This window comes from Nostoc sp. DedQUE07 (genome assembly GCF_034530975.2).
GTDB lineage: Bacteria > Cyanobacteriota > Cyanobacteriia > Cyanobacteriales > Nostocaceae > Nostoc.
This window is the reverse complement of sequence record NZ_JAVRCC020000009.1, coordinates 115,343-221,781: the sequence shown is the minus strand read 5'-3', so window position 1 is coordinate 221,781 and position 106,439 is coordinate 115,343. Positions and strand designations below refer to the sequence as shown.

Annotated in this window: 74 protein-coding genes, 1 tRNA gene and 2 pseudogenes (1 of these 77 cut by a window edge); 31 read left to right on the top strand and 46 right to left on the bottom strand. The window is 40.9% G+C overall.

The genetic code is table 11. The annotated features are described in order from the left end of the window. The first annotated feature begins 306 nt into the window (after positions 1–306). The 4 genes from RMZ95_RS10655 (at position 307) to RMZ95_RS10640 (ending at position 3,032) form a co-directional block, all read left to right on the top strand. Positions 307–1,164 carry a nitrate ABC transporter ATP-binding protein gene (locus RMZ95_RS10655; RefSeq protein WP_322675473.1) on the top strand — a complete coding sequence of 286 codons (858 nt, stop codon included), beginning with the start codon at positions 307–309 and terminating at the stop codon, positions 1,162–1,164. Positions 1,165–1,509: 345 nt separating this feature from the next. Then, positions 1,510–1,992, top strand: a complete 483-nt coding sequence (locus RMZ95_RS10650) for a YbjN domain-containing protein (protein ID WP_322675472.1) — start codon at positions 1,510–1,512, stop codon at positions 1,990–1,992. A gap of 206 nt (positions 1,993–2,198) precedes the next feature. After that, positions 2,199–2,429, top strand: a complete 231-nt coding sequence (locus RMZ95_RS10645; RefSeq protein ID WP_322685995.1) for a hypothetical protein — start codon at positions 2,199–2,201, stop codon at positions 2,427–2,429. 252 nt (positions 2,430–2,681) lie between these two features. Then, entirely contained in the window at positions 2,682–3,032 is a 351-nt protein-coding gene (locus RMZ95_RS10640; RefSeq protein WP_322675471.1) for a hypothetical protein, read from the top strand. Positions 3,033–3,097: 65 nt separating this feature from the next. Here RMZ95_RS10640 and RMZ95_RS10635 read toward each other — a convergent pair whose 3' ends face one another. Next, on the bottom strand, positions 3,098–4,108 hold the full coding sequence (locus RMZ95_RS10635) for a cyanophycin synthetase (RefSeq protein ID WP_322675470.1): 1,011 nt from the start codon (positions 4,106–4,108) through the stop codon (positions 3,098–3,100). A gap of 618 nt (positions 4,109–4,726) precedes the next feature. Between RMZ95_RS10635 and RMZ95_RS10630 the strand changes: the two genes are divergently transcribed. From RMZ95_RS10630 to RMZ95_RS10620, 3 genes are all read left to right on the top strand, one after another. After that, the gene (locus tag RMZ95_RS10630; protein WP_322675469.1) at positions 4,727–4,963 is read left to right on the top strand and encodes a hypothetical protein; all 237 of its coding nucleotides are present in this window, start codon (positions 4,727–4,729) and stop codon (positions 4,961–4,963) included. Between the two features lie 606 nt (positions 4,964–5,569). Then, on the top strand, positions 5,570–9,787 hold the full coding sequence (locus tag RMZ95_RS10625; RefSeq protein ID WP_322685996.1) for a PAS domain S-box protein: 4,218 nt from the start codon (positions 5,570–5,572) through the stop codon (positions 9,785–9,787). Next, positions 9,784–10,752 (top strand): PleD family two-component system response regulator, encoded by a 969-nt coding sequence (locus RMZ95_RS10620; RefSeq protein ID WP_322685997.1) that lies wholly within the window; start codon positions 9,784–9,786, stop codon positions 10,750–10,752. Before RMZ95_RS10625 ends, RMZ95_RS10620 begins: the two co-directional genes overlap by 4 nt. 63 nt (positions 10,753–10,815) lie before the next feature. Here the strand turns inward: RMZ95_RS10620 and RMZ95_RS10615 are convergent, their stop codons facing one another. Further along, the gene (locus tag RMZ95_RS10615) at positions 10,816–11,952 is read right to left on the bottom strand and encodes a cob(I)yrinic acid a,c-diamide adenosyltransferase (protein ID WP_322675466.1); all 1,137 of its coding nucleotides are present in this window, start codon (positions 11,950–11,952) and stop codon (positions 10,816–10,818) included. 366 nt (positions 11,953–12,318) lie between these two features. Here RMZ95_RS10615 and fraC point away from each other — a divergent pair, with 366 nt between their 5' ends. From fraC to RMZ95_RS10600, 3 genes are all read left to right on the top strand, one after another. Then, positions 12,319–12,858, top strand: a complete 540-nt coding sequence (gene fraC / locus RMZ95_RS10610) for a filament integrity protein FraC (protein WP_322675465.1) — start codon at positions 12,319–12,321, stop codon at positions 12,856–12,858. 60 nt (positions 12,859–12,918) lie between these two features. Next, positions 12,919–13,926 (top strand): septal junction protein FraD, encoded by a 1,008-nt coding sequence (gene fraD, locus RMZ95_RS10605; protein ID WP_322675464.1) that lies wholly within the window; start codon positions 12,919–12,921, stop codon positions 13,924–13,926. 179 nt (positions 13,927–14,105) lie between these two features. Then, positions 14,106–14,885 (top strand): ABC transporter permease, encoded by a 780-nt coding sequence (locus RMZ95_RS10600; RefSeq protein ID WP_322675463.1) that lies wholly within the window; start codon positions 14,106–14,108, stop codon positions 14,883–14,885. Positions 14,886–15,290: 405 nt separating this feature from the next. Here RMZ95_RS10600 and RMZ95_RS10595 read toward each other — a convergent pair whose 3' ends face one another. From RMZ95_RS10595 to RMZ95_RS10565, 7 genes and pseudogenes are all read right to left on the bottom strand, one after another. Beyond that, a complete protein-coding gene (locus RMZ95_RS10595) occupies positions 15,291–17,906 on the bottom strand; it encodes a hypothetical protein (protein ID WP_409882369.1) in 2,616 nt (871 codons plus the stop codon). A gap of 43 nt (positions 17,907–17,949) precedes the next feature. Next, positions 17,950–18,192, bottom strand: a complete 243-nt coding sequence (locus tag RMZ95_RS10590; protein WP_409882367.1) for a hypothetical protein — start codon at positions 18,190–18,192, stop codon at positions 17,950–17,952. Between the two features lie 627 nt (positions 18,193–18,819). Then, positions 18,820–19,476 carry a pentapeptide repeat-containing protein gene (locus tag RMZ95_RS10585; RefSeq protein ID WP_322686734.1) on the bottom strand — a complete coding sequence of 219 codons (657 nt, stop codon included), beginning with the start codon at positions 19,474–19,476 and terminating at the stop codon, positions 18,820–18,822. 638 nt (positions 19,477–20,114) lie between these two features. Continuing rightward, complete coding sequence (locus RMZ95_RS10580; RefSeq protein ID WP_322686735.1) at positions 20,115–21,893, bottom strand: asparagine synthetase B family protein; 1,779 nt, start codon at positions 21,891–21,893, stop codon at positions 20,115–20,117. 200 nt (positions 21,894–22,093) lie between these two features. Continuing rightward, the gene (locus RMZ95_RS10575) at positions 22,094–22,402 is read right to left on the bottom strand and encodes a HigA family addiction module antitoxin (protein ID WP_322686736.1); all 309 of its coding nucleotides are present in this window, start codon (positions 22,400–22,402) and stop codon (positions 22,094–22,096) included. A 15-nt stretch (positions 22,403–22,417) separates the two neighbouring features. Next, positions 22,418–22,702: pseudogene (locus tag RMZ95_RS10570) on the bottom strand (type II toxin-antitoxin system RelE/ParE family toxin). A 147-nt stretch (positions 22,703–22,849) separates the two neighbouring features. Continuing rightward, positions 22,850–23,731, bottom strand: coding sequence for a 4-hydroxybenzoate solanesyltransferase (locus tag RMZ95_RS10565; RefSeq protein ID WP_322686918.1), 882 nt, complete (start codon positions 23,729–23,731; stop codon positions 22,850–22,852). A gap of 490 nt (positions 23,732–24,221) precedes the next feature. On the opposite strand from RMZ95_RS10565, the gene RMZ95_RS10560 reads away from it, so the two are divergent. The 3 genes from RMZ95_RS10560 to RMZ95_RS10550 all read left to right on the top strand — a co-directional run bounded on the left by RMZ95_RS10560 (position 24,222) and on the right by RMZ95_RS10550 (position 33,557). After that, entirely contained in the window at positions 24,222–25,871 is a 1,650-nt protein-coding gene (locus RMZ95_RS10560; protein WP_322686737.1) for a Ppx/GppA phosphatase family protein, read from the top strand. 1,100 nt (positions 25,872–26,971) lie between these two features. Further along, positions 26,972–27,526, top strand: coding sequence for a RidA family protein (locus tag RMZ95_RS10555; RefSeq protein WP_322686738.1), 555 nt, complete (start codon positions 26,972–26,974; stop codon positions 27,524–27,526). Positions 27,527–28,139: 613 nt separating this feature from the next. Then, complete coding sequence (locus RMZ95_RS10550) at positions 28,140–33,557, top strand: AAA family ATPase (protein WP_322686739.1); 5,418 nt, start codon at positions 28,140–28,142, stop codon at positions 33,555–33,557. Positions 33,558–33,732: 175 nt separating this feature from the next. Here the strand turns inward: RMZ95_RS10550 and RMZ95_RS10545 are convergent, their stop codons facing one another. From RMZ95_RS10545 to RMZ95_RS10525, 5 genes and pseudogenes are all read right to left on the bottom strand, one after another. Then, the gene (locus RMZ95_RS10545) at positions 33,733–34,746 is read right to left on the bottom strand and encodes an alpha/beta hydrolase (RefSeq protein ID WP_322686740.1); all 1,014 of its coding nucleotides are present in this window, start codon (positions 34,744–34,746) and stop codon (positions 33,733–33,735) included. Positions 34,747–34,980: 234 nt separating this feature from the next. Beyond that, on the bottom strand, positions 34,981–35,319 hold the full coding sequence (locus tag RMZ95_RS10540; RefSeq protein ID WP_322660052.1) for a hypothetical protein: 339 nt from the start codon (positions 35,317–35,319) through the stop codon (positions 34,981–34,983). Positions 35,320–35,506: 187 nt separating this feature from the next. Beyond that, positions 35,507–37,213, bottom strand: a complete 1,707-nt coding sequence (ilvD, locus tag RMZ95_RS10535) for a dihydroxy-acid dehydratase (RefSeq protein ID WP_322686741.1) — start codon at positions 37,211–37,213, stop codon at positions 35,507–35,509. 226 nt (positions 37,214–37,439) lie between these two features. Further along, entirely contained in the window at positions 37,440–37,700 is a 261-nt protein-coding gene (locus RMZ95_RS10530; protein WP_322686742.1) for a hypothetical protein, read from the bottom strand. Between the two features lie 194 nt (positions 37,701–37,894). Further along, a pseudogene (locus RMZ95_RS10525) lies at positions 37,895–38,220 on the bottom strand (IS1 family transposase); the annotation flags it as partial. A 66-nt stretch (positions 38,221–38,286) separates the two neighbouring features. Between RMZ95_RS10525 and RMZ95_RS10520 the strand changes: the two are divergent. The 4 genes from RMZ95_RS10520 (at position 38,287) to RMZ95_RS10505 (ending at position 42,448) form a co-directional block, all read left to right on the top strand. Next, positions 38,287–39,732 (top strand): PQQ-dependent sugar dehydrogenase, encoded by a 1,446-nt coding sequence (locus RMZ95_RS10520; RefSeq protein WP_322686743.1) that lies wholly within the window; start codon positions 38,287–38,289, stop codon positions 39,730–39,732. A 190-nt stretch (positions 39,733–39,922) separates the two neighbouring features. Next, complete coding sequence (locus RMZ95_RS10515) at positions 39,923–40,258, top strand: STAS domain-containing protein (RefSeq protein ID WP_322672413.1); 336 nt, start codon at positions 39,923–39,925, stop codon at positions 40,256–40,258. Positions 40,259–40,825: 567 nt separating this feature from the next. After that, positions 40,826–40,910: transfer RNA gene (locus RMZ95_RS10510), tRNA-Ser, on the top strand. 356 nt (positions 40,911–41,266) lie between these two features. Beyond that, a complete protein-coding gene (locus RMZ95_RS10505) occupies positions 41,267–42,448 on the top strand; it encodes a CapA family protein (RefSeq protein WP_322686744.1) in 1,182 nt (393 codons plus the stop codon). A 221-nt stretch (positions 42,449–42,669) separates the two neighbouring features. Here RMZ95_RS10505 and RMZ95_RS10500 read toward each other — a convergent pair whose 3' ends face one another. Together RMZ95_RS10500 and rpiA are read right to left on the bottom strand one after the other, a co-directional pair. Then, entirely contained in the window at positions 42,670–44,298 is a 1,629-nt protein-coding gene (locus RMZ95_RS10500; protein WP_322686745.1) for a serine/threonine protein kinase, read from the bottom strand. A gap of 419 nt (positions 44,299–44,717) precedes the next feature. Further along, complete coding sequence (rpiA, locus tag RMZ95_RS10495) at positions 44,718–45,425, bottom strand: ribose-5-phosphate isomerase RpiA (protein WP_322686746.1); 708 nt, start codon at positions 45,423–45,425, stop codon at positions 44,718–44,720. Between the two features lie 244 nt (positions 45,426–45,669). Here rpiA and RMZ95_RS10490 point away from each other — a divergent pair, with 244 nt between their 5' ends. After that, the gene (locus RMZ95_RS10490; RefSeq protein ID WP_322672417.1) at positions 45,670–46,347 is read left to right on the top strand and encodes an S-layer homology domain-containing protein; all 678 of its coding nucleotides are present in this window, start codon (positions 45,670–45,672) and stop codon (positions 46,345–46,347) included. Between the two features lie 30 nt (positions 46,348–46,377). Here the strand turns inward: RMZ95_RS10490 and RMZ95_RS10485 are convergent, their stop codons facing one another. After that, positions 46,378–47,661 carry a hypothetical protein gene (locus RMZ95_RS10485; protein WP_322686747.1) on the bottom strand — a complete coding sequence of 428 codons (1,284 nt, stop codon included), beginning with the start codon at positions 47,659–47,661 and terminating at the stop codon, positions 46,378–46,380. Between the two features lie 210 nt (positions 47,662–47,871). On the opposite strand from RMZ95_RS10485, the gene RMZ95_RS10480 reads away from it, so the two are divergent. The 5 genes from RMZ95_RS10480 (at position 47,872) to RMZ95_RS10460 (ending at position 54,851) form a co-directional block, all read left to right on the top strand. Then, on the top strand, positions 47,872–48,063 hold the full coding sequence (locus RMZ95_RS10480; protein ID WP_322686748.1) for a hypothetical protein: 192 nt from the start codon (positions 47,872–47,874) through the stop codon (positions 48,061–48,063). Positions 48,064–48,325: 262 nt separating this feature from the next. Then, entirely contained in the window at positions 48,326–51,169 is a 2,844-nt protein-coding gene (locus tag RMZ95_RS10475) for a DUF3131 domain-containing protein (protein WP_322686749.1), read from the top strand. Between the two features lie 398 nt (positions 51,170–51,567). Then, positions 51,568–53,562: a glycosyltransferase gene (locus RMZ95_RS10470; RefSeq protein ID WP_322686750.1), complete on the top strand. Its 1,995-nt coding sequence runs from the start codon at positions 51,568–51,570 to the stop codon at positions 53,560–53,562. A gap of 175 nt (positions 53,563–53,737) precedes the next feature. Further along, the gene (locus tag RMZ95_RS10465; RefSeq protein WP_322672422.1) at positions 53,738–54,451 is read left to right on the top strand and encodes a PIG-L deacetylase family protein; all 714 of its coding nucleotides are present in this window, start codon (positions 53,738–53,740) and stop codon (positions 54,449–54,451) included. A 73-nt stretch (positions 54,452–54,524) separates the two neighbouring features. Beyond that, on the top strand, positions 54,525–54,851 hold the full coding sequence (locus RMZ95_RS10460) for an STAS domain-containing protein (RefSeq protein ID WP_322686751.1): 327 nt from the start codon (positions 54,525–54,527) through the stop codon (positions 54,849–54,851). A 42-nt stretch (positions 54,852–54,893) separates the two neighbouring features. Here RMZ95_RS10460 and RMZ95_RS10455 read toward each other — a convergent pair whose 3' ends face one another. Continuing rightward, on the bottom strand, positions 54,894–56,081 hold the full coding sequence (locus tag RMZ95_RS10455; protein ID WP_322672424.1) for a SpoIIE family protein phosphatase: 1,188 nt from the start codon (positions 56,079–56,081) through the stop codon (positions 54,894–54,896). A gap of 150 nt (positions 56,082–56,231) precedes the next feature. Between RMZ95_RS10455 and RMZ95_RS10450 the strand changes: the two genes are divergently transcribed. Further along, positions 56,232–56,660 carry an anti-sigma regulatory factor gene (locus RMZ95_RS10450; protein WP_322686752.1) on the top strand — a complete coding sequence of 143 codons (429 nt, stop codon included), beginning with the start codon at positions 56,232–56,234 and terminating at the stop codon, positions 56,658–56,660. A gap of 20 nt (positions 56,661–56,680) precedes the next feature. Here RMZ95_RS10450 and RMZ95_RS10445 read toward each other — a convergent pair whose 3' ends face one another. From RMZ95_RS10445 to RMZ95_RS10370, 16 genes are all read right to left on the bottom strand, one after another. Beyond that, positions 56,681–59,134 carry an ATP-binding protein gene (locus tag RMZ95_RS10445; RefSeq protein WP_322686753.1) on the bottom strand — a complete coding sequence of 818 codons (2,454 nt, stop codon included), beginning with the start codon at positions 59,132–59,134 and terminating at the stop codon, positions 56,681–56,683. Between the two features lie 5 nt (positions 59,135–59,139). Next, complete coding sequence (locus RMZ95_RS10440; RefSeq protein ID WP_322686754.1) at positions 59,140–59,664, bottom strand: Rab family GTPase; 525 nt, start codon at positions 59,662–59,664, stop codon at positions 59,140–59,142. 50 nt (positions 59,665–59,714) lie between these two features. Further along, entirely contained in the window at positions 59,715–61,895 is a 2,181-nt protein-coding gene (locus RMZ95_RS10435) for an OmpA family protein (protein ID WP_322686755.1), read from the bottom strand. 125 nt (positions 61,896–62,020) lie between these two features. After that, a complete protein-coding gene (locus RMZ95_RS10430; RefSeq protein WP_322672429.1) occupies positions 62,021–62,656 on the bottom strand; it encodes a hypothetical protein in 636 nt (211 codons plus the stop codon). A gap of 227 nt (positions 62,657–62,883) precedes the next feature. Next, on the bottom strand, positions 62,884–67,596 hold the full coding sequence (locus tag RMZ95_RS10425) for a response regulator (protein ID WP_322686756.1): 4,713 nt from the start codon (positions 67,594–67,596) through the stop codon (positions 62,884–62,886). Positions 67,597–67,824: 228 nt separating this feature from the next. Continuing rightward, positions 67,825–69,174: a hypothetical protein gene (locus RMZ95_RS10420; RefSeq protein ID WP_322672431.1), complete on the bottom strand. Its 1,350-nt coding sequence runs from the start codon at positions 69,172–69,174 to the stop codon at positions 67,825–67,827. Positions 69,175–69,766: 592 nt separating this feature from the next. Beyond that, positions 69,767–69,979, bottom strand: a complete 213-nt coding sequence (locus RMZ95_RS10415; RefSeq protein WP_094351406.1) for a CopG family transcriptional regulator — start codon at positions 69,977–69,979, stop codon at positions 69,767–69,769. A 56-nt stretch (positions 69,980–70,035) separates the two neighbouring features. Next, positions 70,036–70,710, bottom strand: coding sequence for a response regulator transcription factor (locus tag RMZ95_RS10410; RefSeq protein ID WP_322686757.1), 675 nt, complete (start codon positions 70,708–70,710; stop codon positions 70,036–70,038). Continuing rightward, positions 70,707–72,131 carry a HAMP domain-containing sensor histidine kinase gene (locus RMZ95_RS10405; RefSeq protein ID WP_322686758.1) on the bottom strand — a complete coding sequence of 475 codons (1,425 nt, stop codon included), beginning with the start codon at positions 72,129–72,131 and terminating at the stop codon, positions 70,707–70,709. The genes RMZ95_RS10410 and RMZ95_RS10405 overlap by 4 nt, the downstream gene beginning before the upstream one ends. 405 nt (positions 72,132–72,536) lie before the next feature. After that, a complete protein-coding gene (locus RMZ95_RS10400) occupies positions 72,537–75,233 on the bottom strand; it encodes an MGH1-like glycoside hydrolase domain-containing protein (protein WP_322686759.1) in 2,697 nt (898 codons plus the stop codon). Positions 75,234–75,454: 221 nt separating this feature from the next. Then, entirely contained in the window at positions 75,455–75,910 is a 456-nt protein-coding gene (locus tag RMZ95_RS10395) for a VOC family protein (RefSeq protein ID WP_322686760.1), read from the bottom strand. A gap of 34 nt (positions 75,911–75,944) precedes the next feature. Continuing rightward, positions 75,945–76,946, bottom strand: coding sequence for a glutathione S-transferase family protein (locus RMZ95_RS10390; RefSeq protein WP_322686761.1), 1,002 nt, complete (start codon positions 76,944–76,946; stop codon positions 75,945–75,947). Between the two features lie 139 nt (positions 76,947–77,085). Continuing rightward, entirely contained in the window at positions 77,086–79,137 is a 2,052-nt protein-coding gene (locus RMZ95_RS10385; protein ID WP_322686762.1) for an amylo-alpha-1,6-glucosidase, read from the bottom strand. Positions 79,138–79,321: 184 nt separating this feature from the next. Further along, positions 79,322–79,963, bottom strand: a complete 642-nt coding sequence (locus RMZ95_RS10380) for a GNAT family N-acetyltransferase (RefSeq protein ID WP_322672438.1) — start codon at positions 79,961–79,963, stop codon at positions 79,322–79,324. A gap of 200 nt (positions 79,964–80,163) precedes the next feature. Then, positions 80,164–80,982, bottom strand: a complete 819-nt coding sequence (locus tag RMZ95_RS10375) for a PD-(D/E)XK nuclease family protein (protein ID WP_322686763.1) — start codon at positions 80,980–80,982, stop codon at positions 80,164–80,166. 90 nt (positions 80,983–81,072) lie between these two features. Then, positions 81,073–81,300 (bottom strand): hypothetical protein, encoded by a 228-nt coding sequence (locus RMZ95_RS10370; protein WP_322686764.1) that lies wholly within the window; start codon positions 81,298–81,300, stop codon positions 81,073–81,075. Between the two features lie 1,122 nt (positions 81,301–82,422). Between RMZ95_RS10370 and RMZ95_RS10365 the strand changes: the two genes are divergently transcribed. From RMZ95_RS10365 to RMZ95_RS10350, 4 genes are all read left to right on the top strand, one after another. After that, positions 82,423–82,974: a PadR family transcriptional regulator gene (locus RMZ95_RS10365; RefSeq protein WP_322686765.1), complete on the top strand. Its 552-nt coding sequence runs from the start codon at positions 82,423–82,425 to the stop codon at positions 82,972–82,974. Positions 82,975–83,098: 124 nt separating this feature from the next. Next, complete coding sequence (locus RMZ95_RS10360) at positions 83,099–86,563, top strand: efflux RND transporter permease subunit (RefSeq protein WP_409882349.1); 3,465 nt, start codon at positions 83,099–83,101, stop codon at positions 86,561–86,563. A 531-nt stretch (positions 86,564–87,094) separates the two neighbouring features. Next, positions 87,095–88,441 carry an efflux RND transporter periplasmic adaptor subunit gene (locus RMZ95_RS10355; protein ID WP_322686767.1) on the top strand — a complete coding sequence of 449 codons (1,347 nt, stop codon included), beginning with the start codon at positions 87,095–87,097 and terminating at the stop codon, positions 88,439–88,441. A gap of 315 nt (positions 88,442–88,756) precedes the next feature. Continuing rightward, positions 88,757–92,284 (top strand): NB-ARC domain-containing protein, encoded by a 3,528-nt coding sequence (locus RMZ95_RS10350; RefSeq protein ID WP_322686768.1) that lies wholly within the window; start codon positions 88,757–88,759, stop codon positions 92,282–92,284. A 63-nt stretch (positions 92,285–92,347) separates the two neighbouring features. On the opposite strand, the gene RMZ95_RS10345 is transcribed toward RMZ95_RS10350, so the two are convergent. The 3 genes from RMZ95_RS10345 to RMZ95_RS10335 all read right to left on the bottom strand — a co-directional run bounded on the left by RMZ95_RS10345 (position 92,348) and on the right by RMZ95_RS10335 (position 94,039). After that, complete coding sequence (locus RMZ95_RS10345; RefSeq protein WP_322686769.1) at positions 92,348–92,551, bottom strand: hypothetical protein; 204 nt, start codon at positions 92,549–92,551, stop codon at positions 92,348–92,350. Between the two features lie 10 nt (positions 92,552–92,561). Continuing rightward, on the bottom strand, positions 92,562–93,125 hold the full coding sequence (gene def, locus RMZ95_RS10340; protein ID WP_322686770.1) for a peptide deformylase: 564 nt from the start codon (positions 93,123–93,125) through the stop codon (positions 92,562–92,564). Between the two features lie 626 nt (positions 93,126–93,751). Beyond that, the gene (locus tag RMZ95_RS10335; protein WP_322672449.1) at positions 93,752–94,039 is read right to left on the bottom strand and encodes a Mo-dependent nitrogenase C-terminal domain-containing protein; all 288 of its coding nucleotides are present in this window, start codon (positions 94,037–94,039) and stop codon (positions 93,752–93,754) included. A 383-nt stretch (positions 94,040–94,422) separates the two neighbouring features. On the opposite strand from RMZ95_RS10335, the gene RMZ95_RS10330 reads away from it, so the two are divergent. After that, positions 94,423–95,325 carry an ABC transporter permease gene (locus RMZ95_RS10330; RefSeq protein WP_322686771.1) on the top strand — a complete coding sequence of 301 codons (903 nt, stop codon included), beginning with the start codon at positions 94,423–94,425 and terminating at the stop codon, positions 95,323–95,325. 42 nt (positions 95,326–95,367) lie between these two features. Here the strand turns inward: RMZ95_RS10330 and RMZ95_RS10325 are convergent, their stop codons facing one another. After that, positions 95,368–95,607, bottom strand: coding sequence for a hypothetical protein (locus RMZ95_RS10325; RefSeq protein ID WP_322686772.1), 240 nt, complete (start codon positions 95,605–95,607; stop codon positions 95,368–95,370). 149 nt (positions 95,608–95,756) lie between these two features. Between RMZ95_RS10325 and RMZ95_RS10320 the strand changes: the two genes are divergently transcribed. Together RMZ95_RS10320 and RMZ95_RS10315 are read left to right on the top strand one after the other, a co-directional pair. Further along, positions 95,757–96,566 carry a DUF3598 family protein gene (locus tag RMZ95_RS10320; RefSeq protein ID WP_322686773.1) on the top strand — a complete coding sequence of 270 codons (810 nt, stop codon included), beginning with the start codon at positions 95,757–95,759 and terminating at the stop codon, positions 96,564–96,566. Between the two features lie 72 nt (positions 96,567–96,638). Beyond that, positions 96,639–98,156, top strand: coding sequence for a BamA/TamA family outer membrane protein (locus RMZ95_RS10315; protein ID WP_322686774.1), 1,518 nt, complete (start codon positions 96,639–96,641; stop codon positions 98,154–98,156). A 105-nt stretch (positions 98,157–98,261) separates the two neighbouring features. On the opposite strand, the gene RMZ95_RS10310 is transcribed toward RMZ95_RS10315, so the two are convergent. The 8 genes from RMZ95_RS10310 to RMZ95_RS10275 form a co-directional block, all read right to left on the bottom strand. Further along, complete coding sequence (locus RMZ95_RS10310) at positions 98,262–98,942, bottom strand: hypothetical protein (RefSeq protein WP_322686775.1); 681 nt, start codon at positions 98,940–98,942, stop codon at positions 98,262–98,264. A gap of 263 nt (positions 98,943–99,205) precedes the next feature. Next, on the bottom strand, positions 99,206–99,511 hold the full coding sequence (locus RMZ95_RS10305) for a site-specific integrase (protein WP_322686776.1): 306 nt from the start codon (positions 99,509–99,511) through the stop codon (positions 99,206–99,208). A 196-nt stretch (positions 99,512–99,707) separates the two neighbouring features. After that, complete coding sequence (locus tag RMZ95_RS10300) at positions 99,708–100,385, bottom strand: hypothetical protein (protein WP_322672455.1); 678 nt, start codon at positions 100,383–100,385, stop codon at positions 99,708–99,710. 750 nt (positions 100,386–101,135) lie between these two features. After that, the gene (locus RMZ95_RS10295; RefSeq protein WP_322686777.1) at positions 101,136–102,314 is read right to left on the bottom strand and encodes an ABC transporter permease; all 1,179 of its coding nucleotides are present in this window, start codon (positions 102,312–102,314) and stop codon (positions 101,136–101,138) included. 80 nt (positions 102,315–102,394) lie between these two features. Continuing rightward, positions 102,395–103,666, bottom strand: coding sequence for an efflux RND transporter periplasmic adaptor subunit (locus RMZ95_RS10290; protein WP_322686778.1), 1,272 nt, complete (start codon positions 103,664–103,666; stop codon positions 102,395–102,397). Between the two features lie 75 nt (positions 103,667–103,741). Further along, positions 103,742–104,953 (bottom strand): glycosyltransferase family 2 protein, encoded by a 1,212-nt coding sequence (locus tag RMZ95_RS10285; RefSeq protein WP_322686779.1) that lies wholly within the window; start codon positions 104,951–104,953, stop codon positions 103,742–103,744. 141 nt (positions 104,954–105,094) lie between these two features. Beyond that, a complete protein-coding gene (locus RMZ95_RS10280; RefSeq protein ID WP_322686780.1) occupies positions 105,095–106,225 on the bottom strand; it encodes a glycosyltransferase family 2 protein in 1,131 nt (376 codons plus the stop codon). Further along, positions 106,222–106,439, bottom strand: the 3' portion of a protein-coding gene (locus RMZ95_RS10275) for a glycosyltransferase family 2 protein (RefSeq protein WP_322686781.1). 955 nt of this gene lie beyond the right edge of the window; the window shows 218 of its 1,173 coding nt (coding positions 956–1,173); its start codon lies off the right edge, out of view; it ends in the stop codon at positions 106,222–106,224. The genes RMZ95_RS10280 and RMZ95_RS10275 overlap by 4 nt, the downstream gene beginning before the upstream one ends.

The window sequence follows — 106,439 nt, the reverse complement described above, 5'->3', positions numbered from 1 at the left end:
ATTTGAACTGGATGAATCCACCTTTTTACTCCGTTAACGAGTATTTGAACTGGATGAATCCACCTTTTTACTCCGTTAACGAGTATTTGAACCGGATGAATCCACCTTTTATCTCCGTTAACGATCTGACTTTTTACATCATCTGAAAAAACCAGCAAAAGACCTAACCCCTTACCCCCTTCCCTACAAGGGAAGGGGAAAAATTCAAAGTCTCTCTCCTTTGAAGAGAGAGATTTAGAGAGAGGTCAGAATATTCATTTGCACATCGCCTACATTAAGCTTTTTAATCTCCAAATACCAAATACCATGCAAAACCGCAACTCAACAGCTACAAACACACTAGAAAAACCATTCGCCACTACAAGCACCAGTCGCAGACCTTTCCTAGAAATTAAAGACGTTACCAAAGTTTATCCGACAAAGAAAGGCCCCTTCACTGTACTCGACGGCGTTAACCTCAACGTCGAACAGGGGGAGTTTATTTGCGTCATCGGCCACTCTGGCTGTGGCAAATCGACGCTGTTAAATATGGTATCCGGTTTTAACTTTCCCACCTCCGGGCAAGTGTTACTCGAAGGAGAACCCATTACCAAACCAGGCCCAGACAGGATGGTTGTCTTCCAAAACTACGCCTTGCTACCGTGGCGGACTGCTTTTGAAAACATCTACTTAGCTGTTAACGCCGTTTATCCCAATAAACCACAAGCTGAAAAAAGAGCGATCGTCCGCGATCATTTGGCAATGGTGGGACTGGCTGATGCAATGGAAAAGAAACCAATGCAAATGTCCGGCGGGATGAGACAAAGAGTTTCTATCGCCCGTGCTTTGGCAATTCGTCCAAAAGTCTTAATTTTAGATGAACCTTTTGGGGCGCTGGATGCGATTACCAAAGAAGAATTACAAGAAGAATTGCTCAAAATTTGGGGCGATAACCGTTGTACAGTGCTGATGATTACCCACGACATCGACGAGGCACTATTTTTAGCAGACAAATTGGTAATGATGACCAATGGCCCCCACGCGAAAATTGGTGAAGTTATGGAAATTCCTTTTTCTCGTCCGCGCGATCGCAGCCGCATCATGGAAGATCCCCAATATTACCAACTGCGTAACTATGCCCTAGACTTCCTCTTTAACCGCTTTGCCCATGATGATGTAGGTTAAGCGCGATCGTCATTAGACCTGCCTTAAAAATAGGGACTGGGGACTGTGGGAAGAGATATTTTTATTGTTCCTTGTGAGTTCCACTCATGAAGTCTCTTGCAAAAATATATTTTTGCACTCTTAGGGAAAAAGAAAAAGGTTAAAGGGAAAGGATTTTGAGTTTCTTTTCCCTTTCCCCTTTGCCCCGACAAATGCCAGGAAGTCTATTCTCATTTTTGCAAAATAGTACCAGATGGTAGCGGGAAGAACCATGCAATCAGTAGGGGCAATTCATGGATTGCCCTTACAACTACCTCTACAAGTTATAAAGTATGTGTAGAGCGAGTATGTTGAGAAAAAATCTGTATGACCAGCTACCCAGAAACCCTAACTAGTAATAACGAATCCGTTAATGCTTTAATCGGCGAGACGACGAGCATTAACCATCTTGAGGTAATTGAAAATGTCATCGACTCTTTGGAACAAGATGATAGTGCGATGGTTAGCCACACTCCAGAGGGTGGTTATCTCTGGAAGTTTAAGTATGGAAGCGTGGAAGTATTTGTCCAACTCAACGGCACAACCGATGAAGACACAATAACGGTTTGGTCTGCGGTGCTAAATTTACCTGCCAAAGATGAACCTAAGTTGATGCGGTATCTTTTGGAGTTGAACTGCTCTAGTACTTTTGAAGCGCGTTTCGGTATTATTGAAAACCGAGTGGTTGTAATATCGACACGCACCTTAGCAGAGTTATCTCCTGGCGAAGTGTCTCGGCTAATTACCATTGTGGCAACGATCGCTGATAATAACGATGAAGCCTTACAATCTGAATTTGGTGCGGCTTAAGGAATTTTAGATTTTGATTGGGCTATTGCTACATCCGATGTATAGCAATCCGGTTTGGGGAAATCTGCAAAGACTTTTTTCTGTGTACCAATTAAAAAGCGCCTGGGAGTGTTGCCGTGTTTCCACCCCAGGCGCTTTTTATTTTTAACTTGCTCCTCACACAATTAGATAGTATCACTGCTTCAATCAAAAGGCCAGTCTAGTAAGTGACACTTTTAGAACTGACTGCCAATTTAATTTGGGTTTATATTTCTTTGACTCGATCCTATCTGCATTTTGGGTGCGATCGCTCCAGAAAGGCGGTTTGCTTGACAGACGCGATCGCATCCACGTTATGTGTTGGCTTACTGATTTCATTACACAGCCGCTTTATTGGTAATCACCAGCCCTCAAAAGGTGAGTTAGGGAGGATCGAGGCTTTACAAGTCGTAACATAACTAATTAAATAATTATTAAAAATATATGCATCCTTTAATTAATGCCTGAAACTTTTTAGTAATCAATCAAACTCTCAAATAAATATTAGCACTCAATGCTTGTAAGTGCTAATTTATAGTTGAAGTTTAACGCCTATGATATAGACCAAAACTACACTTTTTGTAGATGCTTTAGTTCCTTTCCAGATATTATTTTAGAAATAGAAAAAACTAAATATTTCCTGTCAGTAATATAAAATTGGGAGTAGTGGCATGAAATACACTTTTGATATTGTAGGAATATCTCCACTTTTGCAGTTTTTTAATCAGCAACAGCAAAACGAGCAAAAACCACCCCACCAAGGTGTGGAATACTTGGGAATGCATACGTGTACGCTAGATACATTTTTAGAATCGGTAGAATCAGTTCCAGCAAAGTGGGATTGGAATTTGGATCAAGTGGTAGATACCGTGATTCAGTTTTGGTTGAATAACTCAGACAGTATTCGTTATTGGAAAGTGCGTTTAAATGATGCTGGTAAGGATAATTTACTAGTCACAAGGTTGGCGGATATAACCGCCTTACAAGCTGAATTTGAATCCCTGCTAAATAAGGAGTGGTGAAGAAATCGTTAGAATTGAAAAATAATTCAGGAGGGGAGCAACCTCTGCTTTGCCTCCAGTCAAAATCAATTATTTACTCTGTTATTCTCGTTCTCAAGTATTTTGAGAACTTGGAGATATAAATTTTCGACTCTTTTTGTCTGAACTTCACCAAATGACGCATAGTGAGTTAAGCTAGGAGCGCCATTTACTTCAATAATTGTATAATCTTCCATTGGTGAGGTTATATCACTAGCAAGAATATCCACACCTGATAATCTCAACTCCATATCTTTTGTAATATTTACTGCTAATTTTTTAAAATCAGGATGGATATTATCAGTGAAATCTATTGCCTCACCTCCAGTTGATAAATTTGCATTATCTAAAAGATAAACTATATTATTCTTAGGTATAACATTACTAAAATTTAGCTTCTGTCTTCGCAAGTTTTTTTGGATTCTGTAATCTTCAAAATCTATAATTTCTTGTCTACCATTTTTGATAAAAGTTTCCTGCTTCTGTTGCATAAGTTGCAAAACAGTAGATTGACCATCTCCGACGATCGATAAAGGAATTCTTTGATATGCCGAAATTACTTCATCATCAAGTACTACGATTCTATAATCATTGCCACTATAGAATCGCTCAACAATAAATCCTGAGATTTTTTGCAAGATTTTTTTAGCTACTTGGTAATATTCTTGTTTATTGTAAACCTTGGTAACAAACATTCCTTGGCTAAGATTGATCGGCTTGACAATTACAGGAAATCCCAACTCCTGAGCATAATAAAATCCTGCATCTATATTTCTAGAATTAGCTATCTCTTCGCATAATTCGTCACTAAAAAACGTTTTTCCTTCAGTAACCTTATAGCCAAATTTATTCAAAAAAAAGTTTGAAACTGCTTTGTCTTTAGCAATTGCCACTGAGCCAAAAGAATTAATACTAAACCTGGTATTACGAAAAAAGGTTTTATTGCCGTTTTTAAATGTAATCAATCCCATAAAAGTGCATTCTGGGTCTATTAAAACTACTGCTTCTATTTCCTCTGCTATTTTTTGAATTATTGATGTTAAAAATGGTGTTTTCATTATCGATAACCATAATTTCGTCGAAAAGATTTTAACTATTTTGTGACAATTAGTCAAGAATTGTCAATTTCAACAATTGCACTATGCTTTGTCCCTAAAACTCTAGTCAAAAGCTGAAGGAAAATTCATTTTTGAATATTTCAATAAACTCTGAAAATTTAATTATTCTCAACTAACTATAAAAAATGTAAATGCCTGCAATGTAGCTTTACTAATCACACTATGGAAAAATTAAGAGTGTGTACGTGCTGATTAATTCTATGTATATTATTCATTTTCTCTTCAGCTTTTAAATAGTATTTTTTCAGACATTAATGTTTGTTTTAGCACTGATGCGGACTTTACTTATGTGTATACATACAAATAATGCAAACCTAATAATTCTCAAACTTTCTGCTAGAACATTGTTGTGTCCTGGAAACAATTGCAACTTAAGGCTTTGAGAGTCATTGCCACCTGAAAATTTGAACTTGATTGGTCTAAAATATAGGCTTCAGTGTTGACAATTTATTAATAATCGAATAACAAGGTGGCAGCAGCATTAAAAAAAGCGTTGGTGCATTCCTACCTAGAAACTAATTAACGCCCTTCATTAAACTTCATACGGTTAACATAATTATGCCAGAAAATACGGATAACAAAACTTCCCAATCAGACAATCAAACTCTTGCGTATAAAGAACGCCTCAATTCTTGGGCGATCGCTCGTCAACTTCCTAATACGCAACGGGAGATTGTTGCTCGCTTCCGCAGCCGTTCTGATGCCGATGGCTATATGCGACACCTTCCTCAAGAAATACCAGATGCTTCCTACATGGTTGTTTTTGATTGTCAACGCCAAGAAGCTGCAATTTAAAGTACAAGCGAATGGCATTAACCCTTGTTTTTAGTCCAATATGCTTGGCTTAAGGGTTATTGGTCTTTCAAGACACGATAAATCAAGACGCGATAAATCGCGTCTCTACAATCTGGTTTTGAATTTTCATTACCCTTTTGTTGCGATCGCAGGCGTAGTCTACTTAAAATTTGCGCGAACCACTATATTTAATTTGCTTTCCAGCAAGAGGCTTAGATCCCCGACTTACTTCAAGAAGTTGGGGATCTTTTGGTTTCTAGTACCTTCTACCATCTCAATTAACGTCAGGCTGTACTACTGAAAATTAGCAGTTCTCATACTAATTTTCGGTGAAGCTGCACATTGTTTTGGCCCCTGCCAACCTTACCAAGGAGATGTGCCGCAGGTGGTGGGATTTTTTACTATGCGTATTCATAAATAAAATAATTGGTATCAAAACAAGTGTAATTATAATTAGAAATGATTAAACTTTTCGTAAAATACATAAACATATTGATATATTAACTAAAAATAAATTCCGTAAATCCCCCCTTGCTACTGATATTTTAGATTACTTAAAAGTAAAAGTTAGTGCAATAAGCCCTGAAAATTCTAGAGAGTTAATAAGTGGAAAAACAGCACCTATATAACTGGTTCAAAGCTGTGAGATTTTTTCGTCAACAAGAATTACTTGCCCTGTTGCTGGGGATTTTCTTCTCAATCTCTGTATTCCTACTCTGGCAGAGACTTTTAATCCAAAATCCGGGATTATCAACACAAGTAGAATTGATTGCAGGGTTATTAGTTATTGTCACGCTAACATTATCAATTTATTTTGCCTTGGCAATGAAAGTAAGAAATCAACAAATAACAGCAATCAATCAGGAGTTAACTCACAGGATTTTTGAACAGAAACAGGTAGAAATTGCCCTGATCGCCAGTGAAAATCGTTTGCGACAGTTGGTGGAAACTGTCAAAGTCATCCCTTGGGAATTGGACTTGAAAACTTGGCGATTTATTTATGTTGGGCCACAAGCGGTAGACTTGCTAAATTATCCGATCGCAGAGTGGTACGAGGAAAATTTTTGGGTTAATCATCTGCATCCAGATGACAAGGAAAAGTCTGTTCGTTTTTGTCAAGAAGCAGCTGCTAGGTGCGAAAATCACGAATTGGAATATCGGATGTTAGCTGCTGATGGGCGAGTTGTTTGGCTGCGAGACATTGTTAGTGTCGTTGAGGAAGCCGGAACTGCAATCGGGCTGAGGGGATTTATGTTTGACATTACTGATTTAAAGCTGGTTGAAGAAACCTTGAGGCTGAGGGAGAGGGCACTTGCCGCTACCAGTAATGGAATTATGATTGCCGATGCCAAAATCGCCTACAATCCCATTATTTACGTTAACCCTGCCTTTGAGCAAATAACAGGCTACAGTGTTACTGATGTAATTGGGCAAAACTGTCGATTTTTGCAACGCACAGATACCCAGCAACCAGCACTTAATGAATTGCGCTCATCTATTCAAGCTGGAAGAAGTTGCAAAGTTGTTCTCCGCAACTATCGCAAAGATGATACTTTGTTTTGGAATGAATTGAGTATTTCTCCGATTCATGATGACAATGGTGAGTTAAGCCACTTCATTGGCATTCAGAGAGATATTAGCGATGTCTACAAAGAGCTTTGCTTACGCAAGCAAGCCGAAGCCAATCTACGTCGGCAAGCTCTCACCTTTGAAAATATGCATGATGGCGTAATTATCACAGATTTAACCGGAAGTATTATTGACTGGAATCCTGCTGCTGAAGGTATGTTTGGCTATACCAAAGCCGAGATTTTAGCTCAACATCCCAGTATTTTGCATCAGCCGGAAGTAGCCGCAACATTAAGCGCCGAAATTTTGTCAACAGTCAACCAGCAAGGACGCTGGTCAGGGGAAATACACTTTATTCGCAAAGATGGCAGTGAGGGAATTTGCGAAACAACCGTAGTCGCTTTACAGGATGAACAGGGGGAAACTGTTGCCACTGTTGGCATCAATCATGACATTACTGAAAACAAACGAGCTAAAGAGGCACTGCAAAGGCAATTACATCGCACCTTACTACTTGAAAAAATTACTCAGGAAATTCGTCAAAGTCTTGATACCAAAAAAATTTTTGAGACAGCTGCTACCCAAATTGGACAAACATTTGCTGCCGATCGCTGTCTGATCCACTCTTACATTTGTAACCCCACACCGCAAATTCCCCTAGTAGCAGAATATAATACACTCCCTGGTTACTGCTCCATATTGAAATTGGAAGTTCCTATGACTAACAATCCCCATGTCGAGCAGATGATGACCCAAGAAAGTGCGATCGCTTCTCCAAATGTCTACGTTGAGCCTTTACTGGAAATGGTTCAGCCTATCTGTCGAGAAATTGGGCTGAAGTCTATGCTGTCAATCCGCACTTCCTATCAAGGAGAACCCAATGGAGCGATCGGTTTACATCAGTGCAGCTATTTTCGCCAATGGACACAAGACGAAATCGAATTACTAGAAGCTGTGGCGGCTCAACTAGGTATTGCTCTAGCACAAGCTCACTTACTGGAACAAGAAACACGCCAACGTGAAGAACTTACCTTGAAAAACTTTGCCTTGGAGCAGGCAAAACGTCAAGCAGAAGCTGCAAATCGGGCCAAAAGTGAGTTTTTGGCAATGATGAGCCATGAAATTCGGACTCCAATGAATGCTGTTATTGCCATGACAGGCCTATTGCTGGATACTCACCTTACACCTCAACAGCAAGACTTTCTGGAAATAGTTCACAGTAGCGGAGATACTTTACTCACCATCATCAACGATATACTAGATTTCTCCAAAATTGAATCGGGCAAACTGGAATTAGAAGAACAGCCTTTTAATTTGAGAGCTTGTGTGGAGGAGGCTATTTCCTTTTTAGCTCCGAAAGCTGCCCAAAAGGATATCGAACTAGTTTATCTGATCCAGCCCCAAGTTCCCATTGAGATCGTCGGTGATTTGACTCGTCTGCGCCAAGTGTTGATGAATCTTCTCAATAATGCGATCAAGTTTACCGAAATCGGAGAAGTATTACTCTCTGTTGAGCTGGGGATTGGGGACTGGCGAGCAGGGGAGCAGAAAAGAAGAAGTACCAGTAAGTCTTTCCCTTCTGCCCCTATGCCCCTCTGCCCCTCTGCCTCTTATGCCCAATCCCCAATACCTGTTGAAAAAGAGCAACTTCTCTACGAAATTCAATTTGCAATCAAAGATACAGGTATTGGTATCGCACCAGAGAAAATAGAGCGATTATTTCAACCTTTCACTCAGGCTGATGTCTCCATGACTCGACGATACGGTGGCACAGGGCTAGGATTGGCGATTAGTAAGCGGCTCAGTAAGATGATGGGCGGCACTCTTTGGGTAGAAAGCCAGGGGTTTGTTGGTGGTAATTCTAGCCCTAGATGGGATAAGAGAAAATTATTATCATTTCCTGACTCTTCACCAGGTTCAACATTTTACTTCACCATTATTACCAAAGTGGCTGCTCAATCAGAACAAGCTGAATTAAGCACTTCAACCCTGCTTGCATCCAAGCGACTATTGATTGTGGATGATAATTTAACCAATCGCCAAATTCTTAGCTTGCAAGCTGAGTCTTGGAAGATGGAAACTTATGCTGCCAAATCTGGAAAAGAAGCTTTAGTTAAACTTGCTCAGGGAACACAGTTTGATATAGCTATTTTAGATATGCAGATGCCGGAAATGGATGGCATAACTCTAGCTCGTCAAATCCGCAAGCAATCTGGTTGTCAAAATCTGCCTTTGGTAATTATGACCTGTTTAGCGAAAGTAGAAACTTTTTCTGATTTTAATGATGTCCAGTTTGCTGCTGCTTTGAGTAAACCCATCAAACACTCTCAACTCTACGATGTTATGACTCGTGTTTTGGGAAATCAGCCGAGGATCGGCAGTATTTCTCATTTTCCCTTGGTAGATCGGCATTTGGGTCATCGACTGCCACTGCGAATTCTTCTGGCAGAGGACACGGTTATTAATCAGAAAGTTGCTCTATTGATGCTACAGAAAATAGGTTATGGCGCTGAGGTCGTCAGCAATGGGCTAGAAGCGATCGCAACTCTGCAAAAACAGCGATTTGACGTAGTGTTGATGGATGTTCATATGCCCAAAATGGATGGGTTAGAAGCAACTCGAAAAATCTGTCAAGAATGGGAGGTGGGTTTTCGTCCTTATATCATCGCCATAACTGCCAATGCCATGCGGGGCGATCGCCAACTTTGTCTTGCTGCTGGTATGGATGACTACATTAGCAAACCCATTCAACTACAAGAGTTAGCTCAGGCACTCAGCAAATGTTCACCCCAAAGAAATTTTGAATTCACTTCCATCGAACAACAAGGGGAAGTAATGGGTCTAGAATTGCAACCTTCGTCAAATATCTTACAGTCAGGGCAAAACCAAATATTAAAAAGTACCAAAATTGATGCCAAAATCCTGCAATCCTTGCAGCTTATGCTTAGAGGAGATCGTGTGGCATTTGCTGAACTAATTGAGTGTTATCTTACAGAGACAGCCAGACTAGTGCAACATATCAGCACAGCGATCGCAACTCAGGATATCCAGACTATATGGCAGACAGCACACAAACTCAAGTCCAGCAGTGCTTCTATTGGAGCGATCGCTTTGGCACACCTTTGCAAGGTGTTAGAAGTACAAGCACGCAGCAGTAACTTAGAAAACAATTTAGAATTACTTTCACTACTGTATCAGGAATATGAACAAGTTAAAACTGCCTTAGAAAAAGAACTCGCGAAGGAAGCACCATGAAAGCCACTACTCAAGAAAGCCAATCTTTAGTTTTAATTGTTGATGATGAACCTTTTATTCGCATGATACTGCGGCATTTCTTAGAGCGGGAAGGCTATCAAATAGTGGAAGCTCAAAATGGCATAGAGGCAATAAATCTTTTTAACCAATTGCACCCTGATATAGTACTCCTTGATGCCATAATGCCGGATATGGATGGATTCGAGTGTTGCACTCAGTTGGAACTTCTGGATTGTAACAAGCATACTCCAGTTTTAATGATTACAGGACTGGAAGATCAAGAGTCAGTTGACCGTGCATTTGCAGTGGGAGCAATGGATTTTGTTACCAAACCGATTCACTGGCCAGTTTTGCGACAACGGGTAAAACGCTTGATTCAGCAATCTCAGTTACAGCAAAAACTAGAAACCATGAATCTGGAATTGCAGCGATTAGTTACTATCGATGGATTAACTCAAGTAGCCAATCGCCGACGGTTTGAAGAGTATTTTTCCCAAGAGTGGCAGCGTCTAAAACGCGAGCAACGTCCGCTTTCTCTGATTCTTTGCGATGTTGATTTTTTCAAATTATATAATGATACCTATGGTCATCGGGTAGGCGATCGCTGTCTTCAAAAAATTGCTCAAGCCATCAAAGATATTATTAAACGTCCCGGAGATTTAGTTGCCCGTTATGGTGGGGAAGAATTTGCTGTGATTTTACCGAACACAGACACTAAGGGGGCGATTCATGTTGCCGACCAAATTTGTCATGCTGTCCGAGCGCTAGCAATTCCCCATCAAAATTCCCAAGTTAGTTCTCATGTAACTATTAGTGTTGGGTTTACGACAGAAATTCCTCAGCCAGATTCTGACTTAGAAGAAATGATTGCCGCAGCGGATCGGGCGTTGTATGAAGCAAAGGCAGCAGGACGCGATCGCTTTGTGCAAAATGTTCTACTACCCGAAAGTACAAATTCCCGCTAATCTGCCAACATTCAGTTATCTGCCCAATGCCCCATGCCCAATGCCCAATGCCCCATGCCCCATTTAAAAATCTACCCCTCGTTTAAGTTCTACGCCTTGATTAGCATAGTGTTTGTGGCAATAAACCTCTGAGTGGACGCTAGCCAAGTCGAAATATGCGGGTGGATTTTGGCAACGGCCAGTGATAATAATTTCGGTATCGCGGGGTTTGCGGAGTAAAGCTTGGACAATGGGTTCAACGGGGAGTAATTCTAAGTCAACGGTGGGATTGAGTTCATCGAGAATAATAGTTTTATACAATCCAGAGGCGATCGCAACTTTTGCAATTTCCCAACCTCGTTCGGCTTCTACATAATCTAATTCTTGTCGGGAATTTCGCCAGACGATCGCATCTCCACCGCAACGCTGATGATCCACTACTTCTGGATATGACTGCTGCAAAGCGGCGATCGCGGCGTCTTCTGTATAGCCGCTACCACCTTTAAGCCACTGCATAATCAATACACGGGTAGACCCTGGATGATTAATTCCTCTACCAATTGCCTGCAAAGCTTTGCCCAAAGCACTAGTAGACTTACCTTTACCAGCACCAGTATAAATTTCAATCCCTTCCAGGAAGAGAGCTTTGGCTGTTGGGTGGTGATGAGGTTTCATTTCTGAGTGCAAATCTGCAATATCGAGCAATTTTTGCGGTGCGGCGCGTCCAGTGGCGATGATTTCCAACTCTTGGGGTTTGGATTTTAATGTCTTTACCACTTCATCCACTGGTAGCAAACCCAAATCCAGAACTGGGTTAATTTCATCTAAGACGACAACTGAATATAAACCACTAGCGATCGCACCTTTGGCGACATCCCAACCTCGCATTGCTTCATCTCGGTCAAAAGTGGTAATTTCCTCATGTCCAAAAAATTCCGCTCTCCCAGTGCGAACCTGGTCAATTAAATGGGGAAACCCGCGTTGTAAAGCTGCGATCGCGCCATCTTCGTCATAATCACGTTCTGGCCCTTTTAAAAACCGCAGCAGTAGAACACGATTAGAATTGCTAGGCGTATTTATTCCCAAGCCAATGGAGCGCAAAACCACTCCCAAAGCCGCTTGAGATTTACCTTTACCCAGACCATCGTAAACGTGAATTTGACCAATAAGCCGTTCTTGACGCACTTGCGCCGTCCGAATCCCAATACCGTTCCTTGTCATCTCTGGAAAAGCTATAACTATGGCAGTCTTTAATCTTACCTAACCTCTTGTACTCTCAGGTAGAGAAACTGCCCCTCTAACGCCTTTGTACAAGGGTTAGTTCGCTCTATTAACAATATCAATAGACCGGAAAGCAAAAGTTACTTTTGCTTTCCGGTTGGGGAAAGGTTAAAGGGGAAGGAATAATTCCATACCTTTACCCTTTACCCCTTACCCCTTACCCTTTTCCCCACTTCTGGAAGAAGTCTAATAGAGGAATACTGGCACACTCGCATAGTAAAGGACAAGAACAATGGGATAATTTCCCCCATCACCCTTACTATCCCAGTTATACTCACTACAGTTAACCCTTACCCCTAAACATTTATGCTTGACAATTGGATGCTTCCCAGGGTTTTTCCCATTGGTGGATTTCTGTTTGACTTTTTATTTGTACTGATTGCTATCCCCATCGAAGCTTATGTTTTGCATTCTCGACTAAAATTTGACAAAAAAACCAGTACTTTTTATGCAATTTCTATCAATCTGTTTTCTAGCGTAATTGGTTGGTTCATATTTTTTGTATCAGAACCAATGTTGCCAATACAAATAAAATCAGAATTAATTAACTATATGTTTTTTAATAATTTTAAATCACCGAACACACAGCCTTTAATTATTTTAACTGCTTGTATAATTTTTTTTACTACGTTTTTGATGAAGTTTTTCATTTTAAGGGTCTTGTTATTCTCATTAAATGAATCATTTGCTCCCAATGAAGAGGAACCTAAAACATCCCAACGCTTGCAACGGCGTCGTTTTACCACCCTGAATTTCCAAAATACTAATTTAGTTACAACTATACTAATAGCAAACTCTCTAAGCTATACTGCAATAACTATTATTTTATTATTTCGTTCAAAATAGCAAGAAATTACTTGTTTAATTCAGAGAAAAAATATTGATTAATCAGGTGTAAGGAGGAATATGAATACGCTACTAAAAGATGCCTTTGGGGCTTTTAAATTTGTTGAAGGGCTTTATGCGGGAATTAGAAAAATATTAATTCCACCTAAAGCTTATTCTTGGCAGACATTTATTTATTTGAGTATTTTTTCTTGGATACTTTCATATTGTGCCACAGGTTATATCAAAGATGTAATTGCCTTTTTCGGTTGGTTATTTTTAATTGCCGGCACAGCTTGGTATACAACTGAAGATCCTTTGAGGGTTCCTGGTACTTTTATGCCAGTCGGGGCAGTAATCACTGGATTCTTAGTGAGTGTTTTTGCATTTGGAGATCAACGAGATATAATTACACCCAGAACAATCGTTTTTTGGCCGACAATTTCAGCACTAATTACGGCAATACCAGAGTTTATCGAAGGAAATGATACCGATGCAAAAGCTCGCATTCCTAAACCACAAGATCGCCAAAGAATCATAATTTTAGTTGCTAGTAGTATGTTGCTAAGTTGCTGGATTCAGTTTCACTTTGTGACGGATAATTGGTTACGACAATATCCCAGTTTGCAGGCAGATACTTTTAAACATAGTACCTTTGTTCCTAGAACAGAAGAATTAGTAAAAATTCCCAAGAACGGCGTTATCATTCTCCAGAAACTTCAACCAATAGTAGTAGAGCAAATAGCCCAAAGACCTTGGTCAGAAGTAGAAAAATGGTTGCTAGATGCAAAACAGCGGGTAGGAAATCTGGGCAGGGAAATTATTAAAAAGAACCTGAGTAAATATGAAGAGAAGGAACTATGGCGCGTTGAACCACGTGTAGCTAATACTAAGTCTGGATATATATTAGATTTATTAAGTATTTGGATAGGCCCGAGTTCTAACCCACGGGGCTATTACTTAAAAAAATCTTGTCGCATTGAACCAGTTGCAGCAACCAATAATTCCGAGAATAAGATTACAGTTGCAGAAATCGAATGCGATCGCGCCAGTAAATTAATTTCTGGTTCACCACCTCCGCAGCAGTGACGAGTGGGGCAGAGGGGCAAGGGAGGCAGGGGAGGCAGAGGAGCAGGGGAAGCAGAGGAGCAGGGGAGGCAGGGGAGGCAGAGGAGCAGGGGAAGCAGAGGGGAGAATAATAATTTCTGACAAATGACAAATGACCAATGACCAATGACCAATGACAAATGACCAATGACAAATGACAAATGACTATTAACAGAATTTTTGTATTGGCAAAGAATGTGTTTCAGGAAGTGGTACGCGATCGCATCTTATATATTATTGGTTTTTATGCGCTAGTACTTGCCACTGCCTTCCGCGTCCTTCCTGAATTTGCAGCTACGGCTGAAGATAAAATGTTTTTAGACTTTGGGATGGCAGCGATGAATGCCATCGGGTTAATTATTACGATATTTATTGGTACGGGACTAATTAATAAAGAAATTGAAAAACGCACTATTTTAGTATTAATTGCCAAACCCGTTAGTCGCAGCGAAATTATCGTCGGCAAATACTTGGGTTTATCCGCAGTTCTAGCTGTACTTGTTGCCACGATGACAGTAATTTATCTGGTATTTCTGCAAATTGGTAATATTCCTCATCCTACGGCAAGCATTCTAATTGCTGGAATTTTCTTATTTTTGCAGTTGTCATTAATTACTGCCGTGGCTATTACCTTTGGTGTTTTTACTGCTTCTCTGCTAGCGACTGTTTTAACCTTTGCGGTATATTTAATCGGAAATATTACTCAAGATTTAGTACAACTTGGTCGTCTGAGCCGTAACCCTGGTATGGAACGTCTAACTCAAGCTTTGTTTCTTTTCTTACCAGATTTATCTCGATTAGATTTGAAAAATGATGCCGTTTATGGTCTGCAAGCACTACCTGACACTACTGCACTGATTATGAATGCTGGTTATGGCTTACTTTATAGTGCCATGTTGTTAGCGATCGCTATTTTGATCTTTTCACAACGCGAATTTTAGACATTGGGCATTGGGCATTGGGCACAAGAGGCAGAGGGGCAGAGGGGCAGAGGAGCACAGGGGAAAGACTTAGTGCAACTTCTCCCCTGCTCCCCTGCTCCTGGCTATCCAAACTGTATTGTTTACACATCTACAAGGGTTGAGTGCCTTGGCTAGATGCTTTTTGTGCAATAGTTTTCAAGCGAGTTGCTCTGCTTTTACGGATACGTTCACTTTTGCGAACTCCACCAGCCATCTCATATTCGCGGCTATCTTTGCCATATTTAAAGCAATACGCTTGGCTTAAGGCTGAAATCCTTTGTCAAAGTCAATTTTTTTAACAAACCGCCATCTCCCACGGAAAAAGGGAGGAGAGGTCAAAAAAGGGCTTGTTGAACTCACGTTATGTTTACCTGAAAATAGCATTTAAACTTGCACAACAAAATTTGATGCACTCAGAGTTGGCGCACCAATCAGATTTGCAAATAGACCATCACTACCAAAACCAGCCGCACTGCCATTTTGGTTGTAAAATAACTGTCCATTCACAGCGTCGTAGATAATTTTCGCTGTGCTAGTTTCCCCATTAGAAATGATTTGAAAATCACTCTTGTTACTAAAACCTGTTCCAGCATCATAATTATAACTTTCAGGGTAGAACTTTCGTGACCCAATAATCAGGTCGTCAATGCCATCGTTGTTGATGTCCCCTGCATTGCTAACTGAGTAGCCTAAGTGGCCATCTTCTACAACACCGTTAATCGCGAAGCTGTTAGTGCCATTTAGGGAAGAGACGTTGAGGGTACCGCCACTGCCCAGATTCGTTCCCCCAAACACTACATAGCTTTGCCCAGCTTCATATTTGCCGTTGGGTGAGGTACCAATTGCTCCAATAATCAGGTCGTCAATGCCATCGTTGTTGATGTCCCCCGCATTGCTTACTGACTCGCCTGAGAAGTCAGCTCCTGTAATGCCGTTAATGAAAAAGCCATTAGTACCATCCAGAGAAGAGAGGTTGAGGCTGCCGTTACTGCCCAGATTCGTCCCCCCAAACACCACATAGGTTTGCCCAAGATAAGATTTGCCATCCGAATTGGCACTTGGTCCCCAAATAATCAGGTCGTCGATGCCATCGTTGTTGATATCCCCCGCATTGCTGACTGAGCCGTTTAAGAATACACCTTCTTCTACGCCGTTAATCAAAAAGCCATTAGTGCCATTCAAATCAGAGAGGTTGAAGGTGCCGCCACTAGCCAGATTTGTCCCCCCAAACACTACATAGCTTTGCCAAACAGAATCTTTGTCGTAGGGGGAGACACTAGGTGCCCCAATAATCAGGTCGTCAATGCCATCGTTGTTGATGTCCCCTGCATTGCTGACTAAATAGCCTGAAGAGTCACGTGCCGCAATGCCGTTAATTATAAAGCCATTCGTGCCATTCAAGTCAGAGAGGTTGAAGAAAGGGTCAGCACCCGCACTACCGACAAGGGTATCATTGCCTGCACCACCGACAAGGGTATCATTGCCCGCACCACCTCTGAGTATGTCATTGCCATTTTTACCGTCGATGATGTCGTCACCCCCCTGACCATTAACCACATCAGCAGAGTTGTCAAAACCTGTGATGTTATTGTTAAGGTCATTGAGGAAAGTCACCGTGTTCTTGTTGAATAGCGAAGTTTGAGTGGAGTTAGCATCGAACACATCAAAGCTGTCGGCGATGTTGGTTTGCCCATCAAATAGGATATTGCCAAGTGCAGGTTGTGAACCGCTTTCTGGGAGATTATCCAGGTTTTCTAGTTTAAAGTTTTGCAAAGTGACTTTGGTAAAAGCCACTTTTTCAAAAGTCACTTCTAAATTGTTACCATTTTGAGTTAATTGCAGATTTTGGGCAGTTAAACCCGAACCTTTAAATTGTAAGGTGTCAACATTGGCGATCGCCGCCGATGTTGGGGTTGTGTTTTTACCAATGCCACCAAAATCGGCGATAGTGTCATCGCCATCGCCAAGGCGAAACAAAAATTTATCTTCACCGCCATTGCCTTTTATGGTGTCGTCACCAGTTAACCCATTAATGATGTTGTTGCTAGGTGTGCCAAATAAGTTATCTGCATCGGCAGTTCCAGTCAGGTTGGGAGAAGTGTTGCTAGTCGCAATATTTGTCCCCCCAAACACCACATAGCTTTGCCCAGCATTACGGATGCCGTTGGGATTGGCATAAGGTGCCCCAATAATCAGGTCGTCAATGCCATCGTTGTTGATGTCCCCCGCATTGCTGACTGACTTGCCTGAAAAGTCATTTGCTGCAATGCCGTTAATTATAAAGCCATTATTGCCATTTAAGAAGGCGAGGTTGAAGATACCACCACTGCCCAGATTCCTTTCCCCAAACACCACATAGCTTTGCCCAGCATTACGGATGCCGTTGGGTTTGGCAGCCGGTGCGCCAATAATCAGGTCGTCAATGCCATCGTTGTTGATGTCCCCTGCATTCCTGATTGAGATGCCCTCCGAGTTGTCACCTACTGCAATGCCGTTAATCAAAAAGCCATTAGTGCCATCCAGAGAAGAGAGATTGAGGCTGCCGCCACTGCCCAGATTCGTCCTTCCAAACACCACATAGCTTTGCCCAGTATAAGAGTTGCCGTTAGGGTCGGTATATCCCGCGCCAATAATCAGGTCGTCAATGCCATCGTTGTTGATGTCCCCCGCATTGCTGACTGAATAGCTTGATTGGTCAGATTGTGCAATGCCCTTAATCAAAAAGCCATTAGTGCCATTCAAATCAGAGAGGTTGAGGCTACCGCCACTGCCCAGATTCGTCCTTCCAAACACCACATAGCTTTGCCCAATACGATTGTTGCCGTTGGGTCTGGAAGCCGATGCGCCAATAATCAGGTCGTCAATGCCATCGTTGTTGATGTCTCCCGCATTGCTGACTGAAAAGCCTAACTGGTCATATTCTGCAATGCCGTTAATTATAAAGCCATTAGTGCCATTCAAAGAAGCGAGGTTCAGCAGGTTGAATAATGAATTAGCCATGATTTTCTCCTGTGTTTATTTCTTGTTAGTCAGCGAGTGAACTTTAAGGTTCTACGCTTGAACAACAAATTTGGGCTTTATCATTCTTAAATTGACACCAATGGGCAGTGCCGTGCCCTACACCCCTCGGTATAATGTGTACCGCATTAGAATGGGAACAGCTATATCTAATTTTAATTACAATTTGAGCATTGCTAACTACAGAAGAAGCTGTGTTAACTACAGCTTGAGCATTGCTAACTACAGAAGAAGCTGTGTTAACTACAGCTTGAGCATTCATAATCACAAAAGAAGTCGTATTAACTACAGCTTAAGGATTACTTATCATATGAGGAATATTTATAATGAATCCTTAAACTGTATTAACTAAGGCTTCAAGACTTCTCGCTTTGTGCATTTTTAATTCAGAATTGGGTTTTGGGAAAAGGGTAAAGGTTATAAGGTTTTTTCTTTCCCTTTCCTCTTCCCCTTATAGCGGTTCTCAATAGCATGGAATACAGACCTAACAAGAACAGCCCCTTCCCTTCTAGCGTTGGGGAGTAAGATTCAAAGCCTCTCTCCTTTTAGGAGCTACGGTGTACACACAAGTCCTCCTCACCTCCTCTAACTCCCCCGATGCATTGGGGGAGAACCGGATATTTCCCCCCTTGACAAGGGGGGACTAAGGGGGGTAAATCCAGGGTTTGGGCTTCATTACCAAGATGTGTGTACACGGTAGCCTTTTAGGAGAGAGGAATGGAAGTGAGGTCAAAACTGTACTGCATCCAAGCGAGAACTTCTATAACCGAGAAGTACTGGGTTTCAAGTTTACTTATTCTGACTTTTGAATTCTGAATTATGCTGCATCTCGTTTCCATACTCTGCATGGAAACAAAATCACAAGATTATTTCACTTTGGCAGAGCTACTTCTAGCTAAGAAATAACTATCTGAGGTTGCTCAATTGTACCATCAGGCATAATAGTATCTCGTAACTTCGCATAAATCAAATTTGTCTTCCAAAGGTTTGCATTGCTCAAGTTTGCTTTAGTTAAATTTGCCCATGTCAAGTCTGCACTAGTTAAGTTAGCCTCAGTCAAATTAGCTTCTAGTAATTTTGCTCCACATAGCTTGGCTCGTGTGAGATTTGCAAAACTTAAGTTAGCTTCAATCAGCGATGCTTCAATTAATTTGGCTTCACTTAAGTCTGCTTCTCTCAAATCTACATCACATAAAGAAGCACCCCAAAGATTACTACCTATGAATTTTACTCGCCATAAGAATGTTCCGCACAAATTTGCTCGTGTTAAATCAGCATTAGTCAAATTGGCTTCACATAAAGACGCTTCATACAAATTAGCTTCGCGTAAGCTAGCTTGGATCAAATTTGCGCCACTTAAATTAGCACGAGTCAGAACACAGCCAGACAAATTTGCATCACGCAAATCAGCTCCAATTAAATTAATACCACTTAAATCAATTCCTTTCAGGTCGATTCCCCTCAAGTCACATCCACTGAAATCTCGGCGCTGAAAATATTTATTTGTAATTTGACTTAAAATAAATTCCTGTTGTTGAGGATAATTGTTCATGCTATTCACCTCTGGGTGTAATCGATCTCAAAGGTTGAGTGTGTTAGTTACCGCAATACTTCTCAGTTTGTGCATTTTTAATTCGGAATCGGGCTTTGGCAAAAGGTTACTGGGTTTGGATTAAAGGTTTTTTCTTTCCCCTTTCCCCTTTCTTTTTTCCCCTTAACCGAGAAGTATTGGTAGTTACCGTATATTGAGAGTACACCGCAAACGGAGATTAGCTCAGTAAATAATCAAAAATAAATTAAAAGAAAATCGGCAATCACTTGAAAATGCGTTTTTTCAGTGGTTTTTAAAACAAAAAATGCTGACATAAGTCAGGAAATATTCATATAACAAGAGTCGTTTGTCTTTGGTCATTTGTCATTGATACTAATAGACCTCTTGCAAAAATATATTTTTGCACTCTTAGGGAAAAGGTTAAAGGGAAAGGATTTTGAGTTTTTTTCCCCTTTAACCCCGACTTTTGCAATAAGTCTAATGACTTCGATTTCCCTACAGCTTTTTATGAAAAGCCAGGGGATGAGTTAAGATTTCAAATTTCCATCAGTGTTGAGTATTTCTTTTCACTTATTACCCAGCACTGATAGCGAAGGCATAACTCTATTGAGTTATGACGTATCTTTTTGTTGCTTTCACTACTGCGCTTTTTGATTTACTTGTAACCAAATTTCTAGACTAGCAAGCAACCACAGCTTTACTCCATATCGGCTCCAAGTATCTCCTTGATAGTTTAACCAATTACGAATTGGCATCTGGTTTAAGTAAGGAGTGATAGCTGCATTTCGATTGAGCAATAAATCTCTGGCTTCTTGCTGCCAATATTTCCGAAATCCTAGCTGCACTGGTACCATCATCCCACTTTTGGGACGATGAATAATTGTGTCTGGTAAGATATCTGCGATCGCCAAAGACGCACCGTAGGTAATCGCTTGCTTTAAAACTGCTTTTTCTTCCACTCCCGAAAGCTTATACTCTGGAGGTATCTCCATGCTTAACTCTACTATTCGTTGGTCAAACAGAGGAGAACGACCTTGCAAAAGAGCAGCTTGAGTCAAGTTACTGACTTTCGTCAAAATTTGGTCAGCGCCTTTAAATTTAATATTCATTGCCATCAACCGATTCAGATAGCTAGCTTGGGAATATAAATCTTCTGCAAAAACCCAAGGCGCTGTTTGTACTGCTGTCCAAACTTCTGGTTTTAAAAGTTGCGGTAAGTCAACAGCACACTTTTGAAAGGAAATTAAATAAGCTTGCAATGCATCTTGATTGGTGACGGAGCCATATAAACTATTAATTAGCATCGGCTGATTTTTTGGGCCGCCAAAACAAGGGTCGCCACCTTCACCATTTAAAACTACTTCTACGCTTTCTCTCGCCAGTCGTCCCAGCAACAAGTTGGGAACAGTTAATGGGTCGCCAATGGGGTCATCTAAATAAGCCATTGTTTCCGGCAAACGCGACCACATATCCTTAAAAGTAATTTCTAAAATGTGGTGCTGTGTCTGACAATGGGATGCAACGAGACTGGAAAATTCTAACTCATTGGGACATTCCGAACCAAAATGAATCGAGAAGGTGTGGACTGGTGCTTTGTGGAATTTTGCTACTAAAGCAGTGATACTGCTAGAATCCAAACCACCAGAAAGAAAAACGCCAACGGGTTCATTAGCTGGTGGTAAATATTCTTGAACAACTTGCTCTAGAAGTTCTCGCAAGCGATCGCCATGCCATGCTAAGGGTCGATCGCTTGCTATAATCTGTTCTTGAAGCTGCCAATAAGCTGTAACTTTGTAGTCAGGAAATTCTAAAACGGTTCCAGGTCGCAGTTCTCGCACCTGTTCCCAAAGGGTTCTTTCGCCAGGAACAAAAGCACAACAAAGATAATCGCGCAATGCCACCAAATCTAAATCGGATGAACGATGAGGTGCTAAAGTTCTCAGTTGAGGCGCAATCCAACGAACTGAACCAGTAGTAGTGTAATAGAGAGTACGCACACCGATACGATCGCGAACCAATCTCAACACCTGTTTCTCTCTATCCCAAACCACCAACGCAAACATCCCCACAAGTTGGCTAAGACTTTCATTACCCCATCGTTCCCAAAGATTGGCTACCAGTTGCAGAGAACTTCCTTGAAAGCTATCCGGTTCAATTCCCAACTTTTGCAGCAATTGCACTCGGTTAGTTAACCAAACATCACCAACAGCAACAAATCGTCCTCTAGAACTGATTGCTAATTTTTCTGTCGGCAATTCCGAAGTTGTGCGTGGTAAAATTACAGAAATTTTTTCATCTCGCCAAGCTATATCTTCATAATTTGGATCAACTTTTCCCCACGCTACGCGCCAGCTTGGCTTAGTTTTGCTGAATTCGATTTTAGGAGATTTACGATTTTTAAACGCATCAAATAGCATGGGAAATTTTCAACGCATAATCAGTAAGAATCCCACCTCCAACGCACTCGTTGCAAGCGAGGAGGGGGCTATAATGTAACTTATATTTTCTAGTGTATAATTTTAAAAATCCAAGCAAAATACAAGTTTTATAACCATAAAATTTTCCATTCTCCCTCAAATGACGCACCCTAGAAGATTTAAAATTTTGCTTGACAAACTCAGGCTACATCATTAAACGGAAGTTTAGGTATTTGATTGTAAACTTCTGCATTTTCTTCAAGAGCTTGACGTATATCGTATTGCGTTTGTAAATTCAACCAAAACTGAGCGCTACTACCAAAATAGCGAGATAAACACAACGCTGTATCTGCTGTAATACTGCGTTTTCCAGATAAAATTTCACTAATTCGTGTCTGAGCTACACCTATATCTTTGCTTAATCGATGAGGGGTAATATTTAGTGGCTCTAAAAATTCTAGTTGTAGGATTTCCCCAGGGTGAATATTTGGCAGACGGGTGTTATTCATAATTATTGATTTGCATTAGTGGTAATCTACTATTTCAACTTCCAAAGCATTATTCTCATCCGTCCAAACAAAGCAAATTCGCCATTGATCGTTAATACGAATGCTGTACTGCCCTTTCCTGTCGCCAACTAACTTTTCTAAACGATTACCAGGTGGAGAGCACAAATCGCTAATTGACGTTGCAGCCTCAAGGATGAGCAGTTTTCGGAAAGCAGTTTTTTAGATATTGGGCGGATACTGAGAAGATGTAAAGCCGTCAAAGATAAGCTTTGTCTCTTCAGATTTAAAACTAACAATCACAATACTATCGCTTTGCGTTACTATCGTAAAGCGTTAGTATACACTTCAAGGCAACTCGCATTAACTTAATTTGTGTGATGCCAAGTGTGATTCCTGCGAAAAGCTATCTAGCTTTAGAAAAATTACTTCAAAATGCCTCCTGAATTCTTATAAAGATCCAGCAATCATCCCAGCAAGTAAAATAAAACCAATCCACACATTTTGCCGGAACATTTCACCATAAGCAGAATTAGGTAAGTATCGCTCTCTTAATCGCAGAGACTGCCAAACCCATCCGATAGTAGCAACTGCAAGGCTAATCCAGAAAGCTAAGTGCAGATGTATAACTACGCCTAACCAAGACAACAACAAGATTGTGCCAGCAAAGAAAATTCCAATAGCGAGAGGGGCATAATTACCAAAAAAAAGGGCGCTAGAATTAACACCAATGCGGCGATCGTCTTCCTTGTCGCTCATGGCGTAAACTGTATCAAATCCCAATGTCCACAATACAGTTGCGCCCCAAAGCAACCAAGTTGGTTGAGAAATGCTTTGCGTTACCGCACTCCAACTAATCAAAACCCCAAAACCCCAAGCGATGGAAAGCACCAGTTGCGGTACGGGAAACACCCGCTTTGCACCTGGATAAAGCAAAATTACAGGCACTGCTGCCACGCATAACCAGAAACTCAAGGGGTTAAGATAAAAGGCCAAGACTGCTGCACATGCTAGCGAGACGATCGCAACTATAATTCCAACTTTCACAGATAAGGCGCGAGAAGCAAGGGGGCGATCGCGTGTTCTCTCCACTTCTGGATCGATATTCCGATCCCACAAATCGTTGACAACACACCCAGCCGCACTCGTGGCCAGAGTACCCAATATAATCACACCAACCAGAGGTAAAGGCGGTTTTCCTGAAGCTGCCAAAAACACAGCCCAAAGGGCAGGAATCATTAAAATTAACCGCCCTTCTGGTTTATGCCAGCGTAAAAGCCGGATAATTACAAGCCAAATTGGTGACTGGGGGCGTTCTGGTGTCGTTAGCATAGGATTGATTGATGGGGCATTGGGCATTGGGCATTGGGCATTGGGCATTGGGCATTGGGCATTGGGGATTAGTTATTTCTCCCCTTGCTTTTTTACTCCTATTCCTTATTCCCTATTCCCTATGCCCTATTCCCTATGCCCCATTCCCTATTCCCTATGCCCTATTTTTTAATTCACACTTCTTTACATCTATAGAATAACGTTATTTGTTATTTGTAAAAACATAACCCAAAGTGGCAACTTTAAATATCTTTAAATAGTCACTGCGGTTATAAATAGTAGGGTGAATATACATAGCTCAGTTACCCTCGATCGATCTGAGTTGGGAATGCTGAGTATTTTTTAATTTACTCAATATTCAGCACTGGCTCAACGCCCTGCTACCGCTAACAGCACTCAGTCTGAGCAAGTGTGTTGTCATAAATATCAGTGCTAGCTACCCCGACGTATCACCGTTTGACATCATTTCTTAATAAAGAGAGAAAACTAGATGCTGAATTTAGTTTCTAGCTGGGAGAGTATTCCAACTCAACCATCTAAGCAACATCGGATTATTGCTGCCATTGACCTGGGAACAAATTCTCTACACATGGTAGTAGTCAAGATTGACCCTACACTACCAGCTTTCAGCATTATTGCTAAAGAAAAGGAAACCGTAAGGCTTGGCGATCGCAATCTTACCACTGGAGAACTCAAGCCAGAGATAATTGAAAAGGCGATCGCTGCTTTAGGACGCTTTCAAGAAGTTGCCAAAACTATCAACGCTGAAACAATCATCGCTGTGGCAACTAGTGCTGTGCGAGAAGCCCCCAATGGTAAAGCTTTTTTGCACACAATAGAAACGGAGTTGGGTTTAAGCGTTAACTTGATTTCTGGTCAAGAAGAAGCGCGGCGAATTTATCTTGGCGTGCTGTCGGGGATGGAATTTAACAACCAGCCCCACATGATTATTGATATTGGCGGTGGTTCCACAGAATTAATTTTAGGCGATAGTCACCAAGCCCGCATTCTCACCAGTACTAAAGTTGGTGCAGTGCGACTCACTAGCGAGTTAATCACTACTGACCCCATCAGCACCACTGAGTTCCAATATCTGCAAGCTTATGCACGCGGAATGTTGGAACGTTCTGTAGAAGAAATCTTAGCAAACCTAGAGTCTGGGGAATCTCCGCGTTTGGTGGGTACGGCGGGCACAATTGAAACCCTGGCGATGATTCATGCACGGGAAAAGTCGGGTGTTATTCCTTCCACTCTCAATGGCTACCAATTTAGTCTTCAAGACTTGCAAGAGTTGGTAAATCGCTTGCGCAAACTGAGTAATTCCGAAAGGGCTGAAATTCCTGGTATGCCAGAGAAGCGCCCTGAAGTTATCCTCGCTGGTGCAGTCATATTACAGGAAGCAATGACCCTTTTGGGTAGTGAATCGGTAACAGTTTGTGAGCGTTCTCTGAGGGAAGGCGTAATTGTAGACTGGATGTTAACCCACGGTTTAATTGAAGATAAGCTGCGCTATCAAAGTTCAATTCGGGAACGGAATATCCTCAAACTCGCAGATAAATACCATATCAATTTAGAATACAGCGATCGCGTGGCAAAATTTGCCGAGAGTTTATTTGACCAAACTCAAGGTACTCTACATCATTGGGGAACTGATGAACGACAAATGCTGTGGGCAGCTGCAATATTACACAATTGCGGTCATTATATCAGCCATTCGTCTCACCACAAGCACTCTTACTATTTAATTCGCAATGGTGAATTACTTGGTTATACAGAAACCGAGATTGAAATTATTGCCAATTTAGCGCGTTATCATCGCAAATCGCCGCCCAAGAAAAAACATGAAAACTACCAAAATTTGCTGACCAAACAACAACGACAAATTGTTAGTCAATTAAGTGCGATTTTAAGATTGGCAGTAGCATTAGATAGACGACAAATTGGTGCAGTTGCTCAAGTGCAATGTGAGTATTATCCACAACTGAAGCAGGTCAATCTGCTAATTTTTCCATCTCAATCAGATGATGATTGTGCTTTAGAACTTTGGAGCTTAGATTATAAAAAAGGAGTGTTTGAAGAAGAATTTGGAGTGAGATTAGTAGCAAGTTTAGAAAAGTCTAATATTACTAACTTCTCTTAAAAATTAGGGTGCGTTACACTGTGTTAACGCACCTACACATAGCTGATATTTATGGTTGCGATCGCTAATCAGCTTGAGAAGTTAGTTCCAATATAAAAGCTTCAGATAAAAATCAGAAAATTTATCTAATAACTATTAGCATTATATTATACAACAAAAATCTTAATTAAATTTGCCAAGTGTATGAGAATAAAATATATATCTAACTTTGACATCCAACTTAAGGATGAATTTATAACTATCCCAAGAACCATTTAAAAACAAAAAATAGTAGTTAGAATAGACTTAACAATCTATTAAATTTAGGTTATGTTGCTAGTGGATATCTAAGCCGGGAAACTTAGATATCCTTATATAAAATTTCAATAGTTTAATAAGTAATCAAGCAGACATAATATTGACTGGAGTTTAGACTAATTTTACCCATCAAACCGCTAAACCCTTATCCAGACAAGCTTTGATAATTTCTAGGCTTGATATAATTCCGAAGTCTAAAATGCTTACCACACACGGGTTGTAGCCTGAGAAAAAGAATTTAGTCTAAACTCCAGTATTGAGGGCTGCAAAAGAAACTTGCGCAGATTACCGCTAGTAGTCTGCCAACCTAAAAATGCGCTTATGAGGTCTGTGAGAAAGGGGAAAGGGACTCATAGTAAGGGATTTAAAACATGATATCATGTCCGCCTAATTAGTTATAATTCCCGCATCTGTGCAAAAACCAGGAAACCCTCTTTCCCCCTGCCCCCAGCAAGAACTGCTCCCCTGCCGTCTTAATGATAAGTCTTTAACCGGACATGATATGAGTCCCTTTCCCCCTTTTCCCGACAAATGCCAAGAAGTTTACTAACCGACACAACCTGTTTACGAAAAATAACACGCGCTGCGATCGCCTAATACACTTTTTGGGGGTTAATAACCTGATTTGGTATAAGTATTAACTGCATCCATATCGAAAGCTAAACGACCTGAAAGCCATTAGGAGCTATTAATTACGTGATTGCACGGCATTATATTTCATTAGTAGTGCTTTTTAGCATAATTGGATAGATAATAGAACTAAGTATGAGCAAAAATAGAGAACTCACATTTAAGGAGCTTTAATGACTAAACGTATTACCAGTGCTGTAAATTCGCTAGTAGCAAACTTCTCGCGACGAAATGCACTTTTGTGGCTTGGAGGTAGTGGAATAACTACCGCTTTGATGGTGGGAACACAAACGGAAGTAAGCGCTAAAGACAACAAAGAGTTGAAATTGGTGAACCCACCAACATTATATAATCCAACCCAAAATGGCTATAGCCATATAGCTGTGACACCATCAAGGGCGAGAACCGTCTATATTTCTGGTCAATTTGGTTCCGATTTACAAGGGAATCTTGTCTCCAATGAATTTGAAAAGCAGTTAATACAGGCTTTTAAAAACCTCCGTTATGCCTTAGCAGCCGTTGGGGCACAACCACAAGATGTCGCAAAAATTACTGTTCTTATAGTGGATCACAACCAAAATAAATTGATCCCGTTAGGACGTGAAATTATAAATTTATGGGGGAATAAACCACCGGCAAACACTCTTATTCCCGTTCCTAGACTTGCACTTGACGGTATGTTATTTGAAATTGATGCTTATGCGGTAATTCCAGATAACCATAGTTGAGGACTAGTTATAACATAACCCTATCTAATAACAGTCGGCAAAGTAATAAACTTCCCCTACTGTCAATCAATAATAGTCTCTTCTATTTGAGTAGGGAATTGCCTTTAGTCAGACTACGAAACTTAACTAAAAATCCCAGCAGGTACTAGTAGTTTGCTGTTGTTAACTTGGTTCTTTAAAGTTTAAAGGGAAAAGGTGAAAGGTTTTTAATACCATTTTGAAAAATGATTACGACAGATGGATTCACACCAAGCCAGACGCACCAAGGCAATTCCCAATCCAAAATCTAAAATCCAAAATCTAAAATGGTATAACCTCTTCCCTTTTAATCTTTCCCCAGCCCTTACAAGCATATTTTTGAGTTAAAAAATTCCTACTTTACGCTTTGCAGGTTCCTAATTTACTATTGATAACCTTGACACCTTGTGTGAGATATTCTATCTCTGCATTGGATGCTTTAAAGATAAATTAGCGTGTAATGTACCATACAATTTAAAGTTTATCTTCATAAATAGTCTCGAAAGTAAAGCCATAGTAATCTTTATTAATTAACATTAAATTGCCGTTATTAATTTGGGAATAATCAAGTTATAAATGACTCGGATTTAACGGTATGTTTAGCACTCATGTTAATATTTCTGGATACCAAATCATTGAAGAAATCTACAATGGTTCGAGAACTGTAGTTTACCGAGGGTATCGAGAAAGTGACTCATTACCTGTAGCGATCAAACTGCTGAAAAATCCATATCCATCCTTCAACGAACTGGTGCAGTTTCGCAATCAGTACACCATTGCCAAAAATCTAAACTCATCTTTAATCGTTCAAACCTACAGCCTAGAGGCGTATCAAAATGCCTATGCCTTGGTGATGGAAGATTTTGGCGGCATTTCTCTAAAAGATTATTTTGCTCGCGATCAAACGCGAGATATCAGGTTTTTACAAGAGTTTTTACAAATAGCGATCGCACTTTGTAATACCTTAGAGATACTCTATAGTCAGCGGATCATTCATAAAGATATCAAACCGAGCAATATTTTAATTAATCCAGAAACCAAACAAGTTAAATTAATCGACTTTAGTATTGCCTCTCTATTACCAAGAGAAACGCATACGCTAATCAATCCCAATGTGTTAGAAGGAACACTAGCTTATATTTCTCCAGAACAAACAGGGAGAATGAATCGGGGAATTGACTACCGGACGGATTTTTATTCGCTTGGTGTAACTTTCTACGAATTACTCACAGGTGAGTTACCTTTTCAATCAAACGATCCAATGGAATTGGTGCATTCCCATATTGCTAAGGTAGCCTCATCAATAGATGTAATTAACTTACAAATTCCGGCGGTAATTTCGGATATCGTTAGCAAATTAATGTCAAAAAAGGCTGAAGACCGCTATCAGAGTGTATTAGGATTGAAGTATGATTTAGAAAATTGTTTAGTTCAACTGAAAACAACTGGCAAAATTGAAAGTTTCCCAATTGCCCAAAGGGATGTGTGCGACAGATTTATTATCCCTGATAAACTCTATGGACGAGAAGCAGAAGTAGAAACTCTGCTAGAAGCATTTGAAAATGCCAGCCTGGGAGCAACAGAAATAATCCTGGTAGCTGGGTTTTCGGGAATTGGTAAAACTGCCGTTGTTAACGAAGTGCATAAACCTATTGTTCGTCAACACGGTTATTTTATCAAAGGCAAATTTGACCAATTTAATCGAAATATTCCTTTTTCTGCATTTGTCCAAGCTTTCCGTAACTTCATGGAGCAATTACAAGCAGAAAGTGAGATACAAATAAACAAATGGCAAAATCAAATTATTCAAGCATTAGGTGAAGACGGACAGGTAATTATTGAAGTTATTCCCGAATTAGAAAAAATTATTGGCAGACAACCACCTGCACCAGAATTATCAGGTAACGCAGCACAAAACCGATTTAATTTATTATTTCAGAAATTTCTCCAAGTATTTACAACTAAAGAACATCCTTTAGTTATATTTTTAGATGACTTGCAGTGGGTAGATTCAGCTTCATTAAAACTGATGCAATTATTAATGAATGAAGCTAATCAGGGATATTTATTGTTAATTGGTGCATATCGAGACAATGAAGTATTTCCAGCACATCCGTTGATGGTGATGTTGGATGAAATTCGCAAAACAGGTGTCAAGGTGAATAGTCTTAACCTGAAACCACTAAACCAATTACAATTGAACAAACTTGTAGCCGATACCTTAAATTGTGCAGAAAATGTGGCATTATCTCTTTCACAATTGATTTATCGTAAAGCTGAAGGGAATCCATTTTTTGCGACTCAAATCCTGAAATCATTACATCAAGATCGACTAATTCAATTCAATTTTGCCGAAGGGTGTTGGCAATGTGACATTTCTCACATAAATCAGCAAACTCTAGCAGACAATGTTGTTGATTTTATGGTTTTCCAATTACGAAGATTACCAGAATCAACTCAACAACAATTGAAACTAGCCGCTTGTATTGGCAATCAATTCGATTTAAAAACATTAGCGATTGTTTCTAAACAATCAGAGATAGAAACCGCAGATTGTTTATGGAAGGCTTTGCAAGAAGGGTTGATTTTGCCCCAAAGTGAGATTTATAAGTTTTTTGTTGGTTCCGAAAATCAAGCAACTACTCAAGAACAGTCTGAGATGGTTGTATATAAATTTTTACACGATCGCGTCCAGCAAGCAGCCTATTCACTCATTCCAGAAGCACAAAAACAGTCAACACACTTGCAAATTGGGCAACTGTTGTTGCAGAATACACCTAAAGAGCAGCAATCAGGAATTTTTGCGATCGTTAACCAATTCAATTACGGACTGGAATTATTAGAGGAAGCTGACGAACGAGAACATTTATCCCGGTTAAATTTGATAGCGGGTTGTAAAGCCAAAAACTCGACAGCTTATGCAACAGCAGTTGAGTATTTAAAAGTGGCAATGCTTCTATTACCGATAAATGCTTGGCAAAGCAGCTACGATTTAGCCCTTGCTGTTTACGAATCTGCGGCTGAGGCAGAATATCTGAATACAAACTTTGAGTCATCAAAATCATTAGTAGAGATTATCCTCAAAAACGCTAAATCTCCATTGGAAAAAGTTCGTACCTATGAGATTCAAATCCAATCTTATACGGCGCAAAATAAATTCATTGAAGCAATAGCCACAGGTAGAGAAGCACTGCAATTACTAGATTTGACGTTACCTGAAGACAGTAACACTCAAATAATTTTTGATGAATATAACCAGTTACAACAAATGTTGGTTCATCAATCGATTGCAGCATTGGCAGATATGCCAGAAATCATTGATCCCCAAAAATTAGTTGCGCTCCGTATATTATCGGGTTTGTTTGCTCCAGTCTATATAGCCAAACCGATGTTATTGCCGCTCAAAATTTTTACAATGATCGAAATTTGTATCCAGCATGGCAACTCACCACAGGCAGCTGTTGCTTACAGTCTCTATGGATTATTTTTGTGCAGTATTGGTGCAATTGAAGATGGGTATCAATTTGGTAAACTAGCAGTACAACTTTTAGAAAAATTTCAAACTAAAGAACTTAAAAGTAGAGTTTATCTAACCTTTAGCCTGTTTATTAAACATTGGAAAGATTCAATTAAATCCACATTGAATCTATTTTTGGAGGGATTGCAGAGTGGATTAGAAACCGGAAATTTAGAATATGTAGGCTATTGTGCCAATTGCTATTGTCAATTTCTCTTTTGGAGCGGAGAAAACCTAGAAAATGCTGTGCTGGAGGCAGATAAATATTGCGATCTCATGCAGCAAATAAAACAAGAGGTATCTCTAGTTTGGGGAAATATCTGGCGGCAGACGGTGCTAAATTTACAAGGAGAAGCGGCTAACCCCTGTTGTTTAATTGGTAAGCACTTTCACGAAGTTGAAATGTTACCAACTTTAATTGAAACAAACAATATTAATGGTATTTGTTATGTCTATCTAGCAAAAACGCTACTGGCTTATCTTTTTGGTGAATATGAATCGGCTTGGGAATATTCCCAAAAATTTGAGCAGTATGAGCAGGGAGCAGCAGGTTTATTAATTGTTCCTTTGCGGAATTTCTACCAATCTTTGAGTTTGTTAGCTCTTTGTTCTCAGGTAAATGAAGCACAGCAACAGCTTTATCTCCAGAAAGTAGCAGAAAACCAGTCAAAAATGCAACAATGGGCGACTCATGCACCCGTAAATTATCAGCACAAGTACAATTTAATTTTAGCTGAACAAGCTCGTGTAACTAGCGATCGCCTACAAGCCGCAGATTATTATGAAATAGCAATCCAAGAAGCGATCGCTAATGACTATGTTCAAGAAGCCGCGATCGCTAACGAACTTGCTGCCAAATTTTACCTAGAATGGGGTAAAGAAAAAGCCGCAGAAGGATATCTGCAACAAGCATATTACAGTTATGCTCGTTGGGGAGCAAAAGCCAAAACTGATGACTTGGAAAAACGCTATCCCAAATTACTCAAACCCATTTTCCAACAGCAAGAATTCAACTTAAATCCCTTAGAAACCATAGCCAGCATTGCTCGTACATCTACTTCTTACACTACCAGCAGCACTAATATTTCTGATGCTCTAGATTTAACCTGCATTCTCAAAGCAGCTCAAACTATCTCCAGTTGTATCGAATTAGACGCACTTATCAGCAGTCTCACTCGCATTATCTTAGAAAATTCTGGTGCGAAAACATCTGTATTAATTCTTCCTCAAGAGGATACTTGGCAAGTGCGGGCAATTACTTTTATCGATCAACAGTTAAATTCCCAGACTGATGTCAAAACTATTCTTGATTCACAACCAATAGGTGCTTGTCAATATATTCCGCGAAAGCTAATAAATTACGTTAAAAATACTCAAGAAACCGTCATTATAGACAATTGTGAAACGAGTATTCCTGGCGTAATTGGAGAATATCTGCTCCTACATCAACCTCAAAGCGTATTATGCACGCCCATTATTAACCAAGGTCATTTGGTGGGGATTCTCTACCTAGAAAATCAATTGAATCAAGGAGTATTTACTAGTAACCGCTTACAGGTGATTAACCTACTTTCCTCCCAAGCAGCAATTGCTTTAGAAAACGCTCGGCTTTATCAGCAAGCTGGGCAAGCTTTACAAGATTTGCAACAAGCTCAATTACAAATCGTCCAAAGTGAAAAGATGTCTGCATTGGGGAACTTAGTTGCTGGCGTCGCTCATGAAATGAATAATCCTCTTGGTTTTATTGCTGCCAGTCTCCAACAAGCTAAACCAACATTTATTGATGTTATCGAACACTTGAAATTATATGAACAAAAGTTTCCTACTCCCGGAGAGGAAATTTTAATTCATGCTGAAGAAATCGATTTGGAATATACCTTAGAAGATTTGCTCAAGATGATTGATTCGATGACAATGGCGTGTGACAGGCTTAAAAACATTAGCACCAGTCTACGTACTTTTTCCCGTGCCGATAGAGATTACAAAGTACCGTTTAACATTCATGAAGGTATTGATAGTACGATTTTAATCCTTAAACATCGTCTGAAAGCAAACGAAGAACGTCCAGCTATTGAAGTAATTAATGAGTACGGAAATTTACCCCAAATTGAATGCTTTCCTGGTCAATTAAACCAAGTATTTATGAACATCTTAGCAAATGCTATTGATGCCTTGGATGAATCAAATACAGGTCGGAGTTTTGGAGAAATTCAAGCCAATCCCAATCGAATTAAAATTACTACCTCTCTAATAAATAAACAAATTGAAGTGAGCATTGCTGATAATGGTCAAGGCATGAGTGAATTAGTCAAGCAAAAAGTCTTTGACCACTTGTTTACTACAAAAGGTGTTGGTAAAGGAACGGGATTAGGATTAGCGATCGCTCAGTCTATTGTTGTAGAAAAACATGGCGGTTCACTGGTTGTGAATTCTACCCTGGGCGTTGGAACAGAATTTGTAATTACCTTACCGATTCTGGCTCAGGCTCAAAATTAATACCAATTTAAAGAATGCGACAAATAGACCATTTGTAGAGACGCGATGAATCGCGTCTTTAAAAACCAATTATCTATAATAATAGCTGTTAACTGAACCTCTCAATACTTGAACTAGATTTGGAAATGCCAAATACTTTTTAACCTCTCCGTTTTTTGCAAAATTGAAATACTCATTAGAAATCTGGGTTAATACATTTAAGATGCTCACAGCCAAAACCTTGAGTCATCATTGCAGATAGCTGTGGAAAAACTTGTTCGTCAAAGTTGAGTTCTCGGATGATTTGGTCATAAGCTTGTCCCTGCGCTATCCGCTTTGCCATTTCCTGAAACTCTACCCAAGTTAAATTACTCTCAACAAATGCTTTAGCAAGGACAATTACCAGTTCTTCATAATCATTGTCTTCCAATTTTGTCATCATTCGGTGTTCAATGTGAAGCGAATCATCGAAGCAGTAATACCAGGATTTCGGTTGCTGCCTAAGTATTCTTCGGAAGAAATCTTGCTGTTTTGAGCGACTAACAGCACTATCTGCCTCACTACATACCATTAAGATTGGGGCAGAAACACAGCTTTGAGCCTTGTCTAAAACCTGATGTCCCAATTCCAGAAATATCCGTAAGGCCTTCAGACGAAAACCTTTATAACCAAAATTCCCAGGTGCATCTTTGTTGAACCATTCAAAGTAAATTGGCAGAATTTTGATGAGTTGATCGAATAGTAAATAGCGGCTACCTAAAAAAGGCGTAAACAATAAAGTGCGGTCAATCTCTTGAGGATGCTCTAAAGCTAACCAAGCAGCTAAAGTTCCACCTGTTGATAATCCACCAATTACAACTTGTTGCCCTAGCGTTTTGGCAATCTGCAACCATTTGATGACAAATTGTTGATAAATATCAATATCTGTTGGCAGGGGTGGAGGATTTTGAGACTTCCAGTCACCTGAGCGTCCATGACCGGGTTGTAAAGGAATCAGAACATTATATCCCTGGTTAAAGAAAGCTTTACCAAGCGGCTCGAATTGGTAAGGGCCTGCTGTAAAACCATGCAAAAACAAAAAAACTTTTGACGTGAAGTCAGAATGAATCAAAAACTTAGAACGGCAGGCTTCATTTTTAAGACCTAGTGTGGACTCTAATTGGTGAACTTGCTCTAAAATTTCTACTGTATTTTGAATGCCAACTTTCATTTATGTAATTATTATGTTCATATACATATAGTAATCCTACTTGAATCGCGATCGCATCCTGAAAAGGAAATCTTTGTCTGGCAAGCTTTTAAGCAGCTTAGTTATTTAAAAATCCAATATAATTATAGATATATGTTACTTTAGTAATTAAGTAGTTACTTCGAGTCTAGCAGAGGACATATTGTTGAGTTGCTCTGTCAGAAGTGAAAAACCTTTTTAAAGTCGGATGAGTATTCACTCCAAACTAATTTTCCACAACCCGTCTAGCGGATTGGACAGTTGGAATTGACTATCATTGCTACCGAGCCAATTATTGTCATACACCAACCCCACACTGAATATTCTATTTAGAGGATATTGTCCTAGTTTTCCAAAACCTTCAATATTCTTTGAGTCAGCGATCGCTTGCTGGTTCAGCTGTATAGTTGTTTGGTTGCCGTCATCAAAGTAAATTGTGGCTCGTTTGTTGTGAAAGCGCACCTGAACTTTGTAGACCCCACCAGTTGCATAATAATAAGCTGTAGCAGGTAGCTTTTGGCCGTCAATATTTTGTCCCTTAAGCTCAACTGCCATAGCAGGACTGCATAACAACAACAGGATTGGCAAGACTGACCCTAAAACTTTCATTGGTAGTAACAAACACTTTCACTCAACTATTTTCTACTTTAAAACATAAGTAAGTTTCACAGCCAATAGCAGAAAATTGTTTTTCCATACTCTTGTAGAGAGACGCGATATCTCGCGTCTCTAACCTTACTCCCTACTCATGAAATAAATCCAAGTCTGTGACAGCACCAACACTACTAGAGGAAACTAACTTGGCATATTTTGCTAAGATGCCTTTTGTATAACGGGGTGGACGGGGTTGCCATTTGGCGCGGCGACGGGCTAATTCTGCATCAGAAATGTTGATTTGTAACAAGCGAGAATTAGCATCAATAGTGATGCTATCACCTTCTTCGACCAGAGCGATCGCACCACCAACGGCGGCTTCGGGAGCAACGTGTCCAACTACCATCCCGTAAGTACCACCTGAAAAGCGTCCATCAGTAATTAACGCCACTGCATCGCCTAAACCCGCACCAATAATTGCTGAGGTGGGTGCTAACATTTCCCGCATCCCAGGGCCACCAATAGGGCCTTCGTAGCGGACGATAATTACATCACCGGCTTTAATCTTACTTGCAAGGATGGCATCTAAGCATTCTTCCTCGGAATCAAAAACCCGTGCAGAACCGGTAATGCTGGGATTTTTTATCCCGGTAATTTTTGCTACTGCTCCCTCTGTAGCAAGATTCCCTTTCAAGATAGCTAAGTGACCTTGGGCATACATCGGGTTATTCCAAGGACGAATCACATCTTGATTGTTTGGTGGTTCGTCGGGGACATCTGCTAAAATTTCGGCAATGGTTTTACCTGTGATGGTGATACAGTCGCCGTGAAGTAATCCATGTACCAAGAGCATTTTCATCACTTGAGGAATACCACCAGCTTGATGTAAGTCTGTGGCAACATATCTACCACTGGGTTTTAAATCGCATAAAACCGGGACACGATCGCGGATAATTTCAAAATCATCTAGATTAAGTTCTACACCAGCCGCATGAGCGATCGCCAGAAAATGTAACACGGCGTTAGTTGAACCACCCACAGCCATAATTACAGAAATAGCATTTTCTATAGATTTGCGCGTGATAATGTGCCGGGGTAACAGTTGATTGCGAATTGCTTCTACTAATACCTTGGCTGATTCTTCGGTGCTATCGGCTTTTTCGTCATCTGACGCCGCCATTGTGGAAGAATAAGGTAAACTCATACCCATCGCTTCAAAAGCCGAGGACATAGTATTGGCTGTGAACATCCCACCGCAAGAACCAGCACCAGGACAAGCGCGGCGTTCTACTTCCATCAGTTCGGTGTCGTCAATTTTACCAGCACTGTATTCACCCACAGCCTCAAAGGAACTCACAACAGTCAAATCGCGGCCGTTGTAGTGTCCGGGTTTAATTGTCCCACCGTAAACAAAGATAGCTGGGATATTCATCCGTGCCATTGCAATCATTGCCCCTGGCATATTTTTATCACAGCCACCGATAGCCAGCACACCATCCATACTTTGACCATTACAGACGGTTTCAATGGAGTCAGCAATCACTTCTCGTGACACAAGGGAATATTTCATTCCCTCAGTTCCCATCGAAATCCCATCACTAATAGTAATTGTGCCGAATATTTGCGGCATTGCCCCGGCTAGTTTAATTCCAGCTTCAGCTATGAGTGCTAGTTGATTAATCCCCATGTTACAGGGAGTGATGGTGCTGTAGGCATTAGCCACACCGACAATTGCTTTCTTAAAGTCTTCGTCTTGAAAACCTACTGCACGCAGCATAGCGCGATTTGGCGATCGCTGTACTCCTTGTGTAACAGCTTTACTTCTGAAATTCTCTAACGTTGTTTTTTCACTCATTGCTCTGGCCTCAATCAAATCTCTGTACGAGTATGATATGGAGCCTTTTTTGAAATGTCCAATATATATATATTTAAAATTGATATTTATAAAGTATCAAAAATATGAGACTACGAAATCTGCGCTACTTTATTGCTGTAGCTGAGAAATTACATTTCAGCAGAACTTACACAAACGTATAATTTTATTCAGCCATGAATCGAATGGCTCTCTGCGTTCATATTACTCACCCACAGAAATTATCAACCCTCAACTCGCGCCACACATCAGACGGTTGCCAGCCAGAGTTACCAACGGAGCGCAAAGGGCGATAGTGTTCCCAGATGTAGTCCGATTCGGATGCTTCAATGTACACAGGTAGATTTGGTTCAACCACCGATTCAGGAATATCTTGACTCTCAGGCATCTCAATGGATTCAGTCGATGGTGGAGTTACGTCTGTTATCTTGCGAATTGGGTTAGAAGTTTTTTTGATAAGTCGTTGCATATTCATAGTCATTATTTGGCTTTCCACAAGGTAGGATATCCCAGAATACAGTAAGTTATCAGACAATCCGAAATATTTTGTTGGAAAGTTTTTCCAGGTGCGGATTGCTTTTCGCTTTTAAAAGATGGGAGCGTAGTATGATTGCACTGATAGGCATTACATAAATGCAGGATGAATTAGCTAAATATGGGTATTTATCTATACTTCAAAGAGCTAAGTAACATTTGAATTGAATATTTAAGCATATCTACTAATTTGGAATAGCATAACTTTTTTCGATAGCGAAGCAGTAGTGACATTAGGAGTGTCTGTAGGTGTATAAGATAATGACGCAAACGTGTATTTTCACATTCTACTGTGGTCATATATGTTTTACTGACGATACGATCTTCTAGGTTAATAAGACTGAGGTAAACTTTCCATCCATCACATAAAAATAGCGCTGCCAACTGCAAAAAATGTCCCATAAAGGTTTAAATGTTTCAGCACGATGATTTCCTAAAATCCAAGCTAAAATTCCAAAATTTTTCCACTCATCAATAAGAATTTAGCAACAAAATTAAATAACCAATTTATCAAGAAAATCATGAATAACATGAAATCATCTAACCAAGTTAAACGCAGATTTTTCAATCAGATTGCTGTTCAAACGCTGTTATTTACAATAACACTATTATTTACAATAGTTTTATTAAATCATAGCACTATTGGAATAAATGCTATTCCTCAAAGCTTGCGTCCTGATATTAAGGTTCGCAATATTATTAATACATTATCAGTATCTCCTTCTGTGCGGATTGTAAAAGATCCACGAAACAATACTCTCTATTACCTCAAACGAAATGGTGAGATTTATCAAGTCAATTTAGCCTCCTCTACTAAAACTCTTGTTTACAACTCTAGTAATCATAATTTAAGTGAAACTCAAGGTATGGCCATTGGCCCTAACGGCACAATTTATTTAGTTGGCAATGCAGACTTTGTGAATAACCAAACTCAAGCAATTATTGTTAAAGGTGTAATTAATTCGAGTACAAAACAGCGTATCTGGTCTATCTTAGCTAAGAGTGAAGCCTATCCCAAAAGCAAAACAGCTTATGACCATCGGTTCAACGGCGTAGTTGTTAGCCTGGATGGTAACTTTATCTATGTGAATAGCGGTTCTCGTACCGATCATGGTGAGATTCAGTCTGTTGATGGCCTATATCCCAATACTCGCGAAGTCGGATTAACTGCCTGTATACTTCGTCTTCCTAGTAATGGTAACAATCTCTTTCTGGCAAACAATCGAGCAACTTTAAAGACAGCTGGTTATATTTTTGCAGAAGGAATACGTAATACTTTCGATATGGCTTTTGCGCCCAATGGGGATTTATTTGGCACAGAAAATGGCCCAGATCGCGATATGTCAGAAGAATTAAATTGGCTACGTTTAGGTGGTAATTACGGCTTTCCTTGGCGTATTGGTGGGACAGATAATCCACAACAATTTCCCAATTATAATCCTGCCACTGACCGATTGTTAAGCCCTCAATTTAACGCCATCCAAAAAGGCTACTATCGTAACGATCCAACCTTTCCTAATCGACCTACTGGAAAACTGATTGAACCAATTCCTAATCTTGGCCCGGACGCAGATAATTACCGCGATCCTGTAGATGGAAAAATCAAAGATGCCAGTGTTATTGGGCAAAGTTTGAGCACTTTTACAACACACCGTTCTCCTTTAGGCTTAGTTTTTGATACGCAAGGAGTAATGAGTCCAGAATTCAATAGAGATGGATTTATGTTGAGTTGGACAGCAGGCGATCCCACTGGCGAAACACTAATAGGCCCTTTTAAAGATGCCAGCCAAGACCTACTGCATTTAAAGTTAACTAAAGTAGGAAATACCAACTATAAACTTAACGCTACACGCCTTGTCAAAGGTTTTAGTAATCCCATTGATGCTGAGATTATTAGCAATAAGATTTATGTTCTAGAATATGGCGTAAATCAAGGAATTTGGGAAGTCTCTATGCCTACCAAGTAAAGTAAATTCGACATTCCCCCAACAAGTGACAGCATCGACAACGCCAAACGAAAATAGATTGCGAGAATCTAACTTTTCTAAACTTATTTATCTTTTTTCCTTAAGTGTCTTATCTGTCTTAACTGTCCTTGTAACGATTTTTCGGGCGTGATAAGTTCTTGTAAAACAACACTATTAACGAAGCATAACTATGTCAATAGAAACAAGAACTGTGAAAGACGTGACTATTTTAGATGTAAAAGGCAAAGTGACAATTGGCGAAGGTGATGTAACCCTTCGCGAATCTATCAGAAGCGCACTTGCAGATGGTGCTAAAAAGATTTTGCTCGATTTAAGCGGAGTGACTACAATAGACTCTTCTGGAATAGGTGAACTAGTATCAAGTTATACTGCAACAACTAACCAGGGTGGGAAACTTAAATTAACAAATCTTCCCCCGAAAGTTCACGATATTCTGATGATAACCCAACTCATAACGGTTTTTGAGACTTATGACAGTGAAACAGAAGCACTTCAATCATTCTAATTAGTGTGATTTTTGCTGTCTGTACTGGTACTGAAAAAATAAGGTAATAAATATCTAAGTACAGTAGAGATTTAAGATTTTTGCTCTGCCTGTCCCTGTAACCAATTCAATACTTAACTCATCCCACCTTTTGATTGGTGGGATTTTTAGTTTCGGGATCTATGCATTAGTCACATCTTTCTTAACAAAAGAGTTAAAGTGTAGAAAGCAGATACAGCAGTAGTTTAAGCGATAGAAGGCAAGGATTAACGAGAGTGCGATGTCTGACGACAAGCCTTACGGCTACGCTTTTATTGGAGTAGTTGAGATCAGAGGATGCTGATTAAAAAATATTTCACAGAATAATACGAGGACTGTTATTTTTAAGCCATGCTAATCTAAGTAACATGAATCTCGTGATGTCTTTTTCGATGTCTACAGACCTTAATTTGCCGTTGGTGTTCTTGGAGGATTGCATTACGCAAAAAAAGCGATAATGCTATAGTACTATAGGGAATGCAGCAAAATTTCCCTAAATTTACAGCATTTGAATGTACAATAGATACTCAAATGTCTGAATAAATAGTTGGAGAGGTGTCCGAGCGGTTCATGGTGACGCACTCGAAATGCGTTTTGGGGAAACCCAACGGGGGTTCGAATCCCCCCCTCTCCGTTCTAAAATATTACTGAAAATCTACTACAATGTGGCTGAAATTTGCCTATCTTTAGCAAGGGTCTTGAACAACTTGTCTATTGATTTGCAAGTTAGATAAAATTATCGCTTAACTCATATCTTGCACCAGGCGACTGGAAGTCACGGCTACACAGGCCAAACCCTTATTTTCCCGTGAGTCCGCCTCCGCGGACTTAGTTTGTATAACCGCGATTTCTAATCGCCAGGGTTTGATACAAGATGTCAGTTAATCTTTACGTAGTCACATCTTTGCCAAAAACACTAAAATATACACCGCTAACACAGATTTTACAGATTTTTGGGATAAACTAATGCCATCGTGTGAGGAGTGAACGATGGTAAATCGCAGCTTGGGGCGAGTATTCTCATTTAGTCTGATCGGCATTTCTTTATATCTGGGTATTAGTATAGGAATCATTATCAGGCTTGGCCAATCACAGCAATTAAACGCTGCTACTATACCTACTAAGCCTGTGCAATTTCCATTAGCTATTCCTGAACTTACACCATCAAAAACACAACAACAAACCTTTCCAAATACTATTACTATCAAAGCCGTTGGAGATATTATTCCCGGCACTAATTTCCCTAACTATAGATTACCCCGCTTTCGAGATCGATTATTACCAAAGTCTGTGAGAACTCACTTGCAAGGATCTGATATCTTGTTTGGGAATTTTGAAAGTAGCCTAACTAATTATCCTTATACTGCCAAAGATATTAGTCGAGGACAAGTCTTTGCCTTTCGTTCTCCACCTGCATACGCCCAACTTTTTGCTGAGGCTGGTTTTAATGTGTTCAATATGGCAAATAACCATGCAATGGACTTTGGCCCGGTAGGCTTCAAAGATACAATGAAAAATCTTCAGGCTGTAGGCATTGCAACATTAGGTCATAAAAATCAAATTCTTTATTTGGAAGCTAACAATATCCCTGTGGCAATGATCGGATTTTCTCCTTATGAAATGTATAACTCCATCCATAATTTAAAAGCAGCTAAAGCACTCGTGGCAGAAGCCAAAAATAAAGCCAATATTGTAGTAGTATCGATGCACGCTGGAGCGGAAGGAACGGGGGCACTACACGTTAAGAATCAAACAGAGTTTTTTTATGGAGAAAACCGAGGTAATGCGATCGCCTTTGCTCGAAACATGATTGATGCCGGAGCAGACTTAGTACTAGGACATGGCCCTCACGTTCCCAGAGCGATGGAAATTTATCAGGGAAAAATCATTGCCTATTCTTTAGGAAACTTTTTGGGATATCGGACTTTATCTACAAATGCCCAAACAGGTGACTCCATGATTTTAGAAGTCAAACTCAACTCAGTAGGAAATTTGGTATCAAGTAAAATTATTCCCGTTCGGATGGATCGGCAGGGAATCCCTCATATCGATCGGAGTTTTCAAACTGTAAAACTTATGCGTTATTTGAATAATCAAGCTTTTCCCAAGAATCCGGTGAAGATTAATAAGAAGGGGGAAGTTGTTGTACAGAATAAACTTAACCCTTCCTAAAATAATTCGTAATTCGTAATTCGTAATTCGTAATTCGTAATTTGTAATTAGTTAATAGGAGTCAGCGCAATACTGCTCGGTTAAAGGGAAAAGGATTGGAAGGCTTGATATATAAGGTTTTTACCCTTTAACATGAGTCCCTTTCCCCCAAAACCCTACAAGTACTGGGAGCCAGGGTGGTTGTGAACTTACCACGCTGCTTTACCAGAATCCAAAATTGATTAGTTATTGTCATCTTGTGGCTTTTCCTCAAACTTCTGAATATTCTGGGGTTGGCTATTAGTCGGTGAATTTTGCTTTTCTAGTGTTGGTACTACCACAGCAGAAGGATCTGATTGTTTGGATTCTGTTGGTGCTGTTGGTGGTATCAGTAGAGGTTTTGATGGACTTACGGGTTGAGGGGAAGCAGGATTTTGACTAGAAGCGGGTAAGTTCTTTTGTGGGAATGGCAATGGTGCGGGGGTGGGGGAAGCTTTTCGAGATGAGCGGATTGCCCGTAGTTTCTCCACTAAAGAGGGTGTGGGGGAAACGCTAGGTGAAGGTGTGGATTGTTCGGAATCACCGCGTTGCGGTTCTCTTGCAGGGCTGCTGGTAGATTCTTCTTGGGAAGAACGACGATTGCGGCGACGCTGTTTGGAATTAGAGACGGGTGCTTTTTCGCTTCTTGAAGTAGTGTTAGTCTCTTCACCTCTGGGTGAAGATGTACTATCAAAATTAGGTGCTTTCGCACCTGATTCTTGAGTTGGCTTTTCAACAACTGGCTTGGCAGTCGGTTGCTGAAATTTGGGTAATATGCTTGTGATTCCAAAACCTGCTGTAGCAGCAACTAAGGCTACACCTATACCAATAAGTACCTGAGATGATCCCAGCTTTTTAGCCAGTAGAGTTCCCTTAGGCATACCTGGGTTGGGTTGCGCCAGCACAGATGGTCTATGAATAGAATTTTGGGCACTTTTCCCAATTAAAGTTACTGCTTGCTGCGCAGATAAATTGACAGTTGGCACTGCGTAAGTGGGTAAAACTTGCGGTGTTCCATTCACCCCATTTCCAGGTAGCAATTGCAGCCACTCAGCAACTGTCGCTGGCCGAAAACGAGACTCTACCGCCATACCCCGCATTACCGCTTGGTTGACAGCAGCACTCAAATGTGGTTGCAGTTCGCGGGGGGAAGGCATTTGTTCGCGATCGCGCAATAATGCTGGCATGGGAACTTGGGCTGTCAGCAGTGCATACAAGGTTGCTGCTAAACCATAAACATCCGTGGCGGGTGTGCGCGCCGCTTGCGTCATATACTGCTCAATCGGAGAATAACCCTCAGAAACCAAACCTGTGTGAGTCTGCCTGACACCGCCATTAAATTCCCTGGCAATGCCAAAATCAATTAGTATTACTTCCTGCGTTCCTTGACGAAGAATAATATTATCTGGTTTGACATCGCGGTGTAACAAGCCGTTGTTGTGTACTACCTGCAACGCTGCCCCAATTTGCCGGATGTAATGAATTGCTGTGGCTTCAGGCAAAGTTATTCCTGGTAATACAAATGCGTCTCCCAAGGTTTCACCAGGAATGTATTCCATCACCATGTAAGGCAGTCCAGCTTCTACAAAAAAGTCACTAACTCGGACTATATTTGGGTGGATACACGTAGCTAATCGTCTGGCTTCATCTTGGAATTGGCGCTCGAATTTGGCAAAATCAGGATGTTGTCGCAGCCGTTCATTGATGGTTTTCATCACCACCTCCTGACGCAAGTAGTGATGCGTAGCTTTAAAGGTAATGCCAAAGCCACCCCGCCCTATTTCTTGAATTAGGGTATATTTTCCATCCTGCAAAATTGTGCCTGCTAACATAAAGAGTCCTGAGTCCTGAGTGAGCAGATAAGTACCGAGTCCTGAGTTTTGAGGGATTTCCCAAAAATTTTCCCATATTTTTATCGGGCAGGGTTCTTGCCTGTCTATTTTACGGGATGTAGTTGTTGGAATTCCTGAAGTGAGAAAGACCTCCCCACGATCGCAACAGTTTTATCTTTCTCAGATGATAGCGCGGGAGTGCGGCAAGCTTAAAGCGGAAGACGGGCTAAGGCTATTTTTGAGGTTTTATAGAAAATTAGGCTAAAGTTTAGTGTCAAAACAGAATTCAGAAGTCAGAATTCAGAATGAATGATGTACAACTGGCGAATTTGGTGAAATTTCTGTTTAAACTCACTAGAATCTTGCTTAATTTTGGATTTTAGATATCTCTAAAATCTAAAATCCAAAATCTAAAATTTTTACAGTTGCCGCACTAATGGCTGACCATCTTTGACTTCGCCAATTAAAACTAAATCGACACAGTTAACGAAGATACCATTTTCCAGAACGCCGGGAATGTTATTCAATGTCTTTTCTAGGCTGACTGGATCTTCAATAGAGTCGAATCTGACATCTAAGACAAAGTTTCCTTGGTCAGTGATTACTGGCCCAGCTTTTTTTACACCCATGCGGAGTTCTGGTTTACCACCGAGTTTTTTAATGGCATTGGTTACAGGAGTAATTGCCATTGGAATCACTTCCACAGGCACAGCAAAACTAGAACCTAAGCGGTCTACTAACTTGCCACTGTCTACCACGACGATGAACTGTTCTGCTAGGTAGTCTACGACTTTTTCGCGGGTATGTGCTGCACCACCGCCTTTAATCAAATTCTTCTGCGGATCGACTTCATCTGCACCATCAATGGCAATATCGATGCGGTCAATAGCATCCAAGGTGGCGAGAGGGACACCGTACTGCTTCGCCAGCACTTCTGACTGAAACGAGGTAGGTATACCAATGATATCTTTGAGTTCGCCCGACTTGAGGCGATCGCCTAAAAACTGAATCGTATATGCTGTAGTTGACCCCGTACCTAACCCGACAATGGAACCCGATTTGACTAGGGCGGCGGCGGCTTTGCCAACTTCTTGCTTCATTAACTTGACGGGATCTGTTGTTGTCATTCCCAAAACTCCTGAAAAACTGACTATAGTCCATAGTAGTGGGCGGATAACGCCAAAACATCAAAGGTAAAAAACAAGTTTTTGCTGATTTCCACTCCCCTGACGATCAAAACCAGCTGGCGTATTACGTAGCTATGCAACATCGCCTAGCCGAAATTCGTCATTAATTAACTGAGATTAAGTTTTGCGTTCACCTCAGTAACGTATTTTTTTCAATTCACGTTTGCAGCTACAAGTGGTTATTATGATCCGTCAGCTTTCAATTACTCTCTCTTTAATGGCACTCCTACAAAGCTTGCCAGCAATTGCTCAAGTACCAGAATCTACTTCTGAAATACCAGCTGATTCCATTCAACAGGTAACTGCTGTTAAATGGATGACAAATTTTCCCGATGGCAAATTTTATCCCGAAAGGTTAGTGAGTCGGGCAGAATTAGCCTCGATTATGGTAAAAGCCTTTCGCCTAGATAAAAGAGAAGCTGTTACCAAAGAAAATTTAACTATTCCAGATGTTCCTCGTTCTTATTGGGCATTTAATGATATACAGACAGTCTTAAAAACTGACATCATGAAAGGCTATCGGGGCAATGAATTCTTTCCTAACCAAAAGGTGACAAGGGCAGAAGCTCTGGCTATTTTCGCCCAGGCTTATGGTGTATTTCAATTTCCTGATGCCGCTGTAAATGAGATTCTGGCTTCACATCCAGATGAAAAGTCTATCCCAACTTGGGCTAGAAAAGCGATCGCGACAGTAGCTACTGAGGGATTTCTGAATACAGATGCTCAAGGTAATATTTCTCCATTAAAACCCGTAACCCGTGGGGATATGGCTTATGTATTGAGTAAATATTTGCAACGACAACAGCAACAACCCGAAACACCAGAAGTTCCGATGATTCCAAATAGCCCACAATCACCCTAGCTAGACTTTTTCTAGCCGACGTACTTAAAATCAGTTTTGACCCGGATTTTTATACTTGTCTCGAAGTTGGCGAAGAAGATATACGGAATTAGACTGTGTTGGTTGCTGCAACACATTATTCCCATAATTAGTTTGTGGTATTTGGGTCGGTTGTTGCAAGCCATAATTCCCATAATTAGACTGTGGTAGTTGAGTTGGTTGTTGCAACACATTATTCCCATAATTAGTTTGTGGTATTTGGGTCGGTTGCTGCAAGCCATAATTCCCATAACCTACAGAGTTTGTGGGTGGGACAACACTTTGACTCGGACTTTGGCTAGAGTAAGGTACAGTATTACTTGGTGCTACATTAGGGACTACTTGACCGTTATTTAAATTAGTGTAGGTATTGTAGGGATTTTGCGGTAAGTTCGTACCCGTACTTAACCCATTATTAGGGACTACTTGACCGTTATTTAAATTAGTGTAGGTATTGTAGGGATTTTGTGGTAAGTTCGTACCCGTTGATGTGTTACCTGTCCCAGTAGTTAACCCAGTGTTTGGTAGAGAATTCTGACTGGTTAAGCTATTGCTGGGTGGCATTAAGGTTGTTCCTGGAGCGGAAACTTGCCCTACAGCATTTGTCTGAGTTGCAGTGGTACCACTGAAGCTAGACAATTTCTGGTTTGTCGATTGATTAAGCGCTGCTTGCAGAGGGTCGATAGAGAGAGAATTTTGATTCTTATTGGTTTGATTAGTGAATCCAACACCCAGGTTAGAAGATGTTTGGTCTCCCCCTGTTGGTTCAGACGCCGTATTAAAAGTTTTAAGACCTAGAAACGGGTTATTACTATCAACTGTTCCAGTACGCAATAAATTGTCTGTTTGTTGGACAAAGGGATTTTTCGCGGCTGGGGAGGTGTCGCCGTTAACACTTAAACCAGGATTTAATTTGGTATTATTAGCAGACTTTTGTTTGTTGATGACATCATCTAATAAGCCTTTGCTCTTTTTTGCCTCAGTTTGTTGTTCAGGCGCATTTGCCGTTGATGAAAGAGTTCCTTGCTCAAAGTCATTAAATAAAGCTGGCAGGTTATCAATATCTGCTGCAATAGCTTTGTTTTCTTCTGACAGGGAGGAATCAGCAGACTTTTGTAAAACGACTGGTTTTTTTTGCTTATAAGCGAAAATATCTGGGTTTGACCAGTATTCCCAGGTTGCTAGCCCAACTACAGATAAAAAAATCGCAGTTCCCCAAAAACCAGGCCGCCCTAGATTCCATAACCTGGCTTTGAGATAGCGTAAGTAGGCGGGAGGATAATGACGATGTGGCATGGGATTTGCTAAGTGAGATTTACTATAAATTGGTAAAATTCAACGGAAGAGGCATTGCTGTTTGATGCTTTTATTGCCTGGGAAGGAAATATCTCAACTAAAGTTCGATTGTGATTTCATCGTAACTTCTCAAGAAATTATTAGTTACAAGTAAGTCAAAAATTTACCAATCACTATTTTAAACTAAACTGTTTAGTCTAAAAATTAATTTTGAGTATCTTAGCTGCGATCGCCCCAACTTCCATTTTCGCTATCTTGATTTTCTACAGGACTAGGACTAATAACTCATCGATGGTGCTTACCGAAGAATGGATAGCTACTGCGATATCTACAATATTCACCTTGGGCAGCAGAGGTGGCATCTCTGCGGTAGAAATATTTAAAATAGTTAATTACAAATAATTACAGTTAGTAATTATTTGTATATATAGAAATAAATTTTCTCTATAAAATCTCTTTTTCGGCAAAATACAAACTTCTTCCGTATATAGTCCCCATTTAAGGAAACAGTATAGAAAATTTCCGTATAATTCACCCTGATTTCCAGAATTTTTCCGAATATCATTTACTAGCGCTACTTGACTCATTCAATACATCTCTATTTATGAATATAGCTGTACAGATGTGCAATGACGTTGCTAAGTCCTAACTCTTTCTTTGCATTATGATATACAAACCCCCTCAACAAAAGCTGTTGAGATGGATTGCATTGTTCCTAATTGGAACATTTCTGCAATTTTTGTTTTACATCCCGACACCAGTCTTATCTCAAAATTCCAATAGCTGTAGCAATATTACAACCCCCCTGACATCTGAAGAACAAACTTATGCTCGTGCGGCTTGGCAGTATTTTGTCAAAAATTATCAGCCAGCAACGGGATTTACCAATTCTACTGGCGGTTATCCTTCAGGTACACTCTGGGATATGGGTAACTACCTGATGGCATTGAATGCTGCACGATGGTTGAATCTTACCGATCAAGCAGACTTTGATTCTCGCCTCAATAAGTTTTTGACGACTCTTAGCAGTCTAAAGTTATTTGAAGATGCTTTGCCCAATAAAGTCTATAACGCAGCTACTGCACAGATGGTTGATTATGGTAACAATCCGCTGGAGCGTGGTCTTGGCTGGTCTGCTTTGGATGTTGGGCGAATATTGGCTGCGTTTGATGTCATCCGTACCTGTCATCCTCAATATAATGACTGGCTCAAAGGAATTATAGCGAAGTGGCAGGTGGCGCGATCGCTCAAAGATGGACAACTTTTCGGCGCTACTGTTCTCCCTGACAACAAAACCTTACTAGTGCAAGAGGGACGACTCGGCTACGAAGAATACGGTGCTAGGGGTTATCAACTTTGGGGTTTCTCTGCACCCAAAGCTATTGCTTTAGAACCATTTAAGTTAGTTGAAATTAATGGTGTGCAAATCCCTGTTGATAGCCGTGACTTTCAAAGCACCAATGCTAATAATTACGTTGTGAGTGAGTCTTATATCCTTGATGGGATTGAATTTGGCTTGCAAGGTGAATTAGCTGATTTTGCTGCCAGGGTTTTAGATGTGCAAAAACGGCGTTTTGATACCACAGGTCAGTTAACTGCGGTAACAGAAGATAATATCGACCAAGCACCTTATTTTCTCTACAACACCGTTTACGCCAACGGTACAAACTGGGCAACTATTACCGATACCAATCAACCTTACCCACAGTTTCGCAGCCTCAGTACAAAAGCTGCTTTTGGCTGGCGCTATCTATTTCCAGATAATGCTTATGCCCAAAAAGTTTTTGATGCAGTCAAGGATCTTCGCAGTCCTGATGATAGCGGTTACTATGCTGGCATCTATGAAGAATCAAAACAACCCAACAAAGCTTTAACAGGTAATACGAATGGGTTAATTTTGGAGATTTTATACTACAAGGCTAAGGGAAATCACCCTTTAATTGCTTCGGCTTCTACGAGTGTGTCTACTAGCAAGCCTAGTGAAAATGCTTCTTCAGCAACACCTGTAAATCAACCGAATTCTACTGACAAACCTAGTGAAAATGCTTCTTCAGCAACACCTGTAAATCAAGCGAATTCTACTGTTACGATTCCGATCGCAACTTCTAAACCTACAGAAGTAGCTGTTGCACCTATTCCACCAGTGGATAGTCCCCAGTCATCATCTAACCTGAAACTAGAGCGATCGCTAACGCCTGTTGAACGGCGCTATGCAGAAGCGGCTTGGCGATACTTTCAAGCGAATTATCACGCTAAGAGTGGGCTGATAGACGATCGCAGTGATTTTAAAGGTGCAACCCTCTGGGGATTGGGAGATTATCTGGCAGCACTCCATGCAGCGCGATCGCTCGATACAATTACCCCTAAAGAATTTGACCAGCGCACCCGCCATCTCTTAGGAGCTTTGACAAAGTTACCGTTATTTGCTGGGGAATTGCCAAGTCGGAGTTATGATACGCGATCGCTCCAACCAATCGATTATGGTGGTAATCCAGTTCCCGAAGGAAACGGTTGGTCAGCTTTAGATTTGGGTAGAATGCTGGCAGCGCTTTACAACTTAAAAAGCTGTCATCCAGAATACACGGCTGCCGTAGATAAAATTGTCCTGGATTGGTCATACTTGCGTGTGGTACGCGAAGGTATTCTCTCCAGTGCCACCGTTACCAAAGAAGAAGATGGGCGATATCTCACCCGCGTTAACCCCGAAATCCGCTTGGGTTATGAGGAATATGCCGCTCGTGCTTTTCAATTATGGGGGTTCAATCTCGATCGTTCTGCTATTGGAGGCGAATATCAAACTGCCTCAGTGGAAGGATTGAAAGTCCCAATTCAACGCCATCGCACAGATACTAATTCTAAAGTTAACCAATATACAGTTAGCAATCCTTTTGTACTCTATGGATTGGAGTTTGGATTAGATCCAAAAATGCGATCGCTCTTTGAACCAATTTTTCAAGCACAAGCTGAACGTTACCGCCGCACGGGCACGCTCACAGCCTCAGCCACCACCTTAATCGATCGTAAACCTTACACTGTCCACAGTACAATTACTGGACAAGGAGAGTCTTGGGTGGCTTTAGGAGATGATGGTCAACCAGTACCAAAGGGGCGATTGGTAAGTACAGCAGTAGCTTTTGCCTATAATGCCCTGCTTCCAGACAATAAGTATAGTCAACAGTTACAGGAAGGAACGACTGACTTATATAATCCATTAGTTGGATTTTATGAGGGCTTCTACGAAACCACCGGCAAAACGGCAGTTGGTTTTACCAGCAGCACCAACAGTATGATTTTGCAATCCTTACTATACAATGTGACAAATCGACAACCCTTAATTCGTCCGATTACTACTATGAACTCCCTTTGGTGGCAGACAGTTACTAAGGGAAATTCTGGGCGAGGTCTACCAAATAGCGCCACACAACAAACCAAGTTAACTTCTGATAGTTCTGGAAGTTACTGGGTTTCAGATAGTGAAAAGACTCATCTAGTAACTGGCACAAAATAACACAACCAAAACCCTGATTTTCAGGTAAGAGCAATTCATAAAATTGCTCCTACAGTCTGTAGTTTTGTATAGGACTCATATTTGATTTTTGAAAAAAACTCAGTACAGCTTTATTCCTTCTTCCCAGTCCCCATTACCCCTTATCCCCAGAGGGGGCCCCACCATCCCCAGTCCCTAGTCCCTACGATTAATTCAGAAATCAAATCAGATTGCTATATAAGTCCTAGTAATCCAAAATCCTTGTAGAGATGTAGCAATGCTACGTCTTTACATCTAGATTTGTAGCTCAATTCAGCAACGCTAATTTTGGATCGAGCGAGAAAATTTGTTAGTCGCAAATTTAACTAGGGAATACTTATGTTGATGAGGATGCAGATACATTAACTATTGGTACTAAGATGGCTTCAGTTTCTCTAACAAACTTTCCTGGTAACAGCCGCTCATTACTCAAAAAAAGAACGCTGTTATTTCGTTATTTAGCAGAAATCAATTTAATTTTTGGTATCTGGTATTTGCAATGGCGCGTCACCCATTCGATTAATTTTGATGCCCTCTGGATTTCTATTCCTTTGCTGATAGCCGAGATTTACAGTTATTTCGGTGGCGTCATGTTTGTAATTGGGTTGTGGCGACCTTTAGTCAGACAAATTAAGTCTCTCGACCAGATGACCCCACCTATACCCAGAGCCGACTGGCCAACAGTGGATGTATTTGTAACCTGCTACAATGAGCCGCCGGAAATTGTCGAAAAAACTGCCAAAGCTGCCTTAGCAATCGATTATCCGCCCATCAAGTTACGCGTTTATGTGCTGGATGATGGGAACTCGGCTGAGATGCGAGCGATGACAGAAAGATTGTGTATTGAAGATTTGCAGTCCCCACAATTACAGCTAGAAGCGGAACGGATTGATGCAGAACATGCTGGATTGTTAGAGCGTTTGAAGCAACTGGAAAATCTGACACCTAATACTCAAGCTGCCGAACAATGGCTGCAAACATCATCAGAATCAGTGGTGAACCAGCCTGCGGTTGGATTTGTGCAAAGTTTGCGATCGCTGATTCTTTGGCTACCTCCGGCTCACCCCAATATTAGCGATTCTCTGACAAAGACGCTACGCGATCGCCTCATTATAGAACGGAAAGCTTTAGAAGAAGCTATTTATAAAAAAGAACTAGAACTAGTTGATCTGGCTCGTTTTCGTTACATTGCTCGTCCGAAGACGCCTGGTGTTGCACATCATGCCAAAGCTGGCAACATCAATTATGCAATTTTTTCTGGAGAAACGTCAGGAAATTTTATTGTTACTCTAGATGCTGACCACATTCCCAAGCGAAATTTTCTCAAGCGAGTTCTGCCTTATTTCTACACCTATAATCTTTTAAACGGAAAATACGACCAGAATCAAATTGCTTTTGTACAGACCCGCCAGGATTTTTACAATATTCCTCCAGGCGATCCTTTTGGACATCGAGCAAATTTATTTTATGGGCCACTTCAACAAGGCAAAGATGGCATGAATGCTGCGTTTTATACAGGTACAAATGCGATTCTCAGACGTGAGGCATTAGTTAGTGTAGGACTGCAAAATTTTGCTGATGATTTTGCTAAAGATGAAAAACGTTTAGATGAATTTGATTTAGTTGGTGGGGTATCCAGTAATAGCATTACGGAAGATATGAATACAGCCATGCGTCTGCATAGTGCTGGCTGGAAATCTATTTATCACAATGAACTTTTGGCAGAAGGTTTAGCACCAGACGATCTCAGTTCTACTCTTAAACAGCGGTTACGCTGGGCACAAGGAACTATCCAAGTGCTAGTGAGGGAAAATCCTCTAACCAAATCAGGGCTAACGTTTTGGCAAAGGTTGCAATATTTCAAGACGATGTATAGTTATTTCTCTGGTTTTGCTACTCTGGTTTTTATTTCTTGTCCAATTATCTATTTTTTTACGGACATTGTTCCAGTTAGAAGCTACGGGTCTGACTTTGCCATACATTTTTTTCCAGCTTTTATTATTAACCGTCTGACTTTCCTTACAGCTACTTGGGGCATTCCAGCTAGAGAAGTATGGCGTTCTGAACAATATGCGATCGCTTTATTCCCCTTATTAATCCAAGCTGTATGGAGTGTGTTCACAGGACAAAAACTCAATTTTCAAGTCACACCTAAGCAGCGACAATCCGGGATTTATCTCCGGCTTGTTTGGCCGCAGTTGGTTGTTTTTATCCTTACCATTTTGGGGATGTTATGGAGCCTTTACCAATTCGCTATTGGCCATTTAAATAATCCTGATGTTCACCTGCTCAATAGTGCATGGGCTATTTATAATTTATTACTTTTGTGGGCGATCGTCCGCGCATCTGTTTGGCAGCCTCCAAAAGAGGTTTAAAAGTTAAGTAATACCATTTTGGATTTTAGATTTTAGATTTTGGATTGTGAAATCTCCATTGGATAAGTGTTTCAGTTTTCCATCTGTCGCAATCATTTTTAAAATTGGTATAAGAGGAGTGAGCAGAAGGAAGATGACTACTGACTTATAAATCCAGCCTAGAAAAAAAACAGCTATGAACACTGATTCAGACTCAAAAAATTTTGGTCAGCGAACTGTCTTAACAATTTATGCTCATGCTGATGATGAAGTTCTACCTGCTGCTGGTACTCTCAGTCTGATGTCCAAAGCAGGATGGAATGTTCGTTGCTTAATTTTGACTGATGGTGGTCTTTCTAGTTCGCCTGTTAAGGGTACACGTCATCAAGAAGCAGATGCAGCTGGCAAAATCATCGGTGCAACTTACGAGTTTCATGCACTTGAGGAGTGCAATTTCTCCACACAAGTAGTGATTAAAGTTACTGAAGAAGCTCTTGGGCGTTGGCAACCGGATCTGATTATTACTCACGCACCACAACCTGAAAAATATGGGCATAGAGATCATGAAGTGTGTGCGATCGCAGTTTCTAATGTTGCTACCCGCAAAAATATACCCTTGTGGTATTCAGCACCACCTGTTTTTTTGCGAGGTTTTGAACCCAACTTTTTTGTGGATATCACCTCTGTAATTGAGGAAAAAGTTGCAGCGATCGGTTGTTATGAATCAGAGTTAAATAAAGCATTTATGCAACTTGATGCCATACTTGTTCTGTCTCGCTTCTGGGCACGTGAGTTAGGTCAAAAAGACGGCTATTTTGAAGCTTTTGAAATTTCTCGGCAATGGGTTGATGCTAGCTTTTTTATGGCAATCGCAAATAATAGTCATCAAAAAGTATTAAAACAAAACTAATTGTAGATTTTCTCTATTGCAGTTTGCCTTAATTCAATGCCAAAATATAACTACATAATAAGGTAACCAAACCATGAATTTGAGTGTGAAAGTCCTAGAAATATCGGGAATTTTAGATGGTATTAGAGGTAACGAACTACGTCGCGAAGTTAGCGGTATGCTGGCAAATGGCGCTGATATTTTGTTAATCGATATGAAAGAAGTAAAGTTTATTGATAGCTCTGGTTTAGGTGCTTTAGTATCAGCAATGCAAATGGCACGAGCTGCTAAAGCTAAACTGTTTGTTTGTTCGATCAGCGATCAAGTCAGGATGTTATTTGAACTGACGAAAATGGATAGAATTTTTCAAACTTTTGCTGATAAAGATGACTTTTATCGTCAAGTATTAGCAACACAATAAGCTGTGAAGCAATCCAAATTTAAGTATGTATAGCTGACTATTTTAACCAAAGTTAACTTTTACTAAAGATAAGTCATCATCAAGATTATCTTGAGTACTTAAGGTGAGAATCTTTGTTAAGAGTTGATTGAGGTTGCAGGTATTTCCAGTAGATTTACTTAATAAGTCAATGAATGCATCGATTCCCCAAATTTTACCATCTGGCTGATTAATTTCATAAGCACCATCACTAAAAATGTATAAAGTGCTGTTTTCTTCAACCTGAAAAACAGCATCCTCAAATTTAACTTCAGGCAAAAAACCAATTGGTAAATCTAAAGAAGTTAGCTGTTTAACTTCAATATTGTTTGTGGAGGTATTAGATAACAGTAAAGCTGGGGGATGTCCGGCGTTGGCATAAACGAGTTGACGTTTCAGGCGGTGATAAACTCCATACCAGATTGTAAAGTATTTATCACCGTGCTTACTCATTTGGAAAGCATGATTGAGAGCTTTTAGGACTTCACTTGGTTGACAAAAGTTAGTGTTTGGTAGAGATTGCGATCGCAAAACATTCTGTACGGATACCGATAGGAGGGCAGAACCCACCCCATGACCAGATACATCTAACAAATAAATTGCCAAATGATCCTCGTCAATCCAATAATGGTCGAAGCAATCGCCTCCTAGCTGCGCTGAGGGAATAAACAGATTTTCTGTAGTTACTGCTCCTACAAGCGGTGAGGGTAAAAGCGATCGCACATAATCAGCGGCCTCAGCCAATTCTGCTTCCAAAATTTGCTTTTGAGTTTGCAAATCCTGATTTAGTGTCTCCAAAGCTTGCTTTTGACTTTGCAAATCCTGATTTAGCTGGTGTAACCTTAGTCCTGCTCTTACCCGTGCTTTCAATTCATTCATCTCTATTGGTTTGGAAATAAACTCATCCGCTCCAGCATCAAGTCCCCTAACTCTATCTTCCTCCTCTCCTCGAGCTGCTCCCCTAGCTGTCAGTAAAATAAAAAAAGTAGTTGCCAACTCTGGATCTGTTCTAATTCGACGGCACACTTCTAACCCATCTACCTGTGACATCATCCAATCACAGATAATCAGGGCAGGATGTAGTAGTTGTGCTTGGATAATTCCTTCTTCACCATTGCTAGCTACAGTAGTCTCATAACCCTGCCTTTGGAGTGTGCTTTTCAGTACTGCTCGCACTGTCGGGTCATCATCAATAACCAAAATTTTAAACATAAATTACAGTTTACTAAGTAAAATAATTGGTAAATAGTTGCTTTAATTTAAGTTATATGCAATTTGGTTTTTAATGTATAGTAAAAATACTCAAATTAAATAATCTAATTAACGAATATGATGATTTCACGATATTTTATTAGTTAAGAAGTGAATAATAAAATTTATCTCAAAGTCAACACAGACCTGACAGTTTCACCTCAAGTTTTGTCTTGGTTCGAGCAGATGAATCAACCACCTATTCTCGATAAAGAAATTTGGTGGCAATGTCAAACGCTGATGATGGAAGGCTTTACTAACATTGTCGAACATGCCCACAAAAATTTACCTATTGAAACTCCAATTGAGATGGAAGCTGTGCGGTTAGATGAATACATAGAAATTCGCATCTGGTCTCAAGGCGAACCATTTGACTTAGAACAGCAATTGCGCCAAACATCTGAATTTGAGGATAACAATCGAGAGCGCGGCCGAGGTTTAAAAATTATGTCCGCCATTGCCGACAAATTGAGTTATGAGCCGACAGTAGATAATCGTTACTGTTTATTTATTAGTAAATCTTATAAAAAATGTCTATGATTGCAGTAGGGAGATCGTGACTACTGACTAATGATTAAAAACTCTTGGATGCGTTTAATAAAATCTTCTAACTCTACAATTAAGTTAATAGTACCTCGACGCTCTTGATTGCTCGCTAATTGTTCTAGTTTTTCTGCTGCCAGATACATAGGTGTAACTCCCATATTGGCACTAGAACCTTTAATTTGATGGACTTGGAGCGCTATTTGCTCAAAGTCATAATCTGCGATCGCTATTTTAATGACTTCTAGACGAGGTTGAATATCTTCAACAAATATTTGTAGTAGTTCTAATTCAAATTCTGGGTTATTTTCTGAAAGTTGATGCAATCGTTCCCAATCAATTAGGAGTTCAACTGAACCAACATTTGTTGTCGAAACTGTCTGCTTTGTGGCAGCTGTTTCTTTTGCCTTGAATATTACATTTCCCCAATACTCTAACGTCGCAGCCAAAGTTTCTTTCATCACCGGCTTGCTCAAATAGTCGTCCATTCCAGCATCTAAACACATTTGTTTGTCTTGTTTCATTGCATTAGCTGTCATTGCAATTACTACAGGACGACGACCACTAGCAAAGCTGCTTTCTTGCCAACGATGAATTTGTTTTGTGGTTTCTAAACCGTCGAGAATCGGCATTTGACAATCCATCAGAATTAAATCATAAGGAATCTTTTCTAATAGTTGCAACGCTTCTTTTCCATTATTAGCAACATCAGCACTATAGCCTATATTTTTGAGTTGCTTCAAGGCTATTTTCTGATTCACTAGATTATCTTCAGTTAAAAGAATTCTTAATTTATATAAATCAGGAGACGGGGAAGGAGGGGACGCAAAGACGCTCTTATGCGGAGATAATAAGAATAATTTCTGACTTTTGAGAGCCAGTTGCTCCATATGTGAAGACTCGATCGCTTTTGGGATCTCTTGTTGGGAGAAGACCACACTGGCTCCTGCTGACTCCTCTGGAATAACAGAAGCGGCAATCGTAAAGTAAAATGTACTACCTGCATTAAATTCACTTTCAACCCAAATTCTGCCACCCATTAACTCGCACAGTTGCTTACAGATAGCAAGACCTAAGCCAGTACCGCCATACTGTCGAGTAATGGAGGAGTTAACTTGACTGAAAGCTTTAAATAAACGCTCTAAGCGATCGCGTGGAATTCCAATGCCTGTATCTTTAATACTAAACTGAATTTCGTCAGGATTTGCAGCAGAAGAATGATTGATATCGCTATTATTGCGGATTATAACTGAAACTTCTATACTTCCAGTTTCGGTAAATTTAATCGCATTACTGATTAAATTAATCAAGACTTGGCGCAGTCTGGTGATATCTCCCACAATCATAGTAGGAAGTTGAGGACTATCTAAAAATGTGAGTTTTAAACCTTTTTCTCTAGCTGTAGGTGCAAGTAAATAAAAAGCCTCATGAATGCAATTTCGCAAAGCAAAAGGTTCCTCTTCGAGTTCTAAGTTACCCGATTGGATTTTGGAGAAGTCAAGGAAATCGTTAATAATTTTGAGTAAGGAATTTCCACTGGTGTAAATGGTTTCAACAAAATCTTGCTGTTCAGCAGTCAATTCAGTATATTGCAACAAACCGGCCATACCAATTACCGATGCGATGGGAGTCCGAACTTCATGGCTAATCATTGCTAAGAATTCCTGTTTAGCAAGTTCTGCCTGCTTTCGTTCAGTCATATCTCGCAAAATGTAAACATAACCTTGAAAATGTTCAATTTGTGTCTTGACAATTGAGGATGAAAAAGCTATATGAATTATTTTACCACTTTTGGTATAACAAACGGTTTCTACTTCTTTTACTAAAAAATTTATGTCTTGACTGTGGGATATATCAATATCATCAATTATCAATGGATATTTATTAACTTCTTCAATAACTTTTGCAATCGGTTGACCGATGAGTTCTATTTCGTTGTATTGCAATAAGATTTGTGCGGCATAATTCATTTTTTTGATCTCGCCTGATAGCGTTGTCACTAACAAGGCATCCGCCATTGATGTCACAATTTGGTCAATGTATTGTTTAGAAGCCTTTAAGTTACGTAATAAAAGATTTGCTTCATTTGCACCTTGAAATAAAGATTGTTCAAGCACCATCCGTTCTGTCGCATCTTCGACAACAATGGTTAGTCGATTTCTAGAATGGTCTTCTTGGAGATTATTAGTAATACAAATGTCAATATATAAAGGAGAAGGCGTATCTGGCGATCGCATAATTCCTTTTAATTCAAAATTATCTTGTTCTCCCTGGAGAATTGCATCAAAAACATCTTCCAGTCCCTCTAATTCTGGAAACATAATCCGAACATCCTGACCTAGCTTTACTTCATTAGGAAGCTCGGCAAAATGATTTAATCCCAAAGACATCTCTAGAATTTTGAAGTTTTCATCAATTATCAAATATTCAATGCCACATACAGCTAATAGGTTTGTAAAAAATGAATTCATCTTAATTAAATTAAACGAGTGGCTAAAGCTTGAAATATTTTATCAACATTATTACCAGTTTTAGCTGAGGTTACATAAGTGTCTAATATATTAGCTTGATTAGTAAATTGATGCATTTCCCGAATTTTTTCTAAATATTCGGCTGCAATCATATCTGATTTGTTCAGTGCAACAACAATATAGCTGTTAGGATTAACAGCTAAAAAAGTTTGAATATGCTCTTGGATATGATTGAGGGTTTCTGCTTGTGTCACATCACCGACTATCACAGCACCTTTAGAACCTTGAAAATAATTTTTAGCAACTGCTTTAAACTTATTACTACCTTCAATATCCCAAATTATTAACTGTAAATTTGGTTCAACAAGTAGCTCTTGTTTTGAAATAGTAACCAATTTACGAGAAATTTTTACTCCTACAGTTGAAAGGTATTCATCACTAAACTGACACTCTACAAATTGCCGAATCAGACTGGTTTTACCAACACCAAAGTCACCAAATAAGCATATTTTTTTAGAGATTGTAGACATAATTTAAGGAAAGTAGAGAATGTTTTATCAAAATCATAACTACTATAAACTTAAAATTGCTTGTTTATCGCTTCTAGAGCGACACAACGACTTAACCACAAAGGTTGAGTTTCATCAATTCCTGGTGGTAAATTTGTCCTACCAATGACCTGTAGGCGAGATGGCTTGATGCCTAATTTAATCAGTGCTTGTTGTACAGCCTTTGCTCGCGCCAGTGCCAATTTTTGAGATTTGTTCGCGCCAGTACGGTCACTATAACCAATGATTTTTAAATGCTTATTTGGGTGCTGTTCGAGGAAAAACTTGACCTGTTGAACCTTGTACGCTAAATCTACTCTCATTAAATTAGCTGAGTTGGGTTGAAAGTAAAATCGAACTTCAATCTGTGGGGGTTCTACTCGCACCGCACTAGACACAGATTTTACGCCGGGAATTTGCGCAAATGCATTCGCAATAATCTGAGCATCTGCAATTTGGTTGACAGTTCCTTCAACAGCTACTTTACCAGCGATATATTGAGCGGAAATTGCTATATCGTTAGTCTGATTTAAAACTGCTGTAACTCGTTTGACTTCAGCAGCAGCTAATACGGGATCTGCTGGTACTTCTACTAATAAAATTTGATTGTCAATCAACCAATTAGGAGAGGTGATTTTAACAGTTTGCTCGGCTTTCTGACGAAGAAGTTGATTAGGTAATCTTCCTGTTAGTTTTATTTTGTTGTGTTCTACTTGTACAGTAAGCCGATATACGGCTAGTTCTGGAACAGAAGTTAGAGCCAACGAAGTTTGATTTTCAATGGAATGTATAATTGCACTACGGTATTGCCAAATACCCCAAGGAATTAAAATGGTACCGATAAATGTTAAGACTAATATCTGTAGTGGCGAGATTTTCGCTTTCTTTTTATCCGGAATATCTGAATTTTTTAGCTCTTCTAGAAGTCTATGAATTTCAATAGGAATTAAATCTGGATCGCCGTCAAATTTTTCAATTATATTACCATGTATTTTAATAATTTTGCTGAATGTTTGCCGCATTTTCCAAATAAAATTTTTGCTTGGTTCTCCTCGCACAACAATCGCTAAATAACAGTATCCGGCAACTTCTAAAATTATTTTGGATGTTCCATATTCAATTGCATCTAATTCTGTTATGCTTCCAGATTGATTGATACAATCATTGGCAAAGCTACGAATTGCTGTCAGCATTCCTGCTACCATTTCAGCCTCTAGCTGCTCTACATGAGAGTGCTGAATATCTGAGATAACTAAACCAGATGTTTTATGAATCAAGAAAATGGCTTGAATTGTAAATGGCAGAGCTTCTTTAAGAATTAATTCTGCTTCTGAAACTCCCTGGAGCTTGGCACGAATTTTACGTTTAATACCTTCAACGCTGAGGGTTTCTTCAACTTGTCGGTTAATGGCACGGATTGTCTCTGCCATATATTTGGCTATGGTACTACCAATAACTGGGTAGAGTGCATCCACCACAATATTCTGCTCAATTTCAATTTGCTTTTTTATGGCTCGTCCCATTGCCGGAGCGATCGCATCTGAAACTTCTTCTGGAGCTATAATAATTTGCTGGGAAATAGCTAGAGGAATTACAGGTGCGATCGCTGTACTCATACTAACTTTATTTTGTTCAGTGCGACTGCGGATAGTCTCATCAATGATCGGAGCGATTATTTGAACAATTTCCTCTCTTGACTCTGTAATCTTCAGCTTTAAAAGTTCAGAAATCCACGGTAGTAATAGATTTATTAACTCTTTAGGGTCATAAATTTGATGCTCTATTTTTGTTAATTTTTGTTCCAACTTATCGGTAATATTGTTTATTTCTGTTAGTTCATATCCGACTAATATCTCCCGTAATTTTTGCAATGCATCTTCTGAGTTGTCTAATTTTTCCTCAAATTCTGTAAATATTTCAATAGATTCTTCTAATTCTTCTTGATTAGTTTGTGAGTAATTAGATATATCTTGAGGAAAATTAAAATCCGATTCTAAATAAGCTTCACATACTTCTAATGTTACTGGAGGAAGTTGCAGCAATTCAATTTCTTCTGGAATATACTTATTACTATTATCAGTTTCTGATGGTAATAAAGGAGATTGCTCAGGGGATTCGATAATTTTGAGATCGATAAGCAAATGCAGCAAATTGTCAAGCTGCACAGCTGTTTCTGACTTCAACTCAACAGATTGAGAAACCGAATTTTCCACCTGAGTTATCCTTTTTAGAGTGCTGAGTTAGAGTTTGTGAGTTAGAGGTTATGAGTTTGGAGTCATTATCTCCTTCATATCTCTTTACTTTCTGACTTGATTATGAATTTAATTCTGCTGTACTGTTAGAGTGAGTTAACACTTACTTTTGATAACTTTGTAGTTTCTAAAAGCGGTACAGCAGTATATTCATCGCTGCGTTCATTGGCTGCTTCTCGCAATTTAGGAATAAATTCAGTTTCTTTCAGACGCATTCCCAAGGCAAACAAAGTTTCAGCCATATCGTCTTTAGAAACTTTCGTGTCTGTCAGCTGTGAGAAGCGCCGATCTATTTCTTCTAAAATCAGATCCCGTAATGCCGTAACATCATCTTGTAATTGGACTTTAGTTTGAAAGATTTCATCTCGAATCGAGGTAGTTTGGCTATCTAAGGTTTCATCAAGCGACTGAACGCTGCTAGAGAACTTTTTATTAAGTCTATCAACCTGTTGCCGTAAGTCAAGAGTTTCTTCTTGAGTTGCGAGGTTCAGTGATTTCAGCTTTTTATCCAGCGACTCAAATCCCGCTTTTAGTTCGGCCGAAAAGTTAGACTTGAGTTGCTCAACATGCAATCGTGTCTGTTGTTGCAGGAGAGATACATCTGACTCCAGCTTGCTAAATCGATTTTCGTACTCTCTTAGCTGGGTTCCAAGAATAATATCGCGGATCTGATCGATATTACCAAGTCTTTCTCGTACATCGTCTCTACTCATCTGACTCATTAGGAAAACCTCACTTTTTGGGAATCAATTGGGAATAATAGATGATGTATTTAACTGATATTTAGGCTAAAAATTCTTAGCTTATGATGCAGCTAACTCACCGAATATACTTTGTTATTATTCCCAATCGGTTAGAATTTCTATCTTTAAAATAGAAAATTAATAATCAGGAATGTAAAATAAGTGTTTTTCATAAGTTACTCAGAAAAAGCGATCCAGTGAATTTATTAAGAAATATTATTATTTAAGGTTGTGGCGTTACTATCTTGACAATTCAAAAAATCTTGGATGCGTTTAATAAAGTCTTCTAACTCTACGATTAAGTTACTAGAACCTCGACGCTCTTGGTTATGAGCTAGTTGTTCTAGTTTTTCTGCTGCCAGATGCATGGTTGTAATTCCCATATTGGCACTAGAACCTTTAATTTGATGGCCTTGGAGTATTATTTGCTCAAAGTCATGAGCTGCGATCGCTATTTTAATTAACTCTAGACGAGGTTGAATATCCTCAACAAATATTTGCAGTAGTTCCAATTCAAATTCTGGGTTGTTTTCTGAGAGTTGGTGCAAACGTTCCCAATCAATTGGGAGGTTAACTGCACCGACATCTGTTGTCGAAACTGTTTGTTCTATGGCAGTTGTTTCTTTTGCCTCGAATATCACATTTCCCCAACGCTCTAGTGCTGCCGCCAATTTTTCTTTGATTACTGGCTTGCTCAAATAGTCATCCATTCCGGCATCTAGACACATTTGTTGGTCTTGTCTCATGGCATTAGCTGTCATTGCAATTACCACAGGACGATAACCACTAGCAAAGCTGTTTTCTTGCCAACGATGAATTTCTTTTGTGGTTTCTAAACCATCGAGAACTGGCATTTGGCAATCCATCAGAATTAAATCGTAGGGAATTTTTTCTAATAGTTGCAAAACTTCTTTCCCATTACCAGCAACATCAGCACTATAACCCAGACTTTGAAGTTGTTTCAAAGCAACTTTCTGATTCACCAAATTATCTTCAGCTAAGAGAATTCTTAATTTGTGGTAGTTAGGAGAATAATAGTTGCGGTTGTTTTCAGAATTTTTCAGTTTGAAATCCTGACTTCTGACTTCTAACTCCTGAATTATGACTTCTGTCTCCTCTTCTGGCTGCGTTCCTAAAATAGTCATCATGGTATCGAGGAGTCGGGACGGCTTAATCGGTTTGACTAAATAAGCCGCAAATCCTATTTTTAGCGCTCGTTGGATTTCATCGCGTTGATTAGTAGAGGTAAGCATAATTAAAGGTAGCCCAGCGATCGCTGAATTTGCTTTAATTTGTTCTCCTAAAGTCATGCCATCTATTTTTGGCATCTGCATATCAATCACAGCTATGTCATAGAAATTTTTTTGCTTGGCGGCTTCTTGAATAGCTTTGAGGGCAGTAGTAGCCGAGGCTGCTTGATCCACCAGCATTCCCCAACGAGTAGCTTGATGGTAGATAATTTTGCGATTAGTAGCATTATCATCCACCACTAACAAGCGGCGATTGAGCAAAAGTTCGCGTTCGCCTTCTAAAGAAATAGGGTCGAGTTGCTTGGCGAGAGTTACTTCAAACCAAAACTTAGATCCTTTCCCCAAGCGACTTTCTACGCCCATTTCTCCTCCCATCAAGCTTACCAGTTGCTTACAGATGGCTAATCCCAAACCTGTACCGCCATATTTGCGGGTGGTGGAAGCATCTACTTGGGTAAATGGCTTAAAGAGTTTGGATTGATCTTCAGGGGTAATGCCAAGACCGGTATCTACGATCGCAAAATAGATGGTGGCTGTAGTCAAGGAAAGCGTACGCAATTCTGCTCGTAATACTACCTCTCCCTTGCTGGTGAACTTGATTGCATTGCTAATCAGGTTCATAAGAATTTGTCGCAAGCGGCCGGCATCGCCTTGGAGGTGGGTGGGGACGTTGCTGTAAATTAATCCTGCAATTTCTAATCCCTTATCATGGGCTGAGGGAGCCAATAATTCCAATACTTCTTCTACACAGGTAGATAAGTCAAAATCTAGAGTTTCTAGTGCCATTTCCCCAGCTTCTAGTTTGGAAAGATCCAAAATTTCGTTGATTAGGCTTAAGAGAGCATCGCCACTAATACGAATTGTCTCCATAAAATCTCGCTGCTCGGAATTTAGGGGAGTTTCTAACATTAAGCTTGTCATCCCCAATACAGCATTCATGGGAGTCCGAATTTCATGACTCATGTTGGCCAAAAAGGCACTTTTGGTTTGAGAGGCTAATTCAGCTTGGTGACGAGCAATTTCGAGTTCTCGTCGTTGTTGAGTTTCTGCATCTAACATTTGGGCTTGGGCTAAGGCAATACCTACTTGATCGGCTATTTGGCGTAAAAGATGAGTTTCAAAGCTAGACCATTGGCGGGAACTGCCGCACTGATGGACAATCAGCAAACCGCAGAGTTCTTCTTTGACAAGAATGGGTATGACTAAATTACACTGGACTCCAAATTGTTGCAGTAATTCGAGATGATTTTTTTGGACTTCAGCTATATCCAAGTCAGCAAGTCCCAGATTCGGTTTTTGACGGTACTGTTGTAGATAGTACTGCTGGATGTATTCAGCTTGAAAGTAAGCATTGACTAGCTGTTTCTCTTTAATTGCTAGCCAGCCAGAAATTACTGCCTCAACCACGGTAGCTCCAGAGCCATCAGCCAAAGGCTGATAAATCAAAACTCGATCGCTATGGAGAATTTTTTGAACCTCGGTGACAGTGATTTGGAGAATTTCTTTGATTTGCAAAGACTGACGAATCTTGAGGGTAATTTCAGTAAATAGTTGCGATCGCAAGTTTTGGCGTTGGAGTTGTTCTTCTGCCTGCTTGCGCTCAATAAACTGCCCTACTTGCTCGCCAATCAAATTCATGACTTTTGCCAAATCTGGGTCAGCTTGCTGGATTTTATGGCTAAAGCAGGTAATGACACCGATGATTTTTTTACCACTACAGATCGGAAAACCGAAAGCTCCGTGCAGTTCTGCTTCGGCAGCGATTTGAGAGCGGATAAAATTCCGATCTTTAACGACATCAGCGATCCAAACAGGTTCAAGACTAGCCCAGACACGGCCAGGCAGCCCAATTCCTGGTGCAAATGTAATCAGCCGACTGAGGATGTCAAACTCTTGCATCTCAAAGGAGATTTTATACCATGAATTTAGCAAAGACAGTAGATTTGCTCGCCCATCTACTATCCAAAATTCACTAAAATCCCATCCCAAACTTTCGCAGATTCCTTGCAAGATTTGGGGCATGGCTTCGTTGATTGTGGCTGACTCTGCTAAGATCCGGGTTGTAACATACTCTGCTTTGAGATGCTGTTCAGTTCGTTTGCGTAAGCGAAGTTCTTCAAAGACATCGCTGATGTCAATACCTGTAGCAACAATGTATTCAACGTGCCCCTCATAGTCTTTCAAGATAGTGTTAGTCCAAGAAATCAGCCGTCGGCTGCCATCCTTAGTTACCCAATAGTTTTCGTATTCTTTGGGCGCTTCACCAGATCGCAACTGCTCAAAAACTGCTTTCACCAGCTCTACCTGTTCGGGAAGTAGAAATAGGTTCCAGAAATGCCTTCCTTTCACCTCATCAAATGAGTAACCAGTAATTTGTTCGCAAGCTTGATTGAAGCGAACGATTTGCCCTTTCGTGTCAAGAACTATTACTAAAGCGCTGGTTGTATTCAGGACTGCTGAGATAAAGTTGCGCTCTTGATTCAGTGTTTCCTCTGTTAATTTCCGCTCTTTTCCTTCACGGTAAATAAAGTAGTAGACTATAGCCAGAATCAAAAAACTTAGACAAATTGCGATCGCCAGTGTCAAAACTGTGTTGTTAGCACTGGCTTTTGCAGCTTGTGACTGTTGTTGAAGCAACCTTCTATCCTGATTTTCTATCTCATGAACGATCTTGCGGATATCATCCATGAGATGTTTTCCTTGATTTGTCTGGATTACCTGCAACGCCGCCTCAAATCCCTGATTTTGACGCAGGTATATAGTCTGCTTAAGTATGGTAAGTTTTGCAGCTATCAGAGATTCAAGAGTTGCGAACTGCTTTTGTTGGTTAGGTTGATCTGCAATTAAATCCTTCAGTTTTACAATTTTGCGATCGATGTTTCCAATTACTGCTTGATAAGGTTCTAGATAACTTTCTTGTCCAGTGAGGATGTAACCGCGTTGTCCAGTCTCAGCATCTTTCATCTCAGACAGTAATTCTTCTAGTTGATTGATTTTCTCTTGGGTTATTTGTACTTGCTTATTCGTATCAATCAATATATGTGTGTTTTGATAAGAAATCACGCCAATCAAAACTAAAACTGCCGATGCTAACCCAAACCCTCCAGCTATCCTTTGAAAAAATTGTTTGCGTGTCTTCTGGGACTGTTTGCGTGTATCACTTGCCAATACCAAACTTGCTAAATTGCGGCGCATTTCTAATTGCTTAATTACCTGGCGACCAATAATTCGTAATGCTTCAACTTGTTCTGGAGAGAGGTTTCTTGGTACACGATCGATTACACAAAGTGTTCCTAGTGCATATCCTTCAGGGTTAGTTAGCGGTACTCCAGCATAAAACCGAATATTTGGGTCAGAGGTGACAAGGGGGTTTGTTGCAAACCTTTCGTCAGCTGTTGCATTAGGTACAACAAAAACTTCAGGTTGCAGAATAGCATGGGCGCAGAATGCCAAATCACGGGGTGTTTGTAGGGCATCCAAACCGACTTTTGACTTGAACCACTGACGATTAGTATCAATTAAGCTGATTAAGGCAATGGGAGTTCCACAAATATATGAGGCTAAACGGGTGAGGTCGTCAAAGGCTGCTTCCGAAGGAGTGTCGAGTATTTTATACTGCAAAAGAGATTCAATTCGCTGTGTTTCGTTATCAGGTAATGGTGCTTTCATTCTCCAGCCTTATACCATTTTGGATTTTAAAAACAGAATTCAGAATGATGAATTCAGAATCCAGGAGTTAGAAATTAGAAGTTAGAAATTAGAAGTTAGAATTAAAAATACTTTAATAGTCAAAGTTTGTAACTTTCAAAAAATCAAAAAATCAAAAATATATAGAGCTTGATTCTATATTCATTCTGAATTCTGACTCCTGAATTCTGACTCCTGAATTCTTTTTTGTTAAAATTTGACCCGCAACTGTCCTGTGAAGGAATTACCACCGTAGGCGCTTCCACCGGTTTCTTGATTGCGGACATTACTAAAGCTATAGCCCAAGTCTGCTTCTATACTGGGCGACAGTTTTACCGTACAGCGCGTTTGATAGGTATTGGCGTTGTCAAATTCTCCTTTAAGTCGCTGCCGTCCTAAATTGGCAGCGAGGCGACAGCGTAAGAAATTAGCAATATCTCCTTCCCAAGCTACCTCACCGTTGTAAACTAGGAAATCTGGTGGAGAAAAATAACCGCTTGTGCGTTCTAAATCGCGATCGTAACTCCAAGTAAATAAGTTAGCTGCCAAAGAAAATTGTCCGAACTTGCGCTCTAACCTACTAAAAGATTGCACCTCGGAATTACCATCGTTATAATTACCCAAACGCAATGACGAAAACAAGCTGGTATTACGGTCAATCTGCCAGTATAAATCAGGGCCAAATCGCCAAGCAGTAATTTGATTGTCTAAAGTTCGAGCGTTAGATTTATAAGGCCCTTGTTCTAAATTACCTGATATTATTGCTGCCGATAGCAATCGACCTGATGACGAAACTCGCGGCGACGAAATGGGAGCATCCACTTTAACATTGAGATTGATCGCTGTGGGTAAACGATTGAACACATCGACTCCGGCTGCTGTTTGTAGAGTTAGTTGTCCAATTTTTCCTTGCCATCCAACTTGCAAAGGAAAATTGGTAATTGATTCAACACCGCGTTGCTCAAAGAAGTTAAAACCTGTCTTGAAAAATATTTTATTGCCATTTCTCAATCGAAACTGAGCTGTTGGTTCTAGGAAAAAATTTGTTTGGCCAAAGTTGTCTGTCTCATAGTGATAGTCTGTATCAATACTTTCCAAAACTGCATCCGGCGTTTTTGCTTCAGTGGCAGTTGTTGGCGGACTAGAATTCTGCTGCGGTGGTTCGGGTAGCGATCGCGGACTAGAATTCTGCTGCGGTGGTTCGGGTAGCGATCGCGGGCTAGAATTTTGCTGCGGTGGTTCGGGTAGCGATGGTGGTAATCGCAAATCAGGATTGAAGTTTTCCGGTGCCGCCAGCAAAATAGGTGTTGGTTTTAATCGATAGGGGAGTGGTTTTGAGTATTGTGCTGACTCAGAATTTACTGTGGTGACTTGCTCAGTCAATCCTAAAGGTGATTTCCAGGTCTGATGTGCTTGGGCTGCTTGTAATTTAGCTTCTGATAATATCCAAATACCTACGCTACAGATTACTCCTAATTGAATCTGTAGGCATCCCAAAAGAAATACAGCGTACAAACTATATCGAGAAACAAAGAGATAAGGTCTTAAACTATATACCATCGGTTAATACTATATTTGTAAATGCAAAACTTGCTGCCAAATAGTTTTCTGGCTGCTAGCTGATGTATTCGGGCTGGAATTATGATGCCCATAATCGATGCTTGTTAAGACATAGGAAAGGCAAAAAGCGTAAAGGCATTAATTTGGCGGGATATAGAAGTTCCCAGGTGCATAAAGTACATATCAAAACCCCACCCCCAACGCCTCTCCTTGATGAAAAGAGGGGTTGGGGGTGAGGTTAAGCTGTAGCTGATTCTGATTAGGAAACGCTAGACATCTTGCAAAAGTAAATTTTGCAAGATGTTGGGGAAAGATTAAAGGGAAAGGGAAAATTCCATCCTTTCCCCTTTAGAGGATGTCTGAAAAGTTTTTTTTGTATACATCTAACCCTTGGAGATCCCCATAAATCCCCCTTAATAAGGGGGACTTTAAGACTCTTATTCCCCCCTTTTTTAAGGGGAGCCAGCGCGGTCTTGGGGGTTTCCCCCATGAGCGACTGGCGTGGGTTAGGGGGGATCAAGAAATATTTGATACTTCTCAGACATCCTCTTACCCCACTTCTGCAATAAGTCTGCTATATTCGAGTCGATAGTTAGTGTGATTTTGACGAACTGCCAACAGTGATTTTTGAGTCTGCTGTTCCCATCTCAGAGTTTTCAGCATTGTCAACCTCAAGACTTCGGAGCAATTCTCGAATTACATCTGTTGCTGGTCTTCCTGTGAGAGTACAGTATTGTTCAAGTTTCTTCATTTCCTCGGTTGTGAGATTTACTGTCAGTCGTTTAACCGCCCATTTTTTCTTCATAATTTTCTTTTATCTTGAATATGTTGCTTTTTCTCGAAATCACCAACTCATTACGATTACTCCCGTAGTGCATAGCCTACACCACGGACTGTATGAATCAAACGTCTTTCATTATTTTCTTCTAACTTGAGTCGCAAATAACGAATATATACTTCAATAATATTAGAATCACCCATGAAATCGTAACCCCAAACTTTCTCTAAAATTTGATCTCTAGTAAATACTTGACGAGGATGTGAAAGGAGATATTCTAATAAGTCAAATTCTTTTGCTGTTAACTGAATGCTTCGTTTTTCCCGAAATACTTCACGAGTGCGCCGATTTAAGCTTAAATCTTCAAATTGCAACAAATCCTCGTCTGTTTCTTGCGTGCGCCGGAGATGAGCGCGAATTCTAGCTAATAGTTCCTCAATGCTGAAGGGCTTAACTACATAATCATCAGCTCCTGCATCTAATCCGGCGACGCGATCGCTAACTTCATCTTTTGCTGTCAACAAAATCACTGGTACTGTACTACCTGTTGTTCGCAAACGCCGACAAATTTCTAAACCCGTCAACCCTGGAAGCATCCAATCCAGAATTGCTAAATCTGGTGAGGAGTCTCGCGCTAGAGTCAAGCCTGCAATGCCATCATGAGCAACACTTACTCGGTATCCTTCGCTATTAAGCTCTAATTCGACAAATCGCGCCAGTTTGACTTCATCTTCCACCAAAAGGATATGTGCTGTCATATATATATAGGTAAACTGATTGTAAACATACTCCCTTCTCTTAACTTTGATTCCACACTGACACTACCCCCCATCCCTTCTACAAGTGTCTTAACAATCGATAAGCCCAAACCACAACCCCCAGTATTATGAGAACGAGATTCATCTACACGATAAAATCTCTCAAATATCCGTGCTTGCTGTTGCAAAGGAATGCCATAACCTTTGTCACAAACTTGAATAATAGCCCGATCTTGAAGCCGAGCTAACTTAAAAATTATGGGTGTGTCAGCGTCAGAATACTTAATGGCATTATCAATTAAATTTAATAATACTTGTTTAAAGCGACTATAATCTGCTTTGATCTCAATTGGATAAATTTCTGATTCGATTGTAATTGTGCGATCGCTATATTTTTTTGCCATCATGACAACTTCTTCAACCAAGTCATTCAGCACATAAGATTTCATTTGAAAATATAAGTAACCACTATCTGCACGTGCTAGATCGAGTAAATCTTGTAGTAGGCGGATAGTGCGTTCAGCTTCCGATGCCGCAGTTTCTAAAGCTTCTTGTTGAGTTTGGGTTAAGTTATTCTGCCTTCGCAAGACGCTTTGCAAATAACCATGTACAATCGTTAAAGGTGTGCGTAATTCATGGGAAACATTACTCACAAATTCTCGCTCTTGCTCCCATGATTGAGAAAGGCGCGATAACAGCATGGTTAAAGTTTGAGCTAATTCTTTAACTTCACTGGGTGCATTATCAAGATATAGCTGTGCTTGTCCTAAATCTTCAGCGGAAATCACAGAAGCCATTTGATTTAGCTGGCGCAAAGGTTGCAGAGAACGCTTAATGTAGAATGCGATCGCAGCAGTTAAAACAATAATTGCCAAAGCACTAGTAATACCTAAACTCTGCACCATTACGATAAACATTTTCTGTTCGCGGGTAATATCCTTGACTACAAATAACTCACCCAATAACTTACCCTGCACTTGCACAGAACTACCACATAAAACAAAATAGCTTTGGTTTACTTTGTAAACTTGTGGTTTAATCGGCATCTTTGTCAGAGTCATTAACTCAGCTATCGTAGCATCAGATAATAAATCCAAAGTGGTAGATTTTGCCAAAATTTTATTATCAGGACTTTTTAGCCATAATAATATGTTAGTATTTGCTAAATTATTAATAGCCTTTTGCAACCCAGTTTCAGGTTGCATCATTTCACTATAAATTTGCACATCTTGCGGCAAACGCTTGGCAATTTCTTCTATATTAGATTTATGACTATCAACTAAAATTTGCTGCATTTTCCAACTAGTCCATGTAGCAAGGCTACCTAATACCAAAGCTGAAAATGATGCAATACCAACCGTGAGGCGTGATTGCAAGGAAAATGGATCTATATTTATCCTAACTTTTATGATTTGCTTCACTGTTCCGGTTGCATTTTAGGTGTTTAATAAATCTTAAAAAATAAAATCAAACTGCTAAATGTGAGCTTGCTGTTAACTGTTACATCTTTAGTTATAGCTGATTTTAACTTACTTCTGTTGCATATCTACAGGGAAAAGTACAGCTATTACCAAAAGATTGCTAAATATTTTTATCTCATCGCCCTCTCAAATCCGCGAATTATTATTTAATAATATAAATGCATTTACTAGTAATTAAATTAATTTATGCTGAGAATTACCTTAAAATTCGTAATACTATTTTTTATACTTCTAGCTTGACTAAACGCAGATATTAAAAGTAAATTTTGCTATTTAACCAGAAAGAATAAAGGCAAATAACAAGTCTTTTGAATGAGGGTGAGGTAGGAGTGGGTTTAGATGTACTTACCTTATTTTATCCTTCTCTATTTCTGGTTCTTGATGCTGTGCTTCATATTCACCAAATTGCTGGATTAATTTGGCAACTAAACCTGTCCAGCCAGTTTGATGACTAGCACCAATTCCGGCTCCGTTATCACCATGAAAATACTCATAGAATAAAATCAGATTTTGCCAGTGTGGATCGTTTTGAAACTTTTGCATTCCACCATAAACAGGACGTTTACCAAAAGAATTTTGCAAGAAAATTCTGGTTAATCGTTGAGATAATTCTGATGCAATTTCCCAAAGTGTCATCATTTGACCTGAACCTGTCGGACATTCCACTTTGAAATCGTCTCCTAGATAATAATGAAACTTTTGCAGAGATTCAATTAGGATAAAATTTACCGGAAACCAAACGGGGCCGCGCCAGTTAGAGTTACCACCAAATAAACCATTAGTAGATTCAGCCGGTTCATAATCGACTCGAAATTGCGAACCATTAACATCAAAAATATAAGGATTTTCAGCATGAAATCTCGAAAGTGCCCGAATGCCATAAGGGCCAAAAAACTCGCTTTCATCCAGCATTTTTTGCAGAATACTTCTGAGCTTATCTCTAGAAACGATCGCCAGTAATCTCCTCGCCCCCACTCCTTTGGTTTCCATACAAGCCACATTTTGCCGCAAATCAGGACGGTTTTGGATGAACCATTCCAATCGCTTTTTAAAACCAGGAAGCAATTTTAAAGTTTCTGGTTCAATAGTTTCAATGGCAAATAGAGGAATTAAACCTACCATTGATCTAACTTTTAAGGTAATTTGCCGTTCGGGTAAATGCAGCACATCGTAGTAAAATCCATCGGAATCATTCCACAAACTAGCTTCTATTTCGCCGATGTTATTCATAGCATCGGCAATGTAAAGAAAATGCTCAAAGAACTTGGTAGCAATGTCTTCGTAAACAGGATTAGTCTTGGCTAATTCTAAAGCGATCGCTAACATATTTAAACAATACATTCCCATCCAACTCGTACCATCAGATTGGTCAATGTGCCCGCCAGTAGGTAAAGCTGCGCTGCGGTCAAATACGCCAATATTATCTAAACCGAGAAATCCACCTTGAAAGACGTTATTACCCTGAGTATCTTTGCGATTTACCCACCAGGTAAAATTGAGCATTAGTTTCTGAAATACCCTTTCTAAAAACTGTCTATCTGTTCGTCCGTAAATCTTCTGCTCAATCTTGTAAATTCGCCAAGTTGCCCAAGCGTGAACAGGTGGATTAACATCACCAAAAGCCCATTCATAAGCAGGAATTTGCCCGTTAGGATGCATATACCATTCCCGTGTTAAAACATCCAATTGATACTTAGCAAAATCAGGATCGATCATAGCCAAAGGAATAGTATGAAATGCCAAATCCCAAGCTGCAAACCAAGGATATTCCCACTTATCGGGCATAGAAAGAATATCTTTATTGTAGAGATGAAACCATTCCCGATTTCTCCCTTGTTGGCGTTCTGGAGGTGGTACTGGTGTATTGCGATCGCCTTTCAACCAATCCTCTACAACATAGTGATAATATTGTTTACTCCACAGCATTCCAGCAAATGCTTGTCGTTGCACATTTCGCATATCTTCACTGAGAGGAAATGGTGTAACGCGCTGATAAAATTTATTTGCTTCCTGTTGTCGTTCCCAAAAGATTATATCAAATTCTTTGCCAAATGGCTCAACTAAATTATGTACATCCCTCAATCGCAATTTAACGATTTTCGTTTCACCTGCACCAACTGTCAAAAAATAATCGGCAGATGCTTTAGTGCCAAATTTATTTGGATTTATTACCTGTTTTTTACCCTTAACAATGTAATCATTAATGCCATCTTTGACATAGGCAGACGAATTAGAATAGCCAAACAATCGCTGACAATTTATTTCGTTTTCTGTAAAAAGAATTTCGTTTGCTTCTTGACAATACAGCCATCTTTTACCTAAAGTTGGATGAAACGCCTCAATTAAATTAAAGCCATTACCAGATTCGACCTCTTTTAAAGTCGGTTTGTTGATATCTCCATTCCAACACCAAGTATTACGAAACCAGAGAGTAGGTAATAGGTGTAGGGTTTTTGCTTCCGATCCTCGGTTGATTACTTTTATTTGGATGAGAATATCTTCAGCATTATTTTTGGCATATTCGATAAAGACATCAAAGTAACGATTTTCATCAAATATACCTGTATCTAGTAATTCAAATTCTGGCTCTTGGCGATTTCTGCGTTGATTTTCTGCAACCAATTGGGAGTAAGGAAAGGCTTTATGGGGATATTTATAAAGCGCTTTCATATAAGAATGGGTAGGAGTATTGTCTAGATAAAAATAATATTCTTTAACATCTTCCCCATGATTTCCTTCGCTACCAGTTAGACCAAAAAATCTTTCTTTGAGAATAGAATCTTCACCATTCCAAAGTGCGATCGCAAAACAAAGTCGTTGATGATTATCAGAAATGCCAGCAATGCCATCTTCACCCCAACGGTAGGCGCGAGAACGAGCCTGATCGTGGGTAAAATAGTCCCAGGCTGTACCGTTGTGACTGTAATCTTCGCGCACCGTTCCCCATTGGCGATCGCTTAAATATGGCCCCCATCTGCGCCAATGAGCTTTGTGAGTTAGGGCTTCTGCTAATCTAATTTCTTCTTGGGTTAAAATTGTCATAATATCACCCTATGCATATCTGTATTTTAGTCCAGTTAATTTGCTATCTGGAGTATACTTTTTCTACCTAAGATAGGGCTGAATTTATAATTAATAATTGATAGTAAAACTGGTATACTAATAAAATTTGCGATCGGACGATCGCAAGTTGAAAATAAGCAGACGAGAGCGGCACTATTTATTAACCACAAACAGCAAAAAGGACTAATGCTAACTTCAACCTATTGGTTGATAGTCTCTAGATATGGTCGCGGTTGGTGAAAACCCTGAAGTGAAGCATCGACGATCAGGCAAACTTCGATATGCATACCATCAGGATCGGAAAATGATAAGTTAAGTACTGGGCCAAGGTCGGCGATCGCGCCATCACTCACACCTCGATCTATGAGTTTGCGGCGGATAATCTGAAATGCTGATTCTGTTGGGGCATTCAAAGCTAAGTGGTCGATGTGTCCCCGTGCAAACATATCCGGCAATCCAGAACTATGAATATTATTAGGCATCTCTGCTGCGTGAAGCACACTCTGCGATCCAGCTAGCAGAAGTGCGTGACGAAAGGCTGGAGTCGTCTCTTGAAAGATTACTGGCATCTCGAATACATCAGTATAGAAGTCGATAAAGCGGTCGATATCTGCTGTCACCACTGCAACATGGTGGATACCTGATACAAGGCTCATGGTGTTACTCCAGTTAGATTGTGCAATTTCTTTTCTATGAATAGGGAGCGATAACTTCTCTACGAAACGTTTTAGTGAAGCGCTGGCGATCGTGCTGTTGCTCAAAATCAACGATCGGCCCCTTCGGCACAATTCGATTTGGATTAATATCAGTCATGCTCATGTAATAGCCGCGCTTGGTATAGTCTAAATTGCAAGTCGCTTTGAATGGCTGACGCTGATATAGGTCTAGTAGATAATTCCACAGATTTGGATAGTCGATAATTCGCCGCAAATTACACTTAAAGTGACCGTAATACACTGAGTCGAACCGATACAGAGTAACAAACATACAAATATCGGCTTCGGTGAGTTGATTGCCACATAAATACCGTTGCTGGCTGAGAATCGCTTCCCATCGATCTAAACTCTCGAAGAGTTCAGTTACCGCATTTTCATAGGCTGCTTGCGAAGTCGCAAAACCAGCGCGATATACACCAACATTGATTGGTAGATAAATTGCATCGATCGTTTCATCAATCTGATGCTGTAAGTCGCGTGGGTATAAGTCTATTTTTTGTGTTGCCAATTCCCCAAACTCTACATCAAACATCCGCATGATTTCGCGAGATTCGTTATTGACGATTGTTTGAGTTTGCTTATCCCACAATACCGGAACAGTAACTCGTCCTGTGTATTTGGGATTGGCTTTCAGATAAATCTCTTGCAAATATTGAGTGTGATTCACCCAGTCAGGAATAGCTCCCGGTGCTTCAGAAAACATCCATCCCTTGTCGCTCATAATCGGATCGACGATAGAGACTGAGATTACATCATTCAAACCTTTGATTTCTCGCATAATTAAAGTGCGATGGGCCCACGGACAGGCTAAGGAAATGTAGAGGTGATAGCGTCCTGCTTCTGCCTTAAACCCACTAGAACCATCGGCGGTGACGCGATCGCGAAACGTTGTCGCCGTTTCCTTGAACTTACCGCTAGGATCTGATTTATTCCTATCGGTTGTCCATTTGCCTTCGATCATCATTCCTGACGGCATATTTTCCTCCTAACACTAAAGCGTGTCTATAAACTTTTGAGGATTACTTCAGCATTACGCCTTTGCTTTTCTGAAGGATGTGAATTTCTTAAAAATTCTTGACAAAATCGACTTTGCAGATAGACCACGGTTCCCCGTATCAACTCGCTGTCGCCAACCAAGCACGCAAAACCTCTGCCACTGTCCACGCTTGGGCAATACATCCCCGTGGAGTCATCGGGGCATCACCATCAAAAATTTCGCTGAGACTGCCAACACCGTGTGCAGTCAGATGATTAGCCATTGGTTCCAAAAATTGACGAGCCTGTTCGGGATTTTTGTAGACGCGCAGGTGTGCTAAGACGAACGGCCCCAACAACCAACCCCAAACTGTCCCTTGGTGGTAAGCTCCATCACGTTGATACTGATTGCCACCGTATTTACCCTGAAATTGATGATAATCGGGGGCAAGCGATCGCAATCCATAAGAAGTCAGCAGCGATCGCCCGCAAGCTTCCACCACACCCTTCTGCTGGACAGGTGTGAGCGGACTTTCTGGTAATGACACAGCAAATATTTGGTTAGGACGTAGCAACCCATCATCACCATCAGGACTGTCTAAAACGTCATAGCAATAACCTGTCTCTTCATTCCAGAAGCGAGAAAATCTATACTTTGCCCGCTCTGCCATTGCTTCATACTCTTGGTGTGGTTTACCAAGCTGACGGGCGAACTTTGCCATTGTCCGTAAAGCATTGTACCAGAGGGCGTTAACTTCAATCGGTTTGCCAATTCGGGGCGTAACTACCCAATCGTCAACTTTGGCATCCATCCAGGTCAGTTGTACGCCTGCAACGCCTGCATAAAGTAAGCCATCGGCGGCATCGAGATGGATGTTGTAGCGTGTACTGCGACAGTGCCAATCAATGATGTCTGCAAGTATAGGAAAAAGTTCAGCAAGCAAAGTATCATCCTCTGTAGCGCTGTAGTAAGCGCGGACTGCTTCAAAGTACCAAAGTGTGGCATCGACTGTATTATATTCTGGTTGCTCGCCCGCATCGGGAAAGCGATTAGGTAACATTCCCTGGTCTACGTATCTGGCAAAGGTGCGAAGAATTGAGCGTGCTACCTCTGGACGACCAGTGGAAATTGTCAAACCAGGTAAACTAATCATGGTGTCGCGTCCCCAGTCGCTAAACCAGTGATAACCAGCGATGATGGTTTTGCCGTAGGGGTCTTCTGGCAATGAGCGATCGACAATAAACTGGTCAGCAGCTAGTACTAGATGGTCGATCCAGCTAGGTGATTCTTTAATTTTTAGGGGTCGATTAGTTTTCCAAAATCCTGTTAACTTCTGTTCTTGAGCGCGACGTAACTTTAGTGCCGCTTCACCGTTGAGATTTGGTTGTTTTTCTGTGCTGGCTACAAATGCGATCGCTTCCCCAGGATTCAGTGTAACTTCAAAAGTGGCGGCGTGGAGGTGGTCTTCTCGATCTCTCAATCCCCGATAGCGTTCAACTGCCAAGTCAAAGCCATGATACCAATTATGAACAACAGATGTACTAACACGTGAAATGCTGCGTAGCTTGCCGCCGTAGGCATCGCCTTTAGGTGAATCACTCAGTAGATATAGTGGTACAGCACCCGGATAAGCAGTTACACAAATCCCCTGTTCCACCTCCTCAACAGACATCTGCCAACCATTGCTTTGAGTATCGCTGTGATAATCGCGGTAGTTGACTATTGCTTTGAGCGTCAACTTTAGCGGTTGAGTGGCACGACGCAAAGTATACTGAACATAAGTTGTATTAGCGCCTTGTTGCATCCACACCCGTTTTTCTAATAAGGCATCGGCAATAGCAAAACGCCATACAGGAATTGTACCTTCTAGAGAAAAACGTTCAATATGCTGATAACCGTGCGGACTGATAATACCATCTGCCCAACGATTAGTGTCTAGAGAATAAGAGCGAGCCTCCTGCAAAGGAGCTGCGCTAACGCCATACAATACAGTTTCATCTAGTTTTGTCAGCATTAAAGTGCGACCCAAAGGTGGTTTCAATGCTGCTACCAATAGTCCGTGATAGCGGCGAGTCAATAAACCAGCCACAGTCCCAGAGGCGTAACCACCAATACCGTTAGTAACTAACCACTCCCGCGATTCTGCAATGTCAAGATTGCCGCAGATTTCTCGCCCAAATTCTATACACATAAGTCACACCACTTTGCTCTAAATTCAAAATTCACAATCGCCATCATGCTTTTCTCTCTGCGTTTTCTATGCGTCTACGTTTAAAAGTCATTTATTGAACTACAGAGGCGCAGATAACACAGAAAAAAGAGGAATTCTTGTCCAAAAATTTTACCCAAATTGAAAGGGCTACTCCTAACTTTTGTTAGATTGGGGATTGATCCTCAGTTATTTGAGATTCACTCACTAGAGGATTGAGGACGACTTCATTTGCTACACTATCAGCTTTACGGGCACGAATTGCTGGACGCGATCGCCTATAACCTGCTCTTTCAGCTTTTTGGTGTTCGTAATCAATCAATCTGCCATAATATTCATGCTTGCTTAAATTCATCGACAAAAAAATATGCTGGCGGATATTACCAAAACCTTTGCGATTAAAAAACTTTAATGCTGAAGTATTGGTGGGGTCAGTGTCTACCAGCATAAACCGCGCCCCATCTTCAATCATCCGAGCGACAACTTTATCAACCAACTTGTCTGCAACTCCCCGACGCTGATACTTCGGACTAACTCCCAGCCATAAAATATACCCATAAGTCCAAGATGCTTTGGTGATGATGGTTCCCAAAACGAATCCTGCTAATTCCCCATCTGTTTCAGCCACAAGACAGTATTCTGGATCGGTGTTATAAAGTCCAATCACTTCCCATTCATCCCAGGTGCGGTATAAATAAGGATATAAATCGCTGGTAAATAACCCTTCTCCCAAGTGGTAAACAGGAGCAATGTCATCAATTCCTAATTCCCGTACATAAATTGCTTCAGTTTCATCAAAAGTTGACATAAATTTAGAAATTGTGATTTATTTACTATAGATATGTTGTTGAATGAAAAAAAAGAGCATTTACCGAATCTAGCTTTTTAAATCAAAATGCTTTCAAATGTTTTAGAGTTAGAAAAAGGACTTTACATTACTTTTTAATTTTCCACAAGACTCTACAGATATAAGGAATCTGTTTTAGCAACCAAATCCTGCGGATAAAATCAAAGTGAGACTTCTTGAATACTGTCAAAATTTGGCAATGAGTCTTTCACTGCATCTTCAGTCGCTTGGATGCGTAGTTTACCGCCGTAGGCATCGCACCGTTTGGCAAACTGACAATAATCACAGTTTTTGCTACCCTCCACCACTTGGGGAAACTGCTGGTTATTTTGATAATTTTCCAGCCAATGAGTTAACTGACTTAATAGTTGATTAAGTTTCTTTCCTGTTTGTGCGTGTTGAGCAGTACTGTAATTAAATTTAATATTTTGCGGTTTACCCTCAGATTGGACAAACCAATAAGTCATAGAAATCTTTTCTGGCAAATAGTCGCTAGTTTCTGCCAAAACATACATATAAAGCCGTGTTTGCCAGTTTGATTCTAACTTGCGTTTATTGGGTGGTTTAGGATAAGTTTTCCAGTCGAGAATTTGCGCTTGTTGGTTATCTGCAATCAATAAATCATAGATAACTGTGAGCAAATAATCCTGAACTTGCAGAGTCCGGTAGTGTTCGCTTTCACGGAAAGTTTGATTATCAGATGCAGCCGTTAAAATTTCTGGCGCTGCATCAGCAAAACCTAGCATCCAGCTTTGCAGTTGAGCATCTGCTTTCAGGAAACTATCAATTGGCAAACCCATTTCTCGCTGCTGCATTAGCAAGTGAAAACGACTACCCAAAGTTAGCCGTTCTTCTTGTTCTGGATTTGAGGGAGAATTAAGTTTTTCGAGATAGGTATGTTGAAATTTACGCGGACAAGCTTCTAGTAAGTTAAGTTGTCCTTGAGACAGTCGCAATAGTTGAGTGGGAGTTGACAGCATTCTTCTATTTTAGAAGTAAATTATAATCTGCAACTCACCTTTGGCAGACTATCTGTAAAAAACAGGTATTTTTTACTGCTTTTACATCTGCTATTTCAACTCGTCTCGATCTACCTCATCGTGGCGATCGTCGGAATGTTTACTTTTTCCTTGGGACTTGATTGAGCCAAAGCTGTAGGCTATAGCTATTTTAACGATGTCAAAATATGCTGGGTGATTAGCTTTGTTAACGATCGCCAAAGAAATTGACCCTGCCACTAAGATTACTAAAAGTGGCGAAAATGTTTCTACTCCAGAGCCGTTATTGTTGTTAGGCATGATACGATCTCCAAGTGAAAAGTTACGAAGCCTTTGGCTGACTTCACTCAGCGAAAGGCTATTTATGGTCAATATGAGCCTTAACCCCAAGACTCGAAGATCATAGCGATCGCAAATAGACAGACTAGGAAAATCGCTATCTTCGCAACCCATGACCGGAGACTTGCGGATAAAAGCATCCCAACTATTGCATTTGCCCCAAAAGTGTGAGACACAACAAAGGCTATTCCCAGCCCCAGCAGCCCCAGCAGAAAATATTTGAGTCCTATACAAAACCACCTGAACAACAGATTATCGTTATCTTTGAGACTGGGTTTCATAGTTTTTTTCCTGTTTTGAAAGTTGAATCTAGGTAGCAGTTTGCGCTCCCCCGACCACACTAAAGAAACAGCAAATCTCCACAGCTTTGCTCCCACCAAGTCAAGGTAGACAAAAGTCCTACTCCTGAGTGGAGTGGGAATACCAATCAAAGGTGATCTTGATATTTGCAGATGATGAAAAATTAAGCTCTTTGATGAATTTCCAGGGCAATCTGGATATCAAAAATTAGGCGCTCAATGCGCGTAATTGCATAGAAGGCGTACTACGCACATTGAACCCTCGAAATTCCTACAGGTAACTTGTATACAAATTGCCTGTTTCAGAATTTACAGCTCCAGTCTTTGCCTTTATGTCTTACTCACGAAGTTCCTTTTAATTCACCCTTAACCTACTAGGTTACCGCGGTTTCTACTACTAACTATAAAGTCACTTAGTTTCTAAGTCAAGTAACTAAGTTACTGAGGTCAAGGTAAACTGTAGAGAAAATTATTTAAACAGCTGGGTATTGGGGACTGGGGACTGGGGACTGGGAAAAAGTTTTTTAAAATTTGGTGGTGAGAAAAAGCCCCCACCATAATTTTTCGATTTGACACCCAATCCCTAATCCCTAATCCCCAGTCCCTTTTACCTACCTATTGTGAGATGCGCATCTCACTCACTCGTAACTAGCCCACAGGTAACTTATGCGGCTTGGCCTTTACGGTATGACAGAGAATGCTGACAATTGAACCTTGGGTACTTGGCTAAAAAAGCTCAATTTGATATTGTTGATCGACATATCAGATTGATATATATATCAAAATGCTGAAGTTGGCGGTATTAGGTTTATTACAGCGAGAACCATTAAACGGTTATCGGCTCAAACAGCAACTAGAGATGTTTATGAGTTGCAGTATTTGTGTCAACTATGGCGCGATTTATCCTTTGCTGAAGCGCATGGAAGAACAAGGTGAAGTGATTTTATGTGCAGAACAAGGAGAAGAAGGTGGGCAGTGTGGAAAGGTATATGAGATTACACCCCTCGGCAAAAACACTTGGTATCAAGAGATGTTGGCATATCCTCATGAAAGTTGGGTGAATATGCGATCGCGATTCTTTATCAAATTTTTTTTCTTTAGCCATTTATTACCCGAAGAACGAGTCCAGTTAATCGAACATCGATTGATGTTATGTCAGTTACGCCTTGCAGAGAAAAAAGCACTGGAAGTTACTGATGATTTATATCAAGCGAAAGTGCAAAAGCGGGCAGTTCAAGTCATCAAATCGGAGATTGAGTGGCTAGTTGAGCAACTCCAAACAGAACAACTTCAATTAGCTCAAACGCCAACCTCAATCAAGAGTGCTGAGTACTGAGTGCTGTTAGCGATAGCGGGGCGTTTAGCCCGTGCTGAGTGCTGTACATGGATAGCGAGGCGTTGAGCCAGTGCTAAGTAAAACAGCTTTAACCCAAAAAACTTTTGAAGTATCCTAACTAACTATGTGGATCGTCAAAATTGCTTTACGTCTTCCGTATACATTCGCGATCGCCGCTTTGATGATTGTGATCCTGGGTGTAGTGACGATATTTAGTACACCAGTTGACATTTTTCCCGCAATTAACATTCCGGTTGTCAGCGTAGTTTGGACTTACACTGGTACGACATCTGAGGAAATGGCACAGCGAATCGTCACTATTAGCGAACGCGCTATGACAACAACTGTTGGTGACATCGAACATATTGAGTCTCAATCTTTAAGTGGTGTTAGCGTCGTCAAGGTTTTCTTTCAACCCAACGCTAATATCGCCTCCGCAGTTGCTCAAATTACCTCCGTCAGCCAAACAATTTTGCGCCCTTTGCCACCTGGGATTACACCGCCATTCATCATTCAATACAACGCTTCTTCGGTGCCGATTATCCAGATGAGTGTCAGTAGCAAAACCTTGCCGGAAGAAGCACTCTTCGACTATGCTACCAACTTCGTTCGCACCCAATTAGCAACAGTGCAAGGAGCGAGTATACCTCTGCCCTATGGTGGTAAACCTCGGCAAATTATGGTTGATATCGATCCCCAAGCGATGTTGGCTAATGGCATTTCTGCCCAAGATGTGACTAATGCTGTCAGTGCCCAAAATCTGGTTTTGCCGGCAGGTGATATGAAAATAGGCGATCGCGACTTCGCCGTACAAATCAACAATAGTCCAAATGTGGTGGCAGCCCTCAATGACTTGCCAATTAAGCAAGTTAATGGTACTGTCATTTCCATTCGTGATGTCGCGCAGGTAAGAGATGGCTTTGGTGTGCAATCGAACATTGTACGTCAGAATGGCAGGCGATCGAGCTTACTTAGTATCCTGAAGAGTGGCAATGCCTCAACCATTGATGTGATCGAGCGAGTCAAAAAAACTTTGCCTCGCATCCAATCCACCTTGCCCCCAGAACTGAATTTATCATTTTTGTTCGATCAATCTATATTTGTGAAAGCTTCTATCGAAGGCGTTCTTAAAGAAGGATTGATTGCCGGGTGTCTCACTGCGTTGATGATTTTAATTTTCCTGGGAAGTTGGCGCAGCACTTTAATTGTAGCCGTATCGATTCCTCTCTCGATGCTAGTTTCAATTATCGTGATGAGTCGTTTGGGACAAACTTTCAACATCATGACTTTAGGTGGTTTGTCCTTAGCTGTTGGGATTCTGGTAGATGATGCCACAGTCGAAATTGAAAATATCCACCGAAATCTCGGACAAGGTAAACCCATCAAGCGAGCAATTTTAGATGGGGCGCAGCAAATCGCTACTCCAGCACTTGTAGCAACATTATGTATTTGTATTGTCTTTGTGCCGGTTGTGTTTCTCAGTGGAGTAGCAAAGTACCTATTTGTCCCCCTAGCGATGGCGGTAGTATTTGGGATGCTTGCTTCTTATGTGCTATCTCGGACTGTAGTCCCGACAATGGCAAGCTATCTTTTACCATCCGAAGCAGACTGGCATAGAGAAAACGAGGAGCATAATGGTAACAACAGCCATTATATAGATTCGCCAGTTCAAAATAATAATGGTAACAACAGCCATTATATAGATTCGCCAGTTCAAAATAATAATGGTCACGGCGATCGCCACAGCCATTCGCTAGTCGAAATCCATGATAATCGCGATCGCCACACCCATTCGCCAGTCCAAAATAATAATGGTCACGATAACCACCACCAAACAGAAGAAGCAGCAACGACAACTGCCAAACCTGTGAAGAAAGATTGGATATGGCGGCTACATGAAAAGTTTAACCAGCAATTTGAGAAACTTCGCAGTTGGTACTACAACGTCCTAGCCTCAGCATTAAGTCACCGCCGCATAGTCTTTGTGCTATTTGGTGCTTTTATCGTCAGTGCAGGAGTTTTGTTACCATTCGTCGGTCAAGACTTTTTCCCGGAAGTCGATGGCGGTCAGTTTAGCCTCCATGTTCGAGCCTTACCTGGTACTCGTTTGGAAGAGACAGAAAAAATTGTTAGCCAAGTTGAAGGGGTTATCCGCCAAACTGTACCGAAGGATAATCTAGCTCTAATTCTGGATAACATCGGCTTACCCACCAGTGGCATTAACCTTACTTATGGCTACAACGGCGCGACAATTGGACAGGCTGATGCTGATATTCTTGTCTCCCTAAAAGAATCTGGTGAAACTTTTTCTTACGTCAAGGAACTCCGCCAGAAATTGAAAGCGACATTTCCCAGCTACACCTTCTTTTTTGAGCCGGCTGATATTGTGACTCAAATTCTCAATTTCGGTTTGCCTGCTGCTGTTGATGTGCAAATATCTGGCCCTCTGAAAAACTCAAAGGGCAACTTTGAAATTGCCCAACAAATCGCCGCGCGGATGACGCGCATTCCTGGGGCTGTAGATGTACATCTCCAACAAGTTGTCGATGCTCCCAAATTACGTCTTGATGTCGATCGCACCGAGGCTCAACAATTGGGTATGACCCAGCGTGATGTTGCCAATAGCGTCCTCACTTCCTTAAGTTCAAGCGGTCAAGCTGCAATCAACCAATGGCTCGATCCCAAAAAAGGCGTGAGTTACACCCTGGCTGTACAAGTTCCCCAATATAAACTTGACTCTATTGATAGTCTAAAAAATACGCCAGTTGGCAATGGTCAAACTACACCTCAGCTTTTAGGTAACTTAGCTAGTGTCAAACGCGACACAGTGATGCAAGTTGTGAATCACTACAACATTCAGCCAGTTTTCGATATCTACGCTAACGCCTCTGGTCGCGATCTGGGGGGAGTTGCCGGCGATGTCAATCGAATTATCGCTGATTATCAGAAAAAATTGCCTAAGGGAAGTCAGATTAATGTCCGAGGGCAAGTGCAAACGATGAACTCTTCCTTTCTGGGGCTTGGTTTAGGACTTGTGTTTGCAATTGTGTTGGTTTACTGCTTAATGGTAGTGAACTTCCAATCTTGGCTCGATCCCCTGATTATTATGATGGCGCTGCCAAGTGCCTTAGCAGGGATCATTTGGATGCTGTTTGTCACCCGCACCACTCTAAGCGTCCCTTCGTTAATGGGTGCAATTATGAGTATAGGTGTAGCGACATCGAACAGTATTTTAATGATTACTTTTGCGAATGAGCAACGTGTAGAAGGGGAAAATGCCTATAAAGCAGCCCTAGCGGCAGGTTATACAAGGTTGCGTCCGGTGTTGATGACTGCCTTAGCCATGCTGATCGGGATGGTGCCAATGTCTCTAGGTCTTGGTGAAGGTGGCGAACAGAATGCACCGTTGGGTCGCGCCGTAATTGGCGGCTTGTCAGCTGCAACAGTCGCAACTCTGATCTTTGTACCTGTTGTATACAGCATTATGCGGCGTCAACCACCTCGTCCTATCGATGAGGATGATGACGATTTAAATTTCTCCGATTCACGGACAGCATATTTGTTGTCATCATCTCAAGGCAAGTCATAGACATGAGCTACGGTGTACACATAAATCTTTTAAAGTTAACGTGAGTTCGACGAGTGCTATTTTGACCTCTCCCCCAGCCCCTCTCCTACGAGGAGAGGGGAGCAAAAACCCTATTTTCTCATTACTCCTCCCTCTCCTTACGGAGACGCTTCGCGAACGCCTTTTAAAAGAGGGAGGCTGGGAGGGAGAGGTCTGTCGAACTCACGTTAAAGTTACTACGTAACGTAGGGAAGATTAATTTTTGCAGGTCAATGCAACAAAGGTGCAGGTCAATGCAACAAAGGTGCAGGTCAATGCAACAAAGGTGCAAGCCAATGCAATAAAGGTGCAAGTCGATGCAATAAAGGTGCAAGCCAATGTAATAAAGGTGCAAGTCAAAAACTTGTGTGTACACCGTAGCGGAAAGGGTTTTTTCTAAGCTGCTTTCCCCTTTACCCCTTACCTGAATGGCACTTCTGCAAGAAGTCTAATAATGGTAATGACTCTAGCTGCTAAATTTCTGCAAATTAGATAATACAGGACAGTTTACCTATGGATTCTCAGCATCGTCCATCTCCTGATTCTGAACAACAAACGACTTCTAGAAAACACAGGCGCGGCATCGGTGGTATTGGTTGGGCTATAATTGGTGCTGTTTTTTTTGGTAGCCTACTGGCGATAGGTATTCTACCCCGATTAAGCCAAAAGTCGGAATTACAAGCAGCAGTCAAGGAAGCAAGCACAGTACCCTCTGTTAACGTAATCGCTCCCCGTCGCGCTACTGGTGCTACGAAACTGGAACTACCTGGCAGTGTTGTAGCCCAGAATCAAACGACCATCTACGCTCGCAGTACTGGGTATTTACGGCGGTGGTATGCAGATATTGGCGATCGCGTCCGAGCCGGTCAGTTGTTGGCGGAGATTGATTCACCAGACACCGATCAGCAAGTTCTGCAAGCGAAGGCAGAGGTAGTGCAAGCACAAGCCAATGTATCTCAAACTCGTGCTAATTTAGCTAAAAGTGTTTCTGATTTGAAGCAAGCCCGCGCTAATTTATTGATCGCACGTCAGAGTTGGGAGCGCTGGCAAGTTCTTGTCAAACAAGGTGCAGTACCTCAACAAGATGCAGATACAAAATATGCTACATATCAAGCTAATCTCGCCAGCGTTGAGGCCGCACAAAACACTATTAATTCTGATTCTGCCAACATCAAAGCAGCACAAGCTAACGCCTACGCAAGTCAAGCAAACTTCCAGCGTAATACTGTATTGCAGTCTTATAAGAAAGTCACTGCTCCTTTTGCAGGAGTGATTACTGCACGTAATGTCAATACAGGTGTTTTAATTTCAGCAGGTAATGGCAACACCAGTACCAGCAACACTAACACTAACAATAGCAGCCTTTATACTATTGCTGCTTATGACAATCTAAAGGTAAATGTGAGTGTTCCCCAGAGTTTATCACAGTCACTTCAAACTGGACAAACAGCACAAATTACAGTCAGAGAGTTACCCCAACGAGTGTTTACGGGTAAAGTAGTGCGTACTAGCAACGCTATAGATCCAACTACTCGCACTTTACTGACACAATTAGAAGTACACAATTCAGACGCGACGCTGCGACCTGGGATGTATGCCAATGTCAGATTTGCCATTAACCGCACTAATCCTCCTTTTGTTGTGCCAGATAGTGCCTTAGTTGTTAATGCCGGAGGTACGCAGGTAGCAACTGTAACCAAAGACCATACAGTGCATTATCAAAAAGTTGCCGTTGGGCGAGATTATGGTACTGAAGTAGAAATTACATCAGGTTTGACAGGAAATGAATCGCTCATTGCCACTCCTACGGTTGATGAGACAGAGGGTTTACGCGTGCAGCCAGTTGCAGAAAAAAAGTAGACTCAATAGACCTCTTGCAAAAGTCCCCTAACACCCCACCCCCAACCCCTCCCCGCCGGCGGGGAGGGGAGAATTTGACGTAAGTCAAAGGCGGGGTGGGGTTCTTTTTTTTGATTTATGCAAGAAGTCTAATGTATTTAATTCAGGAGTGCTGTTAGCGGTAGCGGGGCGTTGAGCCAGTACAATTATTACTTTTTTTACTCAGCACTCAGCACTGTTTAGGTGAGGTACACTAAACTCATCGGCGCGATCGCGCACCCAATGTTATCTCACATAGTGAGATAACATTGTTTTGTAATGTGTCTTTGTGTGAGTATGAGTGTCATTCCCCAAAACGTTCTTTTGGCTTTAGCCGAAAAACGGTGCTTGTCTAACAGCGAGATCGAGGTGTTTTTATATGCTGTTGAGGGACAATCGCCAAATGCGATCGCGAAAGAATTGGCAATCAGTGCCGAAGCAGTACGCAAAAGATTAAGCGAAGTTTACAAGAAATTTAATGTTACTGGTAGCGGCCCAGGTAAGCTCACTAAGTTACAGCAAGTTATAGAATCTGAGTATCAAGCATATTCAGAGACTGAGAAATCGATTACCCAAAACCGTCAAGATTGGGGTGAAGCGCCTGGTGTCTGCTTTTTTCGGGGACGCATAGCAGAATTGTCTGGGCTAACGCAGTGGCTCATTAAGGATAACTGCCAACTAGTGGCAATATTGGGAATGGGGGGAATCGGCAAAACTGCTTTATCTGTGAAACTCGCAAAGGAAGTTCAGGAGAATTTTGAGTATTTGATTTGGCGGAGTCTCCGCAATGCGCCACCCGTCGCAGAGATGTTGGCAAGCCTAATCGGGTTTTTATCTGATGAGAAAGAAACAAATTTGCCAGAAAGCGTAGATGGTAAAGTAACGCTGCTGATTCATTATTTACGAGAGCATCGTTGTCTTGTGGTATTTGACAATACAGAGACAATTTTACAAGAAGGCGATCGCGCCGGACAATATAAACAAGAATACGAAGATTATGGTCAACTACTTAGGCGGGTAGGGGAAGAACCGCATCAAAGCTGCTTGGTGCTGACATCTCGTGAAAAACCAAAAGAATTTGCTTCTTTAGAAGGAGAAGCATCACCAGTCAGAATATTATCGTTAATTGGCTTAGGAGAAACAGAAGGGCAAGAAATTCTCCAAGATAAAGGGTTATTTGGCTTACAACAAGAATGGGCCAAGCTAGTTGAGAAGTATTCAGGTAATCCTTTAGCGTTAAAACTAGTTTCTGAGCCTATTCGGGAGTTATTTGGTGGTGATATCGCTGCCTTTCTAGCTGAAGGAGAGATAATTTTTGGTGACACCCGAAATTTACTAAACCAGCAATTTGAGCGGTTGTCAGAGATCGAAAAAGAAATAATTTATTGGTTAGCAATCAAGCGCGAGTTAGTTTCTCTAGACGAGTTGCTAAATGATATTGCGCGTCCTTTGCCCAAAAGAGAAGTGATGGAGGCGCTAGAATCACTACGGAGGCGATCGCTAATTGAACAAAGAACAGCACTTTTCACCCTCCAATCTGTGGTCATGGAATATATCACCGACCAACTGATTGAACAGATTTGTGACGAAATTACCACTCGTAATATTAGACTATTTACGAGCCATGCTTTAATGGAAGCGACGGCCAAAGATTATATTAGGAACACTCAGATTACCCTGATTATTAAACCAATTATAGATAGGTTATCAACTATTTTTAGATATGCTAAAAATATTGAACATCATCTATATCAAATTTTATTGTCCCTGCAACAGGTTCCCCAAACAGCAGGATATGCAGGTGGAAATCTGTTAAATATTCTTTGTCAACTACAAATTGATTTTAGCGGCTACGATTTTTCAAATCTGACTATTTGGCAAGCATATTTACAAAGTGTGAATTTGCATCGGGTAAATTTTGCCAATGCCGATTTAGCTAAATGCGTTTTTGCAGAAACATTAGTTAGTATTTCGTCAGTAGCATTTAGCCCGAATGGAAAACTTTTGGCTACGGGTGATGCTGATGGCAAGACTTACTTGTGGCAAGTTGACGATGGAAAGCTACTGTTTACCTGTATTGGACATAGCAGTTGGGTAAAATCAGTTGCTTTCAGTCCCGATGGTCAAACTTTAGCTAGTGGTAGTGATGACCAAACAGTGAAATTATGGGATGTTCGTGATGGTAAATGCCTGAAAACCTTGCAAGGACATAGCAATTGGGTCAGGTCGGTTGCCTTCAGTCCCGATGGTCAAACTTTGGCTAGTGGTAGTGAAGACCAAACAGTAAAGTTATGGAATGTCCACATCGGAAAATGTCTGATAACTTTGCAGGGGAATACCAATCGAATTATGTCAGTTGCTTTCAGTCCCGATGGTCAAACTTTAGCTAGTTGCAGTGAAAAGCAAACAGTGAAGTTGTGGGATGTTCGTGATGGTAAATGCCTGAAAATCTTGCAGGGACATAGCAGTTGGGTAAGGTCAGTTGCTTTTAGTCCCGATGGTGAAATTTTGGCTACTGGCAGTGACGACCAAACCGTTAAATTATGGGATGTTCGTGATGGTAAATGTCTGAAAACCTTACAGGGACATAGCAATCGAGTTTGGTCGGTTGCCTTTAGTCCCGATGGTCAAACTTTAGCTAGCGGTGGCGACGACCCAACAGTAAAGTTATGGGATCTTCGTGATGGTAAATGCCTGAAAACTTTCCAGGGGCATACCAATCGGGTCAGGTCAGTTGCTTTCAGTCCCGATGGTCAAACTTTAGCTAGTGGTAGCGAAAACCAAACAGTGAAGTTATGGAATGTCCAGGATGGTAAATCTTTGACAACCTTGCAGGGACATAGCAATCGAGTCAGGTCAGTTACCTTCAGCCCCGATGGTCAAATTTTAGCTAGCGGCAGTGAAAAGCAAACAGTGAAATTATGGGATGTCCGTAACGATAAGTTTCTCAAAATTTTGGAAGGGCATAACAGTTGGGTACGGTCGATTGCCTTCAGTCCTGATGGTCAAATTTTAGCTAGCGGTAGTGAAAAGCAAACAATTAAATTATGGGATGTTCAGACGGGACAATGCCTGAAAAAATTGCAGGAACATACCAATAGAATTAGATCGGTTGGTTTTAGTCCAAATGGTCAAATTTTAGCTAGCGGCAGTGACGACCAAACAGTGAAATTATGGGATGTTCACACCGGAAAATGTCTTCAAACCTTGAAAGGGCATACCAGTTGGGTAAGATCGGTTGCTTTTAGTCCCGATGGTCAAACTTTAGCTAGTGGCAGTGAAAACCAAAGAGTGAGGTTATGGGATATTTATACAGGAGAATGCATCCAAGTTTTGGAAGGACATAGCAATCGGATCAGATCGGTTACTTTTAGCCCAGATGGTCAGACTTTAGCTAGTGGCAGTGATGACCAAACAGTGAAGTTATGGGATGTTTTCATGGGCAAGTGCTTGACAACTTTGCAAGAACATACTAATCGAATCTGGTCAGTTGCCTTCAGCCCCGATGGTCAGACTTTAGCTAGTGCCAGTGAAGACCAAACGATAAAATTATGGGATGTCCATAATGGCAAGTGCCTGAAAACTTTGCAAGGGGCTAATTGGGTAAAGTCAGTTGCTTTTAGTCCCGACGGTCAAACCCTGATTAGTGGTAGCCAAGATGAGACAATCAAGCTTTGGGATATATCGACGGGTGAGTGTGTAAGAACACTGCGATCGCCACGACCCTACGAAAAAATGAATATCACCGGGGTTACAGGGTTAACCGCAGCGCAGTTAGTGACGCTAAAAGCTTTAGGGGCGGTGCAAAATGGAGAGCAAAAATAAAAGGTAAAAGAATGAACTTTGCCTTTTTGCTTCATCCTTTTACCTTTTTTATGTACCTGATGCTTATTTCATGTTAGCCCTTGCGTCCTTAACTGCGGCAAAGAAAAATAATCCTGTGAGTGGAATGCTTAATACCAGGATAATTGCCGTGGCTGTGACACCAAAATCTGGATGTCCGTAACCGAGTTCAAAAACCGAACCGACAGCTGCGATCGCACTTACACAAGAACCACCGAGAAATAAACTACTTTTTGGAGTTAAATACACTATTGCCCCCCTATGCTACTGGTTTCACCGCTTGATACGAGAAGCCATTCTTAGATAGCTCCTGGGCTAAAGTCAAGGAGTTTTCTACACGGTCTACAAATACCACGCCGTTAAGGTGGTCCATCTCGTGCTGAATGCAGCGTCCCAGAAGGTCATTAGCCTTTAATGTCCGAGGACGACCGTACTCGTCTTTATAGGCAATTTCCACGACTTCGGGGCGCTTCACGTCTAGATATACGTTGGGAATGCTCAAGCATCCTTCTTGGGCAACAGAGATGTCGCGGCTGACTTGTTTAATGGTGGGGTTAATCAACACCAAAGGCTGGTTAGCTGCGTTCTCTGGTTCCAAGTCGATGACAACTAATTGCTTGTGAATTCCCACTTGGGGAGCAGCCAAACCAATGCCATCTTTGCTATACATAGTTTGCAGCATTTCGCGCACTATTTGGCGAAGTTCGTCATCAACCTTAGAAATCCGTTTTGCAGCTTGACGCAGCACGCGATCGCCTAAATAATGAAGCTCCAAAGGTGGATTTTTTAACTTTTTTTTCTCGACAGCAATTTCAGAGGGCATGAGTCTCGATGGCTAGATGGTGAAAATTCCTACTATTTTCATTCTATCAATCTCAGTTAGAGGATGTTTAAAAAGTCCTCGACTATACCAAAAACCCATCTGCCATTCCTCTTTTTGCTTGCTTAACGGCAGACTGATGCCAAGAGTGAGAGGCTGTGAAACCCTTATTTTATCGTCAGTAAGGTTTGCTAGGGGTTAGGTCTCCGAGGTTCTATTGTTAGCAATAATACTTTTTAAATATCCCCTTAGACGTAGTACCAATCTTCAAAATAATTATTGTGAAGTCACGTTGCACCATACTTGGAGCGATCCTTTTATCAAGGCTGACATCATTAAACAGTACTTTTAAATGTGAAATCGATTATCATAGCAATTCTCTATGAAGATGCGCCTAATTATTTTGGGACATAGCGAATTATCTTCAAAAAACCTCTGTGTACCTTTGCGCTAACCTCTGCGTACCTTTGCGTTGAAAAAAAGCTAGGATTTGGCGCAGCTTTACAAAGAAACGGGATCAGTCGTTTATCAGCCTATTTCTGACGCTCTGATTGCAACTAGAATTCCTATACAATTTTTCTTAGTAAAAAGATTTCTCTAATCAATTTTTTATTGATATAAACCTATGTTTAGCAATATTTTCTCGCATCTTCACCACATTCATTAACTAAATATAATAAACACTTAAAACGAAGACCAACTATCTGTTCATAAAGGGGGTTTAATTTACACATAGGTGGAATGCGAAGTAGAGTCCGACCGAAAACTTTAACAGTTCTTTCAAAAGGGCAATTGGAAGGAATTATTTTGCACAATAGTCTGGCCAGATTAGAATTATGTATTTCTACTGACTCAAGCCGATCGCGGATCTGGTTTAATAAGCTATTGTCCAAATTGGCTTTGTTTAAGAAGTTCATAACTCAACTTTCCTTTAATTAATCTGTTGCTCCTATAAAATTACTCCGATATTCAGAGAAAAACATAGTATAAATACCAAAGTATTTTCCCACTTTTTGAGGTCAAGTTTAAAGAACAGTAGAATTGCTGAGAAACCAGAACAGCTAGCCAATTATTATCAATAACTGTTAGAGGCAATAGTGAGTATATCTGTGGCAAATAGTATGAAGGATCGGGTGAATGGTCAAGGCAGCAGGAGGACAGAAGAAGGAAATAGCAATAGATAAAAGCTGATATATTGGCAAACTTTGCACCATTGACTATAAATAGTGGTGTTATTGACGCAAAGACGCAAAAGCTGAACTTAGTGCTTTGGCGTTAAGTTCAAAATTTGAGGTGATGTGTGTTTAAATCTTTCACGAAACTTGATTATCTGCTGAAAGAAACTTTCCTCGGTTTACTGCGGGGAGGTTGGATGAATTGGGCTGCTGTCAGTACTGTGACGGTGTTACTGTTTTTATTCGGCTTGAGTCTGCAAACCTCTTGGCAAGTCGAAAAACTTCTTTATCAGTTTGGTAGCCAGCTAGAAGTCTCAGTTTATCTCGAACCGGATACACGGATGGAAAGTATTGAGCCACTAATCGCCAAAATGCCAGAGGTAGCGACGATAAAAACCATTACCAAAGAACAAGCTTGGACTAAATTAGTTAAGGAAATGAGAATTTCTGATATTGAGGGTGCTACCCAGCAGCTAGGTGAGAATCCTCTGGTTGATGAGATGAAGGTGAAAGCACGTAATTCTCAAGTTGTACCAACCTTAGCAACACAGTTGGCTAAATTACGAGGAGTTGAGACGGTGCAGTATGTGGATGAAGCAGTGAAACGCATTGCCCAGTTGCACCGGGGTCTGAACTGGATTACTTTAACAATTACGATGATTCTGACTTTAACAGCGATCGCAGTTACTACTACCACAATTCGGTTAATTGTCACGGCGCGACGCCAGGAAATTGAAATTATGCAACTAGTGGGAGCGACTTCTGTTTGGATTTACCTCCCGTTTATTTTACAAGGAATTGCCTTTGGTTTGGTTGGTGGTGCGATCGCTTGGAGTTTCATTTCTGTAATTCAACAGTTTCTCGGTAAGTTACTAGTCAATCAACCTGAGTTTATCCAAGTCATCACCAACAGAGTGCAACTCACTCCAGCAGAAATTTTATTATTGCCTCTGATTCTTTTGAGTTTCGGTGCAGGTGTAGGATTAATGGGGAGCTTATTTGCTGTCCGACGTTTTGCTAAAAGATAGTCATTGGTCATTAGTCATTGGTCATTAGTCCTTTGTCATTGGTCATTTGTCCTTTGAACTCGGAACTTCGACCTCTGAACTCGGAATTCCGACCTCTGAACTCGGAACTCCGACTTCTGAACTCGGAACTTCGACTTCTGAACTCGGAACTTCAACCTCTGAACTCAGAATTTTGACCTCTGAACTCGGAACTTCGACCTCTGAACTCGGAATTTTGACCTTTGAACTCAGAACTCCGACTTCTAAACCCGGAACTTTGACCTCTGAACTCGAAATTCCCAAGATTTTAAAAGAATAACTGAAGTTTTGCTTGAACGAATATGAAATTAAACCTATATATCAACTTAACAAGGCTAATCAAATGACAAATGACCAATGACAAATGACCAATAACAAATGACAAATGACCAATGACAAATGACAAAATAACTATGAAATCACAATGGGAATGTTTTTTGCAGAATCTCGGTGTTTGGGAAGGTTCATTTACTAATTTTTCTCCCCAAGGAACACTTTTGAACGATACTCCTAGTCGTCTTTCCCTAGAACATTTGAACAATAGCCAGAAAGTGCGCCTAACTCTGAGCCGTTCGGGGCAAGATATAATCAGAGACTTTAATACCGTGGGAGGGGGTCTGCTGTTTTTTGAAAATGGTTCCTTCTCTGAAGGTTTAATTCAGCTAGGGCCATTTTCCGAATTTGGTGGAGAACTCGCTTTTGTTCATGAAAATCGCCGCTTGCGTCTGGTACAACTGTTTGATACTACCGGTCAGCTAAAGGAATTAATTTTAATTCGAGAACATCTAGCTGGAACCCCAGCAGATGAACGTCCAACTTTACAGATAAATGATTTGTTGGGAGAATGGCAAGGCCAAGCAGTGACAATATATCCAGATTTGCGATCGCCTGATACTTACTCTACAACTTTCAAATTACAACTTGATGATGCTGGGCGATTAATTCAGAGTACCTCATTTGCAGAACGCACAATTACCTCAACTGCTACCATCAAAGGTTCCATTGTTCTCTTTGACCAAAACCCTCAAAAGCAGGTGCAAGTATTATTTTTACCAGATGGTGCTTCTGCAACATCACCTGTCAAAGTGCAGTTACGCCAACCATTTTTTATTGAAGCGGGTTGGTTAATCCAGCCAAACCTTCGCCAACGGATGATTCGCAGCTACAACGAGAAAGGCGAATGGGTTAGCTTGACATTAGTCACTGAAGAAAGGAAGCTTTGATATCATGTCCGCTTGATTACTTATCAAATATTTAACTGTTGCCAAAATGTGGGTAATGACAAAGCTTTATTTATGTATATTCAAATAGCTGTAGTTGCGATCGCATTCATCTTAATAGCTGGAGAAAATCTAGAGGTTGTTGCAGACTCACAATCTTCTACTGAAGATAGTTCTAGTAGTATTGTGGCAACATCGACATTAGAGATAGAAGGAGAGTATGCAAAATATGGTGACTATATCGGATTAACTCCAGTAGATAACCAGTCTGCCGAGTTTTCCCAAATTTCTCAAAGAATTGTCAAAGATATCCAGATTCGTTTTGTTAACAACAAAGATCGATTACTCGATGAAAAAGGTCAGCCGATCAAAGGACGTACCCGAAAAGATTTTATCATTGGTCTGCTGAAACTCAAACCTGGTGAGGTATTTCGTGAAGATTTACTAGAAGCAGACTTGCAACGATTGCGGAGATTAGAGTCATTTAATGAAGTCAATGTTTATCGCCAAGAAGATGCCAATAGCGTTAATCTCATTTATGAAATCAAAGAGCGTAACTTCCCTTCTCTAATTTTCGGAGGCGGTAATAACGACGATGTTGGATTATACGGTCGGGTAGGTTATAGAGATGAAAATATCAGCGGTGTTAACGATAAATTAGATACAATTGTACAAATCAGCGGTCAAGATGTCCAATTTAATGGTCAGTTCATTAGTCGTTATCGTCCTCAAGAACCAAACCGCTTAGGCTACAGCATCAGAGCTTTTCGTACTCGTAATACATCGGGAACTTTCAACGACGATATCAGATTGTCTAACGGTGACAAGGTACGCGAGGGAAGGTTTGGCGGTTCTGTGGGAGTTTTAAAATCTTTTGAACGGTGGGATGCAGGTATAAGTTTGAACTATACCAGAATTAGCTTACGCGATCGCGACTATAACGTTACACAGGTCGATAGATTAGGGAGTCCTTTATCTCTTAGCGGTACTGGCATTGATGACTTATATACAGTATTATTTTCTGTATCCAAAGATCAACGCGATCGCCGAGAAAATCCGACTCAAGGATCGATTCTCACTCTCAGCACAGAACAAGCAATTCCGATTGGACTGGGTAATATTTCTAGCAACCGCCTTCGGGGAGATTATATTCAGTATTTACCAGTCAGTTGGATCGGTAATGGTAGACCAACTGACAATCCAGAAATGTTGGCGATTAATTTCCAAATTGGTACGATTCTTGGAAACTTTCCACCAGCTGATGCTTTTAATATTGGTGGACTAAATTCTGTCAGGGGTTATGGTTATGGAAAAGTTGCCAGTGGTCGGAGTTATGGTTTAGCTTCTGTGGAATATCGTTTCCCAATTTCTTACTCAATCGGAGGAGTTGTTTTTACTGACTTCGCCTCAGATTTCGGGTCTAGCGAAACCGTGCTAGGAGAACCAGGAGTGCTACGAGATAAACCCGGAAGTGGCTTTGGTTACGGCTTAGGATTGCGCGTCAAGTCATCCTTTGGGCTGATTCGAGGTGACTTCGGAATTAGCGATCGAGGTGAACTGAGATTTGAAGTTACTACAGGTCAACGATTTTAACGGGTGGCAAAAAAGTTCTAGAAAACTACTGGAGATTGCTTAATAACACACTCAGGGCTGCTTGAGTGTGTCTAGTCCAAAAGGACATAATCAAGACATTGGAGATTACTTACACATTTGTAACGTGCGGCGATCGCTAGCTGCGATCGAATTTAAGCGGTAAAAGTCTTGCAGAGCCAGGGAGTAAGCATAAGAATTTGACTCATCCTCACCAACCTTGGGCAGTCTATTGCTTGTAGCTACCTGATTCGATTGTTCAGAACTGGCTTCATTTGACGAAGTATTAACCGTCATCGCCAACTCTCCTGATGGGTTGATTGTACCCTGAAAACAATTCAACTCTGATTGGGGCATATACAGTGCACCCCTTACCTTGTCCTGCTGCTTTTGAAATATGATATAACCTTGACCAAGCTGGTTTGACTTTGGGGATTGACCATAGAGGTAAATCCCATCTTTGACAGGAAAACTTGCTTTTGATAAAACTCTTGCGCTTTTTGTAGTTCCCCCATCGTCTGGAACCAGCGCTGTGGTTGTAGGTACTGTTTTTCCGTCTCCAGAAGCCGCATTCAGTTGACTTCTTTGATCTCGAACTTTTCTCAGCTGCGATAAAAGAGAGTTTTCGGAGGTTTTGTGAATCTGAGCCGATGATAATCGAGAATCTGTAAATGATGTTGTTACTTGAGTTTGCTTGGATATAAGGCCCAAACCGAGAAGTAAGCCTAAGCCCGCGAGGGGAATTCCCCACTTCCGGGGAGATAATAACTGATGAAGGTTGTTAAGCACCCTACTTCTCCTGTTAAAAAACTAACTAAGTTCTCTAGAACTTACTTAAATCATAACCAAGTCTTAATTGTTAAAGACTTTATCCACGACTTATATTACTATTGTTCAAAAAAGAAAACTGTCAAAAACAAAAGTTTTTATTGGATTTGGTTCTACAATCTTAGATTACCATCAGTTAGAGTCTTTATAACAGAGGGTAGAAGGCAGTTTTTGCTGGGGCAGGAGTCAAAAGGCAGGAGTAACCCACCTTTAAAAGCATGAGATTAAAGTAAGGGACTTCCAGAAAATAAAATATACAGGCTATAAGAATGATAATCATTCCGAGGGTTAGTGTTTGACTTTCTGATGACAAACTGCGGTCTAACGTTACCCTTGGGTGTGTAGATATCTTGAGTTTGTCGCGTACAGCATTCACGGATTCTACAGGCACTAAACAGGCAGACACCGAACAAAGCGCGTAGGCGTAGCCCGCCGTAGGCATCGCGCCCGTTGTCTAAGCCATCGCTAAAAATTAGCTGTATCTCTTGCTGTGTTAGAACCTTGGCGCGACCATGACGGTTTATTTTCATCGTTAGACTGTAGACCCTGCGATTCACAGCCTACAACGATTTAACACAGATTAATCGGAATTATTTAACCGAGATTAGCGATCGCAAATTAATGAATAATTTTGAGTGCAAAGACGACCCAATTTCTCGCATCAGCCCACAAAAGTTACATATCTCTTTGTGAAAAAATCCCCATAGCGATCATTAAAAACGTCATTTAGAATGTCATACTAAAAATTTTACTTAGGTCTAATTCTCCCGCATAAAGCTCAGTTGGTTGGATAGAAGCTTGGGGTAATCCCCACGGTTGAAACTGTGTCGAAGTGGGAGAAGTTTGGATTTTGAATACTTGCGGGCTTGAACTTACTGTCGGAGATAAAGTTATATTAAATACATAGTTTGGGGCGCCGAGAACATCAGTGCTAGGGAGGGTATTTACAGTAAACGTTTTTGCCAAGCCATATATTACATTAGTTGTAGTAGGAGGATTAATATAGCTTGGACGACTGCCTTGATAAGAAGCAAAACTAGGATAGTAAGTTTTAGTGGTAGTACTGTATTCATAAGTAGCAAAGGAAATTGCTACCACCTTTTTACCGATTACTCCCATCAACAAAGCTAACTGCGCCTTATTTGGGGTCGAAATACGCCCTGTAAGGAATATATCTCCCACTGGCGAACCATCCCATTGAACATTACTAAGCACTGCTACAACAGGGTAATTATATATCCCGGTTCCGCCAGGACTTGGGCGACTGGTGGGATCGATTACGTATTGATCTGCGACTAGAGCTAAATCACCAATGCTTAATGTCTTAATAAACCCAAGAGGTTTATAGGTATTTGGCTGGAAATTGTAACCTTGTTGTACATCTAAAGATTTGTTAATACTCACAGCGAAGACCGGAGTAGTAAAACCTATTGAACACGCTATACAGCCTAGTAATAAAGCTTTACTCAACAGCATAAGTTTTTCCAAATAGTAAATAGATGGTTTGAGTCTTTTTTAAGGTATAAACTCATAAGATTTATACTTGCATGAATCATGCTACAACTTTATATTTAAACAAATTTTAATAGACATGATGTGTTACGGAATGTAGCACCAGGTTTTGTTTTTAGTGTTGAAAAAAACGTATTTAAAACAGTGATTATCGCCAAAAAGAAGGCCGAGGATTATTTGAAATAACTATTAGAAAACAGAGGGATAAGTAAGTCGGTACAATAAAACCAAACTGTGTAAATAAAAGTAAATAACGCTCAAACTCTTTCTCCCCCTGCTAAAAGCTCTCTGCTTTTGTCTTATGCCAACAATATTTATTTACGCTGACTTACTTAAACCCGACTCTACTAACTGTAAAAGCGGATAATATTCGCCGTCTACGCGAGTTGATGAATAAGGGACTTCCAAAGAATAAATTGTTCCAGAAAACTAATCTTTTGGCAGAAAATTCAATCATTATTACTGAATTTACTACAAAAAGGAGGGGAGAAAGCGGCAGCCATCGGCTGCCACTTTCTCCCCTATAATAATGATTATCATTATTTTAAATGGAATGTTTTATTTTTTGGAAGTCCCTAAGAAGAATTGTATCTGGCTACACTCTACTCAATATACTTCCTGCCTCAAAATGTAGAAAAAAACTTATGAGCGCAAGGCTTTTACTGGATCGATCTGGCTAGCACGCACGGCGGGAAGCAAACTAGCTCCCACCCCCACCAGTAGCGCTGAACCCACTGCTAGGACTGCAATTCTGCTATCAAATTTATAAGGCAAGCTAAAGGTATCGGTAATTACAACAGTCAATCCATGCACTACTCCTAGAGCCGCTGTTCCTCCTATTAGACTTAAAAGCATCGCCTCTAAAATAAATTGCAGCATGATTTCGCGTTGGGTTGCACCTATAGCCCGTCTCAAACCTATTTCAGCAGTTCGTTCATTTACAGAGGCAATCATAATATTCGCAATTCCAACACCGCCAACCAAGAGCGCGATCGCTCCTACTGCTGTTAGACCTTGAGAAGCCATCTCTAGAGTTTTCTGCTGCTGTATAATATCTGATACATTATTCCAAAATTTAAATTTGTAACCTGGAAATCTTTGTAACAGTAACTCCTCTGCCTGGTGACTTAAGTCTTCGATATCTGCAAGTGCATAAGGGCGCATTTGGATGCTCCCGATGTCGCGGCTACCAGTCGAAGCGTTGTAAATAGACATCGGCACATACAGTTGACCCGCCGGAGGTGCATTTTCACTTAAAATAGTTGCTACCACCCCGATCACGATATAGGGTCTGTCCCCAGCATAAATCAGCTGCCCTACAGATTCTTGCTTTTGAAAAAGTTGTTCTGCCAGCAATCGATCGACTACGATTACCGGGCGGTAGTTGGCAAAATCTTCAGACGTGAAAAACCGTCCTGATACTAAAGATATCCCTGAAGTCAACAAAAAATCTTGGGAAACAGGTGACAAAGTTGGAGTAAATTCCTTGTCCCGAAATATAGTTGGTGTAGAACCAGCCCAATTAAAAGAACTGATCGCTTGCAAACCCACCATTCGCTGTCGTAAGAATTCCATATCTTCCAACTTCAGTTGGGTAGCTTCACCACCAGAATCCCAATTTGGATAAACTGAAACTTGAGGCGCGCCTCGTTTTGCTAATTGTTGAGCGATCGCATCTCGGCTAATATTACCAACCTGAAGTGTAGCGCTGACAGCAGCCACACCCATAAATACTCCCAGAGTAGTCAGAGCAGAACGCAAGGGGTTTCTACCTAAAGAGTGAAAAGTAATATTTAATAAGTCAAAACCTGAAAGAGCCATAATAGTTGCTTTGCTCTAGCTTGGGGACAAGGGGCAGAGGGGCAGAGGGGCAGAGGGGCAGAGAGGCAGAGGGGAAAAACTTACTGCAACTTCTCCTCTGCTCCCCTGCTCCCCTGCTCCCCTGCCTTAACTGGCAGCCCTGGCTTGAGTTCCGACTCAACGGGCGGCAGTATAACTTGTTCGCCGGGATGCAAACCAGAGGTTACTTCTACATTCATTAACCCTTCCAATCCTAGATTAATGGTGCGTTTTTGAGCATGATTTTGGCTATCTAGAACCCATACAAACGGGCGTGGTTGCGATCGCACAATTGCCTCTGTCTTCAAAACTACTACGTTCTGCCGTTGCTGCAACACAACCTCGACATTTACCCTGCTACCAGGGAGCAGTGTGCGAGTCGGGCTATCAAGCTCAACCGTTGCGGGTACTGTTGGTTGCTCTGATTGTTTTGAACTGCTACCATCTTGTTTTTGGGCTTCAGGGCTGAGTGCTTGAGGATACAAGCTTTTTACGCGTCCAGAGAATCTCCTTGCATTCGGCCCGATCGCATTAATGCGGGCAAGTTGGGTGATGCGAACTTGAGCAGCATTGAGGGTAGAAAGCTGGAGTTTCACTAAAACTTTTCTGGGATCGCCCAAAGTGAGCAGATTGGTACGCAACTCGACCCCATCACCGTTTTCTACATTCACACCCAAGACTACGCCATTCAATGGTGCAGTTACAATATTATCCTGGAGTTGCTGCTGAATAAGTTGGCGCTCCAATTGCAAAGTCTGAATTTTGAGAGCGGTTGTACGTGCCTCTGCTTGACTATCTCGCAGGCTAGCGCGAGCAACGCGTACAGTATCTTCCTGCGTTTTGGCTTGTTCTTGGGCAATAGCTCCCTCTCGCACCAAGGGAGCAAGCCTCTGGAGTTGTTTTTCTTCGGCTGTTAATCGTTCTTGAGCTTCAATAATTTTCTCGCGACTACGTGCTAGGTTGAGTTGCTCTTGTTGAATTTGTAATTGCTGATTGGTAAGAGCAACTTTTCGTTCGGGGTAGCGCAGGGTCAGCAGCACTTGACCAAGTTTTACCCTCTCACCAGGTTTTACCATGACTTGTTCTACCGCACCCTCTTTTGGGGACTTCAAGATTCGCTGTTCCCGTAACTCAATAGTACCGCTCTCATTGATTGTGGTTTCAACATTACCTCGCTCCACGGTTAACAAGCGTACTGCTAATGGTTCGGGAGGTTGATTTAGAGCTAAAAAGTAGGTTAGCCAACCGCCAGCACCAGCTAAAGCCAAAACTCCTGACCAGGCTAGCCATCGACTTGGGATATTAAATTTAGCTTTTTCATATTTCCAGTTCATGACAACTCGATCCAGTGAGTTTGCAGTTGATTGCAAGTGAGGCTTTCACCGCAGATTAATGTTGGTTGAAGAATCTCATAGCGAGAGATCGAACACGATAAGGCGACTGTTGTCCAAAACGCGGCAAAAATTTGAACTGAGATAATTTCGTAGACCAGAGTAATAATCAAGCCACCAGAAAGCGGGCCAGGCGATGAGCATAAAACTTGCTCCTGCTTGACGCATTCGTTCCAGTTCCCGGATGGCGATCTCGTCATTTAGGGGCGCTCCCCAGTATTGACCCTCATGTTCTAAAAAGGGTAGAGCATCGAATTGCGGCAGAATCTCGCAGCCCAATTGATTTTCATCGACCAAAATCAAACGCTTCCCGGCGGGAATCACAGATGTAATTTCCTGCATCGCAATTCGCAGGCGTTCTGACCAGCTCAAATTAAGTTCAGGTATCAATTCAGACGTGAACTGACTGCGACGCATACTTATATGCAACAGGCGCTCTGCTAGCCACTGACGATAAGATGCATCCTCTGCACGTGGCGACTTTAACAAATAAGCGATCGCATCAGTACGTTCTGCGATCACACCAAGTGGGCCTGTTCCTCCAAGACTAAAATTAATTTGGGAATCTTGTTCAATGTGATATCGGACTTGGGCTAATTGTTTAGCAATAAAGAAGAGATCGAATTGCGCCGCCATACGTAAGTATAAGTTCAAATCAAACATGTATTTAGAGTGCGGTGCGTCGATTCCCCCAACCATTGCCAGGGCATTAGCGCGAAACACGATCGCTGAACATAGCAAAATCCATTTCCGCCCATCAGCAATTTGGTGGATGAACTCTAGACCATCAATTGACCCTTCTGGAAAGTTATCTGAAAGCTCTCTGCCTGTCAGATTCACTGGAACACCATTAGCGTCGATAATTTCAGCTTGGGCAACCGAAAAACCAGCATCTGGATGGTTGTCTAATGCTAAAACAGATTCATGGATGAAGTTGGGCAGCAGAATGTCATCGTCCGACAAGAGAGCTAGATAGGGACTAGAATTTACCTCAATAGCTCGCTGCCAATTGCGAAACATTCCAATATTCGTTTCGTTGCGTATATAAGTGATGCGCGAATCCGCAAATGAACATACAACTGCCTCTGTATCATCGCTAGAAGCATTATCTAAGACAAGAACTTGAAAATCTGGATAGTCTTGTGCCAATGCGCTCTGCAAGCTAGTTTTTAATAACTCCGAGCGATTGTAAGTTGGAATTACAATGCTAACTTTGGTTTTAAGTGCCATGTTTTTATAATTACCGCCTTTTTAACTAAAAATTTTTAAATATAGCAAGGGACTGGGGACTGGGGATTGGGTGAAAAGTCTTGTTGTGTCTAAGTTTTATCATCTGTTAATCTCCTAACCACGAAGGCTTGTGCTATAAAATTAAACAGACATACGTAAATCAAAGACAACTAAGCGCTCATTATCTAAAACACAGCGAAACTTAGTACGTAAATAGCAAGCGAACTCAGCATAATAATCAAACCACCAGAAAGCTGGCCATCCAAACACGATGAAACTTGCTCCTTTCCGGTACAGTCGTTCAAACTCCTTAATGGCAATGGCATCATCTTTTGGCGCTCCCCAATACATCCCATCTTTTTCTAGAAAGGGAATTGATTGGCATTTGTCCAAAAGCTGACCAGATCCCCATTCGTTCATGTCAACTAAAATGTACCCTTGCCCGATTGGAATTAAGGGAGTTAGTTCCGGCTCCAACGCGCCCAGACGTTGGATAAACTCATACTCAGAACCCTTCCAACGCTCAAAAGCATCTTCGATTTGAATGTCGTGCTTGTGTAAAGACTCGCACAAAGCTTTTATATGATCGTGATATTGGCTAAGTTGCCAACTATAAGTAAGCTTGCTAGTGCCATTATCACCATGAATCCGATATAGGGCTTGGTACTCAGCAATGCGCTTGATGCTACCGAAAAAAGGAGACAAAAAAGTTAAGTATGCATCAGCGTTAAGAGAGTAGTAAATATCGTGCAGGGGAAAAATTTTCTCTAAATAGCTACGCGACCAGGCATTGCCGCTCGTGGGTGAGAAGACATAGCTTTCAATGCTACCTTGGAGATGCGCCTCGCGTAAATCTCCTTCTGGCAGAGGTCGATCGGGAATCAATTTTCCCAATGGCTTACCATCAGCATCTATTGCGGATAAAGGCCAGTGTACCTGTACTATATTCGGATCGCCCAGCAGTTCAACGGCTCTGGCGATCGCATCAGGCAGCAAAACATCATCTGCATCTAAAAAACAGACAACCTCACCACGGCTTGCGGCAAAACCGACGTTGAATGCAGAACCCTGTCCGCCATTTTCTTTTAGCAGAGGGATAATCTCTTCCCCATAATTGGTAATGATTTGCTGTGAGTCGTCTGTTGAACCATCATCAACCACAATCACTTCTAAAGACTGATAGTTTTGATTGAGAGCGCTATCAATTGCCTCCTTCAGAAAACGTTCATAGTTGTAGTTGGTGATGATAATACTAGCTAGAGGCTTGTTCATGAGCGTAGGTCAAATACAATCAGATGGTCATTTTGTAATACACAGGGAAACTTTTGCCGTAAATATTCATCAAATCCGGTGTAGTATTCCAGCCACCAAAAGGTGTGCCACAAGAAAACGATCGCACTAGCACCAGTTTGGTATAGGCGATCGAATTCTCGAATAGCTGTGTCGTCATCTACTGGACGTCCCCAATACCAACCATCGCGTTCAG

Bases quoted from the DNA above. Each gene is read 5' to 3' on its own strand.
- RMZ95_RS10655 (WP_322675473.1), top strand. From the start codon at position 307: ATGCAAAACCGCAACTCAACAGCTACAAACACACTAGAAAAACCATTC.
- RMZ95_RS10650 (WP_322675472.1), top strand. From the start codon at position 1,510: ATGACCAGCTACCCAGAAACCCTAACTAGTAATAACGAATCCGTTAAT.
- RMZ95_RS10640 (WP_322675471.1), top strand. From the start codon at position 2,682: ATGAAATACACTTTTGATATTGTAGGAATATCTCCACTTTTGCAGTTT.
- RMZ95_RS10635 (WP_322675470.1), bottom strand. From the start codon at position 4,108: ATGAAAACACCATTTTTAACATCAATAATTCAAAAAATAGCAGAGGAA.
- RMZ95_RS10630 (WP_322675469.1), top strand. From the start codon at position 4,727: ATGCCAGAAAATACGGATAACAAAACTTCCCAATCAGACAATCAAACT.
- RMZ95_RS10620 (WP_322685997.1), top strand. From the start codon at position 9,784: ATGAAAGCCACTACTCAAGAAAGCCAATCTTTAGTTTTAATTGTTGAT.
- RMZ95_RS10615 (WP_322675466.1), bottom strand. From the start codon at position 11,952: ATGACAAGGAACGGTATTGGGATTCGGACGGCGCAAGTGCGTCAAGAA.
- fraC (WP_322675465.1), top strand. From the start codon at position 12,319: ATGCTTGACAATTGGATGCTTCCCAGGGTTTTTCCCATTGGTGGATTT.
- fraD (WP_322675464.1), top strand. From the start codon at position 12,919: ATGAATACGCTACTAAAAGATGCCTTTGGGGCTTTTAAATTTGTTGAA.
- RMZ95_RS10600 (WP_322675463.1), top strand. From the start codon at position 14,106: ATGACTATTAACAGAATTTTTGTATTGGCAAAGAATGTGTTTCAGGAA.
- RMZ95_RS10595 (WP_409882369.1), bottom strand. From the start codon at position 17,906: ATGGCTAATTCATTATTCAACCTGCTGAACCTCGCTTCTTTGAATGGC.
- RMZ95_RS10585 (WP_322686734.1), bottom strand. From the start codon at position 19,476: ATGAACAATTATCCTCAACAACAGGAATTTATTTTAAGTCAAATTACA.
- RMZ95_RS10580 (WP_322686735.1), bottom strand. From the start codon at position 21,893: ATGCTATTTGATGCGTTTAAAAATCGTAAATCTCCTAAAATCGAATTC.
- RMZ95_RS10575 (WP_322686736.1), bottom strand. From the start codon at position 22,402: ATGAATAACACCCGTCTGCCAAATATTCACCCTGGGGAAATCCTACAA.
- RMZ95_RS10565 (WP_322686918.1), bottom strand. From the start codon at position 23,731: ATGCTAACGACACCAGAACGCCCCCAGTCACCAATTTGGCTTGTAATT.
- RMZ95_RS10560 (WP_322686737.1), top strand. From the start codon at position 24,222: ATGCTGAATTTAGTTTCTAGCTGGGAGAGTATTCCAACTCAACCATCT.
- RMZ95_RS10555 (WP_322686738.1), top strand. From the start codon at position 26,972: ATGACTAAACGTATTACCAGTGCTGTAAATTCGCTAGTAGCAAACTTC.
- RMZ95_RS10550 (WP_322686739.1), top strand. From the start codon at position 28,140: ATGTTTAGCACTCATGTTAATATTTCTGGATACCAAATCATTGAAGAA.
- RMZ95_RS10545 (WP_322686740.1), bottom strand. From the start codon at position 34,746: ATGAAAGTTGGCATTCAAAATACAGTAGAAATTTTAGAGCAAGTTCAC.
- RMZ95_RS10540 (WP_322660052.1), bottom strand. From the start codon at position 35,319: ATGGCAGTTGAGCTTAAGGGACAAAATATTGACGGCCAAAAGCTACCT.
- ilvD (WP_322686741.1), bottom strand. From the start codon at position 37,213: ATGAGTGAAAAAACAACGTTAGAGAATTTCAGAAGTAAAGCTGTTACA.
- RMZ95_RS10530 (WP_322686742.1), bottom strand. From the start codon at position 37,700: ATGCAACGACTTATCAAAAAAACTTCTAACCCAATTCGCAAGATAACA.
- RMZ95_RS10520 (WP_322686743.1), top strand. From the start codon at position 38,287: ATGAATAACATGAAATCATCTAACCAAGTTAAACGCAGATTTTTCAAT.
- RMZ95_RS10515 (WP_322672413.1), top strand. From the start codon at position 39,923: ATGTCAATAGAAACAAGAACTGTGAAAGACGTGACTATTTTAGATGTA.
- RMZ95_RS10505 (WP_322686744.1), top strand. From the start codon at position 41,267: ATGGTAAATCGCAGCTTGGGGCGAGTATTCTCATTTAGTCTGATCGGC.
- RMZ95_RS10500 (WP_322686745.1), bottom strand. From the start codon at position 44,298: ATGTTAGCAGGCACAATTTTGCAGGATGGAAAATATACCCTAATTCAA.
- rpiA (WP_322686746.1), bottom strand. From the start codon at position 45,425: ATGACAACAACAGATCCCGTCAAGTTAATGAAGCAAGAAGTTGGCAAA.
- RMZ95_RS10490 (WP_322672417.1), top strand. From the start codon at position 45,670: ATGATCCGTCAGCTTTCAATTACTCTCTCTTTAATGGCACTCCTACAA.
- RMZ95_RS10485 (WP_322686747.1), bottom strand. From the start codon at position 47,661: ATGCCACATCGTCATTATCCTCCCGCCTACTTACGCTATCTCAAAGCC.
- RMZ95_RS10475 (WP_322686749.1), top strand. From the start codon at position 48,326: ATGATATACAAACCCCCTCAACAAAAGCTGTTGAGATGGATTGCATTG.
- RMZ95_RS10470 (WP_322686750.1), top strand. From the start codon at position 51,568: ATGGCTTCAGTTTCTCTAACAAACTTTCCTGGTAACAGCCGCTCATTA.
- RMZ95_RS10465 (WP_322672422.1), top strand. From the start codon at position 53,738: ATGAACACTGATTCAGACTCAAAAAATTTTGGTCAGCGAACTGTCTTA.
- RMZ95_RS10460 (WP_322686751.1), top strand. From the start codon at position 54,525: ATGAATTTGAGTGTGAAAGTCCTAGAAATATCGGGAATTTTAGATGGT.
- RMZ95_RS10455 (WP_322672424.1), bottom strand. From the start codon at position 56,081: ATGTTTAAAATTTTGGTTATTGATGATGACCCGACAGTGCGAGCAGTA.
- RMZ95_RS10445 (WP_322686753.1), bottom strand. From the start codon at position 59,134: ATGAATTCATTTTTTACAAACCTATTAGCTGTATGTGGCATTGAATAT.
- RMZ95_RS10440 (WP_322686754.1), bottom strand. From the start codon at position 59,664: ATGTCTACAATCTCTAAAAAAATATGCTTATTTGGTGACTTTGGTGTT.
- RMZ95_RS10430 (WP_322672429.1), bottom strand. From the start codon at position 62,656: ATGAGTCAGATGAGTAGAGACGATGTACGAGAAAGACTTGGTAATATC.
- RMZ95_RS10425 (WP_322686756.1), bottom strand. From the start codon at position 67,596: ATGAAAGCACCATTACCTGATAACGAAACACAGCGAATTGAATCTCTT.
- RMZ95_RS10420 (WP_322672431.1), bottom strand. From the start codon at position 69,174: ATGGTATATAGTTTAAGACCTTATCTCTTTGTTTCTCGATATAGTTTG.
- RMZ95_RS10415 (WP_094351406.1), bottom strand. From the start codon at position 69,979: ATGAAGAAAAAATGGGCGGTTAAACGACTGACAGTAAATCTCACAACC.
- RMZ95_RS10410 (WP_322686757.1), bottom strand. From the start codon at position 70,710: ATGACAGCACATATCCTTTTGGTGGAAGATGAAGTCAAACTGGCGCGA.
- RMZ95_RS10400 (WP_322686759.1), bottom strand. From the start codon at position 75,233: ATGACAATTTTAACCCAAGAAGAAATTAGATTAGCAGAAGCCCTAACT.
- RMZ95_RS10395 (WP_322686760.1), bottom strand. From the start codon at position 75,910: ATGAGCCTTGTATCAGGTATCCACCATGTTGCAGTGGTGACAGCAGAT.
- RMZ95_RS10390 (WP_322686761.1), bottom strand. From the start codon at position 76,946: ATGCCGTCAGGAATGATGATCGAAGGCAAATGGACAACCGATAGGAAT.
- RMZ95_RS10385 (WP_322686762.1), bottom strand. From the start codon at position 79,137: ATGTGTATAGAATTTGGGCGAGAAATCTGCGGCAATCTTGACATTGCA.
- RMZ95_RS10380 (WP_322672438.1), bottom strand. From the start codon at position 79,963: ATGTCAACTTTTGATGAAACTGAAGCAATTTATGTACGGGAATTAGGA.
- RMZ95_RS10375 (WP_322686763.1), bottom strand. From the start codon at position 80,982: ATGCTGTCAACTCCCACTCAACTATTGCGACTGTCTCAAGGACAACTT.
- RMZ95_RS10370 (WP_322686764.1), bottom strand. From the start codon at position 81,300: ATGCCTAACAACAATAACGGCTCTGGAGTAGAAACATTTTCGCCACTT.
- RMZ95_RS10365 (WP_322686765.1), top strand. From the start codon at position 82,423: ATGCTGAAGTTGGCGGTATTAGGTTTATTACAGCGAGAACCATTAAAC.
- RMZ95_RS10360 (WP_409882349.1), top strand. From the start codon at position 83,099: ATGTGGATCGTCAAAATTGCTTTACGTCTTCCGTATACATTCGCGATC.
- RMZ95_RS10355 (WP_322686767.1), top strand. From the start codon at position 87,095: ATGGATTCTCAGCATCGTCCATCTCCTGATTCTGAACAACAAACGACT.
- RMZ95_RS10350 (WP_322686768.1), top strand. From the start codon at position 88,757: ATGAGTGTCATTCCCCAAAACGTTCTTTTGGCTTTAGCCGAAAAACGG.
- def (WP_322686770.1), bottom strand. From the start codon at position 93,125: ATGCCCTCTGAAATTGCTGTCGAGAAAAAAAAGTTAAAAAATCCACCT.
- RMZ95_RS10335 (WP_322672449.1), bottom strand. From the start codon at position 94,039: ATGAACTTCTTAAACAAAGCCAATTTGGACAATAGCTTATTAAACCAG.
- RMZ95_RS10320 (WP_322686773.1), top strand. From the start codon at position 95,757: ATGAAATCACAATGGGAATGTTTTTTGCAGAATCTCGGTGTTTGGGAA.
- RMZ95_RS10315 (WP_322686774.1), top strand. From the start codon at position 96,639: ATGTATATTCAAATAGCTGTAGTTGCGATCGCATTCATCTTAATAGCT.
- RMZ95_RS10305 (WP_322686776.1), bottom strand. From the start codon at position 99,511: ATGAAAATAAACCGTCATGGTCGCGCCAAGGTTCTAACACAGCAAGAG.
- RMZ95_RS10295 (WP_322686777.1), bottom strand. From the start codon at position 102,314: ATGGCTCTTTCAGGTTTTGACTTATTAAATATTACTTTTCACTCTTTA.
- RMZ95_RS10290 (WP_322686778.1), bottom strand. From the start codon at position 103,666: ATGAACTGGAAATATGAAAAAGCTAAATTTAATATCCCAAGTCGATGG.
- RMZ95_RS10285 (WP_322686779.1), bottom strand. From the start codon at position 104,953: ATGGCACTTAAAACCAAAGTTAGCATTGTAATTCCAACTTACAATCGC.
- RMZ95_RS10280 (WP_322686780.1), bottom strand. From the start codon at position 106,225: ATGAACAAGCCTCTAGCTAGTATTATCATCACCAACTACAACTATGAA.